The organism is Vibrio sp. OPT20, from assembly GCF_963889365.1.
GTDB classification, from domain to species: domain Bacteria; phylum Pseudomonadota; class Gammaproteobacteria; order Enterobacterales; family Vibrionaceae; genus Vibrio; species Vibrio splendidus.
Map to the genome: position 1 here is coordinate 63,573 of NZ_CAWPOA010000052.1, position 115,343 is coordinate 178,915.

Sequence of the window (115,343 nt, forward strand, 5' to 3'; positions counted from 1 at the left end):
ATTCGCCCTGATTGGGTTCTGATTTCGATGTTAATGGTGATTCAACCAAGCTTCTTGGCGACACGAAGTAAAACGTGGCAACGCTGTTTAGGTACGGCGCTTGGTGTGCTGTTCGCGACCTCTTTAATTCACATTGGCGTACCAACGACCGCGATGTATACGCTTATCGTTATCCTCTTGCCTGTCGCGATGCTTAATATTATGCGCCATTACTCGCTAGCCATTGGTTGTATTACGGCGCTATTGATTTTGGTGTATCAGGCCATGGCGCACCAAGGGCTCGACTTTGCAGCACCACGTTTGATCGACAACATAGTCGGGGGCGCGATTGTCCTGCTCGGATATAGTTTGTTATGGCCGCAATGGCGAGGCAAAGAGATCCACACTCAAGCATTAAAAGCGCTTAATAGTTCAAAAAGCTTATTTGTGTATTGCTACGAACAGCTGCAAATTGGCACCGAACAACATGACCATATTGCGCTAACCAAGCAACGTGCCGCTATGCTAACCGCCGAAAGCGACCTTGAGCTGATTTACAATGAGATGCAGCAAGAGCCAAAACACACTCGTGCCGATCCTCACTATTATGAAGATATGCTGAGTCACTATCGATTATTAAGCCATTATCTCTGCTTGCTGATTCCGCTGGTCAGAAAAGGCACGCAATACCAAGGTTCACAACAAGTCGAACGCTTAATTCATGATGCGATGGATGCATTGATCAATACCATTCGTGATAACCGCGTCCATGAGCTGCCCGCGCTAACCAATCAAACCGATACCGGTCACCCAACTTCCACAACAGGTCAACGTTCGGTAGAAGAAATCATCTGGTTAGCACTGATGACAGTAAAACAAATGCACGATTTAGTTCGGCGTAATCTAGAAGGCTAAATCAGGGCTTAACGATCAAAGGACTTAAATACCAAAGATCTTAAACACCAATGGCCACTCAGATTTTGATCTGTATTTTTAGAGCTAAGCGTTTGGCACACTTTTAGGACAAAGAAGAGTATCTAAAACTTGTTATTTAACTCATTCCAATACTTACGTTCTTTTTCAGTTATTGAATATATATGGTCATAACGGCCACATCGACCTAATTGCCTTAAGTGACCGTGCAAAACCAATTCGTTTAGAGAATTTATAACGTTTACAACATCATTATTTGTAGATGGCATCCATTCCAAATCAGGACCTACTTCGTTTTTGATCTTGGAATCTTAAAAATAAAAAACCCCACCATAAGCAACTGATTTAAAAGCCATTATTAAATTCACCACATACATCGTGATAACTTTCTTTAGTATCGAACATTCTATTCTACTGGTGGTCCATCACTGTCAGAAAACTTGTAGTGACATGGTGAATTTTTCCAATATTTTAAAGGTACTAATACCTTAGAAAAGGCGGAAACAAAATGACCGGAGTACAATATTCATACGAGAAATTCAAACCTTGAGTGTTTAATTTAAATTGCTCTCATCATGAGATTCAAGTCACGTTCATCAGTGTTTTTTCTAGGTATCGTCTACTCCTCTCAACTGTTTAATTAGAAGCTGATATGACAAAGAAAATCATCCTAGATACAGATCCGGGCATCGATGATGCAATGGCAATCCTATTTGCAGAAGCACATCCAGATATTGAGCTGATGGGGATCACGACCGTTTATGGAAATGCGACGATAGACAATGGCACTCAAAATGCTCTCTATCTGAAGCAAAAATTCGGTATGAAGGCACTCGTTGCTAAAGGTTCGGATAAGCCCTTGTTAAGAGATCCTGTTGGAGCAACGGTTGTTGTGCATGGTGAAACGGGGTTGGGTGATGTGACGACACCAAGTTCGCTAGATTATGAAGCGATTAAAAAGCCAGCTTATCAGTTCATTATCGACAGTGTTCGAGCTGAACCTAGAGAGATCACTCTTGTGGCTGTCGGTCCTCTGACTAATCTTGCACTTGCACTGGAAGCTGCTCCTGACATCGTCGACTTGGTAAAAGAAGTGGTCGTTATGGGTGGTGCATTCGGTGAAAACGGCCACAGAGGGAATGTAACACCATTTGCCGAAGCGAATATTCATGATGACCCTCATGCTGCCGATAAGGTGTTTACGGCATCATGGCCAGTAGTCATTATCGGGCTCGATGTTACAGAGGAGAGTTTTTTTACCAGTCAATACCTTGATGAGTTGCGAGATGACGCTGGAGAAGTTGGGCAGTTCATCTGGGACATTAGCCGTTACTACTTAAAGTTTTATTCTGACAAAGTAGGAATGGATGGTTGTCATGTTCATGACCCATCAGCCATTGCTTATGTTATCCAACCGTCTCTTTTTACAAGTCGTAATGGCCCGGTCAGGGTTGTCACAGATGGGCCAGCGGAAGGGATGACCATTCAGAAAGCTGATCAACGTAACTATATGAATGATGAATGGGGTCTATTTCCTGCACAACAAGTCGGCGTTCAAGTAGATAGCGATACTTTACTCTCACTCTACAGAGAGACATTGATAAACTATTCACAGCAATAAAGTGGGCCTGTCGTAAATATTGAGAAATGCGCGACAGGCTAATGCTCTAGATACAATAATCCTACAATTGCGTAGAAACGCTCAAAGGCACTGTCAGTTTCATCTGGTTCAGATGAAGCTGATCTTCAATATCAATACAAGACACGAGCTAAGTGTCTTTCCATATCAAAAAGTAATTTTCATTGACTAAGTTCGATAATTGACTAGCTCACTTATGTCCCTTTCAAAGTTAACTGACTTATCAGATGCTTTTTACGGTCTAGTATTTGACCTATTTTTTCTAATCAGTGTGTCTAGTCGATTGAAGCCATTTAGGTAGGAGCATTATTTTGAATACAGAACCAACGGTAAATACTGATGAACTCCTTAAGCTCCTTTCTTCAGAATTGAAATTGCTGTCCGGTATTTGTTGACCACTACAGGTTAAACAAGCAAAAGAACCAAAAGGACAGCGTCACCCTGTTTACATGTATTGACTGCGTGGCTAGTAGTTACCTCTCGTAAAGCAACCGACCTACAATTATAAGGATACAGTGTAATTCTCATGAATAACTTAATTGTGCGCTTAAGTTGTCACACTAGGGTGGTGAACGTTGAAATACCTACTTTTATATCTTTCTGTATTTACGTCAATGTTCGCTCAGGCAGACGATACGTTTAAAAAGCTGCTTGATCAGAATTTTGCAACGGCTGTGCTACTTAGTGACAGTGATGCGATCTCATTGGGTTTTCATGACTTCAATGCGAGCAGTGTATTTGGGGACAACTTAGGGAGTATGGAAGCGTTGGATAATCGAAAACAGATTAGTGTATACAACGCACCATTTACATGGAAACTGGATGAATTAACGCTCAATAATGGGAAAAAGATCAATCAAAACGTATCTTTGTTTGTTTCCTACATAGAGCAAACAAGAGAGTTTAAGTTTACAGAAAACTCAAACAGCGGCAGTGACAAATCGACTGAGAATGTCATGACGGCCGGAGCAAAATACTGGTCAAGTTATCCTCTCTCAGAAGTATGGAGCATACGTTCTGGGATGAGAGCTAATCTGATGTATTTTGAGAATAAATACGATTACAACGATCCTACAACCACGCTCTTTCGAGAGCAGCTTGATGGCTTTGTAGTTAATACAGACGCTTGGGCTTTTACCATGCAACCAAGCATCGAGTCTCACTATCGAAAGCCTCAGACATGGGGGCTCTGGGAAGCGTACAGTAAAATAAATTACTTCTATGGTCACGGGTGGGGAGAAGCAAACAATGGCGACATAGGTAACCCCGAAGGCTGGTACTGGATAAATGGTTTGAAAGGATTCTATGACATCGCGGACTGGGGAGGGTATGAACAAACCTTGTTTAGTAGCGTCCGAAGAATCGACGTTGGTGCCGACCTACAAGCCCCCTTGGGAGCTGCTCACTTCTATGAATGGGGCTTAGGGTGGTTAGTTTCCGCACCATTCTTGAAGACCTATATCGACAACATAGGAATTGGCGTCAATCTCAATTATGGAAGTAGCTTAAAAGGTGGCACGATTGTATTGCTGATCAACCAAAACTAAGCCACTGAACTTTAAATAAAACTTGTACAAAACAGGCGGTAAGCCGCCATGTAGTGTCTCAGTGAATTTGGCCCAAAGGTTAGAGGTTTTGCAATACCCCAGGTAATCCGTGAAAAGCTAATTTAGTAAAATCACTGACAAGCTTTTGTCCAAGAGTTTGTTATCACTACCCGAAAAACAAAAATCCTCGCAAACGCGAGGTCTTAGTTTTATCCATAAATAGTGAGTACATCTCTAACCTAGGGAAGGGCCCCTAGCCTCCGCATTTTCTGTTATTTTTGCGCGTCTAGATTTGCTTGATACAATAAGTGCTCAATGAACATCGGAACCTTTTTTGCTATGTGCTTTCTCGACGCATAAAAGGCGTACAGCACCAAATCTTCAGGTTTGTATTCAAGTTCTATGACTTCCAAAGAGCCAGTCTCTATTTCATCGCGACAAAGCTCAGCTGGGAGTATCGCAAACCCCAAACCAGCCAATGCGCCAGCTTTAGCAAGTTGCCCACTATTCACTTTAAATGCAGATTTTACTCTTTGAGTAATTACCTCACCTGTTTCGTTCTTAAATACCCATGGCGTACCATTTAACGCGGTAAAGCTGCTAATACAAGGTACATGTTTCAAATCCGTAATCTTAAAAGGCTTAGAAGATGTATGAAGAAGTTTGGGTGAAGCCACAACAACACTAGGCCAACGCTTAATCTCTTTCGCTATCCAATTGTTATCCTCTAGCTTCCCTCGATGAAAACTCAAAATAACGTCAAACCCGTCAAGCGGATCCTCTTTAGGGCTGATACTCGTATCACAACATAATGAAATAGATGGATATTGAGTACAAAACGAAACGACGGCTTGGGCCAAGTCAGGTGAGTCTGGCATTAAAACATTGAGTTGCCCTATGACTTCACGAGAGTGTTGTGTCACCTCCTCCAGGGCATCGTTGAGTTTATCCAACAATGGCTGAGTTCGTAGATAAAGGTGGTCCCCTGCTTCTGTCGAAGAAATTCGGCGAGTCGTTCTATCAAAAAGTCGAGCATCCAGCTGCTCTTCTAGCAACGCGATATGACGACTGACGTTTGATGTCGGTAAACACAGAAACTCTGCCGCTCTCTTAAAGCTATTGTTCTCATAGACACAGTGAAAACTTTTTAGCCATTGTTGATCAATCTTCTCAAGCATTCCCATTAATCCCACCCATTCTCATAATCCCACCTAATTGGATTATAAAGCCAATATTAGCCACTTTATTACCAGAAACAGGCTTATACAATACTCATCATTAAAAGTGAACTGGATAAGGTTTCCAATGAGTTGGATAGAAAAACTATTAGATAAGAAAAATATAATCAGTACGCGTAAAGCGAATATTCCAGAAGGCGTATGGACAAAATGCCCCTCTTGCGACCAGATCCTGTACAGCATAGCCCTTAATGAAAATCTGGAGGTATGTCCAAAATGCGATCACCACATGAGGATGTCGGCACGCTGTCGCTTAGACAGTTTTTTAGATAAAGGTATGAAAACTGAGTTAGGCAAACAACACGAGCCGAAAGATTTGCTCAGTTTCAAAGACAATAAACGCTACACAGAGCGCCTTGCCCTAGCCCAAAAAAGTACAGGTGAGAAAGATGCAATAGTCGCGATGCAGGGAGAGTTGTTAGGGATGCCTGTTGTGGCGTGCGCTTTCGAATTTTCTTTTATGGCTGGCTCAATGGGTGCCGTTGTGGGCGCTCGCTTTGTTGATGCTGTTAATGCAGCCATCGAGGCTAACTGTGGATTGGTATGCTTTTCGGCTTGTGGTGGAGCGCGTATGCAAGAGTCACTGATGGCTTTAATGCAAATGGCAAAAACGAGTGCTGCTTTAAAACGGCTATCAGATGCAAAGCTCCCTTATATCTCCGTATTAACCGACCAAACCTTTGGCGGTGTATCAGCAAGTATAGCAATGCTTGGTGACATCAATATCGGTGAACCTAAAGCGAGAATTGGTTTTGCCGGACGAAGAGTGATTGAACAAACGGTACGAGAAAAATTACCTGAAGATTTTCAGCAGAGTGAGTTCCTATTAGAACATGGCGCATTAGACATGATTGTTGGTAGACGTGACATGCGTAAACGAGTGGCTAAACTGATCGCGATGATGACCAATACACAAATTCAAGTCGAGCATTAGACCACTACACCTCGCCCTATAACTCCTCCCAAAATGAAGTTCAGCGATCTCTTTAGATTAACGACCGAGGGGGAGAACATTCTTTGCCGCTAAACTGAAGGCGCACTTGTCTCGTACTTATCGCGATCGGTATTCAGTTCCTTCTCTTCATACGATCAATAAGAGATTGAGAATACGAACCGCACCCAGCACATTCCATTGGATTACTGTATTTTCACTAGCTTCTTATAGTTAAAATACCGTATGGTACAAACCATAAAATTATTAAGACTCGCGGCCTTTGCCACAGAGACTCTCCATTTAAAACGAAAAGACTTACTATGAATTTTGATATCAATGCACTGAAGCACCACCAGCTGGTCGAAGATGGTCAATTAGAAGGCTGTTACATTCATCAACCTGTGCAAGGCAGTCAACCAGATGACAAAGCGGTTTTAGTAGAGTGCCAAGCGCTAGAAAGCCTGGGATATAAGGTGGTTCAGGTTAAAGCGAAAGGCGGAACAACTACGTTTGCCGAAGCTATGCAAAAGTTTGCGAAGAAGACGGGTCACCAGCCCAAAGAGTAAGCGGATGAGTAGAGGGCGTGACCAAGTTCGCTAACAACAGTCTTTCGACTACCCTGTCGAGCGACCTTAATAAACACCATTTCATGCTGACAGCATGGGCTGTAGCGAAAGCTTTTTTCCTCAGTTAGCGCTTGCTGTCACCGTTGCCCCCAGAGCAATTTATCCAGGATTTGAACGAGTCGCTTCCTTTCCCTTCTTTTGATTCTTCACCCCTCTTTCCATGTTTTTCATTGTTTTCATCATCGATACAAATTTGGGGCTTTATAGATTCTCTAGATTTAGGGCTTTGACATCTCCCATCCAAAACACTCTATCTTTATGATCTAACAAATCATTTCCACTGATGGGGTGAAAAAGTATCGTTAAGCCTTTTCGGTTGAACGTCAACCAAGTGACTACATCACTTAATAAATGTGGCTTAAAGTAAAGCTGACAGCTCCAACAAGGATGAGGGCCAACCAATTTTCGATGCAGTTGGCCTTGTCTTAGATCTGTAATTTCTAATGCTATATCGTTAATTACCCTTTGAGCCGTTTGCTCGGTAAAGTCATTAAAATAAATATGTGCATGCCAACCTTTTAACCTTGGAGAAGATATTGCTTCTTGGTGATTACCATACGCAATTGGTAATTGAGGAGTGAAACTGGGCATAAAATACCTCTATAAACTGGAATTTTTTATTTACGATTAACTCGAAAATATCGTTCATTCCGGTGAGTCAATCTTTGGTTCTGTTTTATCGAGAAAGAGTATGTTACAACCTATATTATTAATACACTGCATAAGTTGAATGTTACCTATGAATACTTTCGATTACTCTACGTTGGATGGACGGCTACTTCGCATGTTTATTAGCGTTTACGAACACCAATCAGTAACAAAGGCAGCGGATAGTATGGGGGTTACTCAATCAACAGTTAGCCATGGGCTTAACCAACTGCGCAAAATAATAAAAGATGAATTGTTTGTCACTTCAGGAAGAGGCATCGCGCCTACGCCAAAGGCGGGAGAACTTATTGAAAAGGCGAGAGAAATCGTAATAGCGATGCAAGCCTTCGCAAGCTCACAACAATACAACCCACTAATAGATGATAAAGTTTTTTCCATCGCGGCTAACGACTATGAAATAGAAACCGTTATAAAACCTATGTTTCATGATTTCCAGAAAGCAGCGCCGATGAGTTCGTTGCACATAGCTCCAGCCAGAACTCAACTTCAGTGGGCTTCATTACTTCGGTCTGGCGATGTAGATTTTGTTTTGTCACCAGAACTAACGAGTAACGAGTCGGATTTAATTCAAACTAAGTTGTTTTCTGACCAAGAGGTCTGTTTTTACAATCCTCAAAAGCAAACACCGCCAACAACGATAGAGCAATATTGCTCCAAACCTCACGCCATCATGTCTTTTGAGCACTCTCACCAAACCGAGATAGACACAATACTTAAAAAACGAGGAGTGAAGAGAAAAATCGTGGCTAGTGCGCCGAGTTTTGGGGCAATAGCGTCTTTAATTAAAGATACAAATATCATAGTGACAATGCCTTCTCGCTTGTCAGAAACGTTATTTAGAGACTTTAAGCAGGTCCCCTTACCTTTTGAGCTTCCTCACTTCAATATTGTTAAAGTCTGGCACAATAGAAATAAGCAGTCAGAGCGTCATTCTTGGCTTAAAAATCGATTACAGTGAGTATTATTTGGGATTGATACTCTTAGTTTTTTGACTGTATGTTAAAAAAGACCGACCATGGTATGAAGTTTCTGTTTTTTGAAACCAAGTAAACGCCTGAGTATTAAACCCACCTATTCATCTATTCATCTATTCATCTATTCATCTATTCATCTATTCATCTATTCATCTATTCATCTATTCATCTATTCAGAGTAATTATATTGCTCTGATTTGCCCTTTAAAATAAGTAGTTATCAGATCCCAGCCAGTATCCCGTGACCATCATTAGATCTAGATTTAAGTAATAGACTTTACCTACCACCTCGCCGCAACCACCATCTCACCACAACAACTACAACCAATCGAATTTATTCATGAGAAGTATGAATAATGCCCTATTTTTTTAATTAATTAGACTGGCTAGCATACAGGTGCTCAAACAAAACAAACCTAAAAAGGAAGAATCATGTCTATTAAATCTGTTGCAATCGGAATGGCTGTTTGTCTATTTACTGCCCCAAGCTTTGCGAACCTAAGCACCATTGACGCTCAAACTAATCAATCCATTAAACTAGCGGAAGGCTTCTATGAAGATGTACTGGTTTATAGGAATTTGAACAACTTTGGAAAGTACGTTGGTGACACTTACATCCAACACGCTACAGCGTATGGCGATGGACCAGCAGAACTGATTAAAGCGGTAGCTGGCGAGTTAACTGCTGATCCTGGCGTGAAAGTAGATATCTACCGTACCATTGCAGAAGGTCCTTATGTCGCAATACACTCTGTTTGGACAACTTCAGACGGTGCGGAATATGTTTATGTTGATATCTGGAGAGAAGAAAATGGCATGCTGGTAGAGCATTGGGATCACTACCAACAAGTTCCGGAAAAATCTGAAAACAAAAACACCATGTACCAAGGGCCAGACGCGAATATCTATGATGCAACTCAAGACATCGAGCGTAATCGAGGCAGAGCCATTGCTGTGTTGAAAAGCTTTGATAACCCAGCGAATACAAGTGCGTTAAAAAAGTATATTTCTAGCGAAACCTACATTCAACACAACCCAGAGGTTCCAAATGGTAGAAAAGCATTGGTTGGTTACCTCGATTACTTAAACAGTAACGGGACCAAGTTAAAAACGGAGATAGCAAAAACAATCGCGATGGGTGACATGGTTCTTGTTCATTCTAAGCAAACTGACCTAGGTAAAAAAGGCGATTTAGGTGTTGGTTACATTGATATCTTCCGCTTTAATAGCGAAGGGGAAATAGTAGAGCATTGGGATATTGCAGAAACTCAAACTGGAGAGTCAGCCAACGAGAACGATGTGTTTGGTTACCCTAGCCAACGTTAATTGCAGCTTCATTGAGTGGAAAAAGTGCTCAACATCAGTGTTGTCCAAAAAACTACTTTTTCCGCTCATATTTGCCTTATGTTATAGGAAATGACCCATTAACATTTGAATAATAGCCACCTCTGTGGCTAATTTCTTTTTCTAGCCGTTGACCACTCATACCACTTGACCTGTCTACAGGTAACGACTTTAGAATGATTAGCCTTATGCTTATCATGACTAAAGAGGCACATTTCGTTGCACCAATTACGAGACTTACAGCAGTCAAAGCTATTTCAGCTCTTCGACCATCTACCATCGACAATGAAAGGGATCACTCTTGCCCTTATATCTACAGCACTGTTTACGATCGTTGGGGTATTTGTTCGACAGCTCAGCACACACTATGACACCTTTCAGATCCTGTTCTTTCGCCAGTTCATTTTTATGTTGTTGCTCATGCCTGCGATCAGCAAAAATATCGATGTGCTACTTAAGCCCAACAAAATATCGCTTCACCTACTAAGAATACTAGGCGCTTTTACCGCTCTATATTTTGGCTTTATTTCAGTAAGCAATATTCCATTTGCTGACGCAACAGCACTCGGTTTCTTGCAGGTGCTTTTTGTAGCTCTAATCTCTCATTTCGTATTGGCAGAGCAGATCACCCGCAGTCGAATTTTCACGATTGTGGTTGGATTTATCGGGGTAATGACGGTTGTTCGACCGACCTTTGCTGCAAGCCATAGCCTTTATGTTTTATCTGGCGTGATTGCCGCGCTGGGCGCGTCGTTAGCGGTAGTGTGTGTTAGGAAAGTGGCACAGAGCGAACCAAAAATAACATTGATGGCATACCAAGCTCTGGCAATTGGTTTGATAACATTAATACCAACCCTTTACTTATGGCGCACACCAACAGTCGAAGACTTTATGTTACTGCTGTTAGTTGGCATCATCTCTTCGTTTGCTCAGTATGTTGGTATCTCTGCATATAAATGGGCGCAAGCCAACATCATTGCCAATGTTGAGTATGTAAAGATTATCTATTCACTTATTATTGGCTTAGTTGTCTTTTCTGAAATTCCTGATTTATGGTCAATGATTGGCGCACTGATTATTCTTATTAGTGCATTGATTCCATTGATTTGGTCTCACTATCAAACAACCAAAGAGGATAGCCCTAAGTGTTGAGCATCAAACAATTTTGTGAACAACTAGAGGTATCTCGAACAACGGTTCTCTACTACGAGCGAAAGGGGCTAATCACTCCCGCAGCTAGAACACCTAACGGTTATCGCCAATATGGCGAACGAGAGCTTGAAAGGTTTAGAGCAATACTTGCCTATCGCTCTTATGGTATTCCCGTCAGTGAGATTGAGAGCCTGCTACAGCAATCTCAGGATGAAGACCGAGATGTGGTACTAAGACAACAGTTTGCTGCCCTCGATCTAGAAATTCAAAAGTTGCGCCAGCAACAACAGTCCATTATGGCGTTACTCAAAGAGCCTGAACTTCTTAATCAAGGCCTACTCACCAAAGAGCGTTGGACAGAAATACTTAAAGAATCAGGGATGGATGAACAGGGTATGATCAATTGGCACAAACGCTTTGAGCAGATGGAGCCACTAGGACATCTCAAATTCCTTCAATCTTTAAATATCGATGAAGATGAAATTGAGCAAATAAGGGCGTGGTCACGAAAGCCGTGAGGTGTTGAAGTGATTTGCCCACATTCCACGAGTTAAAGGCTATTAGGTGATTCATCGACGCATTTTTCTAGGATTTGTTCTCGATTGGTTTATGCTGCTACCTAAAACCCAAAAGGCCTCGCACACGCGAGGCCTTACGTTTTTCATTTAACGTTTACAGCTACCCTACTTCACTGACTTCTCTTGTTAACTTTCCTTACTGACCTAAGTTACTGAGTAAGCTGACTGAACTTCGGCAAGTTCTTCACAAACCTCTGGTGTACATCCATATAGGTTTGCATATAGATTTCATCGATACTGTCACCACTCGGGAAGCTCGATGAGAAGTCTGCGTGTTTGCGGTCAATCGACAATTTAGCGGCCTCGACAATATGAGCAATGAACATTCGAGGATCTTCCAAGCCGATAGAGATACGCATAGTGGTAGGTTTGATACCGGCTTCATTAAGCGCTTCATCACTGAGTTCTGAGTGCGTGGTCAGTGCTGGGCACAAGGCCACGGTGTTGGTTTGCCCAAGGCTCACTTGCATGCCGATTGCTGGCTCAAGCATGTCAAAGAACTGTTTAAACCCATCTCGATTGATTGGTGCACGGTCGCCGTTGCCTTCCATATCGATGGTAAAAAGCGCCGCTGGTAAACCCAAGTACATGTTGTTCTGGCAGTGTTCATAGTTATCGCTGTCTGGCAAAGCTGGACACGACACATTGATGTCTGGGTGAGCATCAAAGATCTTCGCGAGAGTCAGGGTGTTGATGGTCTTTTGCACCACTCGCATCTCATACGTTTTCATACCATTGAGCACTTCAAACGCTTTGTCTGCGTCTAGGAATGCGCCCTTAATGTAGTACACATTCCAAAACAGCGTTTCGTTCCATGGAATGGTGACCTCATCGCCGTTGGACTTGGTGAAAGTGACCTCCTCTCCTTTTGGAATAAACATGGTCTCGTTGCGGCCAATCACAACTCCAGCGGTTGTGGTGCCAGAACCCGCCAGTTCTTTGGTGTAAGAGTGAATGACATAATCGGGTCTTTCAGCCACATCGTCGCGTTTTAGTACTGGATGCAGCAATGGAGTCCCCACTGTTGAGTCAACAATCACATCCCAGCCACGAGAGTGACCAGCTTTACTGATGCTAGCAACATCTAACACGTATCCATGTGGGTTACATGGTGACTCTAGGTAAACGTAGATTTTTTTACCCGCAGCGAGGCGATCTGCGTATTTATGAGCAACCTCATCAAGGCGCTTCGCGAACTCATCACCGGAGTAACCATCCACCCACTCTACCGCGACATTCAGATTCGAAGGCTTGCCAAACCAATCTTCCAACAGCTGGTAAGAACCGCCATAGATATTACGTGAAGCCAAGACAATGTCTTCATGGCCAAGTAAATGGCTCAACAACCCATCAATAGCCGCCATACCCGAGTTAAAGTTCCATGCGAGGTACTCATTGGCTCTAGAGCCTGCCTCAATATCAACCATGTGATTAGCCAGTGAAATCGATGTTGGATTAAGCAGTCGAGAGTAAATATCGTGCAGCGGCTCTTTACCGTTAAACGCATCTTCAATCCATTCTGTACATGCAAACAAATACGTGGCTGTGCGCGTAATAACCGGGCTTGCCGAAAAGATAGCCGCCACATTATCGAAGATAGGATACGCACCTTTAGACGCAAAATTGCCATTATTGGTAGCAATAGATTGGTAAGTAGCACGCATTGGGTTTTGCAGGTTGTCGAGGATCTTAGCTATCTGGAATGACAAGAAACGTTTAGCGTTAAACCAAGCGATTCGGTCACTCTTGTCGAGTTCTGAAAGTCCATCAACCGTCAATGCCCAAAGATCGTGAGTCTTGGTATTGGCTTGGTACAGTGTCGTCGCCAGTTCAATCAGCGTGACGCCGTAATCACTGTTTGGGTCGATACCAAAATGCTTTGCTTGCTCAATGGCAAGGGCTTCTGCTTGTTCATGTTTGGTTGTTTTACGCAGCGGGCTAAGTTGAGTTGATGTATTCATAATTCCTAAGTCATTCCATGCTTATTGTTCCTCCTTTAATTTTAGTTTTGTGCAGATGCTAAAAATTGCTATTTGCGAAGTAAGACATACACTTTGAGCAATAATATTGCCAAATAAGCTTGAATATTGATGGGATATGCCAATGGATGAGATCGACAAGAAAATACTGGCTGAACTGCAAAGCAACGCCCGCCTGACTAATCAAGAGTTAGCCGATCGCGTGGCACTGTCGCCCTCACCTTGCTTACGCCGAGTTCGAGCATTAGAGAAACAAGGGATTATTCGCGGCTATCACGCCAGTGTCGACCAAGAAGCATGCGGCTTGCCTGTGAATGTATTTGTGTTGGTGAAACTTGAAAAGCCAACTGAAGAGAATATGCGAGACTTTGAGCAGCACATTGAAGTGATTGATGAAGTATTAGAGTGCTTTCTGATGACAGGCAATCACGACTACCTGTTGCATGTGGTCAGTGAATCGCTCAAAAGCTACGAGCAGTTCATCCGTAAACAACTAACTCGCCTGCCCAATATTGCTTCTATTGAATCCAGCTTCGCCTTCGGTCAGGTAAAAACTAAGACCAAGCTGCCCGTGAGATAAATGCAGGGCGCAGCTATTTGGGTTTGAGGAGTGCTAGAGACTGACATGAAGCAACGTAGCAAGAGTTACATATTTTCATTGTGACCTATAAACTTACTAAGTAATTGATTTAAATTTAAAATGAAAGGTCTCATAATATCTATATAAAGCCCATTCACCCAATCCTTAGGCGGCGATAGCTAAAAATGAATTTTGTGCATTTAATAGTGATACTGTTTTTCTTGTTTTTTGGCAGTTCAACGATGGCTATAACCAGTAATGACTATATCGTTGTTAGCCAGCCTGATTTAGAAAACAGTCTTGCATGTGAAAGAGTAGAAGAAACGAGGTCTATTTGTTTAGCTTCTATTTTATGGCATCCATCTCCAGAAGCCTATGTTATCAAGTTCAAAGTTAACCGCACCACCGACTCGAAAGATATAGAAATAATAACAACAGAGTCTGCTAGATTAATGTCAGTATATTTAAATCCACTAACAGCAAAATTTTATGAAACAAAGCCGGCTTTAGTAGATATGTTGGATGTAACTGAGCTTCATGCTGAGAATATCATTGTTGAAATTGAGTTTGATAATAACGGAAGTTACTACTCAGCATACTTTTATCCAAAACTGACAAATGGGAATTTGAGTTTAATACATGACTTTTTTGAAGGGAGAGTTGACATCTACAAGCACCTGCTCGATGTATGTACAAAAATGAGCAGAGCTCAAAAGGATCATGTTTTTCAAGAATATTGTGTGTTTACTAATGTTCCATAGAAAGTAACTTCGCTAAACGATTCTGGTGCTCTAGCACTCGGAAAAGCCCTAGATCTCATTGTAGTAAATCTAGAGACCGACATTCCGAAAAACTCCTTTTTTTTCAAGGCTACCTTGTTATATTTATGTGAAACTTAACTAATATAATAAATGGCTTGAATGATGAAACAAAGTTGTACTTTTTTAACGTCACTGTCGTTGCTGTTGTCAGCTAATGCTTTTGCATACGATCTTGAGATTGAAGCTTTTGAGGGCAAAGAGCTCGCATTGTTAAAGGCGGCAGAAAACTCTAGCGATAACGAATTGCTGATGCAGGCTGCTAACCTTCTGATTGAAGATTCAATGTATGAAGAAAACCTAGAACGCGGTTATGAGTACATGAATCAACTCGCGGAGTCTGGTGAGGTGAAAGCAATTATTACCTTGGCAGATAAGTATTACTACGACGAACAGTACGAGAAAGCACTGGCTTGGTACCATAAAGCTGAAACCAGCAAAGACCCTTATGTGCTCTACTCATTAGGCGTAATGTATTTTGATGGTGAAGGTACACCTGTCGACTTAAAGAAAGGCAATGACTATTACCTAGCTTCTGCAAAAGCGGGGTATTCTGACGCTATGTATCAACTCGCATTTTCATACGATGAAGGTCAAGGCGTCACTCAAGACTTCTCCAAATCTGCTTATTGGTTTGAGCAATCGGCAAACTTAGGCGATGCAAGTGCCATGTACAACTTGGGTATTTCTTACCTAAATGGACAAGGCGTTGAAAAGAGTTGCTCTAAAGCGATGCAATTATTTAGCAACGCCATTGAAGAAGATGAACATACACTTTCCTATGTGAAGATGGGTGATATTTACTCTTCTACTCGATACAAAAAATCTTGTGGTTTCAAAACTACAGACGCAAAAAAAGCATTAGAGTATTACACTAGCGCCGCAATGCAGGGCAACGATTATGGTCAGTATTCCGTTGGTTACGCTTACCGTAATGGCCACGGAACATGGAGCGATTTTGTTAAAGCGTTAGCATGGTTTGAAATCGCGCAGGAATACGGAAACTCTGATGCAGAGAAAGAGATAATTGACGTTAAGCAATACATGTCGAAAGAAAACATTGCCGCTGCTGAGCAACTCAAAGACTCTTTAATTGAAGATATCTGGTAAGGATAATAACGACTCTAATTGGTATGGACTCGAACGCTTCGACCCAATTACCTGTTAGAGATCGGTTTATTGTAATAGCCTCAAAACTAAGGCCTCGCACACCCGAGGCCTTAATTCTATCTACAGAGCAATTAACACGCCTGCCCAATATTGCTTCTATTGAATCCAGCTTCGCCTTCGGTCAGGTAAAAACAAAGACCAAGCTTCCCGTGAGATAAATGTGTGACGCTGTTGTTTGGGTTTAAGGGGCGCTAGAGGCTGATCTTCCTCATGCCTTGAATCGGAAGCAATATGTGCTTGCACGGTCTTCAACTAGAAATTAGAACCAAACTGAATTGTGCGCATAATTTTCAGTTGGTTAGGTAAGGGCTGAATCGAGCTTTAGTAGAGGTTACATTTACTATAAGCAGGGCTTGTGAATAAGTGCTTATTTTGGGTTCATCGCAGCTTTCCCCTGAAAGCCAAGATGAACCTTGTTTCAATAATCTAGCTTGTGAAAGCATTTGATAGGTCGATATCACATTGCTTTACATCACATATATTAATAAAAGTAATGTTACTTACATTTATAAATGTGATGTTTATCTCCATTCATCTTTTGATTACTTTCTAAGCTTAGTTGGTTTTTATCCAATTAAACAGAAGGTTATATGATAAATAGAATAATAACACTAAGTGGCGTTGCATTACTTTGTTCAGCGAGTGCGCATGCGCAAATGCAAAATGGAAGTTTCGAAAACTGGGAAGGAAACGTACCATCTGGATGGAGTGTAATTGATTCCGGCATTGCGGTATCACCCTCTACCGACCCTGTAAATAACGGCAGTTTCTCTGCACAAGTCACAGTGAATACAAGTACTCAAAGTAATACCGATTTTCTTCAAACGATAAGTGTTGAACAAGGGAAAACTTATGATTTCTCTGTCGATGTTTATCACACTGAAGGTAACGTGAAAGCTCGCCTTTTTGTTGATGGCTATTTAGGCTACTCGAATAATGGTTTAACGAATCAGTGGCAGGCATTGACTCACTCGTACAGCGCTACGAGCACTAAAGATATCGTTGTGGGCATACGATTTTATGATGATGCTGGTTTTGATGGTTCGGAAGTGGTGTATTTAGATAACTTTCAGCCTACGGAGACTCCACCAACACAAAGCTGCAATGACACAAGTGCCGCACTCACGGTAGTGACGGATAACTATGGCTCTGAAACCAGTTGGTCTCTCAAAAACTCAGTTTCTCAAACTCTTTATTCTGGTTCAGACTATCAAAGTAACACCAACAATGAAGTGGAAATGTGTTTAGCGGATGGTAGCTACACCCTAGAAGTCTCAGACTCTTATGGAGATGGAATGTGCTGCAGTGTGGGGAATGGTTCATACAGTTTGTCGGTAAACGGAACCGTTGTGGCATCTGGTGGTGATTTCCAAGCAAGTCAGAGTACAGAATTTACGATTGGTGGCTCAACTACTACACCACCAACTGAACCACCAGTGTTAGGTGAGTATTACAAAGACGCTGAAGGTAAAGTGGGCTTTGCGTTAAAAACGGCCTTATATCAAATTATTGATAATCATATTAGTCAGGGTTACACCGCTATTTGGACGTTAGTGTCTGAGGCGGACCTAGACGCATACTATGACACCGATGGGTCAATTCTCGATATGTATTCGGAGAAACCTTCAGGCTCAGATTCAATCCAATTTACTAAGGTGGCCGATCAATGTGGTCAATACAGCAAAGAAGGTGATTGCTACAACCGTGAGCACTCATTCCCGAAAAGCTGGTTTGGTGGGAAAGTCGAGCCAATGAACTCTGACGGTCACCATTTATTTGCCACTGATGGCTACGTTAACTCGAAACGTAGTAATTGGCCATTTGGTGAGGTGAGTAGCGCGACATACACATCAAGCAATGGTTCTAAGTTAGGCAGTGCAGCAAATTCTCTTGGTTATGCAGGTACGGTGTTTGAGCCAATTGATGAGTTTAAAGGTGATTTCGCAAGAGCATATTTCTACATGGCAACACGCTATGAAAATGAAATCGCTAATTGGGAAGGAAACTCTACAAGCTCGGATGCCGCTCTGGATGGAACCAATACAACCGTTTTTGAACCTTGGCTACTTACTATGCTAAAGCGTTGGCATTCTGAAGATCCAGTAAGCCAAAAAGAAATCGACCGAAATAAGGCGGTACATGATTTCCAAGGGAATCGTAATCCGTTTATTGACCATCCAGAGTTTGTAAGCCAAATCTGGGGAAATTAATCGGAATATAACCACCATGACAATGGTTTAATGATTATTGAATTGAGCCCAATCCTTTGTTTGGGCTTTTTTATTGATGGGCATTAGAGAGCATGACTTAAAATATGTGAAAAAGCATATTGTCATGAAGGTCCGTATAGTTGTCAGTGGTCTGCACCATCAATACTGGACGCTACGTTAAGCGACTTTCCATACCTTTAGTTATCTATGAATTGCTAATTTAAGGGAAGCTGTAGCTCATTTATACCCAGAACCTTCATAGGCCGAGCTTTGACTCGTGGCACTTTCTAACTCACAGGTGCCCTTTTGTCGGGCTCAAAACGGGCAACACTTGTAACAGAACCGTATTTTTCTTTTGCCGTCCTGCCATTAAAAGGACGCATAGCTGATCTTCATAGCAAGTCGGACGTATAGGCTGTTTAAAAGGAGGGAAAGACTATGGCCACCGTCTATGTCAGCATCGGAAGCAACATTAACCGCGAACATCACGTCACAGAATCTCTCAAAGCATTGCATGACCGCTTTGCGCCCCTACACATTTCTAAATTCTACGATTGCGAGCCTGTCGGTTTTAAAGGGGATAACTTCTTAAACCTAGTCGTTGGGTTCGAATGTACCCTTCCTATCGCAGATCTGGTTAAGGTTCTGCATCAAATCGAATCAGAGAATGATCGCAAGCGTCAGACCAAAGCCTATGCTTCACGGACGATGGATATCGACATCCTTCTTTATGGTAATCAAGTGGGCGTTATCGATGGCGTAGAGCTGCCTAGAGGCGAAATCACCGAGTACGCTTTTGTGCTCAGGCCGTTAGTCGATATTGCTGCGCAAGAACGTCACCCCACTCTAGACATCTCATATCAGCAGCTCTGGGAAAACTTCGACAAGTTAAATCAGAAAACCGAACCCATCCCTTTCGATATCAGTTTCACCTAGCCTTTACATGACTGAAAAAAGAACGGCTACAACAGTAACAATTGCGAAAGGAACAACGGCTAAAAGAACAACTGAACTCTTAATGACCTGAGCTTTACTGATCTTTTCTTAAAACAAGCACGTACCTGACTTCACTCTCTAAGGATTGGACACTGTTATGAATCACAACGCCATTATCACCATTACAAACCTGAGACTAAGAACCTTCATCGGCTTCAACGAAGAAGAAAAGTCTAAGCAGCAAGACATCGTTATCAATGCAGAGATCCACTACCCCGCTAACAACCTTTGCCTCTCAGATGATGTGGAGAACGCACTCAACTACAAAAACATCTGCAAGAAGATCATTCAACATGTCGAATCCGGAAGATTTCTGCTTTTAGAAAAGTTAACCAGCGACGTACTCGGCATTTGTATCGATCATCCATGGGTACGATACGCTCAAGTGAGAATTGATAAGCCTCATGCCCTACGTTTTGCCGACTCCGTTTCACTCACGCTTAGCTATGAAGCAGAGCTCGAAAATTAACTCATAAGGAGAGAGTCATGCTGAATACAGAAGCCGAAAAAGTAAGAGAAGCTTTGCTCGCAAAAGGACTTGAAACCCCAATGACACCGAGCGAAATGAATCCCAACCAGAAGTACAACCGCATCAAAGGACTCTTGACGGAAGTGGTCAGTACGCTTGGACTGGATATAACCGATGACAGCCTTGCTGAAACACCTCATCGCATTGCAAAAATGTACGTTCACGAGATCTTTTCAGGGCTCGATTACGATAACTTCCCAAAAATCAGCGTTATAGAAAACAAAATGTCGGTTGATGAAATGGTCAAGGTGTCGAACATAGACTTAACGTCGACGTGCGAACATCACTTCATTACCATCGATGGTTTAGCAGAAGTGGCCTATATCCCTGAAAACAAGATTCTTGGGCTGTCTAAAATCAACCGTATCGTTCGATTCTTTGCTCAGCGTCCTCAGGTACAAGAGCGCCTTACTCAGCAAATCCTGGTCGCGATACAGACTCTAGTCGAAACAGAAAATGTGGCCGTGACAATTAAAGCCACTCACTATTGCGTTAAATCCAGAGGTGTCATGGATGCAAACTCTGAAACCTCAACGACCGCGCTCGGTGGTATTTTCAAAACTAACCCTCAAACCAGAGCTGAGTTTTTACGATGAGTGAAACGATACTAATAACCGGCGTGGGAAAGCGACTCGGATTCGCACTGGCGCAGCAACTTTTAGCGGATGGATACAAAGTAGTTGGCACTTACCGCAGCGACTATCCTCAACTGCAACTGTTGCGCGACAGTGGAGCCGACTTGCAGCAAGTAGACTTTTATCAACAAAGCAGCCTAGAGGGCTTTCTTGATTATGTAGGTCAAGAATATAAGACACTTCGAGCCGTCATACACAACGCTTCAGACTGGAAGCCTGAGAACAAGACAAACCCCAGTGACAATGCCTCAAAAATCATGCACCAGATGATGACGATTCACGCCACCGTGCCTTATCTGTTCAATTTAACGCTCAAAGACCAACTGATGTCTGGCGATAAAACGTCAGACATCATCCACATCAGTGATTACGTTGCTGAAAAAGGCAGTAAAAAACACATTGCTTACGCGGCCAGTAAAGCTGCACTCAACAACCTTACGCTATCGTTTTCAGCAATGCTGGCTCCCAAGGTAAAAGTAAATACCCTCTCTCCAGCCATGATTAAGTTCAATGAACATGACGATGAGGCATACAAAACCAAAGCGCTGAAGAAAGCTCTGATCCCGACAGAAGCGGGCTTTGAGGAAATAATAGATGGCATCAAGTTTGTGTTGGCCAGTCACTACATGACAGGAAGAACCTTGCACCTTGATGGCGGCAGGCATTTGAAGTGAAGTCCATACCTTGTGGGCTTACGTCAACATAGAAACTCAAAAGACTAGCGACTGCTGTTACCAATAAACCGTTAGAAGCTAGAAGCTAGAAGCTACTATGACCTAGATACTGCTAAAAGAGTGAGGAAGGCATTTTTCTTCGTCCCAGCCGGATAACTCAATATTGGTCAATGACTTGCGCATCTCATTACACAGTGAAGCGAGATTGATGATAGGCAGTTGGCTGCGAAACTGCGCGGTAAGTATTACCTTTTTACTTTCACTCAGGCTGTTTCGACATTGCGCTAAAACCGCTTCGCTATCTAACTCGTGCGCGTTCTCGATAATCTGAATATCAGCGTTCTCTTGATGGCCCTCTATCAGCCAAGATACGGCAGCTTCTTCTGAGCTGGTGAGCACGATGACATCTTTTTTTGCCATAAGCTCGTGGAGTTCAAGCTCTTTTAGTTCAGTTTCCATAAATACCCTCATTCAGCTGAAAATACATTAAAGCCGGTTACCCAGTTTAGCCTGTGCCAAATGGTAGCCTCTGTCTATCATCTCTTGTGAGCGATCGAACTCTAAGGTGCCACAAGCATTACGTGGGATCTCAAGCGTAATATCGGCGGGATAAGCGGCCAGTTTCTGGCGAGCAATGGTCGATTGCATCGCATCAAACGCTTGGTTGGCAATGTCGTAGGCAGCAAAATTGAAGCTCATTTTACTTTTTACACTGCTACCGAGATTATCGATAAAGTGAACAACCTTCTCATGCAGGTTACTCTCTTTTGTTGGTAGGGAAACCGGTATCACTTCCTGTTGAAGCATCTCAGGTTCACCACCTAAGTTCACAGCCAGAGTAAAGTCTGTCTTATCACTAAAGGTAGGCGCAATCGGTACGGGATTGAGCACTCCTCCATCAATCAGCACTTCACCATTAATGACATGTGGAGTGAAGAACAGTGGCAAAGAGATGGAGGCGCGAATGGCATCAAACAGAGAACCGGATTGCAGCCAAACCTCTTTTTCTTCGGCGACGTTGGCAGCAACTGCGGTATAAGGGATAGGCAGATCTTCAATTGAAATCTCGCCGATCAATCCACGCAGTGTGTCGATGATCTTGTCCCCTTTGAAGATACCACTCGATTGCCATGAAAAGTCCAACATCATAGCCATATCCGATTGGTCGATACTGGTGACCCACTTTTCAAATTCATCCAACTTGCCCGCAGCGTAGACACCACCGATAAGTGCGCCAATTGAACAGCCAGAGATGGATTTTATCTGATAGCCATGCTCGATTAACCAACGGATGATTCCAACATGAACCAAGCCTCTTGCGCCACCACTGCCAAGTACCAATGAGACCGTTTTTGCCATCGTATTAATCCTTTAGTTTTTAATTCTAGGGGAGCTAACTCGCCGATTTACCAATTCGCAGATCTCAACTCACTGAGTCACTATCAGTCCATACGGGTAATGAAGGTTTGCTCGTCATCCACAAAAGCCACATAGTCGCCGTGATAGATAAACACCCGACCACGCCCTTCCACTATACACGCTAGCTGTGGGTTCAAATCTTCTTCAAGATTTTCACTTTGATACGTGCCGGTATCGGTGATCACACCGCGGAGTTTAGGCAAAAATCCATAGCTACGCTTGGCTTGATCAATCAGGCTCAATTCACTGGTGGTAGAGAAGTAAGCTGGGATGGGACCAGCATCTTCAATAAACATCGGTTTCAGTTCTTCAAAAGCTGTAATCACCAGCCAGTCGATGCCGTTTACGTGATGGATAAACATTGTTTATAAATACCTAGTTTCTCGATAGTTCTGATGCGGAGATTCTAACACTATCAGGGGCCAAACGTAGGAGAAATTGAGTTACTAGAGACAATCCCTACCCCTGCTTATCACCCAATATATCCAGCATAAAACCGGACCAGATAGTCACGATCAAATCACACCAGAACGCAACCAAGCATGCAGCCAAACGTAAGTCGTTGGACTTTTTTCTGGGCCTTTAGAGTCGAACCATTTGTTGTTGAAAGTGACTTTGTTATTCCTGAAATCAAGAGCCTACCAATAAACAGACACATACTATCTACAGGGTCTAATACTAGTCGTCCGACTCTACGACTAATGTCTAACCGACTGAGTCTATTTGTTTTTTTTGGTTTGGTATAAGGTACTAACAACTGAATGTTAATGAATTTTTAATTATAAGTTGACGCATTGTTTACACTTCATGCCGTGAGTCAACAACGTTTGTTGGAATAACACACCTCAGAGTGTGAACGAAAGGAATCAAAATGAGCACTACTTTAGAGTCCGCACATATACAAACAGAGAAGCCTCAAGCCAATGAGGATGAACTCACCTATGAACAACAACATAAACCAAGATCGGAATTTGATTCCCGAGAACAGTATCTAGAACACGAATTGCAAATTATGTCGCCTAAGCGCTGGCGTCCAAATTTGCCGTTTAAAGATTATCGATTTGAGATAGAAGACACCATCCCAGCGATGGCGGCGACCATTGGTAAAGTGGTTATGGTGGGCGCTATTGCAGCCACCTTTGCTGGGGCTCTCGGATTAAATGAAGACTTCATTCTAGAAAACGTTCGTTATGAACTCCTCATCGCCTCTGTTTTCATTATTATTTTCTCTGGCTTCCTGTTGCCGACCGCGAACCTCGCAGGTACACACGGTCCACTCATCCCGTTAATTCCAATTGTGGTTGCAGCAGGCGGACACCCTATGGCGTTTGGGTTATTGATTGGCGCTTTTGGCCTCATCTTAGCCATCAGTAAAGGTGGCAGCATGTTGGCCAACCTCACCAGTAAAGGCGTATGTGGCGGATTATTGCTCTACCTTGGCTTTGTTGGAACCGCTTCTCAAGTGAAAAAGCTGTTCGCTTGGGCTGAGGGAATCGGCATGAGCCATATCGCTTTTGTCGTGATCTTTTGCACCATTATTTTGTACGCGCTATTGGAACACTTCCGTAAACGTTGGTTAGCCGTCCCTCTTAGCTGCTTGCTAGGCGGTACGATTGCATTTGCCATGGGTGCCCCATTCGCTTTCCACACTGAGCCAGGCTTACCTAACATGAACCCTATGTATTGGTGGGGAGAAGATACAGGTTGGATGTTAGGCCTACCAACGATTGAGCACTTCATGGTGGTATTGCCGTTTGCAATTTTGGCTGTCGCTATGTGGTCTCCAGATTTCTTAGGCCATCAAGTATTCCAAAAGATCAGCTACCCAGAGCGTACCGAAAAAGTACACATGAACATCGACGACACCATGACCACGGCTTCAATTCGTCAAACGTTCGGTTCTCTGCTCGGTGGTACTAACTTTACTTCTTCATGGGGTACTTACATCGTACCGGCGGCGATTGCTAAACGCCCTATTCCTGCTGGCGCGCTACTCACAGCTCTGTTCTGTATCATCGCCGCAGTTTGGGGTTACCCGATGGATTTAGCTATCTGGCAACCTGTACTGTGTGTGGCGCTGATTGTTGGGGTATTTGTTCCATTGCTAGAAGCTGGCATGGAAATGACGCGTGAAGGAAAAACCACACAGTCGGCTGCTATTGTTGTGTTCTCTTCAGCGCTCGTTAACCCTGCATTTGGCTGGGCTCTCACCATGCTGTTGGATAACTTAGGCTTAGTCGGTTGTAAAGAACGCAGTAGTGAACTGAGTAAAATGAGCCGTTGGGTGTTGCCTGGCACTATGTTTATTGTGCTAAGTGGTGTGATGGCGTTGGTTGGCCTTCTACCGGGAATTCCAGCGATTATCCCAAGCTTTCGCTAGGCTCGATTAATATCTAGTTTTAGTCGGAACACAAAAAGGCCTCGCACACGCGAGGCCTTGTTTTATCTATCAAACAGTTACAGCTATTCTATATCAACTACAGCGTCCTACTTCACTGACCTAATCGCTTTCATCAACGTTGCGTGAACGATTCTAGTAAACCAAATCCTCCCCCTCTAGCTCCCCCTCAAATGGAGTTCACCGATCTCTTTAGACATACGATCGAGGGGGAGAATATTCTTTGTCGCTGAACACATGGCAGCACTTGTCACGATCAGTATTCAGTTCCTCCCCTTTTCCCGTTACCAACAAGAAATTAGAGATGTAAAACAAGGGGAGGTTAGGAGGGGATTATCGGTCAAGCCTCATATGCAATTGATTCAAAAGCAATAACGCAATTTGTTACAATGCCCATAATTAAAGGATGGTCTTATTTCGCTATACTCCGCTCCTAATTCCAGAAACAGATCTAACCTCAATGAATATATTTAAAACCTTAGCTCTTTCTATCACACTATTTTTAGTTGGCTGTGCATCTGGTTCAGCAATATTAGTCGGCGAAGCAAGAGACCCAATTACACCTCAAGAGGTTACGCTTTATCTTGAAGCGCCTGAGAACTATGAAAAAATAGCTTTAGTTGATGCATCTAGTGATGCAGGCATGACAAAACAAGGCTCCATCGACTATGCAATCGAAGAGTTAAAAAAGCAGGCAGCTAAACTAGGAGCTAATGGTGTTTTACTTCAAGCGACAGGAAGCAACAACTCTGTAGTCTTGGGAGGCGTCGGCACAGACTACCAATACTTAATCCCTATTTCAGAACAGACGGTTAATGGAATAGCAATCTACACAGAGTAGTTAGTATTGTTCAAGTTAGCTGTCTCGTCAGCACAAACACAAAAGGCCTCGCACACGCGAGGCCTTGTTTTATCAAAGTTCCAACGAACGATCACAGAAATAATTGGCGATGGTAAACCAACTTAACTCGAGAGCCATTCATCCAATACTTTGATGAATTTAGGATTAATGAGATAACCGATAGAAGCATGGGGATTGCTTTTTCCGTTGCGAATATTGAGGTTGTAGACTGGATGGATATCTTTCATTCCACCGGGTATCAGATCCAGTTTGAGCATATCCTTAAAGTCATTTCTAATTTTGCTGTCATGAGAGATAAAGTCATCTTCTGCCGATATGTTTATCCATTGCTGAATGTTTAAAGGGTACTTTTTCTCATCTTTCAAGCGACTCCCTTTTAGCCTATCTTTTACGTTTTCATCTCCCAACGGTGACCCGAGCGTAAGCAATAAGTTGACCTTCTTGTCCGCACCATAGTCGTGTCTATACTCTCCGTAATGAGACAGCTTCCATAACACGTCATAACTGATCATCGACCCGAGACTGTGCGATACAATCATCACATCATCTTGATTATCGAGCGCTTCCTTCAGTTCAACCATTAGCCTATGCCTAACATCGCTGCCAAAATAGGTATCTTCATACCAATAATGCGCCATGTCCGGCGCGACCTTGGTTATGAGTGTCTCAGCCACTCCCAGCTTTCCAAATAGTGACGAAAAAGTATCTGCTAACGCCTCTTTTAGAAAACCAATTTTAGATACCTTGTTATACGTTGTTTTATTGAACTGGCTTGTCTTGTACTTTTTGAGTTCAGACAGCGCTTGTTGTCGACTTGCAGGGTCTTCCGTTGGTTTCTCTAACAATGTGTTCGATAGTTCACCGTAATAGACAAACCGTTTATCGACATCTTTAAAAGCTTGTAATGAACTTGAGTATCCACAATCTCGCTGCAAGCCATGTTCTATAGCCTCGTACCAGAGTGCTTGAAGGGGAGCTTTATCGGGCTTTTGAGCGCGACCATGAATGAATATTATTTTCTTAGCCATAGCAGGACGTCCTAAACACATAGTTAAAGTGATTGTCAGTAGAAAGCACCACTAGATTCGGTCAGCCCTTACCAATAACAGTGGTGCTGATTACATATCTAGGGGTGGTTGATAGAGCATTTATATAACTATGAGGCTGTCGTTTAAGGACCATAAACGAGTGAAAGACGCGGGTATGACTCGCAAATTGAAATGAATGTATCTAGCAAAACCTCCAACTCACAAAAAGGCCCCGCACACGCGAGGCCTTAGTTTTATCTATAGAATGATTACATCCATATTTTAACAACTACAGCGCCTTACTTCACTGACTGCATCCCTTTCATCAACGTTGTGTGAATGGTTCTAGTAGACCAAAGCCTCCCCCTCTAGCTCCCCCCTCAAATGGAGTGCACCGATCTCTTTAGATAGACGGCAGAGGGGGAGAACATTCTTTGTCGCTGAACATATAGCAGCACATGTAGCGATTGGTATTCAGTTCCTCCCCTTTCCCATTACCAACAAGAGATTGGAGATGTAAACCAAGGGGAGGTTAGGAGGGGATTATCAGCCTATTCTCACGTGTAATCACCCGACTTCACTGACTTAATCGCTTTCATCAACCTTGTGTTGAACTGCTCTGGTTGCTCTAGCTTTGGGAAATGGCCTGAGTCTTCAATGTAGTAAATGCTGTAATCCTTGATGTATTTCTTGTTCGCTCCTAAATCCGTCAACCTCAAAATTTCTTGCTAAAAAGGTAGAAAAGTTTATAGTATTTTTTAGATAGAGTTGAGAATCGATATGTCATTACAGAAAAAACAATCCAAAGTATCACTGAACATCAAAATCTCATCAGACTTAGATGTTCGTCTTAAACGAGCGAGAAAAGCAGCGCGTGAACAGGGCTTAATGTTCAACGTATCTCAAGAAGTTGAAAAGTTTCTTGAGAAGGAAATAAAGAAAGTGGAACGCCAGCTATCAATCGATGAAGAGATTAAGAATAACCTCGAGGATCTTGGTGGGCTTAATATAGATAAAATGATGAAATCAATGGATTAATCAAAACACTAACATATTGATTAAGCTGAATTTAAAAAATGACAAAGCGTGGAGATGATTATGGGCACAATAATTGGACTGTTAATTTTGGCTGGTATCAGTGTATTCCTAAAGCGTCAAACGGGGCTTCATTTGCATGAGTGGATTGCAAAGAAATATAAAGACTCTCAAGACAACAAGTAAACGGCTCTCATGAGAATGACAGAAGCCATTATGTTACCGATTTGGCTTCAAGAACACTTGTACCAAACATAGGGGAAATGAGAGTAAGCGCTGCTGTCAGCTCAAGAACACAACAGACCCATTTCTTCTGTTGTGGAATCTTAATTTACCTTGTGCGGATATCTACAAGGTGTTAATAATTACCCCTATGAACAAAATTTACCTAAACGCAAAAACTACCACTACCACCATGAGGTTACTCAGGAGGTAGTTTTTTGCGTCAATAAAAGACCTCTGAGTGATTCATCGCCAGAGGTTTTTTTGTATCTAGGCTTTGTATTTCACTCAGAATTAACTGGAGATAAATATGAAGACACAACGAGAAATCACCCAGCAACTTATTCCGCTTCGTGCCGCTAAAACTAGGGATGATCTGTTGGCCTCAGAACAGACAAGAGATAACAGTGAATAAGGTGTCCTTAGAACATTTGGCAGCATGGCTTTTATCAAACCTAAGATAATAGATGCTCGTTCTAAGCGAATTAAAACTAAACTTTAACTATCAATAGTAGATAAAAATTGACACTCAGTTAGGAGAAGACATGCAAAAGAAAGATGATAATGAACAAGTAAGTCCCGTTTTATCCCAATTTGAAGAAACTGCTGTTATCTCTGACTCGGCACAAGTAACCCCGATTCTTGTTTACGGTAAGCGTCATATAAAAAAAGAGAAACTTGCTGAATTTAAGTATGCGTACCAAGCGCATTCAAAGTCAGCTTACGAAGAAAACCCAGACATTAAAGCAATCTTTGCCTTTCCTGATACAGAAGATCCTTTGGCATACTGGCATATTTTATGGGTCCGAAGCGCCAGTACGTTTAACGATTACTTGTCTCGCTCTACTCAGGCAGAATCGGTGTGGGATACGTATGATTACTCGCCTGAAAACCTAGACACATTAACCGTGTTTGGTGGGTGGAACGAAGAAACAAAAACCCGAGCGAAAGCAGATTCGGGCGTAAAGTACGACTTTAAGAGCAGCCTTGCCGGTTTCATGAAACCTGATGGCGGTAGGGAAGAAGGTCCTCCGCTGTTTGGATTTACGACGCGTTATGTGAAGCTAGGACAAATACAGAATTTAGGTACGTCATTCGAGAGCGTATGTGACATGTGGCACCAGAAGATTCCTGGTATTTTGATGGCAGCGGTCTTTCCGGACGACGACACGCCCAACTTGGTTCATGACTTGAGAATATTTGCCAACCACAAGTCTTACTTAGCGCATGTCGACAAGTCTGACAATTTGCTAACGGAAGCAATGGCAGTATGGTTTGAAAATTACGACACCAGCATTCCGTTCTCTGGGCAACTTTACGCCGCTAGCACAAAGGATGAGGCGCTCCATACCAGCTCGATAAAGTCGAGTACCACACCCAGAGCCCAACTTGAAACATTCCATTTCGGCGAAGATGGTATGTTAGGACAAATGCCGAATATGACCCGGAACGACTAGCCACCCACTCAGTATCCATCTGTCTGCTCTATAGGATGAAGACCATGAGATCAGTATTGTGAAAGACAGTTCTGGGATTCGACCAAAACCTCCGACCAACAAAAAGGCCCCGCACACGCGAGGCCTTAGTTTTTCTATCGACAATTACATCCATCATTTAACAACTACAGCGCCCTACTTCACTGACTGCACCCCTTTCATCAACGTTGTGTGAATAGTTCTAGTCGACCAAAGCCTCCCCCTCTAGCTCCCCCTCGAATGGAGTGACCCGATCTCTTGAGATTTAAGAATGAGGGGGAGAACATTCTTTGTCGCTGAACATATAGCAGCACTTGTCACGATCGGTATTCAGTTCCTCCCCTTTATCGTTGCCAACAAGAGATTGGAGATGTAAACCAAGGGGAGGTTAGGAGGGGATTATCAGCCTATTCTCACGTGCAACCGCCCTACTTCACTGATTTCACCGCTTTCATCAACGTTGTGTTGAACTGCTGTGGTTGCTCTAGCATTGGGAAGTGGCCTGAATCTTCAATGTAGTAAATACTGTAATCCTTGATGTGTTTCTTGTTCGCTTCTGAATCCGTTGGCCATAGTCGAGCGTTAACCAATATTACTGGCACGTTCACGTTCTCATACACTCGGTGTGCTTCGCCTGTCACGTATTGACCTAGATAATGGCGGAACTGGTTTATCGCGATAGCTGGCGGTGCTGAGGCCATGTCTTGCGTTACCCAGTAAAGTAAATCTGCATCTACGTCTTTTGGTAGCGAGTCTTTCACGAACATAGTAATGCCCGCTTGGAAGTCTGCTTCAAACGGTTTGGTCATTACATCTAGGTCACTTTGTGAAACGGCTAGTGCGACGTTTTGCGATGTATCGACACCAATAATGCCCTTCACTCTTTTCGGCATCAGTTTAGCGGCTTCTGCAATCACACCACCCGCCATGGAATGGCCGACTAAGATGACGGATTCGAGTTGTTCTTTCTCGATTACGGCTTTGATGTCTTCAGCGAACGCTACCATGGTGTACTCTTCGCGGTTGAACGACGAGTTACCGTGCCCGGCTAAGTCCATGGTGATCACTTGGTACTGCTTTGCAAACTCACCCACTTGGTGTTGCCACAGCCTGCTGTCTAAGCTCCAACCGTGAATGAAGATCAGCGCCGTTTCCCCGCTGCCACTTTTGCCATACGCAATTTGCTCACCATCGTGAGATATCGCAATACCATACTTAACCGTTGAGTCATGAGCCATGGCATTAAAGCTACTAAGCGTCATGAATACCAAGAGTGTGATGTTTAGAATTAAACGTTTCATAGTGTCTCTCTACTTACTTTGGAGGGAACACAGAAAGCATCCCTCTCAATCAATATAGCCACTATAAAGTGTGAAGTTGTAGACGGGTCAATGATAGCTTGAAGAAAAGTATAAATAAGCTTGGATCTAAAATGATTCACCAGCTTTGGTTACACTGCTAGCTGTTTCGCTTAAAAGATTCGATAACATCAATCAATTATCGAGAATATTCCTAACTAACTCCCTGTGTATGAGCTAAAAAATCGATTGAGTTATCATAACAATAGAATCTTTTAATGGTTGATTTATATGTTACTAATTACAATGCTACTAGTTTATTAATTAGGACTCATACAAATGCAATCAAGCTTGTATCGCTTTAAAGAATTCATCCACAACTCTTATGAAGAGTTAAGTGAAGGTGAATTGAAATTTGCAAATCTTATTCTGAATAACTTTGAAGAAGTGGAAAAAATCGGCACAGCAGCAGGAAAAAGAGCAAAATATATATCTTCAATTTACGATAAAATAGCATGGCCTCCTGCGACCAAAGAAACAGCTTTTGAAGACAATCAAAACAACAATATCCAGAGACTCTCCTCTATAGATATCCAAGGATTTCGTGGTTTTGTGAACAATGAAACCTTCGACTTATCGAAAAAGTACAACTTCCTTTACGGACCTAACGGTACTGGCAAATCAAGTTTTTGCGAAGCTTTAGAGTTCTCTCTGACAGGGAAGATTAACGAAGCAGAGAGTAAAGGGTTTAAGATCAAACCGTATATCAAAAACATGTACTGTAAATCCTCAGCAGTCACACTTAAAGTCATCAATCCTCAAGGGGACGTCGTAGATTTGGCTGAACCAAAGAGTGGACACGAGTTTATGTTTATAGAACGAAACCGTATTGAGGGTTTTGCTCGTGTTTCCTCTTATACTGCATCAGCACAACAACAAAGATTGTCTCTATTGTTTGGCCTTGAAACGTTCAACAATTTCTGTAATGGCTTTAGCGATTCGATAATCAATTATATCGACCTCAAAACTCCTGTCTTAGACAAGTATAAAGAAACAGTCCTCAAAATAGCACAAGCTCAACAAGCTATCAGCAGAAAAGAGCAAGAACAACAAGAGCTTAATAACAAAAAAATTGGTCTGTTATCCGGTTACCCTATGTGTGAACTAGCATCAGACCTTATTGCGTACTTAAGCCCCGATAATGGCTTAATAAAAGAAAAACAGGACTCAATTTATAAATATAACAACATTAAGCTTCATAACGTTAAGCCTCTTGAGAGCCTACTTACTGAACTAACAAATATTGATAATGACTTGTTAAACTACGAACGAACAAGAAACGACATTGAAAATAGTTCATCTAAAGTCGAATTCCTAAATTTGTACACCGCTATAAAAACCATCGCTTCATCCAAGGATACTGAGCACGATTGTTGCCCAGCTTGTGATACTCCTTTGCACCAAGTTAAAAACGACCCTTTCCTTAAATCCATAAAACAACTTGTTTTACTTAAAGAACTTTCTGAAAAACAATCACTAATGTTGTCTTTGCGAAAAAGAATAGAGTCAGCTTGCAATGTATCTAACCAGAAACTTTTAAATCACAATATACAATCAACCATCGATTACGACCTTACAGATACTGAGCAAGGGATTGTTTTTCAAAACACCCAAACCTCATTGAAAAATACAAAATTATTGGTCCAAAAGAAAATAGAAGAGTTAGAAAATCAGAACCTTATAAATAAACCTTTGGTTGATAGTGTTTCAGCAATGACATTGGAGTTAAAAAAACTCAACCATGACTTAGGTGTTGCAAATCAATTATCAGCGTTATTTAAGCTTCACATAAAAGATATCAAAGATATTCGCGAGCAAATAGTTGTTATCGAAAAAGAAAAATCTATGTTAGAGAACAAACTACAACTCGAAGAAAAGCGTCTAGCAAAAAATAGTACCTTTATTGCAGATTACTGCACCTTTATTGGTAAGCTTAAAAAGTACAACTTAGAACTCCCGTCTGTTCTTTCGGAATCTTTAAGTGAACGTGTACTGAAAATTTATAACTTAATTAATAACCACCCTTACGACCATGAAATACTTAAAAGTTTGTCTCTACCTAGAAACTCTAGTGAGAAGATAAATATAGAATTTTATGATGGGAATAAAGATGACGCCCTTCGAATTCTAAGCGAAGGGCATTTACGTTGCTTAGGGTTATCGATCTTATTGGCAAAAAACATACATGATGGGCACAACCTAATAGTTTTCGATGACGTGGTAAATGCCATTGACGATGAACACCGCTCAGGTGTTTTAGAAGCAATATTTTCCGATCCTGACTTAAGCCAAAAACAATTAGTAATCACTACACATGGTGAAGATTTCCTCAAACGATTAGAGAATCGAATCCCATCGAAGGATGTAAAGGTTAAGTTGAATCGCTATGACTTCAAACGCAACTTGGATCAGAGAACAATCTTAATAAGTTCTAATGATTTTCGACAATACATAGTTAAAGCTCAGTTAGCACTAATGGAAGGTAAAACCAAAGATGCACTGATGGAAAGTAGAAGAAGTTTAGAAGGTTTAACTAACGAACTATGGAAACACATTGGAAAACAAAGGCTAGACTCGAGTGTTTCAGTTCAGCTTCGCCAGCCCGGAGGCTCCCCTGATCTTTATGGAATTGTTTCTGGGTTGATAAAGTCACTAAAAGAATTTGAGAAAAAACCTGGATTCTTTGGATATGTTCCTATCAAACAAATCTTGATGGATATTCAGGGAATCAGCCAAAAGCACAATGTAACTTGGCAATTGTTAAATAAAGGTACGCACGAAGAAGATAGAAATGAAGAGTTTGATGAGCATCAAGCCGCTGCTCTACTGAAACAACTCGAAGCATTAGAGTCTGAGATTTTGGATTACAAAAAGCCGACACCGGTAGTTTCTTAGCCAACAAGTATATTTATTGTAAATACAAATCGACTACAGAAGTCGAACTATTCTAGTTCGACTTTTTCTCACTAATCTCAGCCAAATAGACAAATTGCTCAGTAAAAAGGGACCTCTTATATAAATTCCTGAAAGTCTAATAGATAATAAAAATACACTTTATGGTTATTAACAAATTATTTCTCATTAACGAAGCATATAATATCTAAAGAGCTTCTATGTTGTTGCTATCCCAATACTTTGTGAATCCTTTGGCTGTAAACTTAATTTTCTTAAACTCCCCTCCCAAGCTAGTCTCAATGCTCACAGAATTTCTATCTTTAAATTGCTGAACTATAAACTCCAGACCTTCATCGGTTTGAGGTCTGAAGTAAACTAAAGGAGGAGTTTGTTCCGTTTCACCAACACAAAAACCCGTCATTTTCACAGGTTGATTATTAAACTTATGAACTGAAGTCCCTTCAATCACATGCTGTCCTTCATTATTAAAATCTTTTGTTTTGTTATAATTACAAACCGGTCTCATTCCATCATTAATAATAAAGTAATTAAAGAACATTGTCAGATTTCCGCTACTATCTCGACTTATTTCGGCAACACTAACCTTACCAGATTCACTTTTCTCGTCAAAAGTAAACATTGTTACTCCCCCCTTTGACCAATAACTATCAGGTGCTTCAGTCCATGATAATGAGGCAAAAACATTGAAACTAATGAACGAACAAAATATAAAAATTATTTTTATCATAAATAAACAGCTCTACTCTTGTACTTAAATTCGGAGTTATGGCTATTTTAACTAATAATAAAAACCATTTCAGATAGACGCATCTTAAAAGATAGATTTTTTGTTTCAAAGTGTTTAATAACACAAAAATCAAGCCTTTATATTTGTTATAGGTGCAGTGATCTGTTGAAATGCAGTGTAAAGATATGCAACATGACAATTTTCAATTTATACCCAAGCAGAAACTTATCATAATATCTAAGTGATTCTTATTTCTTCAATTTTCAAAACAATGCAGTTGTAGCAATCATGAAGCAAATAAGGGGGAATTTAATACTTAGCTTCGTTGCACAAATAGAACACTATAACTACTTCTTAATGTAGAAATATTGAAGACGCGACAGGAAAAAGGCATGATTTCATTCACAATATGTTGGCCAATACAGTCGATACACATACAAAAAAGGCCTCGCAATGCGAGGCCTTTGGTTTTTCTATCTATCAGAAGAGATTAGTCGCGAAGTGCTGCGCCGAATTTCTCTGAGATTGAAGCTACGATAGCATCTACTGAACCAGCGATGTCTGCATCTTCAAGTGTGCGCTCTACAGACTGTAGGCTAAGTGCGATTGCTAGGCTCTTCTTACCTTCTTCAACGCCTTGACCAACGTAAACGTCAAACAGTTTAGCGCCTGTTAGGAATTCGCCACCAGCAGCGATACACGCTTCTACGATGTCGCCAGAAGCGACTGCTTCGTCAACAACAACCGCGATATCACGACGGTTTGCAGGGAACTTAGATACGGCTACTGCTTCTGGAAGCACGCGAGTGTTGATAGCTGCCCATTCGATTTCGAATACGATAGTACGGCCGTTAAGACCAAACTTGCGCTCTAGCTCTGGGTGAACAGTACCAATGATACCCACTTCTTTGCCGTCTACTACGATAGCCGCAGTTTGACCTGGGTGAAGTGCTGGGTGCTTCGCAGATTTGAAGCTGTATGCGATTTCGTTTGCAGAAAGCTCAAGAACGGCTTCTAGGTCACCTTTAAGATCGAAGAAATCTACAGTGTTAGTTGCAATGTCCCAGTGCTCTTCGCCACGAGTACCAGAGATAACGCCCGCAAGCATCATTTCTTGGCGCATGCCGTTTTCAGCTGTTGCTTCAGGGATGAAACGTAGGCCTGATTCGAATAGACGAACGCGAGACTGTTGACGCTTCTGGTTGTGAACAACTGTGTTTAGAAGACCTTGGATTAGGCCAAGACGCATTGCTGACATGTCCGCAGAGATTGGGAATGGCAGGATTAGCGGCTCAACACCAGGTACAACAAGTTTCTGCTGTTCTGGTTCTACGAAGCTGTATGTGATTGCTTCGTGGTAGCCACGGTCTACAAGAAGGTCACGAACGCGCTTAAGCGGTTGGTTAGCTTCTTTGTGGTCATTCATTTTAAGTGCCGCTTTAGGCGCTTGGTTTGGAATATTATCGTAACCGTAGATACGACCTACTTCTTCAATTAGGTCTTGCTCGATTGCGATATCAAAACGCCAAGATGGAGACGTTGCCGTCCAGCCAGCATCTGTGCTTTCAACTTCACAACCTAGGCGAGTAAGAATTTCCACTACGTCTGTAGATGGGATTTCGTGACCTAGTAGGCTGTCTAGCTTAGCGCGACGTAGAGCAACTACGTTTGCTTTAGGAAGATCAGCTTCAGATTCGCTGCCGTTTACTGGTGCAACTTCACCACCACAGATTTCAACTAGAAGCTGTGTTGCACGCTCCATAGCTGCTGCTTGTAGCGTTGAATCAACACCACGTTCGAAACGTAGAGAAGAATCTGTGTGAAGGCCGTAAGCACGTGCGCGACCACGGATGTGATCCGGTGCGAAGAATGCAGCTTCAAGAAGTACGTCTGTTGTTTCAGTAGTAACACCTGAATCTTGACCGCCAAAGATACCAGCGATTGCTAGTGCTTTGTTTTGGTCTGCGATAACAAGTGTGTTGCTGTTTAGTTCAGCTTCGTTGCCATCTAGAAGTGTTAGCTTTTCGCCCTGCTCTGCTAGACGAACCACGATACCGCCTTCGATCTTAGCTAGATCAAATGCGTGCATTGGTTGGCCTTGCTCTAGCATCACGTAGTTTGTGATGTCTACAACTGGGTCGATTGAACGGATACCACAACGGCGCAGTTTTTCTTGCATCCAGATTGGAGATTCCGCTTTTACGTTTACGTTCTTAACCACACGGCCAAGGTAACGTGGACAAGCATCAGTTGCTTTGATTTCAACAGATACTGTGTCTTCAATGCTTGTTGCAACAGCTTCAACTGTTGGCTCTGTAACGTCTGCGCGGTTTAGTACGCCAACTTCACGAGCAAGGCCACGGATGCTGAAGCAGTCTGCGCGGTTTGCTGTTAGGTCTACGTCGATAGTTACGTCGTTAAGCTCAAGAAGCTCACGTACGTCCATACCTAGCGTTGTGCCTTCTGGTAGCTCAAGGATGCCGTCAGACTCTACGTCGATACCTAGCTCAGAGAAAGAACAAAGCATGCCGTGCGATGGAACGCCACGTAGTTTTGCTTTCTTGATTTTGAAGTCACCAGGAAGTACTGCGCCAACTGTTGCTACTGCTACAGTTAGGCCAAGACGACAGTTAGATGCACCACATACGATGTCTAAAAGCTGTTTATTTCCATCAAGATCGGCTTCACCAATATCGATTTTTGTAACTTGTAGTTTGTCTGCGTCTGGGTGCTGACCGCACTCAACCACTTTACCTACTTTAACGCCGGTGAATTCACCAGCAACAGGTTCTACATCGTCAACTTCCAAACCAGCCATAGTGATTTGGTGAGCTAGCTCTTCGCTGTTAATTGCAGGTTTAACCCACTCGCGTAGCCAAGATTCACTGAATTTCATAGTTTTGACTGCCCCGGATTACTTGAATTGTTTAAGGAAACGAAGGTCGTTCTCGAAGAACGCACGAAGGTCATTTACGCCGTAACGAAGCATCGTTAGACGCTCTACACCCATACCGAATGCAAAACCAGAGTATTTCTCAGGGTCGATGCCAACAGAGCGAAGTACGTTAGGGTGAACCATGCCACAGCCTAGAACTTCTAGCCATTTGCCATCTTTACGTTTCACGTCAACTTCAGCTGAAGGCTCTGTGAACGGGAAGAATGAAGGACGGAAACGCACTTCAACTTCTTCTTCAAAGAAGTTACAAAGGAAATCGTTAAGAATGCCTTTAAGTTGTGCGAAGTTTACGTTCTCATCAACTAACATACCTTCCACTTGGTGGAACATTGGCGTGTGAGTTTGATCGTAGTCGTTACGGTAAACACGACCCGGAGCAATGAAGCGGAATGGCGGTTTGCCGTTTTCCATCGTACGGATTTGAACACCAGAAGTGTGCGTACGTAGCATTAGATCAGGGTTGAAGAAGAAAGTATCGTGATCAGTACGAGCTGGGTGATCGTCTGCGATGTTTAGTGCATCAAAGTTGTGGAATGCATCTTCGATCTCAGGGCCAGACTCAGTGCTAAAGCCAAGCTCACCAAAGAACTGTTCGATACGCTCAACTGTGCGAGTAACTGGGTGAAGACCACCGTTCTCAATGCGACGACCTGGTAGGCTCACATCGATAGTTTCTTCAGCTAGTTTCGCTTCAAGCTCTGCACGTTGTAGCGCGTCTTTGCGAGCTGCGATCGCTTGTTGAACAGCACCTTTCGCTTTGTTGATCTCTTGACCAGCAGTGCGACGCTCTTCAGGTGGAAGTTTACCTAGGCTTTGTAGTTGAAGAGTTAATTCACCCTTCTTACCTAAATACTGAACTCGCACTTCATCAAGTGCGACTAACGAATCTGCTGTATCAATAGCAGTCGTTGCATTAGCAATGATCTCTTCTAGATGTTGCATCATTTCCTCATCTACCAGTTGGTAGTGTCCGTATCGGATGATTAGTTTTTTTAGATAGCTACACATAGTAATCAAACACGCTACCAATGCCAAATTGAATCGCTAAAAGAGCAAGTTATTGACTAAAAACACGGCAAATTTAACAGGATATTAATGAGGAATAGGAAGAAGTGGAACAAATACCGGTTCCACTTGTTTATTTTAAAGTGAGTAGCGATCAAAGACTAAAGCGAGCGGTGTTCTAGATCTGAAGTGAACGGTACTCTCGAACTCGAGTGAACCGAGCTCTAAATCTGAATCGAACAAACGCTGTTTTTGCCTGCGTTTTTCGCTAAATAAACGGACTCATCAGCGGCTTTAACCAACTCATTCATGGACTCGAATTCTTGGGTTATTTCAGCCACACCGACACTAATACTGCCAATCCAAACTTGATGACTGGTTTCAACCTCTAATTCAGACACTTTCTGTCGAGTCGTTTCCGCGATGTGCATGCCACCTTTGAGGTCGGTGTCAGGGCAAATAACCAAGAACTCATCGCCCCCTAACCGACACACAATATCATCATTACGGAACGTGTTTTTCAGTTCACGCGAGAGGGTTTGTAGCACCAAGTCGCCTGCATCATGGCCACTGGTGTCATTAATGCGCTTGAAGTTGTCGGCATCAATCATAATGCACACTAAAGGCATACCAAGTTCTTTGGAGTCTTGCCAATGTAGCGCTAACTGTTTAAAGGCACTACGGCGGTTAGGCAAATGAGTGAGTGAGTCTGTTAACGACAGTTCTTCAAGTTTCTTACTCGCTCGTTTCAATTCTGCAGTCCGTTCCTCAACTTTGTCTTCGAGTAACTGGTTGAAGCGTAACAACTGTTTGTTTCGTTCAGAGACTTGTTCAAATAGGCCATTAAGCGCCGCCAACAGCGGGACAGTCGAAGAGTCTTGCTGCTTTTCTTCTGCTTCAAAGGCTTGTAGAGGTGTTGCACCCTCTTCTATGGCGACCATTTGTCGCACCATGTTTTGGTCGATGCCGAGAATGTGGTAAGTAAGCCAATGGATGAGGAAGTCCAATAACTGCCGTGCTGACACCTGATCTTCTTCTAAGATGAACGCTTGCATACTGTAGATATCTTGCATAAATACACGATGCACTTTGATGTGTTCTTCAATGTGTAACTCATAGACACCACAATCTCTCATCAAAGATTCTTCTTCTTTAAAGTGAAATTCTGCATAGCGCGCGAGTTCGAGTAAAGCGATGTTAATGTCGTCTATAGAGATAGTATTCTCTGACAAAAGATTTCCGTAGTGGTTGATAAAACCAACAAGGTATTGATGTTGTTCATCTACAACACCAATGCCTGTTTCAAAGTTTTTATCCCAATTAAATAAACTCATAGATCCCTTAGGGCCGATACCACCAGCACAATTTACATGCATATTCGGAGGTTATAGATACTCGAAAAATATAACCATCTTACCTTTGGGACTATTCGATTATTTGCTCTATTTTATAAAAAGATGACATTGAACATTCTAAATATAGCGCGTCTTAAATCTGAGACGCCCCCTTTAACAAGAGCGCCCCACCAAACTAACACTAGAAATAATATTCCAACGCTACCTCAACAAAATCATCCTTTCGAGCAAAGAACAACAAGTCTTCTGGGGTTTCGTTCTCAAACAACCAAGCGTTTAATCGCCACTTGAGATTGTTGTTGATGCGGCTTGATGCTTCCAACTTAGCACTGTAGACATCGCTGTTGTCCAAGTCTTGAGTGATGCCCGTGAGCACCTCGGTGCCGTCTTCATCGTTCAAGGCGAAACGTGCACCAAGAAACACATCGTTTTGGCCGATGGTTTGGGCGTTGTTGCCTCGGCTGTCATACAGGTATTCAGCAATGAAGCCGATGTCCCAATAGGATTCAAGCGCCCCAACCCATGTGTATTCAAAGCCTGTTACCACGCCGGTGTGGTTGTCGTAGCTGTCGCGATAAATGCTTTCCAGCTTCCATAACCAGTCACCGATAATACCTTGAACATCGAGTCCGAAGTGCTGCATTTGCGCGTAATACGGTTTGAGCTGATTGCCTTCCACACGGTAATAAGGGTCGCGATTTGTGCCGCCTAAGTAGCTTAATCCCACATCCCAATCGCCGTACATTTGGCTATAACGCAATGCCACATCAACATGCTTTTCTTCTCTTGAAGATTCGTAAAGCGCATCGTCCGATACAGGCACGGTTGGCCTTAACCGACCGTCTTCCCCAGCGAAGGTACGCTCACGAAAATACGGCAGTAACATGGCATCGATGGTTCCCCAGTCTTTGGTTGAGGTGAAGTGCACCATAGGCTGACCTAACTTCGATTCGCCATCGACCGATTCAATGGCATCGGTTTGATTGACCACATCCACCAAATGCGCCGATTCGGTCACACCCCAGAACACCTTGCCGACACCGGCTCGCAGTTCGTAGTCATCCCAATACGTTAGGTATAGAGCTTCGCGAACGTCACCATGGGTTCGTTCATCGTCTTCGCTATCTAGGCGGTAAAACGGCGTGAAGGTAAAGCTGCCATTGCCCTCTTGTTGTTCCCAATAAAACTCTGGTTGTAACACCAGCGAGCTTTGCCCTTTATCTTGCCCTTGCAAGCCGTAGCTAAAGAACTGCCTGTGTTCAAGGTTAACCTGCCCTGCTAGCTCCGGGGTGACCTGTTCTACGAACTCAGAGCTAAAGCCTGCCGCAACACATGGCAACGACACTTGCATGAGCCCGACTGTCGCTGCCAAGGTTAAAGATAACTGCGTTCCTGTTAACACAATCCTTTTCATATTCTTGCCTTACTTTGCACGTTTGAGTGTATTTTTCTGGAAATCTTTGTCCTTAAGACCAGTTTGGAACGCTAAATCTGTCGTGGTTAGTACCGTGCTCTTGCCTGTTTGGTGGTTTTGCATCGACATAGTGTGCGCGCGCCAGTATTGGTTTAGGTATTGTTTGTAATCTTGGAACGAGAGGGTTTTCAGCAATGCGCCTTTACGGTCGTAAAACTCAACCTGAACGGGGCGGTAATATTGTTGGTCTAGCCATACCTTCTGCATGGTGTAGCCTGAGTTTTTGTCGGTCGGAACTTGCTCCAAGACAAAGGTATCGACGCCTTCAATTTTGGCATCTTCAATGTAGTTAAAGGTGTACTTTCCTAACTCGAACGAGCTCAAGTCTTCGTAAGCAAATTCACTGCCCATAAACGGGCCCGATTTGTTGCGTGAAGAGATGCGTTTTACACGTTTCAATGCAGGCAAGTACAGCCATTGGTCATCCGATTTAGAGATGTGTGAATGGTTCAAGAAAGCCGTGCCTTTTACGTCACGCGGCTCATCAAAAATGGTCAGTCCTTTGTCGCCATCATCATCCACTTCTAATGACTTCAATCGCATTAGGCGCGAGCTACTTTCGCCTTGTTTGTTGCGAAGTAGCATTTCCATGGTCGCAACTGAATCGCCCCACCCCATATCGACGGCTTTTCGTTGCTCGGCAATTTCTAAGCCTTTCGCAAGGTCGGCTAACGCAGGGAAAGCCGTGAACGTGCCGACGGTTAATGAGCTGACGGTAAATAATGTGGTAACGAGAGTTTGTTTAACGCTTTTCATAAATTTCTCCTTGAGTCAGCCCACCGCAGCAGGCTGACGATTCCTTATTTGGTCGATGTAGTAAGTTCGCCAGTCGAGCTAGGCTGCGATTTGGTATTAGGCGTGTTTGAATAGTGAGTCTGTTTGTCGAAGATCATCAGCAAGCTAGGCAGCAAAATGAAGTCGACCACCAGCGCTATGAAAATCACAATCGCGCTGAGTAAGCCCATGTCGGAATTGAGTCTGAAGCTCGACATCGCCAGCACAGAGAAACCCGCCACAAGTACGACAGTGGTGATCCACAGTGCTCGGCCAACGGTGTGGAAAGCGTAACGCACCGCTTCTTCTGCTGATTTTCCTTCCATTCTGGCGCGTTGGTATTTACTTAAGAAGTGCACTGCATCATCGACAACGATACCCAGTGTGAGCGTGACCACGACTGACAAACCTAGGTTGATTTCACCAGAGATAAGCGCCCACAAACCAAAGCCAATAATCGCAGGCGCAATGTTGGGCACTAGGCTGATGATGCCTAAGCGAACCGAGCGCAATGCAAATATCATCAAGCCAGAGATAAGCACTAAGGTGATTGGCAGAGTCGATAGCATGCTCGCCATGTTGGTTTCGCCGATATGGGCAAACATCAGTGACGGACTCGATGCCACCACTTCATACTGAGGCGCATTGGCTGCAAACCATGAGTAAATACGCTCTTCGAGTTCTACCAATTCCACACTGCCTAGGTTGTCGACTGTGAGTACCATTTTGATCGATGACTTATCGACGTTGATCTGGTTGTTCAAGTCCAAACCATAAGGCAGAGACATCTCGTAAAGCAGTAGATATTGCGCAGCAAGTTCACGGTTAAGCGGCAGTTGATAATAGCTATCGTCATCGCCATGCATGTTCTTATTCAAACGCATGTAAACATCGGAAAGCGTAGCGACATGGTCGGTTTCTGGTTGAACACGTAGCCAATCGGTAAAGTCACCAATCGCTTGCAAGAACACAGGATCGGCAATTGCTTGAGACTCGTTAGTTTTGACCGCGATGCTGATGGTCGTCATGCCGCTTACGGTCTCTTCCATGAAATCGGCGGCTTGTCTGAATTCGCTTGAGGTATCGAAATACTTCACCGATTCATCATTCACTTTGTTGAGTGGAATTAACGCGGCAGCGCCAACAATCACTAAGGTAGAAATAGGCAATAACGCTTTGCGATTAGCCACCACAAAATCGCCCAGTTTATCCATAAAGGTTACTTTGCTTTCCGCGGCTTCATTTGTTGGCAGAGTTTTCACTGGCAAGAGTTTTAATAGCGCAGGAAGCATAGTCACAGATAGGAAACACGCGATGATCACACCCAATGCCGACAAGTTGCCGAAGTCGCGCAATACGGGAGAATCCGACATGTTCATCATCAAGAAACCAATCGCGGTGGTCACCGAAGTAATCAAAATCGGCATCGCATTGAGCTTGATGCTGTACTGAATGGCTTGTGCTTTCTCCATCCCGCGCTGCATGGCTTGTCTCATGGTCACAATCACGTGAACACAATCGGCAACGGCAAGGGTTAATACCAAGGTTGGAACGTTAACCGTCGCAGTGCTGAGGAACATCCCTGCCCAGCCAGACAAACCCATGGTCGCGACAATCGAAGAGATAATCACAACTAAGGTAGCCACCACACTAAAGAACGAGCGCAACATAAAGGTAAGGAACACCAACACCACCAACAGCATTAATGGCACCAGCGTTGAGCTGTCTTCTTGAGCCGAAGTCATAAAGGCGTTGTTCATGGCAATGATGCCCGCTTTATGGAATTCAACATTGGGATATTGTGCTTCATAGCGGTCAATCATGGCGTTGATAGCCGCAATGACTTCTTGTACTTCCGCCGTTTTGTCCACTTCGGGCAATTGCACCGTCACGTTAACAATGGTCACGTCGCCAGAGGCCGATACTAAAGCATTCTTAAGCAGTGGTTCGTTGAGCGCGATCTGTTTTACTTTGGCGATCCGCTCTGGCGTGTGCTCGTATTCTTCGTACAGCAAGTCTTCCACTAAGAGGTCATCTTCAACCGCTTCGGTATGCTGATAATTGGCAAGCGAATCGACACGGCTTGAGTACGGGATCTGCCACGCATCGACCGTGAGGTTTTGAATTAAGGTGAGGGTTTCTGGAGTGAAGACATTGCCGCCTTCTGGTGCGACGACAATCGCGAGGTTGTCGGTTTTCGCAAAGGTGGTTTGGATTTCATCGAACGCCATCAACTGTTTGTTGGTGCCTTCGAAGAAGATATTGTAGTCCCCTCTAAAGTAGAGGTTCTTCGCCCCTAATGCAGAGAGCATGATGATCGAAAAAACCACCAGCAGAACGATAAACGAACGCTTGGTCGGTATTGAGTGCCAACTATTATTTAGATCCCCGTTTACGCTATCGACATTACGGTTATCTCGATTTTGGTGATCGAAAGCGGGCTTCTGGCTGTCATGTTCCATCACAGTCTCCATTTGTGACGATTCGTCATAGTTGTGTCTTAAAAAGCCAGCCGAAGCTGACAAAAACACAATTCTTAGTCATATACTCAAGAAAACCAAAACCACACTAGGCTAAACTTAAGTTTATGACGAATCGTCACTAATGGTTATTAATAAACCCACATAGGTGGGCTTAGTTGAAGCTTATCGACCTACTGACTCTAAGTAAGCGACTTCTTCACTGAACAGTTCTTGTTCTACACGGCGCCAGGTTTTGCGGTAGTCCCAATCAGTAGAAAGAGGCTGCCAGTTGAGGCCGTCTAAAATCATGTTCGCGTTATGTAAAACTGAATACGGGTCTTGTAACCGCTTGATACAATGACTGTTTGAAGCATTCTGAGACAAGGCATTTGAACCAAATGCGATTGACCAGTTGGCGAATACGATGGCATCTGAACCCACGCCAGAAGAGAACTTTAGGTCACCGGCTTCTACTGCTTGATTGACGAGCAGATCCGCTTGTTCGATAACGATCTCTTCTAATTGATTCATCTCGGCCACGCGTGCACTGGAGGCTTTCTCTAGTACCCATGGGCTTTTCGCCATAATCGCGCAAGTTGATAATACCGGTTCCATACGAGCATAAACTCGGTACGCAACGTGCAATGCGACAATCTTTTCGCGAGAGTTGCCTTCAAACTCTCCAGAACGAGCAAACAACAGTGCCTCAGACTTTAGAGAATGAATACATAACGCTAAAACCACGTCTTCTTTACTGCAAAAGTGATTGTATATCGTACCTTTAGAATAAGAGCTTGCCGCCGTTAGCCTATCCATCGTCAGATTTCCGAACCCTTGTTCTCGAACCAGATCTTTTGCTAACAACATCAATTCTACTTCTCGGTCGGCTATGGATTGCTGCTTCTTAGACAGCACCGCCTTGCAACCAAAGATACTTTGTTTATCGCCTTTACAACCAAAGCCAAACATAATTTTTCAGTCCGTATTTGAGCTTAGCTATTACCTAAGCTTAATCAGCATTTAAAACGCTCCTGTCCAATATATTAACACGAATAGTAAATTCATGTGGTCAACCATTTTGTGACGCTTCGTCATTTCTGACTTATCGTCATAATAGCGCAAATATTGATCATATCAAGGTGTTTTATAAATTAAATACAAGTTATGAATGTATGGATAAATAGGTCAATAAGTAGATAGAGAAATCATCAACAGTCACTAGAGAGAGAAGATAGGTGCTTTCATGGAGACAACACGAAAGATTAGAAGCTCATGCTTAACGTTAATAGACCACGTTATTTTAAGCCTTGGTGCAGAATCGGCCCCGAAAAAGACGCCCGTAAACCCCATCTTTAGCCACCTTCTGACCTAGAATGAATGAGTGTAGGCTTACTTTTTGGGGCAGACCTCTCCTTATGGTCAATATTTGGCTTACTAATGTCGTTTTCTGTTAAGTTGCTATAAATTCGGTAAGGGGTGACTTACAATAGTGACAACGACTTACCTTTTTTGAGAACACGATATTGAGCGCCAAATATTCTTATTTAGCTTGGCAAGTGAATACTTCTAGCCCAGCAGAAAAGCTGGTTTTATTGATGCTTGCAGATGGTGCTGATGAATTCGGTTACACCAATGTGTGCCTACAAACGGCAGGTCAGCTTTGTGCTCTCTCTACGTTTGGTTTAGCCGACTGCCTTAAGTGTTTAGTCGACCAAGGTTTCCTCGATAAGGTGAAAGTAGACTATCGAGATAAGAAAGAGATTCACGTTTTCAAAATGCTCATTGAGCAAGAGCAAGCTACGGTGCACGTTGAGGTTCAACCGACCAATAGTATTCCGGTCTACTCTACTGCACCTGCACCTGCACCTGCACCTGCACCTGCACCTGCACCCAAGTTTCAGCCTGCTCCGGCACCAATGCAACACATGCAGCAGGCCCCTCGCCCACAAGGTCGAGGCTCAATGAACAGCAACACCGTCTCTACTCATGATCTCAACGAAGAAGAGATACCATCATGGGCAGAACGTGCGTTTAAATTCTCCGGTTTGACCGGTGACCATAGTTTAGTATGGAAGAAATTTGTCCTCTGGTATAAAGCCAAAGCCAATGAATTAATGCCATTATCTCGGATTGAATCCAAGCTGCAGTACTGGCTAGTTAACGAGAAGCAAAATGAAAGACAACAACAGCAGAAGACCTCTCAATATTCAGGAAATGCAGGACAAGCTCAAGGAAATGGGTATAGACAAAAGCTTAGCCCATCTGAACGCTTCAGGCAGCAGCTCATTCAAAAAGGCAAAAAGCCAACCTTCTGAGCCAGCCCAACCTGTTGTACCTGACGCTACCGTGCAGCCTAACGCACCTGAAGTGATTGAAGCACAAAGTACAGAAGTAAAAGTAGCGACACCAAACGCTGCGGGCTCTGGTGCGTCTCAGCAAGTGCCTGTTGTTGATCAAGATCCAGCAGAGCTTGAGCTAACCGATTGGTGTATCCATGTGTTCGGTTCTTTCTTGAGCGTGTACGAAACTCAGTGGGAATACCAATACGGTAGTGAACCGAGCGGTAAGTTTCTTGAGTTTGCCCACTCTGTTGACTCAGACGGCCTTAACCGCGTGCTAATGCACTGCCATGAGCGTATTCAACTTGGCAACAGTTGGCCACCGCAAATGGGTGAGCTTTGGATCCTTAAAGATTCTTTGACCGAAGAAGAGCTGCTTGATAGCCGTATTCGTGTGTTGTCGCGCGCAGCTGTTAACAACATTGAAAAATGGCTTATCCAGAACAAACTGTACGACTTGAAGCGCACGGCTGAAAACAAGCTCGATGGCCTGTTTAAGAAATACTATTTGGAAGCAAAGCGTTTAGATGAGAAAGGCATGCTGGAAACAGAATTGCCGCAGTTCCTTCTTGCCGCTAACTCAGTGAAGAACTTGAACGACTTGAAACGCGAAGAGTATGAAAGCCAACACGGTAAAGCGATTAACCCAAGAATTCAGAAGATTCTAAACAGTAAGAAATAGCACTGCTCGCTTAACTTATACCGCTTAAGTCAGCGACATTACTATTCTACAGATACAAAAATGCCAGCTATCAAGCTGGCATTTTTTATGAATTCTTACGAACTCTTCAACGAACATCCATCATTAACTGTAAGTAAGTGACTCACTATCAGCTCGCCACTCACTATAAACAATTACAGTAGGTGGATAGTTGCGTTTAGCGTAAATACGCCAGAGTCGTCATCTTTCATTTTGAAGTTTTGGTAGCTAGCGCCTACAGATAGTGGGCCAAAGATGAAGTATTCAGCGCCTACACCGTACATGATATCCTCACCTGATTGCTTGAAGCCGTCAGATTTAAGATCGTAAGAGTGAACACCAGCCTTCGCGTATACGTGAAGAGGACCGAAATCGATACTTGGCTTGATCGCTAGGTAAGCAGTGCTTGCATCTAGGTTTGTAAGGTCACGGTTGCCGTACTTAACGCTGTCGAAAGAACCAAGATCCCAGTAACCCGCTTCAATACCGATTAGTGGCAGGATGCCTGTACCCACGTGGATACCCATCGCTGTTTCTTCTTCATTACCTAATGAGTTTTGACCACCCATTACGCCGCCGTACAACCAAGAATCAGCCATTGCTGTTGAAGATGCACCTAGCAGTGCTAGTGCCAATAACGTTTTTTTCATATTCGACCTTTTTCGTCCTAGTGGCAGGCCTTGAGTGGTAATAAATTGCCACCAAGTCGCCCTGTATGTAATAACTATTCAATTAGTAATGCAATAAGCAAGATTTATACCTAAACCTTGCTATTGCGTCTAGCTTTATTCCTTAGCAAGCATCAATCGCGTTTTTAACACGCTTATCTGATACTGGGTAAGGCGTTCCGAGCTGCTGTGCGAAGAAGCTTACACGAAGCTCTTCTACCATCCAACGCACCTCTTTTACATTTTCTGGAACCGCGATCCCTTTTGGGATTTTATTCAGCAGCTCTTTGTAATCATTCATTACTGACTCAACTTTGATCATATGCAAGCGATCTTTGTTCGGGTCAATCGGCAGTTTTTCCATGCGGCGTTCAATCGCTCTCATATAGCGTAGAATATCCGGCAGGCGTTTCCACCCACATTCTGTGGCAAACCCCTTAAAAATCAAACCTTCTACCTGAGCTTTTATGTCAGAAAGTGCGAATGCCATTGAAAGATCGACACGTCCTTTGAGCTTCTTACTGATGCTGAATGCGGTCGTTAGGATGGTTTCAACCTGTTGAGCAATCTCAACAACGCTGTCGCCCAGCTCTGCACGTACGTGTTCTTTCAGTGCTTCAAACTGCTCTGGTTCCCAAACCAAACCGCCCTTCTCTTCAATCAGCTTATCAATGCCACAAGCGATACAGTCATCGATAAGATCGAGTACCTGTCCGTATGGGTTGAAATACAAGCCAAGTTTCGATTTGTTCGGCAAGTTAGAGTGCAAGTATTTGATCGGCGATGGCACGTTCAACAGGATTAAACGACGCTGACCCGATTTCATTGCCGAGATCTGCTCTTGCTCGGTTTCGAACAGTTTGATCTCTACGCTGTCTTTAGAATCCACCAGCGCTGGGAAGGCTTTAACATCGTAGCCGCCGCGTTTCTGCTGGTAGACTTTTGGTAACTCACCAAAGCTCCACGTATGCAGGTTTTGCTGTTCGATGTCATCGTCTGCCACTTTAGAAAGCGTTTCTTGAACCTTGTCTTTCAGGCTCTCTTTCAATTCATGCAAGTCTTTCTGTTCTTTAAGCTTACGCTTGCGATGATCTACAGCGCGGAATGTTACCTTTAAGTGCTCTGGGATCTGGTCTAACTTCCAGTCATCACGTACCACTTCCACACCTGTCATGCGGCGCAGCTCTTTCTCAAGAGAATCCAACAACGGTGCTTCAAGTGGTGTCACACGAGCCAAGAAGGCATCGGCGTAGTTGGGCGCAGGCACAAAGTTACGGCGTAGCGTTTTAGGTAGCGACTTAATTAGGCTAATCACCAGTTCCTGACGTAGGCCTGGGATCTGCCAATCAAAACCGTTTTGGTCAATCTGGTTCAAGATAGGCAGCGGAATGTGTACCGTTACACCATCGTTGTCGTCGCCCGGCTCAAATTGGTAGCTCAGCTTCAGCTTGATACCATTTTGGTGCCAGAAGTTCGGATAATCCAAGTCAGTAACGTGGCTTGCATCACCGCGAAACAGCATCGACTTTTCGAAGTTAAGCAGCTCTGGTGTTTTCTGGCTGGTTTGCTTCCACCATGTATCGAAGTGACGGCCTGAAACAGCCTCTTCACCAACACGTTGGTCATAAAAGTCGAACAGTTCATCATCGTCGATCAAGATGTCACGACGACGCGATTTATGTTCTAGCTCTTCCACTTCTTGCAGTAGCTTACGGTTCTGCTTGAAGAAGGCGTGTTTGGTTTCCCACTCACCTTCAACCAAAGCGCTGCGCACGAACAATTCACGGCTGACAGTGGCATCAATCGCACCGTAATTAACCAAACGTTTCGGGATGATTGGGATTCCGTAAAGCATCACTTTTTCGTGTGCCATTACTGCCGCTTGCTTCTTCGACCAATGTGGTTCGCTGTAGCTGCGCTTAATCAGGTGTTTTGCTAGTGGTTCAATCCATTCAGGCTGAATCTTCGCGATAACACGACCCCAAAGTTTTGAGGTTTCCACCAGCTCAGCAGACATAATCCACTTAGGCTGTTTCTTAAATAAGCCAGACGCAGGGAAGATATGGAAGCGCGCATTACGTGCACCTTGATACTCATTCTTCTCTTGGTCTTTCATGCCGATGTGCGAAAGCAAGCCTGATAGCAGTGACATGTGAATGCCGTCGTAGCTGCCCGGTTCTGTATTCAGCTTAGTATCCAATTCACGCATCGCTTGGTGAATTTGGAAGTACACATCTTGCCATTCACGGATACGTAAATAGTTCAGGTAATCTTGCTTACACTGTTTGCGGAACTGGTTACTCGACAGCTCTTTTTGTTGCTGCTTAACGTAATCCCAAAGGTTCACAAACGTGATGAAATCTGACTCTTTATCAAAGAAGCGTTTGTGCTTATCGTCAGACGATTGTTGCTTGTCTGATGGACGCTCACGCGGATCCTGAATCGACAACGCAGACGCAATCACCATCACTTCGTGCAGACAGCGGTTGCTTGGCGCTTCAATCACCATACGCGCCAAACGTGGATCAATCGGCAGCTTAGCGAGCTTGCGACCAATCGCGGTTAGCTTCTTCTTGTCGTCGCCATGATTCTTGTTTTTGTTCGCAGACGGTTCGACTGTCGCGATCGCACCCAACTCTTCAAGCAGCCTTACACCATCTTGAATGTTACGTTTATCTGGCGCTTCAACAAATGGGAATGCTTGAATGTCGCCTAAGCCTAGCGCTGTCATCTGAAGGATAACCGATGCTAGGTTAGTACGAAGGATCTCAGGGTCAGTAAACTCTGGGCGTGATTCGAAATCTTCCTCAGAATACAGACGAATACAGATACCTTCAGCAACACGACCACAACGACCTTTACGCTGGTTCGCACTCGCTTGAGACACCGGCTCGATCGGTAGGCGTTGTACCTTGGTACGATAGCTGTATCGGCTGATACGCGCCGTACCCGGGTCGATGACATACTTGATGCCCGGAACGGTTAACGAGGTTTCTGCCACGTTGGTCGCCAGAACGATGCGTCGACCAGTATGAGACTGGAAGATACGGTTCTGTTCGCCAGCAGAAAGACGCGCGTACAGCGGAACAATCTCAGTATCACGCAGGTTACGTTTACTTAAAGAATCGGCAGTGTCACGAATTTCACGTTCACCGTTCATGAAGATCAAGATATCGCCTTGGCCTTCGTCACACAGCTCATCTACCGCTTCAAAGATACCTTCGATTTGGTCACGATCTGAATCACTTTCATCACCACCTAGTGGGCGGTAACGCGTATCTACAGGGTACGTTCGACCTGATACTTCAATGATCGGTGCATTGTTAAAGTGCTTCGAGAAACGCTCAGGATCGATGGTCGCTGATGTAATGATAACTTTAAGATCAGGACGCTTCGGCAGAAGCTCTCTTAGGTAACCCATGATGAAGTCAATGTTCAGGCTACGTTCGTGGGCTTCATCGATAATGATGGTGTCGTATTGACTTAAGAAACGATCGTGCTGAATTTCCGCCAGTAGAATACCGTCGGTCATCAATTTGATTTGTGTTTTATCAGAAATTTGGTCGTTAAAACGAACCTTATAACCGACAAAATCACCCAGCTGTGTTTCCATCTCTTCCGCAATGCGGTTGGCAACTGAACGTGCCGCAAGACGACGAGGCTGAGTGTGACCAATTAAGCCCATGCGGCCACGGCCAAGCTCAGAACAAATCTTTGGTAACTGAGTGGTTTTACCCGAGCCCGTTTCGCCGGCCACGATAACCACTTGGTTTTCAGCAATGGCTTTCGCAATGTCATCGCGCTTTTGGCTAACTGGGAGAATCTCTGGGTATTCGATGGTTGGTTTGTGCGAGGCACGCTGATTTGCCGTCATCATAGACTTGGCAATGTCTAACGCAATCTCATCGAAGACAACGTTCTTGGATTGTTCGTTTTTAATTCTACTCGCACCAGCAATTCGCTTACTCAAACGGAAGCGATCGCGCATCATACATTCGTTGAGCGCTTTACGAAGAGAAGCTGGGCTATTTTGAGATGCTTTTGTGTTGGCTGCTGCTGAATGATCGGCAGGTTTAGCTTTTGGTTGATTAGTTTTTGGTTGTTTAGCTTTTAAATGCTTAGCAGGTCGGTTCGATGCAGGCTTATTCGATTTCGCTTCGTTCTGTGAAGAACTTGGCTGTGCTGCATTCTTGTTGTTGTCTGCTTTTTCCGGAGACGAAGTCAAAGCGTGTCCTATTCTTGTACTTATTAAACTCGCGCGATTATATCACAAGTCTCAAACAAAAAAGCCTGACAGCAAAGGGAAAACCTTTTGCTATCAGGCTGATTAATCTCGCTAACACTAGCGAAGGCTATGAAAGCAAGGTCAAATGCAAGTCGTCTGTATAAAAACGGTGATTAGAAATCGTACCTAAAAAAGCCGCTTCTAGAACTCGTACTGGAAGTAAACCGTGTTGTAGTTACTGCCGCCTTTGATACGCCCGAACTGGGATGCGTTTTCAAAGATCGCAGAACGGTGATGCAATGAGTAGCCGAACCACAAGTTGTTCAAGTCATTCTTACCAATCAAGTCGCCGACGTTCACATCGAATGAGAAGTCTAAGTAGTTCAACAGATGGCTTGCTGTGTAACCTTTGCGCTCCATCTCAGAGCCTTCGATATAGGTAATCGAATCGATGTAAGACATACCCTCGGCCACACCAACACGCCACTGGGTTGGCCAATCAAAGGTGTAATACGCTTTGATCGCGATGATGTATTCAGTGCTGCTTGACTGAACCTCTGAACTCCAGTGATGCGCGATACCTGGCGTTAGGTAGATGTCCAATGGGAAGCCGAATACTTCATCCGTTAACGGGTGGCCATAGAAGAATGAGGTCAACTGGTTGTTGTATTCGTCTTTCTCTGTGTTGAACTTCATGATATCGCCAATATTGGATGGCGTTGCCCAGCCGTGGGCGACACGTAAATACGGCGCATTGCTCAACTTAGGCTTCGGTGCTTTCTCTTTGTCGTTAAAGAAACCAAAGCCAAGGTACAATTCACCTTGATAACGGTCTTCGACTATCGACGAATCGTAGGCATTATCGTCTAATCGAGTCACACTGGTTGAACCCAATAAGTACAAGTTTGAAACCACATGGTAACGCGCTTCAACGCCGACATTCAGATCTACACCTGCACCAATGGTTTCATTAGACGCTGAGTAATACTCGCTATTGAAGTCAGCACTTTTGTAACGAAGTGTCGCACTTGGGTAAAACTCCCAATCTCCGGTTTCATACTTGGCTTTCGCACGTAAGTTACCGTGGAGGTTGAATTCACTGTCGCTCATTAATTCCGTCTCGACAGACCAAGGACCATCAAGTTGGTAGGTCAGTTGAGCACCGAAGTCCGCCGTATCGCCTTCAATTGCGTTCTGTTCAGAAGCTGGGATATCAATAAAACGCATGCGAGAGATAGCATTAAAAGACCATTTCTCGTCATCTGTTTGATAGAGGTAAGCCCCCATCTCGGTACCATCAATGAACACATAGTCGTTCTTGAAAAACAGCATCGGCACGAATGAGTTAACCGATTGGTCACCACCAGACGTGTCATAAGGGATGCTCGCAGTACGGAACATTGCAGCGATGCCCCACTCTTGCTCTTCAGCAGCCCACGCATTAGCACTTACGAAAATGCCACTTAGGAAAGCGCTACTTAGTAAAACCACTCCAGTTGAAGTGAGAGTCGGTAAATATTTGAGCTTCATTCTTATGTAATTACTCTTTGTAATAAATAATGTGTTACTGAATAGACATTTATTAACCATGACGGCTAACTATTTTTAGGTTTGATCGGCATTGACCGTTACAATGTAGAATATTCTCGGTTAAATGAAAGTATTGTGAAAGTCTCCGAATTACAAAACATTATAGATCAGTTACCCAAAGATTCCGATCCAGATATTGTTATGGGTGATGCGTGGCTGCCCGAGCGTTTGGTGGATACCAACCTAGACGGCGACATGCTATTTCTTGAATTCGATAATGCCCCTGAAGACAATCAAGGGGATGAAGAAGGCCGTGGCTTTGTTGAGCACGAGATTGCTATGATTCGAGAAAAGCTCGAACTGTTGTTAGACGAGCCTTCCGATACCAAGACAAAAGCCGATGCTCTATTGGCAATATTTCTAATGGGTCATGAACTTTCTAGCTCGGAAGTTATCGAAATACTTGAATCAACAGAGCTTGAATCAACAGAATCTGACTCAGTAGAACTTGAAGCATCAAAGCTTGAAACCACAAAGCCAGACACGAGCAAGCTCGAAACAAAAGAACTCCACGACGACTAACCACCAATGATTTTAGGTACCGTATTGAAACCCTCTACGACATCATCTCTTCCCCTGTTACTCGCCGGACCCATATTAAGAAAAACCACCGCGACTGAAGTGGTACTTTGGTTAGCCACCAGCTCGCCCCTTGTTGGCCGGGCTGATCTTTATATTCGTGAAACTGAGCACATTCGTGAAACTGAACATAGTCTAGAAACAGACTTTTCTAACGAAAAAGAGCATCCTGAAGCAGAACAAGACCAACCGTTTTACACTTCATCGCTTGAAGAACATGATTCGATTCAAATCGGTACACATGCGTGGGTAACGCTAATTCGCTTGCAAGGTGAGTTTCCGACTAATACGCTTCTTGAATATGACATTCACACAGAGTCAGGTTCACTAAAAGAGCTCGCCCCTCACCTTGTTTACAACGGTAAATCTCGCGTTGAGTTTAAGGTATCGACCTCGGCTGATTATATTCTGCATGGCTCTTGCCGTAATCCGCATCATCCAAGCAAAGACAGCCTAGTCGCAGCCGATAACAAGGTAGCCGAGCAAACCGTCGCTGAAAGACCTGACATGCTGATGATGAGCGGCGACCAGATTTACGCCGACCATGTGGCAGGCCCAACACTTGATGCTATTCAGCAAGTGATTCAACTGCTTGGCCTTGTAGGTGAGAGCTTACCTACTGACTCACAAATTAAGCAAATCAACAGTAGTGACGCACTGTATAACAGTGAATACCACTTATATCAGCGTCATCACTATTTACCGCACCACACCGCTTCAGGATCCATGATCGATAAGTTCTTCCCGAATCGTGGCGTGCCGATTTTTAGCTCTACCGACTGCGAAAACCACTTGGTCACGCTGTCTGAGTTTATCGCGATGTACTTGTTGGTTTGGTCTCCAACACTGTGGCAATGTGTAAACCGAGAGCGTTTAATCGAGAATAACTTCACGCAAGGTGGACGCCAATTAACACCGACTGAGCAGCAACAGTGGCGTGATGAAAACGTCATCATGGATGATTTCATTGCAGGCTTACCGCAAGTACAACGTCTGTTCGCGCATATTCCAACGTACATGATCTTCGACGATCACGATGTGACTGATGATTGGAACCTTACCGTAGGCTGGGAACATGCCGTCGACCAAAACCAGTTCGCAACTCAAGTTATTGGTAACGGCCTCGCGGCCTACTGGATGTGTCAGGGTTGGGGTAACAAACCGGAGAGTTTCGACGAAGCGTTTATCGAGCAAGCAAAACAGCTTTTTGTCGATCAACCGCTCATGACTAAACAACCGCGCATTACTAAACAAACGTATAGCGAAGCCGGCAATGCAGTGACTACTGACTCTATTAGCAATATCGAGCCAGACAAGCATCAAGCCTTTATTGAGATGCTGAGTCGCTTTGAAGAGTGGCATTACACAATAGATACCTCACCCAAAGTCATTGTGTTGGATACTCGTACGCGTCGTTGGCGTTCAGAGTCTCGCATGAATAAGCCTTCAGGTTTAATGGACTGGGAAGCCTTGATTGAGTTTCAACATCAGTTAATGAATCAAGATAAAGTGGTGATCGTTTCTGCTGCACCGATGTTTGGCGTGAAGTTTATTGAAACACTGCAAAAGATGGCGACCACAATCGGCAAGCCATTAGTGATTGACGCTGAAAACTGGATGGCGCATCCGGGCAGTGCCAATACGCTGATCAGTATCTTTACCCATACCAAAACACCGACCAATTTCGTGGTGCTTTCTGGTGATGTTCACTACTCCTTTGCTTACGATATCAAGCTTAGGTATCGTCGCAACAGTCCGAACATCTATCAAATTACCTGCAGTGGCATTAAAAATCAGTTCCCTGCTTCGCTGCTTAAATTCTGCGATGTGTGGGACCGCCTGTTATACAGCCCTCGCTCAGTTTTGAACTATTTCACGAAGCGTAAGCGCTTAAAAATCGAGAAGCGAAGCCCTGATAATCAGACCTTCTATCGCCTTTCAAACCGCAGTGCGATTGGAGAATTGAGGCTAGACACTAATGGGAAACCGCAATCGATCACCACCCTGAGCGGCGATGGTAAGGTTACGCGTTTTCCGGAACCGGACTAGGAAGTGCTCCTTATCGCTTGCGTATCCGTAATGTCAGTTTTTAGTAAAGACGCTTGCGATCACACTCTGTAGACCCAATAGTTATAGTTGATAGCTATCAGGGTTACGGAACCCGATACAAATTTAAACTGGAGCTCGTTATGTTCAATTCTCTCACATCAATGTTTAAACAATTGATTGAAGGCCAGGACCTAAGCAAAAACCAAGGCACATCACCTAATGTCGCCATTGCGAGTTTATTGTGTGAAGTCGCGGGAGCCGACCATCAGATCAATGAATCAGAAAGAATCGCTAAGCTACAGCTTCTGCAACGTTTGCTGGATTTAGATGAAGAACAAGCAAAGGTGCTGCTAGAGCAAGCAGAACCGAAAGTAGAGCAATCAGTCTCACTGTATGACTTTACATCGCAACTCAGAGACCTGTCTCAGCCAGTGCGAATCGACTTAATCAAAGCGATGTGGGAAGTGGCGCACGCAGACGGTGAAATTGACCCTATCGAAGATTCTGTGATCCGTAAAACAGCGGAGCTGCTCTACGTTGACCACAGTGACTTTATCAAGACTAAGCTGAACGTACTCGGTAAAAGCTAACCAAAGGCTCTCTACTAGCATTAAGCCTCTGTATTAGCGTAAGCGGTCACCATGCATGATGCCTTTGAGCTCTAACGGCGTGCCCTTCTTAGTGACATAAAGGCCGCGCTGATTCGATACCAACACACTGCGCTTGCCTTGTGTTTGTTGAATGTATAAGTGCTTGATATTGAATGTCTGCTTATCTTGGGCCTGATCTTGATCCAATTGATAAAGGTAGTAGTGATTCCCCCAGCGCAAGAATACACCAAACATTTGCTTGGTTTGAGCGACATTCCCATCCATGTCATAACCAATGTACTGCATTTTGACTCGACCATTTTCCAATCGGAGCGAGATTCTCTCCCACCCGACCATTGGGTATTCCGCAGAAAATCGATAGGTACTTTTGGTTGCGAGCCCAGAAATTAAGCCTACATTTAGAATCACAAACAGCGTCAATAAGATAGGCATCCAAAACTTACGATTCATACTTATTGCCCTCGCTCATTGTCATTGTCGCCTTCGCAAGAGACAGTTTTAAACTGATGGCTTATCTCTTTCCAATGTCCATTTATCAAGGCGACGGCTTGGATATTCTGACACCCAACGCCAATGCGATGCAGATAGAGCGAATCAACACCGAGCTCTGACACGGCATCCAGCTCTTTTATAACGGCTTCATCAAAATTCAAACTGTCGTGATAAACATCCATACCTCGGTAGGCACTCTTATCTATAAAAAAAGCAAACTGATAAAACAGCATGAGAAGAAGCGCGCTGACTACAATTCCGGCAATACGAGATTGGTGACGAACGATAAAGTGCTTCGCCTTGAACTGACGTGATTGTGGATCCTGTTGCTTTGATTGCCCAGCTTGTTGGCTCATGCCTGAAGGCTTAAACGGTGGCGGTGATGTTAACTCATCAACGATGGTGGTTTTCTCTGAAACGATGCCTGCTTTCTCTGAAACGATGGCGGCTTTATCTGAAAACGCAGCTTCAACATGCGCTTCAGCGGTAGGTGTTGGCATCGATAAATAACTACCGACCTGTTTCAAACCATTGAAGCTGTACCCTTCCTTTTGAACCGTTAAGATTTTGCAATCACACTCAAATGAATTTAATGCCGTGCGAATGTTCTTAACCGCGACATTAAGTGAACTGCCCGTCACAACCCTGCCCGGCCAGCAATGCTCAAGTAAAAAGTCTCGACCAACGGCTTTTGGGCTGTTCTTAACTAGATGCTCAAGAATCAGGCCTTCTGAGGGGGATAAGGTGACCCGCTTACCAGATTCCGAATCAATGAGTGTGTTATTAATCAACTCAATGCCCGAAGCGTCTAAGGTGATTTTTTCATGGCTATTGGCGTTCATTTCGGCGAGGTGTTCATAAATAAAAAGGTCATCAAAAAAGTGTTTGTTTGGTCGAACTAATAGCAAACCATACATAGAAAAGAGTAGTGATAAGTTTAGCCAATAATTAAGCTAAATATAAGCTCAGCGAGTAACAATATAAGCTCAGCAGGTAACAAGATAAAATAACAACAAGGTGAGTCAGTCACGTAAACTCACTCACCTTTGAACATAGCCAAGGTTTAACTCTAAACTGGTCATGCCCTATATTAAAACCTCGTCGTTACGCAATCTGAAAACGAGGTCACAATTCTGTTCTAGCGAAATTAGAGTTCCAGTTTGAATCCAAGTTCACTGACCATAACTTCAGCGAAGCCAAGCTTTACTGCATTCAACTGATTGGCAACCTCGCGCGCTTGCTCTTCGTTTTTAGCCAATATTGCCATTGAATAGACTGGCCTGATCATCGCTTTTTGGTTTGGTTTCTCTTCTGCTATTTCTTGATGTTTTAAGTAAGCAGACGTAATCACACCTTGAGCACTCCAATCGACAACCATTTGCAAATCTTCGCTAATAACCTCATCGACAATGAATTGATTCTCAGGCTCTTTCCAAGCGAGTTCTACTGCGTAGTTTGTGAAAGCGACATCCGTGTTTAACCACTTATTACCGATGTCTCGGATTTCAGTCACCTCTACAAGCTCTTTAAATTGGAATGGTAAGTTACCAATCAAGTCTCTAACGTGCTGCTCACTGTCCGCTTCAATCACAAACTTAATCATCGGAAACTTTTTATCCCCAATAAAGCTTTGTGATACGAACATATCGTGTACCAAGCCCGCATCAATCAGGTTGGCAAATGCTTTTTTCTGATGAGGCATTGCCTCAAATACGGCTTGGGCGTCATCGGTTTTCCAAGCCACTGACACGCCGTATGCCGCTGCGTGGGCATGGGTTGAAAAAAGAATGGCTGAAAATAGAAAGCTAAAAATAGCTAAAAAGGTTCCTAGAGTTGTTTTCATTGTGGTGGCTTCCTAATTAGTCGCGAATAATTTCATACAAGTTAGGGTCAGCAGAAACCCCTTCAATTTTTAAAGGTGGTAATTCTTTTCTCATCGCCTGTATCGCATCATGGAAATGCTTTTTGCTTTCCCACTCTGCAACATTAATAAAACGGTATGTCGCATCCGAGCTTAAAGAGCGGTGCAATTTGGTAGAAATATATCCAGGTTGCTTCACCAATACGTCTCGCGCATCTTCCCAATACGTTAACGTAGCGGCTTCATGGGCTGGCTCGACTGAAAAAGTGTTTATCAATACAACGGGTTGTGCCGAAACCAACGCACTTACGCTTAGCGCCCCCAGTGCCAATCCATACTTAATAATGTTCTTCATCCTATTCTCCTTGTTTTGGGTGAGCTAACGCTACCACCTAGCCCTACCCAATCAAGGTCGAGACCTGAGATTTAATATTAATTAAAAAGCTAAATTTCAAACGAATATTATTCACTCGTAAAATAAGCGATGTAGCCATTCACTATTGATAAACCACTTGTTGAAATTAGGTTTCTTTGGAAGGAAATTTTCCTTGAATTACAGGCACAAAAAAACCACCTAATAAGTAGGTGGCTCTTCATTTTAATAACTCACAAAATTCAGGCTAACTTTAAGTGTTTAACCTTTCAGTATTTAACCAAGCGCCTCTCTGAAATACAAACGATTACAACATCGTCAGCGCAAGCTTTGCCAAGTTATAAGCGTCAACATAACCAGAGTGCTGACGACCTTCCCACTCAATGTTTTTCGCTTCTTGAGCAGCACGGTGACCAATACGTTTCTCTTTCAATCGATTCTGAACTCGATAAAGCGTGGCGATATTCAAGAACTCGCTGAACGGAGGTTCGATACCTTTCTCAATACACTCTTTGTGTAAGATAAGATCGTCGCGTCCCCACGCTGCATAGATTTTCTTTGGGCCACCGAAGTTCTTAATCATCGACTTGATAACAGACTCTAATGGGCGACCCTGTTTTTCGATTTTACGAGGGGTAATGCCCGTTAACTCGGCGCAAAATAGAGAGACTTCGTCTTTTTCGGGCTTAACGTAATATTGCGCGCGCTTCACGATGGTTCCAGATACAAGATCGATCTCAGCAAGACCAATTTCAATGATCTCCCCTGTTGTTCCTACACCGTCTTCGCTCCAACAGCACATTTCCAAATCGAAACACACCACTCGATTGTGATTCATACGTCGCCTAATTCTCTCGTCAAAAATTTCGTGAAATTGTACATGAGCCTAATAAAGAACTCGACCCCAGTTGCATCAAGTGCTCATTTAGCCTGCAATTGTGACTCGATTTCGGCCATTTGACTTACTTAGGTACAACATGCTGTCAGTTTTTTGAAGGAGCGCTTCAATGTCTTCATTAGTGCGGATGGTAGCCCCGATGCTTAGAGTGCAACTCAATAGCTGGCCAGAATGCTCGCAATGAGACTCACTCACCGTATCTAAAATACATTCTAAATAGCGAGACAATGAGTCATGTTCAGTGATGCTCGAAATGATACCGAACTCATCCCCTCCCATCCGGAATAGGTTATCTCCAGACTTCAAGCTCACTGAGATAACCTTAATCACATGGATAAGTAACGCATCACCGGCTGGGTGCCCAAACTTATCATTGATCTCTTTAAACTTATCAACATCAAACACTATTAAGCTAAACGGCTTATCGCTTTGTATCGATTGACCAAGCATCTTATTAAAAGCTCGGCGATTATAAATTTCCGTTAAACTGTCATGATTGGCAAGAAAACGAAGTTCTTCTGTTCTTTCATCAATCATTCGATATAAGCGCTCTTTCTCTCTAATTTGCAGGTTCACAATATAAGCAAGCAGCAATGAGATAGTGGTACCAACTATGCCGATTCCCGCCAACACTAAGTAACCATTAAATGAAATACATGCATCTATCTTGAAGTCGATAATCCATTCACGGTTAGTTAATGTAATCGTCTTTGTAATGTGCTGCCCAGTTACCGCTTCATAACCATTGGTTTCGAACATTATCGGGGCATCTTCAGCTTCAAAACCGCTATCGGTAACACGCACATAAACGTCCATATCGCCGACAGTAGATGCCAGAAGTTTCTCAAAATAGTATGTGGTACGAACAACACCAATCACAACCCCTAACAAATTGTCCGTTTGACCATCAAAGACAGGGTGATACACCAACATTCCGCTCTTAGGTGTGTTGCTGTCTAAACCGTCTTGCAACAGACGAACTTTGTCTGAAATATTCGCTTCACGTGTTTTTTTAATGTTATCAATGACCAGATTAAACCGCTCACGAGAAGAGTAAAAACCCAAAACACCGTTGTTCACTGGATCATTCGGATAAATATCTGTCGCGATAAATACGGGCTCGCCATCCAAGACATAACCATAAGTTTTTGGCCCATGTTTAGGGATAGTAAACATTCTATAGGATGGGTATTGAGCTTTCATTTTGGCGGTGTGCGCGGCGATATCTTCTACCGCTACTTTTTGCATCCACTGCAATCCGATCAGGCTTTTCGAACCGTTAATCGTTTGCTGAGCAAAACGATTAAATCGATCCCGACTATCGACATCATTAGAATAGAAAAAATTTGCACCGGAACCGATATAAGCGACATCGTTATCAATAAACGCTTTTAAACTGAGCGTTTGATGCTGAGCAAAGCTATCCAGATTCTCATTCAAAGACCTATTTTGATTCGCCGCAACCAAAACAAAACACAACACCGTCATCAAAAATGTGGCAAAAAAGACAACTAACGGCAAAGTTCGTTTCTTCAACCCTGTTATGGGGTCGGTAGTGTGGGGCATACAGCTTCCCATATGATGTTATTTTGAGTCGAAAGTATACACTGCCGGAATGCTAGGCTCTATTTATCTTTGACTCTCACAATGGGATAAAACTAACACTATTTACAACCCATGGACATTTGCGGCTAATAAACCAACAAATCTCGATTAACTTTCAAGCTAACTCACCAAAAAGCCAGTTTATTGAAAACATTAAATAAAGCCCTTAAGCCTTGAATATGCTAGTATCCACCCATATTTATAGCTTGAAAGTGACCATTTCGGCCTTATGCCACTGAGTTTCTTTCCAACCTGTATATTCCTTTAAACCGACGAATATACCGTTAAATCAATTTTAAAGAGAAATCACTATGATCGTTGATTTGAACCTAATCCCACAAACGTTTGATATGCTTCACGCAGGCCTAACTGCATCAAGCGTTTTACTACTGCTAATTGCCGTTTCTCGTAAAACCAAAGTGGTTGAGAAAGTCGTAGAAAAACCAGTAGAAAAGATCGTTGAAGTTGAAAAGCCAGTTGAGAAAATTGTCGAAGTAGAGAAAGTTGTTGAAGTTGAACGTGTGATTGAAAAAGTAGTAGAAGTTGAATCTAAGCTGGCAACAGCACCAACAGATTCTGCAATGCAGCTACTGTCTATCATGCAGCAAGAAGCTCGTTTAATTGACTTCCTAAAAGAAGACCTAACATCATTCTCTGATGAAGAAGTTGGCGCGGCAGCACGTGTAATCCACACTGGCGGTCAAAAAGTACTTGCTGATTACGTAACCCTCTCTCACATCCGTACGGAAGATGAAGAAACGCGTATCACGGTTGTTGAAGGCTTCAACCCACAAGAAATTCGTCTAACAGGCAATGTAACGGGTAACGCACCATTCAACGGCACATTGGTTCACAAAGGTTGGAAAGCAACTGACATGAACCTGCCTAAGCTTGCTGAAAACTACGATGCATCTGTAATTGCACCGGCAGAGGTAGAGCTATAATGGAACACCAAACTCAGCCATCATCGCACGAGTCTTCTTCTCAAGAACATACGCCGCAGATGCATTCACAAGAGCTATCTTCTCAAGAGCAACATCAGGCGCCTAAGTTCAGTGTTGGTATCGATTTGGGTACCACACACTGCGTTTTGTCTTTCATCGACACAACAAATGAAGACGCTCGCGTTGAGGTGATGCCAATCCCTCAATTGACGGCTCCAGGTACAGTAGAAACTCGCAGCCAACTTGGCTCGTTCCTATACCAGCCGCACGAACATGAAATGAATGCGGGCTCTCGCGTTCTTCCTTGGTCTTCTGAACCTAAAGCACTGGTTGGTGCTATTGCACGTAACCTTGGTTCTAAAACCCCAATCCGTTTGGTAGCAAGTGCAAAATCTTGGTTATGCCACGGTGGTGTGAACCGTCGTGATGCGTTCCTTCCAGCTGGTAGCCCTGAAGAAGTTGAAAAGGTATCTCCGCTTAAGACCACTGAGTTGTACCTTGAGCACCTTAAAGATGCTTGGAACCACGCTAACCCAGAACACAAACTGGCAGACCAAGATGTAACGATCACGGTTCCTGCTTCGTTTGATCCTGCGGCTCGTGACCTAACAGCAGAAGCTGCGCGTAATGTTGGCTTCACTCACCTGACACTTCTTGAAGAACCTCAAGCAGCACTGTATAGCTGGATTGATAACAGCAACGACACATGGCGTGATGAAGTGAACGTTGGTGACATCGTTCTTGTTGTCGATATCGGTGGTGGTACAACCGACCTTTCGTTGGTTGAAGTCACACAAGATGAAGGCAACCTAAGCCTGAACCGTATCGCTGTAGGTGAACATATCCTACTGGGCGGCGACAACATGGACTTAGCTCTGGCTTACCGTCTGAAGATGAAACTGGCTCAAGAAGGCAAAGAACTGGCTCCTTGGCAGGTTCAAGCAATGACTCATGCGTGTCGTGATGCGAAAGAAGCACTGCTTAACGATGCTGAGCTTCAATCTGTGCCAATCGTTGTTCCAAGCCGTGGTTCTAAACTACTGGGCGCAACACTGAAAACAGATCTGACTCAGCAAGAAGTACAACAAACATTGGTTGATGGCTTTTTCCCGAAAGTAGCCGTGACTGAGCACCCAGTACAAAAGACGCGTGGCGCATTGACTCAAATGGGTCTGCCTTATGCTCAAGACGCAGGTATTACTCGTCACATTGCTGCATTCCTTTCTAAGCAAGCGAACGCGCTTTCTGGAAATAGTGAAACCGCTCAGCAAGATTTCAACCCGTTTGCAAACATGCCCGGTATGCCCGGTACAGAATCGCCAGCGGCAGACTTCATCAAACCAACAGCGGTACTGTTCAATGGTGGTGTTCTAAAATCTAACCTACTTGCAGATCGTCTTTCAGACACGATCAATGAATGGCTAATTAATGCCGACGCTGAATTTGCTAAACAACTTTCAGGTTTAGACTTAGACCTAGCGGTTGCAAGCGGTGCTTCTTACTACGGCGCAGTTCGTCGTGGCCAAGGCGTTCGTATCCGTGGTGGTATCGCATCTTCTTACTACGTTGGAATTGAAAGCGCGATGCCAGCTATCCCAGGTATGGCTCCTCCAATGGAAGCACTGTGTGTTGCACCATTTGGTATGGAAGAAGGCTCAAGCGTACAAGTGCCTAGCCAAGAGTTCGGTCTAGTGATTGGTCAGCCAGTTCACTTCCAATTCTTCGGTTCAACTACTCGTCGTGAAGACCAAGCGGGTACGCACCTTGATCACTGGGCTCCAGAAGATCTGGATGAGCTTCCTGAAATCCAAGTGACACTGCCTGTTTCTGAAGGTCGTCGCGAAGGTGAAGTGGTTCCGGTGACTTTGGCGTCTCGTGTTACTGAATTAGGCACGTTATACCTAGAAGCGATTGCCACTGACAATGGTCAGAAATGGCATGTTGAGTTCGACGTTCGTGAAGACTCGAATAACGACTCAAACGTAGAAGCATAATGAATCAACGGCACCTTAACGGGTGCCGTTACTTTATCAATGCGATTCCCTAGCCCTGTATTAAAAGCATTCCAAAAGACCAAGATTATCCATTAACTGGTCATCACTTTGGCAGAATAAGGTTTTGTATGGCATCTCCTCGTTTTTTAGTAGGCATTGACTTAGGCACAACCAATACTGTTGTCGCTTACTGTGAAATCAACGACGACCTACAACATGCTCCCGTTTCTCTTTTCGATATTGACCAACTCATCGGCCCCGGTGAAGTGGTTCGCAAGCCCCTACTTCCATCATTTCGTTATCATCCCGCACAAGGTCAGATCTCCCCTTCCGATCTCACCATGCCTTGGGAACCGAGCTTAGTTGAAGGCGATATTCAAAATGTCATCGTAGGCGAATGGGCACGAGAATTAGGTGCTAAGGTTGAAGGTCGCCAAGTATCGAGTGCTAAAAGTTGGTTATCTCACCAAGCGGTTGATCGTAACTCCGACATTCTGCCGTGGGCAGGCGCAACTGACGTCGATAAGGTGTCTCCTGTTGTCGCAAGCGCAAGCTACCTCAACCACATCCGTCAAGCATGGAACTACCGCAACCCAAGCAATAAGCTGGAAGACCAAGACGTTGTAGTCACCGTTCCCGCTTCATTCGATGAGACAGCACGTAAGCTGACACTCGAAGCGGCAGCACTTGCTGGCTTAGGTAAGATTCTATTACTCGAAGAGCCGCAAGCCGTTTGTTATGACTGGTATGCCCGTCATCAACAAACCGCAGCCGATGAACTTCAACAGATCCCGCTGATTCTAGTGTGTGATGTCGGCGGTGGTACCACCGATTTAAGTTTGATCGAAGCAAGCTTCAACTCAAACAATGGCGATGACCAAGAACTCGCACTCGACCGTATTGGCGTTGGCGAACACTTGATGCTGGGTGGTGATAACCTCGATTTAGCCCTTGCTCACCTTGCTGAGCAACGCTTCAATCAAAACAAAAAGCTGAATGCCGCTAGCCTAACCAAACTGATTCAACAAACTCGCGCCGCAAAAGAGAGCCTGCTTTCTGCCAATGCACCCGATGATGTGAAAATCACTATGCTGGGCAGCGGTTCAAAGCTACTTGGCGGTACCAAGAGTATTGGTTTAACCAAACAAGAAGTTCATCAAATCGCATTGGAAGGTTTCTTCCCGCTTTCTGAGTTTACTGAAACACCAGACAAACGCCGCAGTGCCGTGGTTGAATTCGGCCTGCCTTACGTTGCCGATCCTGCGGTCAGCAAACATGTTGCAGAGTTCCTAACGACACATCAACAAGTGTCAAAAGCTGCGCTGGAAAACTCAGACTCGATTGAGTTCGATGACACTAAGCCTGCTATCCCTGTTGGTGTGCTGCTTAACGGCGGTGTGTTCAACAGTGAACTTGTCACAGAGCGTATTACTCAGCTACTAGGTAACTGGAACGGCGCTCCAATCACCGTCTTAGATAACCCTCACCCTGACTGGTCTGTAGCCCTTGGTGCAGTAGCTTTTGGTAAAGCACGCCGCGGTGCACAACTGAAAATCGGTGGCGGTGCTGCCCGTTCTTACTTCCTGCATCTGCAAGAGAAGAACAAGATGGGTAAAGCGCTTTGTCTGCTTGCCAAAGGAACCGAAGAAGGCCAAGAGATACGCTTGAACAGCCGTCGTTTCTCGCTGACTTTAGGCGAACCGGTACGATTTAATCTTCTGACTTCAACACACGATCAAATTGCTCATGACACCGCTATTCAAAATGGTGTGATGGTCAATGTCGACGCTGACTTGTTCTCCCCTCTTCCCCCGTATATTTCTACACTGGAAGGTTCAGGTACTGCAGAGCTCCAAGCCAACCAAAAAGAACGCGTCGAAGTATTGCTCGCGTGTCAATTAACGGAAGTCGGCACACTGAAAATGGAGTGTGTGAGTACAGAAGATGACACTAAGCGTTGGTTGCTTGAGTTCGAAGTCAGAAACAAGCAAGGTGATGAGTCTGATACCGCTAAACTTCACCCAAGACTGGATGAATGTAAGGAATTGATTTCTCGTCTGTACAGCGGCAACAAGAAGAGTGCTGAATCAAAAGAGATCAAAACACTATCGAAAGATCTTGAGAAGCGACTTGGTAAGCGTGATGAATGGGACTTCACGACCCTTCGCCATCTGTTTGATACCTTTTCATTAGGTCGTAAACGCCGTCGTCGTTCAGAAGCACACGAGAAGAACTGGCTGCGTTTGGCGGGTTACTCGCTGCGTCCAGGCTTTGGCGATCCGACTGACTCATGGCGTATCGAACAAATTTGGGGCCTTTACCAACAAAACATTCAATTCCAGAACCACCAAGGTTGGACGGACTGGTGGGTATTCTGGCGTCGTGTTGCCGGTGGATTAAACCAAGAGCAGCAAGAGAGTATCTTGGCTGACATCGCTAAATACCTTCACCCGGGGGCAATGAAAAACCCTAAGACAGCCAAAGATGCACAAGACAATGGCTATGAAGCCATGGTTCGTTTAGCGGCATCACTTGAGCAACTAGAAGTGGAAGACAAAGTGCTGCTGGCAAGCTGGTTCTTGAGCAAAGCGATTAACCATAACCAATTTGAACAGGCTCACTGGTGGGCGCTAGGTCGATTAGCATCAAGAACACCTTTGTATGGCAGCCAACACAGCGTAATTCCTAGAGAGCAAGCTGAACAGTGGTTACCAAAACTGCTTGAACAGAACTGGCAGAAAGAGCAGATGATCGCCTTCGCTGCTGTGATGATTTGCCGTAAAACCGGTGACCGTCAATTTGATATCTCTGACGACTATCGTAATCAAGTGGTTGAGAAGCTTAAGCAAAGCAAGGTGCCTGATTCATGGCTAACGCTAGTGAGTGAAGTGACTGAACTTTCTGAGAGTGAGTCTAAGCGCGTATTTGGTGATGCATTACCAAGCGGGTTAAGCCTGATTAATAACTAGTTTTAGGGCTCATTAGATTGGAGCGCTAACTAGTAAAGAAAAAGCCACTTTCGATTCGTTGAAAGTGGCTTTTTTATTGGTGGCTTAAGGCTGGTATGTTTAGTCGACTTATCGCTTCTTGGTTAAGAGCCTTAGCCGTATTGCAGTTCATCATTGTTAATGTTTCGTTCCTGTTGGGTTGATAGGAAAATCCGTATTTTCATAAATATCAGATAACTTTTTCGGTTTCTTCTCTTTAGCTCCTTTGTTCGATTGATTATGAGTTTCGCTTAAAAGCCATTCCTCATGCATTTTTGCTGAATCCAAAAACTCTGGATCTTCCATTGCTTCCTTGCGAAGTTTATTTACACGTTCGAGAGTATCCCAAATCATAATACTTCACCTCCACTAAGGCAGTAATATAAAGATAGCTCAACCCCATAAAACTTCAACTAGTCCAATGAGATAGCGATCTCAATTTCGAAATTTAACTGCTCTATGTCAGTGAAAATAGTCATCCTCAACTGAGGTAAAATAATCGTTTCTTTCCGATGATCTTCGAAGATCACTAGGCATAAAAAAAGCGAGCTCAATGCTCGCTTTTTGTCTGTCTATCTGTTGATCGGATCGTCAACACTCGCTCGATTAAATCACACCAAATTTAAGCACGATTACCAATTTTAACGGTACCATTTGTAGCAAACCAAAGTGCTTCTGAACGGCGGCGACCTAGTAGAATCGGGCCATCATCGTAGAACAAAAAGTTCTTCCAGTGTTTCTTGAAAACTGACCATTTGGTTTCTAAAACATTGTATTTTTCGTAACAAAAATAAACAGTTACGTCATCTTGCCAATCAATGAAGTTTAGAATTTCTTCTGGCATTTCAGGCTCATCCGCTTCCCAATTTGCCATCCAGCTGATCTCTTCATTCCAGTTCGATGCTTTGCTTGGCCAGTCTTGCGAACTTAGTCTTTCCGCATCAGGGCTTTGAGGGCTAACGTTCTCTTTCCAGAACTGAGATGCTCTCGCCTGTGTCATTGGTTTAATCTTTTCCAAATCCTCTGCCGGCAGCGGCATTGACTGGTGAGTGAAAATCCATTTTCTTTGGTATTCGTCCAAAGTTGTGTATGACATCAAAATTCCTCAAATATCTTCTCAGGCTGATGGATCTACCATGCCTATATGTTCTTTTTGATACAGCGGCGATTAGAGATCGCTTGATATTCGCTGCCTTTAAATTCGTTACTTGCTCTTATCGCCTAGATACTATTTAGTCTAGACATTGCGTTTGTCTTCCCAGTTAGGGTTAACTAGCGCGGTCAGTATATGGTCTTCCCATTTACCGTTAATCTGTAAGTAATCTTTGGCGAAGCCTTCTCGAACAAAGCCAAGATGTTCCAATACACTCGCACTGCGTTCATTGTGAGGCATGTAGCCCGCCATTAAGCGGTGCATGTTCTGCACATCAAACATGTAGTCTTTTGCCATGCTCAAGCCTCTGCGCATGTAACCGTGGCCCTGTGCACTTTGCGCCAATGAGTAACCGACATTACAGGCGTAGAACGGGAAACGAGACAAATTACTGAACGATATGGTGCCTAACATTTCATTAGAGTCAGCATTAATCAGTAAACAGTAATAGCCTAGTCCCATTTTATGAAGCTCGTTTAACTTGATCAGTCGCTGCGCCCAACTCGCTCTATCAAAGAACGCGTCTTCGCGAATCGGTTCCCAAGGTTTCAGGTACTCTCTGTTAGCCTGAAAGTACTCACTGATCATCGCTGCGTCGTCGATTTCAGCCGTTCTCAGAATCAGGTTACCGTCACGCTTATAAATGCGCTCCGGTGTACTCAAATCTTCCATAATCTTGTTCTTATTCGATCAGTTCTTTCTAATACCGTAATCACGAAGCTTATTCGCAATTGAGGTGTGAGATACATTCAAACGTTTTGCAAGCTTACGGCTTGATGGGAAAGACTGGTAGAGCTTCTCTAGAATCTGAGATTCATAGTCTTTCATGATCTCATCCAGCGAGCCGTCTAAGCTCAAGTTCGCCATTCCAGCAGTCATGGTTTCAAGCTGTGGCAGGTGGAATTGCTCAACCGTTAACGTATCTGAATCCAACTCTGTTAGAGCACGTAGAACCATGTTGTCTAACTGACGAATGTTGCCTGGCCATTGGTAGTTACCTAATTGGTCGATTAGTTCTTGAGTCAGCTTTGGTTTCAACATGCCTAATTGCTGTGCGTACTTTGCAACGAATAGCTCCAGTAATGGGGCAACATCGTTTGAACGTTCACGCAAAGCAGGAATCGATAAAGTCAGCACGTTCAAGCGGTAGAACAGATCTTCACGGAACGAGCCCGAGTCGGCTAATTCAGAAAGACGATGGCGCGTTGATGCGATAATACGAACATCCGCGTGCATCTCTTCTTCTTCACCAACACGACGGAATGAACCATCTTGTAGGAAACGCAGCAGTTTGATTTGTAGATGCGGGCTCATCTCGCCAATTTCATCTAAAAATACGGTACCGCCATTCGCTTGTTCGAAAATGCCTTTATGACCTTGTTCATGGTTAAATGAACCCGGTGCATGACCAAACAATTCCGTCTCCGCTACGTCATCAGGCATCGATGCACAGCTTAGAATCAAGAATGGGAATGACGCTCGGTTCGAACGGTTATGACACGCTTTAGCCAGCATCTCTTTACCCGTGCCTGTATCCCCTTCAATAAGGAGAGGTTGATCCAGCATAGCCAGTTTCTTAGCTTGGCTGATCAAGGCTTTATGGCGATTAGAGACACCAACAAAGTGTTCAAAACCTAGGTTATTCTGTTCAGGGATTGCGTCTGGCGTGTTCATCTCTTGGTTGCAAGAACGAATTGTCATTACCGCGCTAGCCAGTACCGCTTCGTTCACATCACCACCAAGGTAAATCGGCAGGATCTCAATAGAGAAATCTAAACCATCTAACACCACAACTTCACGATGGCGCGTTACATCGCCTTCTATCCAACGAGCGAAGTTAAAGCTAGGAACGAACGTCGCTAGCGGCTCACCGATCACTTCGTCTTCTTGCTTGTTAAAGAGGTTCAATGCAGCGTGGTTTGCCATATCGATTGAGCCTTTAAGGTCAATCGCTATCACAGGGTCAGGTAGGTTTGCCAGCAGAGCAATCAACTCTGTGTTGTGCCTTTCGCTTGGCATAAATTGGATTTTACGTACATCCTTCACACCTGAAATTCGGCGAATTTCAGCCATAAGTTCACTAAAAGCATCAAAATTAATATCAGGGCAGTTTAAGTAAATAATGCCTTTAACATCAATTTCGATTCCTCTTAAATCAATGCTTTTTGAGGCCAAGATATCGAGCAACTCACGCGTTAAGCCGAGTCTGTCTTCACACAATACTTCAAGACGCACAAATAGTCCTATTATAGGTGTCAGGATAAGTTGACAGTAGTGTGGATTAAGCTCTGAGTTCAGTCAAGAAGAAGAGTAAACATATGTTTACTCTTCACTCGCAAACGACTCAATGTCATACACTTTATTTCTAAGTAACTCGCTTTATTGGTTAGTAGCTCGCTTTGTTGCTAAGTAGATCGCTTTGTTTAAGCGTGATGCGCTTTATTGATAAGCAACTCACTCTATTTAAGCGTAATGCGCTTTATTTCAGAAAGGACGGCTTTGCGAAGATCTGATATTTTTACTTTTCGCTCATTATGCCAAGGCATAGGACGCAGCAATGTCATGGCTTTTAAACCCAGTCTCGCAGTGAGAATACCGACACCGAGCCCCTGTCCTGCTCGAGCTGAAACCTTGCCTGCAAGATCCATCGAGACGAGGTCCATACTCGCGTCTATCGCGAGCTCACTGGCACCTGCCGCTGCCATGTTGATCAACACCAACTTGAACAACTTAATACGCGACCAGTAACCAAGCTCAATGCCATACACATCAGCAAGCTTGTCTATCATGGTGAAATTGCGCCACGCCACCAGCAACATATCGGCAGCCGCCAATGGGCTCACAGCAACCAAAGCGGCCGATTCGGTCGAGAACTTAGTGACAATTTGAGTCGCCACTTTATCTTGTTGGGCAACAACGAGTGCATCATACATATCCAAGACTTCAGCATCGCTGTGTGCAGGGTTAATGCTGTTTCGCCATTTATCATAAGCGGGTGATTCAGCGACAATACCGCCCTGCTTCGCAATGTGTTCACAGAACGATTTGCCTTTACCGACACTTTGGCTCTGAAGTAGCTCTTCACTCTGCTCTTGAACGCTGAAATGATCTTTCAATGAGCGTAGCTTCCACAGCTCTTTGCCTATTGCGCCCAAGCCTAATGAACCGATTGCAGCAATAAAGCCAGCCCAACCTAACGCAAGCCAGTCTGCTGTTTGAATCGCGGTAATGACAGAGTCAATCGCCTGCCAGCCCACCAGACCGGAGAAAGCGACAAGTAAGCCCGTTCCAAACCACTTCTTCTTTTTACTCGGTCGAATCACTTGTTCCAGTTGCTGCTCAGCATCACCATCAAGATCTGTATCTACTTGTGGTGCAACGGGTACAAACTTTTCTTGTTCCGTGAATAGCTTTTGAGCCCCCAAATCTGGGGTAACTTCATTCTTATCAGGCTCATCGAACGAGGTCTTCAACGGTTCATCAAAGACCTGTTTCGTTTTTAATTCACTCATTTTGATTGCCTCAATTACTTCAACTTGTCGCCAATGAGATATTCTAAAACCTTGTCGATTCTCAGATGCTGACAAGGCTCGTCAGAGTGCTGCTCCATCGGCCTAAAGCTTGTGAAATCAAACTGGTTGGTTTCCCAATACTGTTTATTGGGCAACTTACGCGGCACCTCTCCCGGATACATGGTTTGAGGCTCGTTGTTTAAAGTGACACCTTGCAGTGCTGGAACATTATCTGAACCCGACGAGATATAACCCGCACTGGTCGCTTGAATAGACGCGATACTCATGCAACTCATGTCGATGTGTTCAAACGCCGCCTGTTGCCAAGCCGGATGCACCATCTGTTGTAACAGAGATACCAAGTTCGGGTGTTGATCCGGTGTCACGTGGTCAGCCTTGGTGGCTGCAAACAAGATCTTGTCGATCTTCGGCGCGAATAAGCGTCTTAGCATATTGCTTCGCCCATACTTAAAGCTTTTTAGTAGCTGCTCTAATGCGCCACGCATATCCATGAAAGAGTCATAGCCCGCATTGAGCGGCTGTAAGCAATCCACCAGCACGATTTGTCTGTCGAACGTCGCGAAGTGATTCTTATAAAACGCTTTTACGACCTTTTGTTGATACTCTTCATAACGCGCTTTTAAAACCGCATAGTTACTTGTTTTTGAGAACTTGCCCTCAGGTGCGATGCACGGGAAAAATTGCAGCACAGGCGCACCTTCAAGCTCACCCGGCAATACGAATCGACCCGGTTGTACCCAGTGCAACCCGTTACCCTTACAAGTGTGAAGGTACTGAGTATAACTATCGGCAATGGCGACCAGTTTCTTTTCGTCTGCTTCGGCTAACAAGTCAACGTCACCACGCATGGCGTTCCACTGTTGCGAGTAAGTTTCTCTATCGCCTTTTAGTGCTGCAAATTGAGACTGACTCCAAGTATCAAAATCCATATCCAGCAAAGGTAAATCTAGTAGCCACTCTCCCGGATAATCAACAATATCGAGATAAAGGGTGCTGTTTTTGCTCAGCAGCTTCTTTGCGCCTTTGGCTGGCTTATATTTGATAGCTAGACGAATCTCACTGACATCGCGCGTCGGCACTGGCCATTCTGGTGGCTGTGCATTCAAAGATTCCATCGCTTCATCATAAGAGAAGCGTGGAATCATCATGTTTTGTTGCGGGATGCGCTTTGCGCCAATAATTCTGCCATCTCTCGCTGATGCAAGCAGTGGTAGATTTTTGTGGGTAGACGTATGAAGAAGCTGATTTACCAGCGAAGTAATGAATGCTGTCTTACCCGCACGAGAAAGCCCCGTAACCGCTACTCGAATGTGAGAATCCGTTCCTCTGCTTATAAAGTCACTCATTTCTTGAGTTAGGTGTTTCATTTGAACGACTCCGTGATAGTTAGGCTAGCTGATTATGATAATAGAGAGGCAAGCCTATGTTCTTTCCCTGTTGGGATAGTATGTATGCTTTTGCTTGTTCTTTTACTAATAGTGATAAGTATGCAATACACTTTCTTAATGCTAGATGAATAAAAGCCCCTGACTACATTCATAATCAGGGGCTTTAGAATTTTTCTGCGATATCCGACGTTTAATCGTCTTCAATCAACTTGTAGATAACAAACAGTGCAATCTCTGCAATTAGCCAAAGCGCACAAGTAATCGTCACGTATTTATTATCAAAGATACTGATCCCTTTCAAGATCAGGTCGTAACCAACAAAAGCACCAATCACCACTGCCAAGATAATCTGTAGGATCTGAATAAAACGAGGCATTCCTCTCTCCTATATTCTTATATCAAACTATGTGTTTATCACTATATCATTGATAATAAGACAAAAGTGCAAATAATGCTGCACTTTTGTCTTCAACTTTCTGTCAAGAATTGCAATTCAAACGCTGAAGCTAGCGCCTGTTACGACTTTTGACTTCAGTAAATTATGCTTTTTCAGCTTCAGCAATTTTCACTTTCCACGTATCAGGGCCGATCTGGTGCGCGTTCACGCCGTTAGAGTCAACCGCGACCGTTACCGGCATGTCTTCAACTTCAAACTCGTAAATCGCTTCCATACCGAGATCTTCAAACGCAACCACGCGTGCTTTTTTAATTGCTTTCGCGACTAAATAAGCTGCACCGCCAACGGCCATTAGGTAAACCGATTTATGTTGTTTGATTGACTCAACGGTTGCAGGGCCACGCTCTGCTTTACCAATCATGCCCATAATGCCGGTTTCTTCTAGCATCATGTCGGTGAACTTATCCATACGAGTAGACGTTGTCGGGCCAGCAGGACCAACCGCTTCATCGCGTACCGCATCAACAGGGCCAACGTAGTAAATGAACTTACCTTTCAGGTCGACGCCTTCAGGTAAACCTTCACCACTTTCAAGCATGCCTTGAATACGCTTATGCGCTGCATCACGACCGGTTAAGATCTTGCCTGATAGAAGAACCGTTTCGCCAGTCTTCCACTCTTGAACGTCTTCTTTAGTAATTTCATCTAGGTTAACACGGCGTGTATTCGCGCCTGCTTCCCAAGTAATATCTGGCCACTCTTCTAACTTAGGTGGTGTTAGCTCTGCAGGGCCGCTGCCGTCTAATGTGAAATGTACGTGACGTGTTGCTGCACAGTTCGGGATCAAGCAAACAGGCTTTGAAGCTGCATGCGTTGGCGCTGTTTTGATTTTAACGTCAACCACAGTCGTTAGACCGCCAAGACCTTGTGCACCAATACCAAGCTTGTTTACACGGTTGAAGATGTCTAAACGAAGCTCTTCTTCTGCGTTCTCTGGACCTTTGTCGATAAGGTCTTGAATATCGATGTGTTCCATCAGAGATTCTTTCGCTAGTACTGCTGCTTTCTCAGCCGTACCGCCGATGCCTATACCAAGCATGCCCGGTGGACACCAGCCCGCACCCATAGTTGGTAGCGTCTTCTCTACCCACTCTGCAATATCATCAGAAGGGTTAAGCATTACCATCTTGGTTTTGTTCTCAGAACCGCCGCCTTTTGCCGCGATTTGAATTTCAACTTTGTTGCCTGGAACCATATTAATGTGAACAACCGCTGGTGTGTTGTCTTTGGTATTAATACGCTTACCTGCAGGGTCCATTAGGACTGATGCACGCAATGGGTTATCTGGATTGTTGTAAGCTTGACGAACGCCTTCATCAACCATCTGTTGTACTGTTTGATCCGTTTCCCACCTAACATCCATACCGATGTTCACGAAACAAGTAACAATACCCGTATCCTGACAAATTGGACGATGGCCTTCCGCAGACATGCGCGAGTTAATCAGAATCTGAGCGATAGCATCTTTTGCTGCTTGGCTCTCTTCTTTCTCATACGCTTTTTCTAGGGCTTGGACAAAGTCTAAAGGGTGATAATAAGAAATGTACTGAAGTGCGTCAGCGACACTGCTGATCACATCTTGCTTACGAATAACCGTCATTGCATGCCTCTTTATTGTTCTGGTTCCATGTGGGTTCATGGTTTGACTATTCAGGCCTAATTGGCTTAGCTTTTTATTGTGTTGAGCTGTATTTAGTTGCTTTAGCAATCGCTTGCATAGCTGTAAACTAAACCACTTGTATTACACCGTTCTAATCAAGAACCCATTTTATTTTCAATTTATGATACTCTTGCTTCCTCTCACACGCCATGCAGTGATCGAACTCTTTGTCACAAAAAAAACAAATGAATAACAACGAATTTCGCTCTATCCAAATCAAGCCGCTTGAATATCAATCAACTTTAGCTAAACAGCTGTTTTCTCATATTGAAAGCGTGCCGTGGGCAATGCTATTACGCTCTGCCTCAGAAAGCCACGTCGATAGTCGATACGACATTTTAGTTGCTCAACCCATCGCCACCTTCGAGACAATCGGTGCAAAAACGACCGTCAATGTTAATGAGACGTGCGAGGTTTCAGAGTCAGACCCTTTCGAACTACTCGACCAATATCAGCAGCAATTACTACCCGCAATCAGTGAGCACCCTGAACTGCCTTTCGTTGGTGGTGCTTTAGGGTATTTTAGTTACGATTTAGGGCGACGAGTAGAAGCTCTTCCCTCTCTTGCTAAGCGTGATATTTCTGCACCAGACATGGCGGTTGGATTATATGAATGGGCTGTGATTGTTGATCATAAGCTTAAAGCTGCGTTCCTTGTTGGGCAAAACATTGATACCCATTGGGGTTGGTTAACTCAACAACAATCGCCAAGCCAACAAGCAGAACAAGCAGAACGAACTCATCAGAAATTTGGATTAACCACCCCATGGCAATCCAATATGACTGAACAAAGTTATGCCAATAAATTCGATAGCGTTCAAGAGTACTTGTTGTCGGGTGACTGTTATCAGATAAACCTTGCTCAGCGCTTCAATGCCCAATACCAAGGCAGTGAATGGCTCGCTTATGAAAAGTTAGAGAAGTACAACTCAGCTCCATTCTCTGGTTTTATCCGTTTAGCAGGCTGCACCATTCTCAGTGTCTCACCTGAGCGTTTTTTAGAGCTCAATAGTGGCACCATTGAAACCAAGCCAATCAAAGGGACACGTCCTCGTTCTGAAAATTCCATGATTGATGACGCTAATGCTCAAGACCTGTTGAATGCTGAGAAAGATCAGGCAGAAAACCTGATGATCGTCGACCTGCTTCGTAATGATATTGGCCGAGTCGCAAAGCCGGGATCTGTTCATGTACCAAAGCTATTCGATATAGAGAGTTTCCCTGCTGTGCACCACTTAGTGAGCACGATAAGGGCAGAGCTTGATGTCCATCATTCAGCACATGACCTATTAAGGGCTTGCTTTCCCGGGGGGTCGATTACCGGCGCTCCAAAAGTTCGCGCGATGCAGATCATTGAGGAGCTAGAGCCTCATCGTCGCTCGGCGTATTGCGGTAGCATTGGTTATATCAGCCGTAATGGCAGAATGGACACCAGCATTACGATTCGTACGTTAGTGGCAGAGAACAATACGCTTTATGCATGGGCTGGCGGTGGTGTGGTATTCGATAGTGATTGTGCTTCTGAGTACCAAGAGACGTTGGATAAACTAAGTCGTATTCTACCTGTACTTGAGGAATGTTAAGCATAACGTCATTAACTGACAGTTTCGCGGCTTAACGGCCAGCGAAAGATCTATATAAGAAGAAGCCGAAATAAAAAAACCGAAGGATCGTAAGATCACTTCGGTTTTTTAGTCTTTGAGCTAGAACACATGACTCACAACGCTTTATTAATCTGTTTGAACGACCTTCACTGCAGAGACACCCCACTTCTTGAGCATTTCTTTAAGATCGTTGGCTGTGTAAGGCTTACTAAGAATGTCATCCATTCCACACTGAATACAACGTTCCCGCTCTTCCAGCGTCGTTCCGGCGGTGAGTGCCACAATAGGTTTAACGTAACCCTTAGCTCTAAGTTTCTCTGTCGCTTCAAATCCGTCCATGACGGGCATTCTGCAATCCATGAAAACAATGTCGTATTCATTATCTGAAGCAAGCTCAAAAGCTTCTACACCATTGCTCGCGGTAGCAGGTTCAATCTCATATTTACGTAACATTTGTTGGATGATGATCTGGTTCATCTTAATATCATCAACCACCAGCACTTTAAGCAGTGACAATTCGACTTCAGATTCAAAGCCTCTAGCGACACTATCACTCTCTGCTGGTACATCGACAACCTGAAGAGGAATCGAGATAGTAAACGTAGTGCCTGAGCCAACAACACTGGTCACCCCAATCACGCCATTCATCAGAGCCACCAGCTTGCGACAAATCGCTAAACCAAGCCCAGTGCCCTCATAATTTCGGCTACTTGAGTTGTCAGCTTGTGTGAAAGGTTCAAACAGCGTCTTATGTGAAGATTCGGCAATGCCTACCCCAGTATCTTCCACTGAGAAGACAAACTGGTTTTTGTCCCACTCAATATCGACATTGACGTGCCCCTCTTCTGTAAATTTGATCGCATTACCGATTAAGTTTACAAACAGTTGCGTGATACGTTCTAAATCGCCTTGGAAATGAGAAGGTACGTTAGATGCGACACTGATATTAAATTCGATCTGCTTCTCAATCGCCCGATTGACGAAGATACTTTCAATCGTATTTCTCAAATCATGCAACGCAAATTTCTTAGGAATAAGATCCAACATCCCTGCATTGATTTTGCTGAAATCAAGCAAGTCATTAATGATGGTTCTGAGAAACTCTCCAGATTGACTCAGGTTATTCACTATTTCACGCTGAGAATTGCTGAGTTCGGTATCGCTGATCAATTCGGCACTACCTAGCAAACCATTGAGCGGAGTTCTTAGCTCATGGTTAATCATGGCCACAAAGTCGCGTGTTGCCCTCTCGGACTCTTCCGCTCGTTTACGTGACTCAACATTTCGATTGATAGCAAGCTGATGAGTTAATGCACTGCAGATAAGATCGGTCACTAACAACAGTTGGCTTTGAATGAATTCGTAGTCCTGGTCTAACAATCTGACCTTCACGATTAACGCGCCGACTATGACCTTTTCGACCTCTAATGGCACCGTTAGCAGGTTGCCTTGCCAATGAGGTTCTTGAATGTATTGCTCTATCACCTCGACGGCTTCGTCACCATAGTCGTAGGTGTGTAACTGAGGGATCAGCTTGGGAGGCAAAATCAAACGACTGGCTTCGATCAAGTAACTGTTGGTCACATTCATCGTCAATTGTGACAACATGACGTCATCGAGATCATTTCTAAGGAACGCGCGCCCGAAATCAATCAACAGGTTGTCGATTTGTTCTTGGAATTCAATACGGCGTATATTCGCGTTTGAGCGCTTTTCTAACTGACGCAGAGCAAGCTCAAGCTGTTGGTTAGCCTCAAACAGTTCGAGGCTCTTTTGTTCCAACAACGCTTCAGCCGCTTTCCTTGCCGCGATTTGACGCTTAAGTTTCTTCTCTATGGCAGATGCCGGATCCATATCACTTTTCTACTTTGAGATTAAACCTAACCACGCTTTGGTCATCATTTTGCGGCGTCATTTCAACCGCGATAGATTCACCGTGGTATTCAGCACACCCTTCAATAAGCCCTAAGCAAACGTGAGACATGCACCTTGCGCTTTTATAGTCAAAAACAAGCTGTGCTTCAGTCGTGGTAATAAAGCTGAATTCAGGCGGCTCCGCATCCGGATAGAGCTTCTTCACTTCAACGTGAATATAGCGCTCTACGTGTTGGATAAATTGAAAGGTGGTCGTGCTATGAGCAAGGCTCGCTTTATTAGGCAATGAGGCCAATAAGTTCTTAAAGACCGACTGCCCAAAAACACGCTGTAAACTGGCGGCATCAATATCGGTTTTCTTACTCAAGTTGATAATCAACCTGACAAGGTCTTTGTGGTCATAGCTTCCGACCGACGTGTAGATCCCTTCGTCTTCTGACATCTCTAAAACTTCTTCCAAAAGCTCTAGCCCAAACTTGTCTTCAACAAGCTCTAAAAATTCGGTGAATATGATTCCTTTCATCTCATACCTTTTCTTCTATTTCTTTTTAGAATGGTCTACTAAGTTATTGTTATCAAATTCTTAAACAAAAAAACTACGTTTCATCACCTAATTTTATGACATGGGTAACGCTTACTCGGAAATGTACAAATATTGAATATAGCAAAACCCCTCATTTTGAGGAGATGGGTGACTGCCCCTCCCCTTTATTGTGCTTAGTTAAAGACTGAACTAAGGGTAAGTAAATGAAGACACACTCAAAATTGGTAATCAGCCCACGGTTATGTCTATACTTAAAATCATAATAATCAATATATTGGCTTGATATGAATAAAGAAAACTTCCTTCAACAATTTCAGCTTAACCCTACGGTTGGCTATCATCCCGAATCTGTAGAGCGTGTTTCGCATATCAGTGGCGATCAATTGCGCAAAGCGGCAGTGGTGGTCGGTTTAGTGGAACGAGAAGATGGTTTACATGTCATTTTTACTAAAAGAGCCGCTCATTTAAAGCATCATCCAGGCCAAGTCAGCTTTCCTGGAGGAAAACACGAACGTTCCGACCCTTCTATGCAATTTACTGCACTTAGAGAACTCCACGAAGAGGTGGGAATTCGATCGGATCAAGTTAAAATTGTTGGCCAATTACCTGCATTGAGTACTATTAGTAAATTTTCTGTGACACCGATTGTTGCAATGGTCGATCCTGACTATGAAGCCATCATCGATGAGAACGAAGTGGCCTCGATTTTTGAGGTGCCTGCCACCTATGTTTTAGACCAAGCCAAGTTACACAGCCACACAGTTAACGTTAAACAAATCAAGCATCGTGTTTTTGCGATGCCCTTCGAAGAGCACCTAATTTGGGGCGTTACAGCACAAATCATCCAATCTCTGCAGCGACATGTAGTGCAACAAATTACATAGAAACTACGTTTTGTTTAATCTCTGTTAACAAAATCCAGCCTTTCTATAGAACAGATTTATTAATGCAATTTTACGCAAACGTTTTCCTGGTATAAATCTGACCACTCCCGCCATTCGCATAATAAAAACTAATGTCTAGCATGAGCATAAATCACCTGTAGCACGCCAATTTCGTGATCAAAAATCCGTTTTTCGCATATCATGTGACACGCCGTTTCATTACATGATTTAGATCTATTTTTTACAGAAGAAAATTCTGCAGAATTAGCCCCAACTTATTTCCTGTTCCCAAAAAATGAGTAATTTAACATGAACACAACAACTTCTTCGGCAAATGCCGTTAAAGATTCAAGCAAGTTTAACTATAAAGATTTTACCTGGTGTTTATCACTATTCGGTACAGCAGTTGGTGCTGGCGTACTATTCCTTCCAATCAAAGCTGGTGCGGGTGGTTTTTGGCCATTAGTTATCCTAGCTCTAATCGCGGCACCAATGACTTGGTTCGCACACAAATCTCTAGCTCGTTTCGTACTGTCTGCTAAAAACCCTGAAGCTGATATTACAGACACAGTTGAAGAGCACTTCGGTAAGACTGGCGCAAACATTATTACTTTTGCTTACTTCTTCGCTATCTACCCAATCGTTCTTATCTACGGTGTTGGTATCACAAACACGGTTGATTCTTTCCTAGTAAACCAAATGGGTATGGAATCTATTCCACGTCCTCTTCTTTCTGGTGCACTGATCCTTGCTATGACAGCAGGTGTTGTATTCGGTAAAGAACTGATGCTTAAAGCAACGTCAGCAATGGTTTACCCACTAGTATTCGTCCTACTAGCGCTGTCTTTCTACCTAGTTCCTGAATGGAACACTTCAATGATGGAAACAAGCCCAGAATGGTCTTCAATGCCTTCTATTATCTGGCTTGCGATTCCAATCATCGTGTTCTCTTTCAACCACAGCCCAATCATTTCACAGTTCTCTAAAGAGCAACGTCGTGTATACGGTGAAGACGCAGTTAAGAAAACTGACGCGATCACTGGCGGCGCAGCAATGATGCTGATGGGTTTTGTAATGTTCTTCGTATTCTCTGTAGTGCTTTCTCTATCTCCAGAGCAACTAGCTACAGCGCAAGCGCAAAACATCTCGGTACTTTCTTACCTAGCTAACGTTCACGAGTCTCCACTTATCTCTTACATGGGTCCTCTAGTAGCGTTCGCAGCGATTACTTCTAGCTACTTCGGTCACTTCCTAGGTGCTCATGAAGGTCTTGTTGGTCTAATCAAGTCTCGCTCTGGTTCTTCAATCAGCACGATTGAGAAAGCATCTCTAGCGTTCATCGTTGTTACAACTTGGATTGTTGCGGTAGTTAACCCAAGCATCCTAGGTATGATTGAAACAATGGGTGCTCCAATGATTGCAGCTATCCTGTTCCTAATGCCTGTATTCGCGATGCAGAAAGTACCAGCAATGGCTAAGTACAAAACATCAGCACCTGTGCAAATCTTTACAGCTTTATGTGGTCTAGCGGCTATTAGTTCTGTAATCTACGGCGCTCTTTAATCTCAAGTCCTTTTTATAAGATGACATCCATCTTATATCGCGAGATTAGACAAAAAATATAATGATAATAAATGAGCCTCCCAACTCCCCTTGGGAGGCTCTCTTTTTGAGGTAATCGCTATGATTAGTGTATTTGATATCTATAAAATCGGTGTTGGTCCATCGAGCTCACACACAGTTGGACCAATGAAAGCGGGTAAAGAATTTATTGATGACCTACGTTCAATGGGAAAATTGCGCGACATCACTAAAATCACCGTGGACGTATATGGATCACTATCACTGACAGGGAAAGGTCACCACACAGATATCGCAATCATCATGGGTCTTGCTGGCAATACTCCTGAGAAAGTAGATATCGACTCTATCGCAGGCTTCATTGCTCGCGTAGAAGAAACTGAACGTCTACCTGTTGGTATGCACTGTCATACTGTTTCGTTCCCGAAAGATGGCGGAATGAATTTCCATACTTCGAACCTTTCTCTACACGAGAATGGCATGAGCATTCATGCTTGGGTTGATGACGAAGTAGCATACTCAAAAACATACTACTCAATTGGTGGCGGTTTCATCGTTGACGAAGAGAGCTTCGGCAAAGAAGAAGAAAACCCAATTAAAGCACCATACGAATTCACAACAGCTGAAGAGCTGGTTAATCAGTGTAAAGAAAGTGGTCTTTCTATCAGTACACTGGTTATGAAAAACCAAGCAGCTTTCCACTCAGACGAAGAGTCTCGTACTTACTTCGCTAACATCTGGAGAACGATGCGTGAGTGTATGGATCGCGGTATGAATACTGAAGGTATCCTGCCTGGTCCACTGCGTGTACCTCGTCGTGCAGCAGCACTTCGCCAACAACTGATCACTTCAGAAAAAACAACTAATGACCCAATGACGGTTGTTGACTGGGTGAATATGTTTGCTTTCGCAGTAAATGAAGAAAACGCAGCTGGCGGTCGTGTAGTAACGGCACCAACAAACGGCGCATGTGGCATCATCCCTGCGGTACTGGCTTACTACGATAAGTTCATCCAAACAGTGACAGAGAAAGACTACATTCGTTACTTCGCAGCTTCTGGCGCGATCGGTGGTCTTTACAAGCGTAACGCTTCTATCTCTGGCGCTGAAGTTGGCTGTCAGGGTGAAGTTGGTGTTGCATGTTCTATGGCTGCTGCTGGTCTTGCTGAGCTTATGGGTGGTAGCCCTGAGCAAGTATGTATGGCTGCAGAAATCGGCATGGAGCACAACCTAGGTCTTACATGTGACCCTGTTGCTGGCCAAGTACAAGTACCATGTATCGAGCGTAACGGTATTGCTGCAGTTAAAGCAATCAACTCAACTCGTATGGCACTTCGTCGCTCTTCTGCTCCTACTGTTTCTCTCGATAAAGTTATCGAAACAATGCTAGAAACCGGTAAAGACATGAACGCTAAATACCGTGAGACGTCTCAAGGTGGTTTGGCAGTTAAGGTGGTTTGTTAATTAGCATTAGTTTGTTAATAGCTTTCGAATCAATCTGCTTTTAATGAGCAGATAATAAAAAGGAACGCCGATGCGTTCCTTTTTTAGTATCTGAAACTTGGTAACTGATTCATTCAAGCGACCAAATTTTTTGCTAAATCACTTGCGAGATAAGTAAGAAGCAACCAAACAACAATGAGAACAACATCATTGGTCGGCCACCTTCAGCACTGTATCTGTCTTCCGCTACTTTCATGAAGCGTTGCTTATGAACCATCACCAGAGGAACAAACACAGCTAGGAATACTAAGATGATGCCAGCGTAGTTCAGCACTTGTAGGAACTTGTCAGCTGCAAGCAATGAACCCGCCAGCGGCAAGATGAAACTAATGCAGTAAGTGACCGCTGTGTTTTGGTTGAACATATCTCTGTTCTGGTTGAACAAAGACATCGCTACACCAAAGAAAGAAGTCAACAACGCCAAGCCAGTGAAGGTAGACAGTACGTTACCCACCCAAGGAGATTGAGCCTCAAACGCCGCCATCAAATCTGATACGTTCTTGAAGCTTCTAAATTGCTCTTCACTCAAGTTACCAACCACAGCAAACAACCAGCACAGGTAGCACACTAATGGAATCAGAGAACCGACGATCACCATGTTACGCAGCTGTTTGTCTGTCGCTTCGTGGTTGTAAGAAACCAAGGTTGGAATCACAACCATAAAGCCAAAGCTTGTGAACAGGATTGCACTGGTTTTGATTAGATCAACGTGGTCATGACTGGTTACCTGCATCAAGTTTTCTTGCGTCATGCTTGGTGCTAAAAACACCATAGTTGCAAACAAGCTTGCTAGCATCACAAAGAACAATGCGCGGTTGAGCTTATCAATCACTCCTGTGCCACTTGCGACGACTGCACCAGCAAGTAACGTAAACACGACTTGGCTCGTGCTCGCGGTGAGTTCAACGCCAAAGTTAGACAGTAACTTACTCAGCAAATCACCTGCGCCTAAAATGTAAGCCATCAATAGGCAAATCAATAACGCGTATAGCAAGCCGTTAGTCAGTAACTGGCCTTGTTTACCCAAGGTTTTTCGGGCAATTGAGTTTAGTCCTAGACCGCCACCCGCTTTGATGGTCGCTTCTAGAAGTAATAATGCTGCGTAAGTGGTACCGAAACAGATCAATACCATCAGCAGCGTGCCGTAAAGCAATCCGAATTGAGCTAATACCATTGGGATCGCAAGCATACCAGCACCGAGAGCGGTACCAGCGATAATTAGGGAGCTACCCATCATTTTAATATTCATTGTTTTTAACTTATTTGTTTATTTTTTATAGATATGAGTCTTCGTACATCGAGCGGATGACAAAGGGGTTCAGATAGAAATAGAGTTATAAAACGAATAACAATAGGAGCGATAAACGGTAAAGAAGCGTGCAGAGACGTGGTCGAACAAGGTGTTCAAAGGGGAGCTTGTCTTAAAAGAGGTAAAACGAGAAGCGTGAGTTTGCGTTAACTGATGTGGTGAACCTTCCGTAGGTTCAATAATCGGTGATGTAATCTTGAATTTCATGCATGTGTCCAATAATTAAGTCACATTCCATAGTAATTGAAGCAGCGTATCCATTGCTGCCCTACCTCTGTCATTAGAGGTGTTTTCATCTTATCGAATGAGCTTTGAAACACAACGCTATAACCACATTTTTTGCTATTAAACTGAACAAAACAGTCATTTGGATATAAATTAACCACCAAACCGCGTAAAACAATAATCATTTATAATAAAAACCAAAGAGAGACACAATGGTCTCTCTTTTTATCCAAACGAAAACATGACATTAAGGCGCAGGGCTATATAAACGAGGTGGACTGCTGTTGGGTAAGTGAATCAGATTTAAGCGATTACGTCTCGCCCATTCGACCGTCAGTGAGGTCGGAGCCGACAAACAAACCAAGGTTGCGATTTCGGCACGCACGGCTTTATGGATAAGCTCTAAACTGCAACGGCTCGTCATAATCACGAACCCTGACTTAGGGTTGATCTCGTTCACAGCCATCGCCCCTATTAGTTTATCCAGTGCGTTATGGCGGCCGATGTCTTCACGACAAAGTGAAATTTCACCTTTCGAATTCGCAAACAAAGCGGCATGTAAAGCACCGGATATTTTGGCTGCTTTTTGATGTTCGGCAATTCGCCCTCTCAACCCCTGAAAAACCAGTGGACTGGGTGGTAATGACGATGGCAATGGAACCAAATCCGGAAGTGCTTGTTCAAGCGCCTCAACACCGCACAAACCACAACCTGTGGTTCCAGCCAAGTTACGCCGCTGAGTTTTCATGTCCCAAAAAGCGCGATTGCTGATTTCTACTTGTGCGAAATGAGATTCACCATTGCCACCAATCTCAATATCACGAATTTCACTGAATCTTTTTATGATGCCGGTGCTTAAACTAAAACCGCGCACAAAGTCTTCCATGTGGCCAGGCGTCACCATCATAACCGCCTGACTGATCCCGTTATAACTGATCGCCAATGCAGATTCGTTTGCCAGAGGTGCATCCACCACCATGCTATAGCCCGTAAGCTCTCGATAGCTCATGGCATTGGGCTGTGGAGGCGCTTGATTAAAATCAGGCAGTTCAATATAGGATTGAGTTATACATCTCATAAAATCACCCGGAAAGACGGTCAGCTTGACGATATCGACTCAGACTGAAAACGTTACTGATTAAATAAATATCACTGGTTAAACAAACATCACTGATTAAACAAGTGTTTTGCTTCAGCAAAGCACTGATCAGTGAGTGCCGAATAAGGTTCTTGTTTACGCTTAAGTAGACCTAGAGGCGAATGCACCACGGCTTTTTCTATCGGTACGATACGCAGTTGTTCATTGAGCTCTTCCAATCCAGAGTTAAGCGGCATAACAGCACAGCATAGGCCACTAGTGACGGCTTGGATCAGGTGAAACGTAGAGTTACTTTCAATCAAAGTCTGCGGAACTAGGCCTTTACTACCGAAACTCAAATCAATCGAATGACGATAATGCATGCCTTTAGACAAAAGCCCCAAAGGAATGCTATTGAGTGATTCCCATAAGACTTCCGACTCAGCAAAATCAAAGAATCGGCTGTCATACAGAATGCCTAAATCCGTCGAGTTCATTTCTATAACGTCAAAATAAGCCGTATTGATCTGGTCGGTGTAACACATACCTAAATCAAGTTGGTTACGATTGAGCTGGTCTATGATCTGCTCAGATGTCATCGACAAAATTTGAAAACGAAGTTCAGGGAATTTTTCTGCTAAAGGCTTAATCAACTGCATTGGGTTTTGGCTAGCTAAAGGCACCATGCCAACTCTTAGCGAGCCGACCAGTTGACCACGGCAGTTAGCCGCTTCAGCTTGTAAACCGTCATGAGCCGCTAAGACCGTCTTTGCCCAAGCTAATATACGTTCGCCCGCTTCGGTAAACCCTTCAAAACGTTGACTTCTTGAAATCAACTCGAGGTCTAACTCTTCTTCTAAACGCCTTATCCTCATCGACAACGTAGGCTGAGTAATATGGCAAAGTGTCGCAGCCTGACCAAAGTGTTTCGTTTGATCTAAAGCGATTAAATACTTAAGTTGTTTTATATCCATGAATGATTAGTAAAACCTTGAAATGAAGCGTCGTCTTCGCGTTCGTCGTACATTCGCTGTTCTCTGTGATTGAAAAGAGCTATCACTGGAAATGACTCAACCTGTAAAACAACAGCTAAAATAAAACGGTATTTTTTGATTTAAATCAAAGTATGCCTAATTTAAATACAGGTCAAATCTAAATTATCTATAGCGTGATAGACAGCAACTATCACGGAAGACTCAGCTATACCAAGGCTGTTCGGCGAATCTCTCATAAAATAGAACTCACATCGCACTGGCTAATAAATTCTATTTATCACTGTAACAAGTCTATTTATCACTGTGACAAAAGCGATACTTTCCATATTTACTCGCCATGATAGATTCTATTTATCACTTAGTCGGCAATATCAATTGGACGCACCGCCCCTTAACGACATAACCTTTGATTTAGATCATGGCAAAAAAAACAGCCAGTCTATTTCTGAATTTTCAAAGCAGTAAACAGGTATCGACACAAAATAATCAAAACCGTTTTACTCCCGCCTTATTTTTATAACGCGCCTGTTTTTACCGGTTCCCTTGTTTACTGCCGTTCCCACGTGTGAGGAGTGCAGTTGTGAGCCAAAAAGAACAGATAAAAAAATATAAAGGTCCTGCTGGTGGTTGGGGGGCGTTAAAAGCCGTCACTAAGAGTTGGTGGGGCAGCGAAAACGCCATCAAAAACATTCGAACAATGCTTAAAACGAATCAAAACGGTGGTTTTGATTGCCCGGGATGCGCATGGGGTGAATCCCCACACGGCAGTAAAGTGAACTTCTGTGAGAACGGTGCAAAAGCCGTGAACTGGGAAGCCACAAATCGATTTGTGGATCCTGATTTTTTCGCTGAACACAGCGTAACATCCTTGTCATCACAAACAGATTACTGGCTGGAATATCAAGGCCGAATAACCCATCCGATGAAGTACGACGCTGCATCCGACCACTATATTCCTATCGAGTGGGACGAAGCATTCTCGCTCGTAGCCAAGCATTTGAAGCAACTCGACTCACCACATCAAGCTGAATTTTACACCTCGGGTCGAGCCAGTAATGAAGCGGCGTTCTTATACCAACTCTTCGTCCGTGCGTTTGGAACAAATAACTTCCCAGACTGTTCAAACATGTGCCACGAAGCCAGTGCAATTGGCATGAAAGATACGGTCGGTGTGGGCAAAGGAACCGTGATTTTTGACGACTTTGAAAAAGCAGACGCGATCTTTGTGCTCGGGCAAAACCCAGGCACTAACCACCCCCGCATGCTTGAACCATTGCGTGAAGCGGTAAAACGCGGTGCGCAGGTGATCTGTTTCAACCCATTGAAAGAACGTGGACTTGAACGTTTCCAAAACCCTCAAGTTCCGGTTGAAATGTTAAGCAATGGTTCAAAACCAACCAATACCGCTTATTTAAGACCAGCATTAGGTGGCGATATGGCGGTATTTCGTGGGATGGCTAAATATTTGCTGCAATGGGAGCGTGATGCGCTCGCAACCGAAGGAAAAGCCATATTTGATCGTAAATTCATCAGCGAACACACCACAGGTATTGATGAATACTTAGCAGAAGTTGATGCGACGACATGGGAACATATCGCTGAACAATCGGGGTTAGCTTTAAGCGAAATAGAAATGGTCGCTGACATGTACCGCCGTTCAGAAAAAGTGATCATGTGTTGGGCTATGGGGCTAACACAACATCGTCATTCAGTACAAACCATCAAAGAAGTAGCCAATGTGCAATTGTTGCGCGGCAACGTCGGTAAGCCAGGTGCTGGGCTATCACCTGTTCGGGGACATAGTAATGTCCAAGGCGATCGTACGATGGGTATCGATGAAAAACCGTCAAACCAATTGCTTGATAGCATAGAACGCCGCTTTAATTTCAATGTCCCACGTGATGTAGGCCACAACACCATACAAGCCATTAAAGCTATGGAGGAAAAACGCTCGAAAGTCTTTATTGGTTTAGGTGGTAATTTTGCGCAAGCCACACCCGATACTCCTCGCACGCATCTGGCGATGAAAAATTGTGACCTAACCGTTCATATCTCAACCAAACTCAACCGCTCTCACCTTGTTACCGGTCAAGATGCCTTGATTCTGCCATGTTTGGGACGTACGGAAATCGATACACAAGCTAATGGGCCGCAAGGCATCACTGTCGAAGATACCTTCAGCATGGTTCACATCTCTTACGGACAGCTCGAACCTCGATCAGAGCATTTACGTTCTGAACCAGCCATTGTCGCGGGTATAGCCAATGCCACACTGGGCAGCCATCCAATCGATTGGAATTGGGTCATTCAAGATTATGGGCATATTCGAGATCTCATTGCAGATACGATTCCGGGCTTTACTGACTTCAATCAGAAACTGGAAAATCCGGGTGGATTTCATTTAGTCAATCCTGCCGCAAATCGTCAATGGAACACCCTCAGTGGCAAAGCGCAATTTGGTTCCAACGAACTGCCAAAACAACTGATTAATGAAGCGGTGTTGCAGGGCGATAATAAACCCGACCTGATCTTGCAAACCATGCGTTCCCATGACCAATACAACACCACGCTATATGGCTTGAATGATCGTTACCGCGGTGTCTTTGGTATGCGCGAAGTTTTGTTTATCAATGAAGCGGATATATTGAAGCTCGGTTTTAAACCGGGTGACAAGGTCGATATGGTGTCGCTTTGGGAAGATGGTGTAACGAGAAAAGTGAAAGGCTTTACCTTAGTGGCTTATGACGTTCCACAGGGTCAGGCGGCGGCTTACTATCCTGAAACCAACCCTTTGGTTCCTCTAGACAGCTATGGTGAACGAACCTTTACCCCTACCTCGAAATTTATCGCCATCAGATTAGAAAAATCGATCTCTGACGCCATTCCCCTTTCAACCGTCAGCTAACTGGCAATCGGCAATCGGCAATTGAAAGTAAAAGTAAAAGTAAAAATCCACCTGTTTTGGCAGGTGGATTTTAATAATGACGCTTGGCCAGTATAAATACAGCCCGCTGAACATGTTTATTTAAGTCATGTACGTTTATTAGGCTTTCATGCTCTTCAAATTTAACGATAAACTCCCTTTCATTCGCCCAAAGAACATCATCACAAACTCGCTACATCACAGAAACATAACCACAACCGGAGTGTGGTCACACAATCGGTTATACCTCATAGGTGGTAGGGTCTCTTACACGTAAAGTATGCGCGTCATTATAATTAATAAAAACAAACACCTTATGCGCTCAACAATCACCTTTAAAATCCTAGTGGCCCTCGCCATTGTTTTCACTTTTCTATTAGCAATATCGACCTACTTTCAATATTCGCAGCAAAAGCAGCTTGTAAACTCAGTGTTAAGTGAGCAGCTTCACGATAAAGCGAGCAACTATTTCGATAGCCTCAATATGATGATGCTCACTGGCACCATGGCACAAAAAGAGACCCTTCGTCAGAAAGCGTTAGCTCAAGAAGGCATTGAAAATGTTCGCGTATTGCGTGCTGATGCGGTGAGTAAGTTATACGGGCCTGGCAATGACAACCAAACACCTGTGGATGATATTGATAAACGAGCGCTAGCGGGTGAAACCGTTATCGAACCCTTTTCTGCCGATTGGGGAAAAGGCTTGGTTATTGCTCTGCCAATGAAGTCGAGCGAGAACTATCGCGGCACCAATTGTGTGGCATGTCATATGGCGCCAGAAGGGGAAGTATTAGGTGCAATTCGACTTGAATATAACCTTAGCCATGTCAACTCGCTGATCAATACTCAAACGATGACAGCGATCGGTATCATGGCGGTGATCTCCTTTGCCGGATTCGTTCTTACTATGGGATTGATTCGTAAGATAATCGTTCGCCCGCTTCAACAAACCTCTCGCTTTATGACTCAAGTCAGCAGTGATAAAAACCTATCCACTCGGCTGCCAGAGCAAAGCAAGGATGAAATTGGCACGCTTGCTAACTCCATCAACTCGTTCATGGGCACCGTTTCCGACAGCTTAGAGAGGGTACAAGACACCTCGCACAAACTGAATGCGTCTGCCAACCAACTGACCAGTGTTGCACAAATTACCGAGCAAGCCGCCAGCGATCAACAAAACGAAACCGCTGAAGTACAAAACAATATCGAAGGGATACAGGCGCAGCAAGTTAATGTAGAACAAGCCACTTTAACCGCGTCAGAACTCATCAATCATACCGCTGATGTGGCCTGTAAAAGTGCGAACCAAGCACATGATGCAAGTAGTGAGATAAAGAACCTAGTCAGCAGCATAGAAGAAGTGAAACACAAGATACTGACACTCAATGAGCAAACCGGAGAGGTCTCTTCAATATTGAGTGTGATTCGTGGCATTGCCGACCAAACCAACCTTCTAGCCTTAAATGCGGCGATTGAAGCGGCTCGTGCGGGAGAGCAAGGTCGGGGCTTTGCGGTAGTGGCAGATGAAGTTCGAAATCTTGCATCACGAACGGCAGAGGCAACTGGCAGTATTGAGTCTATCATTCATCAGTTCCAGCAAGGCAGTGAAGAGTCGCTGACTTCTGCCGATCGCGTTTGCGAACAAGCACATCAAAGCTCAACAGATATCGACGCACTGTCCGTTGAAATGAACGGTGTCGTTGAAGAAATGAAACAAGTGCTGGCTCATGCGAAAAATATTCAACAACAGACGCAATCCACTACACACGCGACCGAAGATGTTCAACAAAAGGTTGAAACCATCACTTCTCACGCCGACAACACATCGCAGTCTGCGGCTGAGACTCGTGGAATCAGTAATGATTTAGAAGAGCTGTCTGATCACCTTGAATCTCTTATCAACCAATTCACCTTATCGAACTCAAAGACCAACGACAAAGGTCAGTCATAGGTCGTTAGAATTCCCCTACCGACATCAACAAAAAAGCGCTCAATGATGAGCGCTTTACCTTCATAACAATGTCTAGTTCAGGCTTTCAAGCTTAAAAGCTTTTAAAGTACCTTAAACCATGATTAGTGCGTAATGGAAACCGCGGTTAAGTCTTTATGCTTGTGGTACATCGCGTGTTTGAATATCAGATTCGCACTCACGGTATCCATTCCTGCGACTTCTACATAAGCGCCCTTTTTACGGAACTTAAATACGACCTTATCAAGCGCTTCAACTGAAGTGTTATCTAGGAAAGACGCATCCGAAATATCGATGGTCACTAAAGAGGTCGCATTGTCATAATCAAATAGATCGACAAACGCATCTGAAGAAGCAAAGAAGACATGGCCTTTTACTCGGTGGGTAGTGTGCATTTCGTTAGTCACGACTTCATCGGATATAAAGACCATGGATTTGCTAGCATGCGCATAAAACAGAGCCGATAGCACCACGCCAACCGCAACACCTATTGCGAGATTGTGAGTAAACACCACCACCGCCACGGTTGCTAACATGGTTACATTGGTTGGGAGTGTGTGGTCTTTAAGCTCAACAACAGAGCGCCATGAAAACGTGCCGATTGAAACCATGATCATCACAGACACTAAAGCGGCCATCGGTATCAGCTTCAACCAATCAGAAACAAACACCACCATTAGCAGTAAAACAACCCCGGCGATCAGGCTGGATAATCGGGTTAAGCCGCCAGATTTGATGTTAATGATCGACTGGCCAATCATCGCACACCCCGCCATACCACCAAATAGTGAAGCCACGATGTTCGCTACGCCCTGCCCTTTGCATTCATTGTTCTTATTACTTTCAGTATCGGTCAGGTCATCCACGATCGTCGCCGTCATCAATGATTCCAATAAACCTACAAGAGATAGAGCAATAGAATATGGAAGGATGGTTGTGAGCGTATCAAACGTGAATGGAATATTAGGGATCAAGAACACAGGCAGTGAGTCCGGAAGCTTACCCATATCTCCAATCGTTCTGACATCTAAACCAAATAACAAACTGATAATAGTCAGGGCAACAATCGCGACTAATGGAGAAGGTATTGCACGACCAAACTTGGGAAAATAAGGAAGCAGATAAATGATCGCCAAACCCAAAGCGACTAACACGTAAACGCTCGAAGGGACGTTGATCAACTCAGGGAGCTGAGCCATAAAGATAAGAATAGCGAGCGCGTTAACAAACCCAGTAATCACCGATTTGGAAACGAAATTCATCAGATTACCAAGCTTGAGGTATCCAGCCGCGATTTGAATGACGCCAGCAAGAAATGAAGCTGCGAGTAGATACTCTAGCCCGTGTTCTCTCACTAAGGTGACCATCAACAGCGCCATTGCACCCGTTGCCCCAGAGATCATCCCCGGACGACTGCCAACCAAAGCGGTTACAACACAGATACAGAAAGAAGCATAAAGCCCTACTTTAGGGTCGACGCCTGCGATAATTGAAAATGCGATGGCTTCAGGGATTAATGCGAGTGCAACCACAATCCCAGATAATGAATCTCCTTTAACGTTTGATAACCAGTGTTCTTTTAAATAATTAAGCATGTAATTCTCTTTTACTTGTACAGCCAGTCCTGCCTTGTTCAGACATAATTTGATCGACTGTTTTTCTTGAATGAGCGAGCGCTCGAAAAGTGCGGGTGTAGAGAGAATGCAGGGGTTAAGGCGGCGTAATTAACACGTGAATATTAAACTCCTCTAGTGGGTGATTGTTTATTAGATGGACTCGCACTTGTGCTTTGTGTTTGTCACTTAAGTTTCGGACAAGGTAGTGTAAGTATTGCACTAGGTAACCTAGGTATTACACAAGACAACTAAGCTATTACACGAGGTAATATAGATATTACAAAAGGAAACCGAGCTATTACACAGATAGCTCGGGTAACGCACAAGCTTGAATGGCTGCCAATATAAAGTGAGCGCTACATTAATCACACGTCCAATCTTGCAAACAAAGGTTTCGAATATTAACGCTTCTTAATCCGGCCAAAAACCGCTAGCGGTCTCGATTTCAGCCAGCTCTATGTTGTAACCAACGTCAGTTCACGTCGTTTCAATCACTCTGCTCACATCGATTTACAAGGTATTGAAGAATACTTAACCATTAGCGCTAGCGCACCTCTCTAGCACTCAAACAAATACCAAACAGAAAGCCAAATCGAACAAAAAACACACCCTAAAAGGTATTTCTGGTCAGTAGACACAATATTTTTTTCACCAAGTAAGAATAAAGGTTGAAGCTGTCGGTATGACAGGTAATATGTTCAATCGATTTAAAAAGTTTATACAACTCAATGTTTCGGCTAATTATTGTGCATATATATGTTCATTTGCCTCAATGCTAGAGACTTTGAGTTGAATTTGTCCCTCAATGGAGAATGAAATCAACATGACTTACGCGCCTGTAACAGACGTACTTGGCGGCAAGCTAGCGGTAGACAGTGAAGTAACTGTTCGCGGCTGGATCCGTTCACGTCGTGATTCCAAAGCTGGAATCTCTTTCCTTGCCATTTATGACGGCTCTTGTTTCGACCCGATTCAGGCCGTGGTTCCTAATAATCTTAATAATTACGAAGACGAAGTATTAAAGCTAACAACTGGCTGCTCTGTTGAAGTAACAGGTAAGATTGTTGAGTCTCCTGCGAAAGGTCAAGACTTCGAACTAGCAGCAACTGACGTTAAAGTTGTAGGCTGGGTTGAAGACGCTGACACTTACCCAATGGCTAAGACACGTCACTCTATTGAATACCTTCGTGAAGTTGCTCACCTACGCCCACGTACAAACGTGATCGGCGCAGTAGCACGTGTACGTAACTGTCTATCTCAAGCGATTCACCGTTTCTACCACGAGCAAGGTTTCTTCTGGACTTCAGCTCCGCTTATCACTGCATCTGATGCAGAAGGCGCTGGTGAAATGTTCCGCGTATCGACGCTAGACATGGAAAACCTGCCTCGCACTGACGAAGGCAAAGTTGACTTCAACGAAGATTTCTTCGGTAAAGAAACTTTCCTAACAGTATCTGGCCAACTTAATGCTGAAGCTTACGCTTGTGCACTAAGCAAGGTTTACACGTTCGGTCCTACGTTCCGTGCTGAAAACTCAAACACAAGCCGCCACCTAGCTGAATTCTGGATGGTTGAGCCTGAAGTTGCGTTTGCAGACCTTGACGATGTAGCGAAACTGGCTGAAGACATGCTTAAGTACGTTTTCGCTGCTGTTCTTGAAGAACGCCGCGACGACCTTGAGTTCTTCGCTTCTCGCATCGACAAAGAAGCAATCACTCGTCTAGAGCAATTCGTAGACGCTGATTTCGCACAAGTTGACTACACTGACGCAATTCAAATCCTACTAGATTCTGGTAAGAAATTTGAATTCGACGTTGAGTGGGGCATCGACATGTCTTCTGAGCATGAGCGTTACCTAGCTGAAGAGCACTTCAAAGCACCTGTTATCGTTAAGAACTACCCGAAAGACATCAAAGCTTTCTACATGCGCTTAAACGACGACGGCAAGACAGTTGCAGCAATGGACGTACTTGCACCAGGCATCGGTGAAATCATCGGTGGTGCACAACGTGAAGAGCGTCTAGACATTCTAGACGAGCGCATGATTGGTATGGGTATCGACCCTGAGCACATGAGCTGGTACCGCGACCTACGTAAATACGGCACAGTGCCTCACGCTGGCTTCGGTCTTGGCTTTGAGCGTCTAGTGTCTTACGTAACAGGTATGGGCAACGTTCGTGACGTTATCCCGTTCCCACGTACACCACGCTCTGCAAACTTCTAATTCGAAACCTATTCGATATTAAAAGTTAAGAACAAATAAAAACCTCCGCACTTGCGGAGGTTTTTTTATGTTCGGAATAAACGAGACGACGGCTGTTTCTGCGTACTACCATCTGGACTCCTTATTCAAAAGCTAATCCACGTCTTGGTCGATAGCGTATTTTATCGCGAGACCGCAGATTGCCATCATAACGAACGGGATAGCCGCTGTTGTATATTCAGCCCAAGCCATATCAGCGAAGGCTTTTGCCAGCAATACGTGGCCGAGAATAAGCAGAAGTGCACACACAATCGCGACAATAATCAGCTTAACTTCATTTCCCATAGTCATTTTCAACATAACGGTATCTCCAATATTTGGTCTAACTGTATTGAATCACAACTCTTTGTTGTACAAGGCGTACAGTTGCACCAGAAACAATCCGTACAGTTGAAATCATGGTCTGTTTTATGAGTGACTTAAGATTTACGAATGCGTAAGTTGATGTGCCAGTTTGCCAAGCAAGATTAGTGCTTGTTCTTTCTCTTCTGTAAGTTCATAAGAGAAGTTCAATCTGATCGCGTTATCTACTCTGCCCTTCTCACTAAACAGATCGCCTGAAGCGACGCTGATCCCCTGAGCAATCGCTAGCTGGTAAAATTGTTGACTGTCGAATTTGGCGGAAAGACGAATCCATATGAAGTAGCCACCAGCCGGTTCTTCAATCTCGACGGAATGCGGGAAGTACTGCTTGATGACCTCAATGAATCGTTCTTTTCTCACTAGAAGATTTTTACGTAATTTACGAAGGTGATTGTCGTAGCTTTCATGTGTTAAAAAGTGTGCGACGCCAAGTTGCACAGGCGCACTACTCGACAGTGTAGAAAGAAGCTGCAGCTTTTGAATGGCATCATTGAAACGCGTGTTCACAACCCAGCCGACCCGATAACCCGGACACAGACTTTTTGAGTACGAACCACAAAGCAGAACAGAATCGGTCTTATCGAAGGCTTTTAGTGGCTTGGGTTTATGCCCTTCGAAGTAGAGGTCACCATATACGTCATCTTCAATAATGTAGGTTTCGTGTTGTTCTGCAATCTGAACTACACGGCGCTTCGCTTCTTCAGACAAACTTGTCCCTGTCGGGTTTTGAAACGTCGTCATCAGCCAACACGCTTTTACATCTTGGTTTTGTAGTACGCTTTCAAACTGCTCAATGTTCAATCCATTGATTGGACAAACATCCACTTCGATAGGATTGAGTCCTAATCTTTCTACGGCCTGTAAAGCACCATAGAAAGCGGGAGATTCAATCACAACATTATCACCCGACTTAGTAACCGTTTGCAGGCTTAAGTTAAGCGCTTCCATTGCGCCAGAGGTAATCACGATATCTTGATGGTTAACCGTAATGCCTTGTTGCAGGTAACGCTGCGCGATTTGTCTTCTTAAGGACTCACTGCCCGGTGGCAGATTATTGATCACACTAGCACCTGTCATCTTTCTACCAGCACTGGCAAGGTTTCGAGTCAAGGTAGGTAATGGGAAAAGGTCAGGATCGGGGAATGCTGAGCCAAAAGGAATCACTCCCTCTGCTGAACTCGATTTCAAAAAGTCGAATAAGCGATCATTAATGGCTTTCTTTTTGTGCACTAACGGCAGTTCATAATCAACGCCGTCCACACGCGGTGCAACAAAATAGCCCGACTGAGGCTTAGCGATGATCCACCCTTCGCTTTCTAACAATTGGTAGGCTTGTAAGACAGTACTATTGCTGACGTTGTAATTTCGACAACTCATGCGTACCGAAGGGATCTTCTCTCCGGATCGCCAAGTGTTATTAGCGATCTGAGTTCGAATATCCTTTGCAAGCTCTTCATAACGCGCCATCTAATTGTACTACCTAGATAAATTCTAATAAGCCGGGGATTTTATCACTAACGTTAACAACTATTGCTGCTATCCATATGATTGGACCTAATTTCTATAATAGTGTGAATTGGTTCACAGATAACTTTGTATGCTTTGCTAAGTTTGTAACCAAGGCGGGAGCCAAGTTCGTTCTACGCCTCTATAATTTGATGTAACCCAAAAAACATGCGAGATAACAATGAAAAAAATAGAAGCAGACCAATTAAGTTATAAAGGAGAGTCAAACGGTGTTCATAGTTGGACAACACCGAGTGGCCAGCCATATTACTGGCACCCAGATTGGCTACATATCGCTGAAGATGCAACAGGCTCACATCCAAAGCAGAAGATCGACGTCGATCAAGACCAAGCACCAACAGAGAAACACGCGGTGTCTGCTATTCTGAAACACCTTAACCAATGGGCATCAGACAAACTAGCGTCTCACCCTGAGATTGAAACAGGTTCTATCGAAGCTGAAATCAACCTGAAAAAGTAATTGTTTTAAAGTAGATAGCGAACTCAATCACTCGCGATTCCACTAAAGTATAACGACTGAATAGCCTCTAATCTCAACGAGGCTATTCAAGTATCTTCATAGTAATGCTGCAATAACCCCCACCTAGCTAACAAATCACTAACACAAACCAGTTTCTTGTATCATTCCACGAAAGCTATCGATAGAATTTCCGGTCTTATTCACGTCAGTTATGCTAATCACTCGTAATTCTAAAGTCGTGAATCAATGAATGCATAAATCTAATAAGAATGAGAACAAAGGCTTATCGATGGATACTTCAAATTACAATCAATCGCTAACGACTAAATTATACGTCATCGCTGGCGTGCTGTTTGGCACCTACGGCAGTCGGGTGTGCCCAATGCTCGAAAGCTTAACGACGTTAGAGATTTTCACACAAGTCAGTATTGTGTTTGTCTTATTATGGCTCGCGCGTCGTTACTTATTAGCGCAACACACCTTAGTCAAACAAGGTCGCTTCGCGCAGCTCGATACCCTGCTATTTTTTGCTGCAAGTGTGCCTTTCGCGCTCTACTACAACTTAAGCTATGAATTCACCATAGACAGTAATTTGAAGGTGCTGTTTGGAATGAGTCTATTCGGCTTCTTTACTGGAACCATCCTTCAACTGAGTGCCAAGCTTAGTCAAATGGACAAAATGGAAGAGTCTGGACAATTTGATTTCCGATTAATTGGTGAAAGGAGTTCACTGGTTAAGCAAATGATTGGTTTGGTTATCGTGCTTCTGGTAACACTAACCACCATGCTGACGATGATTGCGGTTAAAGATATCTTCTGGTTAGAGCACAACCCTGAACGCTTGTTGGATGGCACAGGCAAGATCAGCGTGATTAAAGAGTTCATTTATTTGGCAGTGGTGCTGGGTGGCTACGCAATCATCATCATGACACTTTGGAGTAAACTGATTAAACGCATTTTGCTTAGCCAAGAGTGTGCATTGAGCAAGGTCACCAATGGCGAACAAGGTGTTCGTTTACCTATTTTCGGTTACAACGAGCTAGGCTCAATGGCATCAATGACCAACACCATGCTTGATAGCCTCGAAACGGCACAAAACGAAGTCAAAACGACCCGTGACGTTGCGATCGTAAGTTTGTCTGCGTTGGCAGAATCTCGAGACAATGAAACCGGTGCTCACATTCTGAGAACCCAAGAATACGTAAAGGTACTCGCACAAGAGCTCAGTAAGTCGGAAATCCACGCAAACTTGTTAACACCAAACTACATAGAGCTGCTTTACAAATCTGCTCCACTTCATGACGTAGGCAAAGTAGGCGTTCCTGATAACGTGTTATTAAAGCCGGGCAAATTAACTGACGAAGAGTTTGAGATAATGAAAGGTCACCCCGCAATTGGTGCTGAAGCGTTATCTATTGCAGAAAAGCAGTTAGGAAGCAGCTCTTTCCTGAGAGTCGCGAAAGAGATATCTCTGACCCACCACGAAAAATGGAACGGCAGCGGTTATCCAAATCAGCTGTCTGGTGAGGACATTCCATTATCCGGTCGCTTGATGGCATTAGCCGATGTTTATGACGCGTTAATATCAAAACGAGTCTACAAGCCAGCCTTTACTCATGAACAAGCTAAGCAGATCATCTTAGAGGGCAATGGGACGCATTTTGATCCGCAAGTTGTCCAAGCTTTTCTGGCTGTCGAACAAGAGTTTGTTTCGATTGCCGCAACCTACAAAGATGGCAAAAATGTACCAAGTGAACTCGAGCGTGAAAGCTTTATTGCTCAACCAGCCTAATCTATATAAAAACCACTAACTTCTTGCACCCTATAGGTTAATCCGTAGGGTGTTTTGTTATCAAATACCCTCTTTAGTCAATAAATCTGATTGAAATGGATTTTTTTTGGCCTTTCTGTTCACTTCGTATTGTCTTAAAAATTCCATACAGGTATAACTACCCATAGATACTATCCCCTCTCAATTGACATGGATGAAGATTATGTTTGAAAAAGTGTTAGCTGCTCCCGCCGATCCTATCCTCGGCCTTACTGAAGAGTTTAAAAAAGACTCTCGTGCAGAGAAAATCAACCTTGGTGTTGGCATCTACAAAAATGAAGCTGGCCAAACGCCTGTACTTAAAACAGTAAAGAAAGCAGAAGCTGCACTTCTTGAAAGCGAAAAAACCAAATCTTACCTGACAATTGAAGGTACAGCTGAGTACGGCCTAGCGGTTCAGAAGCTTCTTTTCGGTTCAGACGCAGAGATCGTAACGTCTCAACGCGCGAAAACTGCACAAGCTCCTGGTGGTACAGGTGCACTTCGCGTTGCTGGCGAATTCATCAAGCGCCAACTAGGCGACGCTAAAATCTGGATCAGTAACCCAACTTGGGCAAACCACAACGGCGTTTTCGCTGCTGCGGGTATCGAGACGGCTCAATACAGCTACTACAACGCTGAAACAAAAGACAAAGACTTCGCAGGCATGGTTGCTGACCTAGAGAAAGCTTCTGAAGGCGATATCGTTCTTCTTCACGGCTGCTGTCACAACCCAACAGGTATCGACCCAACAACTGACGAGTGGGAAGTGCTGGCTAAACTGGTTGCTGAGAAGAAACTGCTTCCTTTATTCGATTTTGCTTACCAAGGTTTTGCAAAAGGCGTTGAAGAAGATGCAGCTGGTCTACGTATTTTTGCTCAATACAACAAAGAGATCCTTGTTGCTAGCTCATTCTCTAAGAACTTCGGCTTGTACAACGAGCGTGTGGGCGCATTCACTCTAGTTGCAGAATCTGCAGACGTAGCAACGACAGCGTTCTCTCAAGTTAAGAGCATCATCCGCTCTATCTACTCTAACCCACCAGCGCACGGTAGTGCTGTAGTAACTCACATCCTTGGTGATGCTGATCTACGTGCTGAATGGGAAGCGGAAGTGGCAGAAATGCGTGACCGTATCCAAGAGATGCGTGAGCTATTCGTAACAACACTGAAATCTGAAGGTGTTGATGCAGACTTCACATTCATCGAGCGCCAAAACGGCATGTTCTCGTTCTCTGGCCTAAGCAAAGAGCAAGTAACTCGCCTGAAAGACGAATTCGCTATCTACATTGTTGGCTCTGGCCGTATCAGTGTTGCTGGCATGACTAAGTCAAACATGGGGCCTCTATGTAAAGGTCTTGCTGCGGTTCTTTAATCGAAAAGCGAAACCTGTATCTGTCGACCTATAGATATGCAAAAGCCAGCGATTAAGCTGGCTTTTTTGTGTCTGTCTCTTTGTATATAAGAGCTATTAAGGCACTTAGCCTTTTACTAACACTTAATCTCTGCGAACTAACGCTTAGCCTCTGCGTTACTGGTTAGTACTCTAAGAAGAACTCTACACCTAGCTCGTTAGTGCGCTCACTGCGAATCTTACCTTCACCATCCCGATGTTGGTATGACCCACCAATCGCAAACTTGTTGGTCACTAGATAGCGTAAACCTAAGTGATAGATCTCTTCATCAAACAGGTCACTTCGGTTCACTTGCACACTGCCGTTGGCAATCCAACGTTTCGCAAAGCCATAGTTAAGCTCAGCTTTTAACCCTTGGATGAACTCAGTGTCTGAAGATTCAGTTCGGTTGGTGTCATTATCTTCAACCTTACCTTTAGTGATACCAAGCAGGTAGTAAGCCACTATATCTAAATCTTTCTTAATGCTGTAACGGTAACCAACACCTGGCATCAGCGTATCAATTCGAGTTGTGGTGTCATCAGGGTGAATAAAGCGTGCGCTGTAGTCTCCCAACAACAACCAATCATCCGTCATCGCGTAACTGACGCCTAATCCATACGACGAGGCATTGTTATTACTGCCTGCATCTTCATTTAAACTGCCCGAATGCGCGGTGGCATAAACATGGTCATAATCAAGAATATCCACCGCGTTAGTGTCCGCCCACAAACTTGGAGAAAACATAAAAACCGCAGGTACCAAACTAAGCTTCCACTTCGACATTCCTATCATCCTTCAACTGTCACTCCATTAACTGAAAGATTAGTCTATCCATAAGACTTTAAAAAGGTTTTAGCTCACAGATTGATTTGTGCCGGAAAATTATTATCAAATGTTGTACCATGAAATCATACAAACCAATGGATGATCATTATGGATGCTGAGTTATTAGAGATTCAAAACTTTCTGGCACAATACCCCCCTTTCTCTGAACTTCCTGAAGAGATATTGGTGAAAGTGACCAGTAGTGTGGAAATTTCTTATTACCGCCAAGATACCCCTATCATTCACTTTGGTGATCAAATTCATGACCTCTATATCGTTCGAAGTGGCGAAGTTGAAGTCTATCGTCGTAAGGGCGAACTCTATAATCGCCTTGATGAAGGGCATGTGTTTGGACAAATGGGGTTGCTGACCAACAACAAAGTTCGCTTCCCAGTTAAAGCGACCGAAGATACCCTTCTCTATTGCATCCCTGAGCCGATTTTCCAAGAGCTCTACGACAACTATGATTCATTCGCCGACTTTGTCGAGGTTGAAGATAACGCGCGACTTCGCCAAGCAAACTCAGACAGCAACGACGCCAACGATTTATCGACATCTAAGGTCAAAACGCTCTTGACCAGCGAAGCGCCGATGATCGAGAAAACGCGCACCATCCAACAAGCCGCAACCATGATGGCAGAAGACAATGTCTCTTCTCTACTGATCATCGACCCTGATATTGTTGAAGATGATGAAGACGATTCAACACCTGTTATCGGCATCATTACCGACCGAGACTTATGTACTCGCGTTCTAGCCGAAGGTCTTGACCCGTCGGATGAAGTATCCAGTGTGATGACACCAGAGGTTATCTCACTCGACCACAATGCCTATGTATATGAAGCAATGATGACCATGCTTCGCTACAACGTACACCACTTGCCAGTGCTTAAAGATAAGAAACCTATCGGTATTATCGAAGCGACCGATATTGTTCGCTACGAGTCTCAAAACTCGCTGTTATTGGTAAGCAGCATCTTCCAGCAACAAAGCATTGAAGATCTTAAAGTACTTTCTGAACAAGTAAAAGACAGCTTTGTCCGCTTGGTTAACGAAGATGCCAACGCACACATGGTGGGTACCGCAATGTCGGTAATCGGCCGTAGCTTTAAGCAACGTATTATTGAGCTAGGCGAAGAGAAATTAGGTAAAGCGCCCATTCCTTATTGTTTCCTTGCACTCGGCTCGATGGGACGTGATGAGCAGTTGCTCGTTACTGACCAAGATAACGCCATTATTCTTGATGACACCTACGACGAGAAAAAACACGGTAAATACTTTGAAGAGCTATCAACCTTCATTTGTGATGGCTTAGATCAGTGTGGCTATGTGTACTGTACCGGTGACATAATGGCCACTAATCCAACGTGGCGTATGACTCGTCGCCAATGGGAAGAGTGCTTTGCCGATTGGATTGATGACCCAAACCCGAAAGCGCTATTGAACGCTTCTATCTTCTTTGATTTAGACGGTGTCTACGGCCGCTTAAAATGGGCGGAACAACTGAACAGCTTTATTGTTCGCCGTGCACGTAAGAACAACCGTTTCTTAGCATGTCTTGCTCGTAATGCGCTTAACCGCACACCGCCACTCGGGTTCTTCAAAGATTTCGTTATGGAGAAAGATGGTCGTCACAACAACTCGATCAACCTTAAACGTCGTGGCACCGCGCCACTTGCCGATCTAATTCGTGTTCACTCGTTGGCGGTAGCCTCTCGCTCTAAGAACTCATTCGAACGTTTAGATGACATTATCGACGCAGGTATTCTTCCAAAAGGCCGAGCTCAAGACTTGAAAGATGCGATGGAGTTTATATCTCTGGTTCGTATTCGCCACCAAGCACACGATGTCGACAACAACATAGAACCGGATAACAACATTGAGCCAGAGAACCTATCTGACTTCGAGCGACGTAACCTAAAGGACGCATTCCAAATATTAAGTAATGCGCAGAACTTCCTTAAGTTCCGTTATCAAGCCAGCAATAAGTTTAAGTAGGGCCTATGAACAAACTATTCAAATCACCTGCGGTCGATTGGCCATTTAAGTTTGCTCAAAAGCTGGAACGAGCGAGAGACGAACGCTTAAAGCAATTTTATAGCCAACCTCTTCCTGCGCCTGATACGCCATTATCAGAAGTGACCTTCTTAGCTGTCGACTTTGAGACTACGGGTTTAAACCCAAACAAAGATGGCATCATTACCATTGGCCTTGTCCCGTTTACGCTAAATCGTATTTACTTACGACAAGCCAAACACTGGACACTGAGACCAAAGCAGAAATTAGAAGAAGACTCTGTGGTTATTCATGGCATCACTCACAACGACATCATTGACGCGCCAGACCTTAGCGAGGTGTTAGATGAGATATTAGAATCACTGGCGGGTCACATCCCAGTGGTTCATTACCGTCGTATAGAGCGTGATTTCTTGGATAACGCACTGAAAGTCAGATTAGGTGAAGGGATTGAGTTTCCGGTCCTCGACACGCTCGAGATTGAATCTCAAATCCAGAATAAACTGGCGGGCGGCTTATGGAATAAGCTCAAAGGCAAGAAGCCAGCATCAGTAAGGCTTGGTCAAAGTCGCCGCCGATACCACTTGCCAGATTACACGCCGCATCATGCATTAACGGATGCAATTGCAACCGCAGAGTTACTACAAGCGCAGATTGCGCATCATTTTAGCCCTGACATGCCGGTTAAAGATTTCTGGTTATAGCTAGATTTAAATACTGTTTAAATCGTACGTGAAGCGATTAGCCGTTTTACACCTTAATACTCATAACGCTCACATTATCGAAATAGTGAGCGTTTTTTGCGTATTAGGAAAAGCTTACTCCGCTGTCGGACCAACTAATCGCATTTCCCAATCTTCGACTTTGCCAGTTTCAAGGCGACGATCTATAAGTACTCCCCAAGATTCGACTAAAGGTAGCTCCGCCAATTCTTTGAGCTCTTGTTTATCCAAACAACCTGTGAACACCGCTCCCATGATGCGCGTTAACGGCCATTCTGGATAAGGTCTTTCACATAGAATGATCTCATCTCCAGCACCGATATCACCCTCTTCCAATACACGGAAATACCAGCCAGTTCTTAGCGTATCTTGCAGCCTTCTTGCCATATCATTTTGATCGAATCTCACGTTCAGCTTCCAGCACGGCATACGCCCTTGCGAGACTTCCAACAACGTTGAACCAATACGAATCTTATCTTTCAAGCAAATGGAGTGTTCCGTGATACCGCTTGAGCTTAGGTTCTCGCCAAATGCGCCTGCAGATTGAAAGATGAATTTGTCACCTAACTCTTCCTGCCAAACTGGGTAGTGCTCGCTTGGGTAGATATGAAGGGCTTTTTGAATACCACCGTGAAAGCGAGGGTCGCCTTGTTCGTCATTGGTAAAACCAAGTTCTGTGGCATGCTGACGCTCAGGTAAAACCTGCTTGTTGATGGCACTGTTTGCACCGTGTGCAAAGGCAACAGTTTTGCCTACCAATACGCTATTTACTAAGCCTAACTTCTTCATATCTTTCCCTTTTACCTAAACTTATTTGCTGTTTTATACGAGCTAAAGCCAACTTATTGCTCGCCCAGTGATTTAAATACCGGAACCGCTGCTAATACTTCAATGTGGTTTTCTGTGCTCTTTAGGTAACGCGTTTCGCTGTTCGAAAGCAATAGATGGCGCTGATAACCTTCTGTTTTCGGAAACTTAGCCAAGACCGTTTCGAGCGATGTTTCACACTTACTTTGGTTAATACCTTCAATATCGACTTTGAATAGTAGTTGGTTTTCTTTCGATATTTCAACTTGATATCGCATACGCGTGCCCTCTCTACTTCATTCACTCTGCCGGGCATGATAGCCTAGTCTCGCCACGTCAGAATAGGGGCATAAAGCCAGTTAACCATGCCAACCCGCCAAATAGATTCACACTCCGGAATCATCACCTCAAATGAGATGATGGTCGCCAATCCTAATTCACCAGCGTTAGTGAAGACCATCGATATGCCCAAGGGCTACGTCGATGCAATGCACCAACATACGTGGCATCAAGTGATCTTCCCACTCAAAGGCCTATTGCAAACGAAAACCGAGCACTACCAGCATCTTGTGCCCCATACTTCTGCTTTGTTTGTGCCTGCAGGTATTCAACACGAATCTATCGCATTGAGCCATACAACATTTGTCGGCATCTACCTTAATCCTACATTTGGAAATGAATATAAGCCTCAAGTACGAACCATTACCCTCACGCCGTTTTTAAATGAGCTCTTGCAGGAAATTCGCAGACAGTGCGAAGGATTTGCGGGTGATGAAGAGGTATCGCGATTGCTTTCGGTATTGCACGATCAGATCATGAAAGACAACGTTCAGACCTATCAATTGTTGCTACCCGAAGACAGGCGTTTGAAGCTTATATTTGAAGTGCTGACAGAGACGCCAACGTTAGATTTGTCGCTAAAGAGATGGGGAGAGAAAGTCGGTGCATCAGAGCGAACCTTATCGCGCTTATTCTCAAAAGAATTCAATACGTCATTTCAGTTATGGCGACAACAAATCCGCCTGATTTACTCGTTGTCTTTGCTCGATGAAGAGTTCTCAATCCAAAGCATTGCCGACCAAATCGGTTATCAAAACGACTCGTCCTACATCAAAGCATTCAAGGCTTCCTTCAATATCACCCCGCAGCAGTTTCGCTTAAATGGTCGACGAAGATAATTTCAGCCTCTATGTTTTTAGCATCTGTAGAGATAAAAAAAGAGGAGCCCCAGGCTCCTCTCTTTATTGGCTAATATCGAAGTTCGCCTATTGAATTAAGCGTATTTCTCTTCGAAGTTTTTCATGAAGCTGACTAATACTTGCACGCCTTCCAAAGACATCGCGTTGTAAAGTGAAGCTCTCATTCCACCTACCGCTCTGTGACCTTTTAGCGATTTCAGACCCGCAGCATCAGCTAACTCTAAAAACTTTGCGTCTAGTTCTGGTTTCGCCAATTGGAAAGGTACGTTCATTCTTGAACGGTTTGCGGTGTGAACATCGTTTTTGTAGAAAGCAGAGCTATCAATCGCATTATAAAGCAACGCCGCTTTTTCTTTGTTCACCAACTCCATCGCTTCAACGCCACCTTGAGCTTTCAGCCACTTGAATACAAGGCCTGATAGGTACCAAGCGTAGGTTGGTGGTGTGTTGAACATTGAGTCTTTTTCAGCAAGTACTTTGTAGTTCAGAATACTCGGCAATACTTCGTTTGCTAGTTCTAGTAGATCATCACGTACGATAGCAATGCAGATACCAGCTGGGCCGATATTCTTTTGAGCACCCGCGTAGATAACACCATACTGAGAAACATCGATCTTACGAGACAGAATGTTAGATGACATATCCGCGACGATTGGCTTATCCGTTTGAGGAAGCTCACTGATTTCAATGCCATCGATGGTTTCGTTTGGACAGAAATGTACGTACGCCGCTTCTGGGTCGATTTTCCAATCTTTAGCCGGAACAACCGCCGCTTTGCCATCAATAGATGTCTTCGCGTTGAATACATCGATTTCGCAATATTTGCTCGCTTCAGTCACTGCGCTTTCTGCCCAGTAACCCGCATCAATGTAAGTTGCTTTCGTCGCGTCACCTAGAAGGTTTAGAGGAACAGCAGCGAATTGAGCACGAGCGCCCCCCTGACAGAAAAGAACTTTATAGTTGTCTGGGATGTTCAGAAGATCACGTAGGTCTTGCTCAGACTCATCGGCAACTTGAATAAATTCTTTGCTGCGATGGCTGATTTCCATAACGGAAGTGCCTAAACCATTCCAATCAATGAAGTCTGCTTGCGCTTGTTTCATTACCGGTTTAGGCAGTGCCGCTGGGCCAGCACTAAAGTTGAATACGTTATCTAATGTAAGTTCCATGGGGATAATTGCTCCTGCTAAATAATAACTATGCAAGTAATACCATGTTTTACTCAACATAAAAACAACAAAAGAGGTCTTAAGACCTCTTTTGTTTCGTACCGTACAAAATGTTTAACTTAACCCGTTAGATCGCCCTATCAGTATTAAGCCCGACTCTTTTTATTGAACAAAAGCCGGCATAAGCAGTGCAATTAATGGAATTTCTTGTCCATTTTCAAACACTAGATTTCCATTCTCTAGGTCAGCCGTGATTTCATAACCACTTTCTGTTTGCTTGATCATTTCCATAACGATCAATTCGTCGATACCTTCACGGATAAAAGGGTATTCTTCAACAAGCTCATTTGAGAAGCTAGATTGAACATTGCCTGTTAATGCAGGAACAATCATTGAAGGGTTACTGCTGATGTTTTCTGTGCCTTCCGGTACGCTCACCAACCATTTAGATTCAAACTGACCTTTGCCTAATTCTAACGACATATTGTTCATTGAAAGGTCGAAGCCTTTAGCAAACAGTACGTCGATGAACGGAATAATCTCAGCCACATCTTCTTGTGTCAGAACAGGATTCGCCTGGTAAATTTCAAAGATTTTCTCAAACGACTGGCTGTCCAGTTTCGACATTTCAAAATCGACGTTTAGATTGTTCAACTGGCCTTCGTTGGTCTCAATGTTGGCGATATCCAACTTAAGACTGCTGCTCAAGCGCTTAGTCGCTTCATCTAGATGCGATTCAAAATCGTACTTAGAGTTTTCGATGGTCATGAATGGCTGCATTGCAGAATCTGAAATCAAGAAGCTATCAATAGTAAAATTCTGCGTGCCTAACCAGTAACCTTTCGCTTGCTGGCCTGAACCAATGCCTTTTAGGTTAGAGAGTGTGACCTCTTCACCCGTTTCAAAATCAATTTGAACCGATGGGATAGAAAGCTGGTAATCAACCTGCCCTAATACAGTGGCATGGCCAGACAGATTCGACTTCGTGATAGATACCGAGGTACCATTTTCTTCTGAGCCTTGGTGATTGAACTGGCTTAACTCGAAGTTGAAATCCGTGTTGCCGTTTAGCTCAGTGCTGGTAGTCAGAGTAAGAGGCAGGATGTCAGTATTCTCAAACGTCGACAGCGCGTTTAGGCTCACTAAGCCATGGCTAACCGCACTATTAATGACAAACTCACTCGGTAAGCCATCGAGCGCAAGCTGCTCTTTCAAGCTCTCATCCGTCACAGTTACGCGAGTGGTTACAGTAGAAGAAAGGTAACCTCTATCGTATTCCACGATCTCAGCTTGAATGCTTGAATTGTTAAGCTTTGCAACGCCATCAGTAATCGCATTTTGTCCAATTTGCCCAACCGCTAATGGCCAACAAAGTGCCAATGAGATAGCTCCGCCAATTGCACCAATTTTTCTTAACTGTTCCATGAGTTCTCTTTCTACACTAGTCTGTTTTTTTTAGTCTAACCCATCAGTAGCAAACAAGAAACATTGAGTTAAATCAGTCTATTGCTCGATACTTCGATTGCCTCAATAAATTAACGGCTAGCTCTCATCCTTATTGAGCGGTTCTTGCTAGGCTAGAGACGTCGCTACTATTAAGGTTGAGCTGTGAATCAATACGCTGTTATCTGTTTGGACAATAATCCGGTTAGCATTGAAAGAATACGTTCGGAGCTGGCTCCGTTAGCTTCTGTATTCGATATTTATACTGCCGAGAACATAGAAGACGCGCATCACGCATTAGAAGATATCCATGATCACCACCAAACCGTTGCTTTAGTGATCACTCATCATCATTCTGGATTTAATGGTGTGCAATTTCTTATTGAACTGGAACAGCTGCCCCATAGTAATACCGCAAGAACGATATTAGTCAGCGCTTCGTCAGACATTCAATCCATTCTGACCGCGGTGAATGAAGGCCGGCTCAATCACTGCCTAACCAAACCCGTTCAAGATCAAGTTCTATTCAAATCGGCGCAAAAAGAGCTGACCTCTTTTGTTATCCAATACGACTCAGAAAACCTGTTATCTTACAGTGATGCGTTGGATCAACAGCGCTTATTCAGAGCACACATCGAGCAAAAGATTCATTCTTTTCAATCGGGTTTCATTCACGACTACCACCAGCTTTCTGACAATGCCCTTGCAGAGCGTGTCGTCAGTGCATTACAAGATGTGTTTTCAAAAGATGACAAAACCAAGGCCATTCGAGACTACTCACCCGAACATCTCCTCACTGTAGAAGGTGAAGACAATCGCTTTTTATGGCTGATCATTGAGGGTGAAGCCGCGCTCTATAAAAAAGATGAGTTGGGGCAACAGCGGGAAGTGGTACGACACTCTAAGGGCAATATTGTCGGCGGGATGTCGTTTGTGACGGGTGAACCTTCATTCTCAACCGCGATAACCCTAACGCAAACACGAGTCATCAAGCTGGATAAAGATAGCTTTGCTCAAGTGATGCACTCAAACAATACCCTGCTGCCGTTATTCACCAATCTATTGCTCCGTCACTTTAACCGCCGCTTGCAAAGAAGTATCACGAATAAAATCAAGCTGCAACAAACGTTGGAGTCACTAGAGTCTGCACATCAACAATTGATCGAGAAAGAGAAGATGGCGATGCTTGGGCAACTTGTCGCGGGCGTTGCTCATGAGTTGAACAACCCTATTGCCGCGATCTTACGAAGTATTGAAACCTTGTCTGGACATCTCGACCAGATACTCGAAAACTCGTCACTCCCAGAATCGAATAAAGGGACTGACGTGCTGGCGCATTCAAAGTTAGCCAAGCCACTATCAACGGCTCAAGAAAGACAACTCGTAAAGCACCTCACCTCTACTATCGATGATCGTGCGCTAGCCAAAAAAGCCGTGAGACTAAACCTAAGCCAAGACTCGGCGGTTCTAGACACCTTGAAAGACTCACCTGTCGCAGGCAAAGAGCTGCTCAATGACTTAGAGCATTACCACTATGTTGGAAACTCTATCCGCTCAATTCAAGTATGCAGCAAGCGTATTGCCGATATGGTTAAAAGCCTAAAAAGCTATGCCCGAGAAGATGAAGAGGTTCGCCACTACGCAGACATTCACGAAGGGCTTGAAGATACCTTAGTGATCTTTGAAAACAGACTCAAACATCACCAACTCGAAAAACATTACGACACCGAATTACCGCCCTTATTGTGCCAGTCGCTCTCGCTACAACAAGTATGGACAAACCTGATCTCTAACGCACTCGATGCCCTTTCTGAACGAGGAAAAGTGTCAATCACTACCTCTCAACAGACGCAAGGTGACGACACGTTTCTTGTAGTGGAAATCTCCGACACCGGCCATGGCATTGCGAAAGAAGACATCAGCACCATTTTCAACCCAAATTTCACGACCAAAAAAGAAGGCAACTTTGGTTTAGGAATTGGTTTATCTATTTCTCAACAAATCGTTTCGGCTCATCAAGGGTTTATTTTGGTGGAGTCTGAGGTAGGCAGCCATACACACATGCAAGTGTGGCTTCCATTCAAACAAGAAGGAGCACCTCATGAATAAGTACCTAATTTTATGTGTCGATGATGAGCCTGAAGTCCTCAACAGTGTCCTTCAAGACTTGGCGATATTTGAAGAAAACTTTATTGTTGAAGGCGCCGAATCGGTCGATGAAGCCAAGCAGGTAATCAAAGAAATGGGACAAGATGGCATTAAACTCGCCTTAATCTTGTGCGACCACATCATGCCTGACAAAACCGGTATCGACTTTCTCATAGAACTCAATCAGAACGATTACACTAAGCCGACACGCAAACTACTGCTCACAGGGCAAGCAGGCCTGGAAGATACGGTTACGGCCATTAACAACGCTGCGCTTGATTTCTATATTTCTAAGCCTTGGCAAGGTGATCAGCTCAGAGACACGATTACTCAACAACTGACCGACTATGTCATTGCAAACGACAAGCAATTGCTAAACTGGACTTCCATTTTAGATACCGAGCGCATCCTCACGTCAATGGCAAACAAGCGAACAAGCTTTGGCGAATAACCTAATGCATTGTGAATCGACCTTAAGTTTTGGTGAATCGACCTTAAATTTTGGTGAGTAGTCCCATAAACATGAGATCTCAGTTGCACAGCAGCGCCTAAATTGTATATTTTTTAGCTAAATGGCAAAGGATTGGCATTTTTATGGATTACTTTTCCACGAGTTAGATTAAACTGTCTCAATGTTTATGGTTTGCCTGATTTTTCTCAAGCCAAAGGAATTAACACTAAATAAAGGTTTACGGTCGTTATGCGCAAAATTCTACTTACTACCGCTATGCTATTGGCTTCTAGCCAAGCACTAGCTGTTGATGAACAACCACAAGTAATGAGCAACTTTAACTACGATTACTTTGAAGCACGTATCGGTGCTAGCCCAGTAACATTTGGTGGCGCGTTCAGTAAGTCAATTCACCCGAATGCTCACGCTATAGCACGTATCGATTCAGAATTTGAAGGCGATTACGACTCAGCTGTAGGTCTTGGTTTCCACGCTCCATTAAACAACTGGGCAGACCTAACAGGTGAAATGCTAGCTCGTATCGTTCAGCCTGAAAACTCAAGCTCTACTGATATCGGTATGGAAATCAACGTTGGTGTTCGCCAATGGCTTGGTCCACAACTAGAAGTTGGTGGTAAAGGTGGTTACGTTTCTATCGATGATAACGATGATTGGACGGGTTCTGTTTACGCGCGTTTCCATTCTACAGAGCTTTTCTCTTTAGGTGCTGAAGCTCGTATTAACGACTTCTACGGTGACCAGCTAATGTTCACGGCTCGTTTCAAGTACTAATACTTAACGCTCAAGCCCTAACAAATAAGCTCTCCATGAGCACTTAGCCTTTTGATACTTAGTCTTTTAAGAAATCCGGCTAAGACAGAAACAAAAAAACCGAGGACATTCCTCGGTTTTTATTTATTAGTAATAATCTTAAGCATATAAGGCAAACTTCTTTAGTGGCAGCCCTTTAATAATTGCTGCTTGCGTGGCTCTTGTAATAGTTTCCAGTGAATACCATCAATTGCACCCGCAAATTTCCAAAGTAGTTTTAGGTCAACATCGTTTCCGTACGCTTTGCGAACCTTATTAAACACTTCAGGCGCGCCCAACTGCATAAACATTGAAACATCGTCCACACCCGCCTTTTTAACCATGCGCTCTAACGTAAGTTGCATGTTTGGTAGATCTCTCAATCTACGGCTAGCGGATGATTTCTTAAAGCTACGTTGCTGAATTGAATTATCGATTGAAGTACGAATAATACTATCCAATTCAGGATGTTCGCATGTAAACAGGTCAGTAATATCGTAATAATTTACGGTAGCTGTTGTCTGTTTTTTTACATGACGATACTTTTCACAGTCAAGATCCGTCAGTTTTTTATCTAATGACTTTCCACCTCTGATGAATAAACAACCTTCACTCAATAAAGCGAACATAGCGTCATTTTGAAAGAGGCCAATACCTCCAAACATAGAACGTTTTTGATGCTCACCAAATTGATTCACGTAATTAATAAATGCTGTCTCGGTCATATCCGTTGATCCTTAATCAAATTACCCCGATTAGGTTCATTACCAGACAAGCAGCTTTTTATGCGAAAAATTTTTAATCTATTTTTTATTCTTTAGGTGAATATTATGATTTCGTTTTTCACCTTTAAATAAATGATACTTCGAAAAGAAAAATAAGTCTGGGCTTAGTTCACATCAATCAATTGAGTATTATGATTTTTCATGATTGATATCACAGTAAACTATCAAACCATGCTTAAATTTCGACACCCAGTGATACACCCGTTCAAATTATTCAAGGTTATGTCGTCGGATGAGTATTGCTTCACAGCATCGCGGCTTGTAAA

At 43.9% G+C, this 115,343-nt stretch carries 95 protein-coding genes and 2 pseudogenes; 48 read left to right on the top strand and 49 right to left on the bottom strand.

Annotated features, from left to right (window positions below):
- The 3 genes from AACR09_RS10360 to AACR09_RS10370 all read left to right on the top strand — a co-directional run.
- Window positions 1-894, top strand: an 894-nt coding sequence (locus AACR09_RS10360) for an FUSC family protein (RefSeq protein WP_228010495.1), incomplete at its 5' end; no start/stop codon positions are given.
- Window positions 895-1,564: 670 nt separating this feature from the next.
- The gene (locus tag AACR09_RS10365; protein ID WP_193834911.1) at window positions 1,565-2,533 is read left to right on the top strand and encodes a nucleoside hydrolase; all 969 of its coding nucleotides are present in this window, start codon (window positions 1,565-1,567) and stop codon (window positions 2,531-2,533) included.
- A 593-nt stretch (window positions 2,534-3,126) separates the two neighbouring features.
- On the top strand, window positions 3,127-4,098 hold the full coding sequence (locus AACR09_RS10370; protein ID WP_228010497.1) for a Solitary outer membrane autotransporter beta-barrel domain: 972 nt from the start codon (window positions 3,127-3,129) through the stop codon (window positions 4,096-4,098).
- A gap of 272 nt (window positions 4,099-4,370) precedes the next feature.
- Here the strand turns inward: AACR09_RS10370 and AACR09_RS10375 are convergent, their stop codons facing one another.
- Complete coding sequence (locus tag AACR09_RS10375) at window positions 4,371-5,282, bottom strand: LysR family transcriptional regulator (protein ID WP_193834912.1); 912 nt, start codon at window positions 5,280-5,282, stop codon at window positions 4,371-4,373.
- Between the two features lie 121 nt (window positions 5,283-5,403).
- Between AACR09_RS10375 and accD the strand changes: the two genes are divergently transcribed.
- Together accD and AACR09_RS10385 are read left to right on the top strand one after the other, a co-directional pair.
- Window positions 5,404-6,270, top strand: a complete 867-nt coding sequence (accD, locus tag AACR09_RS10380) for an acetyl-CoA carboxylase, carboxyltransferase subunit beta (protein ID WP_102502920.1) — start codon at window positions 5,404-5,406, stop codon at window positions 6,268-6,270.
- Window positions 6,271-6,590: 320 nt separating this feature from the next.
- A complete protein-coding gene (locus tag AACR09_RS10385; protein WP_061025344.1) occupies window positions 6,591-6,836 on the top strand; it encodes a hypothetical protein in 246 nt (81 codons plus the stop codon).
- 261 nt (window positions 6,837-7,097) lie between these two features.
- Here the strand turns inward: AACR09_RS10385 and AACR09_RS10390 are convergent, their stop codons facing one another.
- Window positions 7,098-7,487, bottom strand: a complete 390-nt coding sequence (locus tag AACR09_RS10390; RefSeq protein ID WP_193834913.1) for a DOPA 4,5-dioxygenase family protein — start codon at window positions 7,485-7,487, stop codon at window positions 7,098-7,100.
- 193 nt (window positions 7,488-7,680) lie between these two features.
- Between AACR09_RS10390 and AACR09_RS10395 the strand changes: the two genes are divergently transcribed.
- From AACR09_RS10395 to AACR09_RS10410, 4 genes are all read left to right on the top strand, one after another.
- Window positions 7,681-8,523 (top strand): LysR family transcriptional regulator, encoded by an 843-nt coding sequence (locus tag AACR09_RS10395; protein WP_193834914.1) that lies wholly within the window; start codon window positions 7,681-7,683, stop codon window positions 8,521-8,523.
- 448 nt (window positions 8,524-8,971) lie between these two features.
- Complete coding sequence (locus tag AACR09_RS10400) at window positions 8,972-9,865, top strand: nuclear transport factor 2 family protein (protein ID WP_193834915.1); 894 nt, start codon at window positions 8,972-8,974, stop codon at window positions 9,863-9,865.
- A gap of 303 nt (window positions 9,866-10,168) precedes the next feature.
- Window positions 10,169-11,035 (top strand): DMT family transporter, encoded by an 867-nt coding sequence (locus tag AACR09_RS10405; protein ID WP_193835045.1) that lies wholly within the window; start codon window positions 10,169-10,171, stop codon window positions 11,033-11,035.
- The gene (locus AACR09_RS10410) at window positions 11,029-11,553 is read left to right on the top strand and encodes a MerR family transcriptional regulator (protein WP_108122689.1); all 525 of its coding nucleotides are present in this window, start codon (window positions 11,029-11,031) and stop codon (window positions 11,551-11,553) included. The genes AACR09_RS10405 and AACR09_RS10410 overlap by 7 nt, the downstream gene beginning before the upstream one ends.
- Before the next feature lie 209 nt (window positions 11,554-11,762).
- Here AACR09_RS10410 and AACR09_RS10415 read toward each other — a convergent pair whose 3' ends face one another.
- The gene (locus AACR09_RS10415; protein ID WP_193834916.1) at window positions 11,763-13,574 is read right to left on the bottom strand and encodes a PLP-dependent transferase; all 1,812 of its coding nucleotides are present in this window, start codon (window positions 13,572-13,574) and stop codon (window positions 11,763-11,765) included.
- Between the two features lie 142 nt (window positions 13,575-13,716).
- On the opposite strand from AACR09_RS10415, the gene AACR09_RS10420 reads away from it, so the two are divergent.
- The 9 genes and pseudogenes from AACR09_RS10420 (at window position 13,717) to folM (ending at window position 21,204) form a co-directional block, all read left to right on the top strand.
- Window positions 13,717-14,172 (top strand): Lrp/AsnC family transcriptional regulator, encoded by a 456-nt coding sequence (locus AACR09_RS10420; protein ID WP_012604166.1) that lies wholly within the window; start codon window positions 13,717-13,719, stop codon window positions 14,170-14,172.
- A gap of 242 nt (window positions 14,173-14,414) precedes the next feature.
- Complete coding sequence (locus AACR09_RS10425) at window positions 14,415-14,933, top strand: hypothetical protein (RefSeq protein WP_054543121.1); 519 nt, start codon at window positions 14,415-14,417, stop codon at window positions 14,931-14,933.
- Between the two features lie 159 nt (window positions 14,934-15,092).
- A complete protein-coding gene (locus AACR09_RS10430) occupies window positions 15,093-16,100 on the top strand; it encodes a tetratricopeptide repeat protein (RefSeq protein ID WP_193834917.1) in 1,008 nt (335 codons plus the stop codon).
- Between the two features lie 125 nt (window positions 16,101-16,225).
- Window positions 16,226-16,318: pseudogene (locus AACR09_RS10435) on the top strand (Lrp/AsnC family transcriptional regulator); the annotation flags it as partial.
- A 432-nt stretch (window positions 16,319-16,750) separates the two neighbouring features.
- On the top strand, window positions 16,751-18,370 hold the full coding sequence (locus tag AACR09_RS10440; protein ID WP_193834918.1) for an endonuclease: 1,620 nt from the start codon (window positions 16,751-16,753) through the stop codon (window positions 18,368-18,370).
- A 438-nt stretch (window positions 18,371-18,808) separates the two neighbouring features.
- A complete protein-coding gene (gene folK / locus AACR09_RS10445; RefSeq protein ID WP_193834919.1) occupies window positions 18,809-19,306 on the top strand; it encodes a 2-amino-4-hydroxy-6-hydroxymethyldihydropteridine diphosphokinase in 498 nt (165 codons plus the stop codon).
- Between the two features lie 157 nt (window positions 19,307-19,463).
- Window positions 19,464-19,835 (top strand): dihydroneopterin triphosphate 2'-epimerase, encoded by a 372-nt coding sequence (folX, locus tag AACR09_RS10450; RefSeq protein ID WP_004734786.1) that lies wholly within the window; start codon window positions 19,464-19,466, stop codon window positions 19,833-19,835.
- Window positions 19,836-19,852: 17 nt separating this feature from the next.
- The gene (folE, locus tag AACR09_RS10455; RefSeq protein WP_193834920.1) at window positions 19,853-20,491 is read left to right on the top strand and encodes a GTP cyclohydrolase I FolE; all 639 of its coding nucleotides are present in this window, start codon (window positions 19,853-19,855) and stop codon (window positions 20,489-20,491) included.
- The gene (gene folM, locus AACR09_RS10460) at window positions 20,488-21,204 is read left to right on the top strand and encodes a dihydromonapterin reductase (RefSeq protein WP_193834921.1); all 717 of its coding nucleotides are present in this window, start codon (window positions 20,488-20,490) and stop codon (window positions 21,202-21,204) included. Before folE ends, folM begins: the two co-directional genes overlap by 4 nt.
- Window positions 21,205-21,306: 102 nt before the next feature.
- Here folM and AACR09_RS10465 read toward each other — a convergent pair whose 3' ends face one another.
- From AACR09_RS10465 to AACR09_RS10475, 3 genes are all read right to left on the bottom strand, one after another.
- On the bottom strand, window positions 21,307-21,675 hold the full coding sequence (locus tag AACR09_RS10465) for a hypothetical protein (RefSeq protein ID WP_193834922.1): 369 nt from the start codon (window positions 21,673-21,675) through the stop codon (window positions 21,307-21,309).
- A gap of 15 nt (window positions 21,676-21,690) precedes the next feature.
- Window positions 21,691-22,563 carry a patatin-like phospholipase family protein gene (locus AACR09_RS10470; protein ID WP_017083392.1) on the bottom strand — a complete coding sequence of 291 codons (873 nt, stop codon included), beginning with the start codon at window positions 22,561-22,563 and terminating at the stop codon, window positions 21,691-21,693.
- 83 nt (window positions 22,564-22,646) lie between these two features.
- On the bottom strand, window positions 22,647-22,985 hold the full coding sequence (locus AACR09_RS10475) for a hypothetical protein (protein WP_004734781.1): 339 nt from the start codon (window positions 22,983-22,985) through the stop codon (window positions 22,647-22,649).
- Between the two features lie 509 nt (window positions 22,986-23,494).
- Between AACR09_RS10475 and AACR09_RS10480 the strand changes: the two genes are divergently transcribed.
- Window positions 23,495-25,003 (top strand): DUF3360 domain-containing protein, encoded by a 1,509-nt coding sequence (locus AACR09_RS10480; RefSeq protein ID WP_004734780.1) that lies wholly within the window; start codon window positions 23,495-23,497, stop codon window positions 25,001-25,003.
- Between the two features lie 478 nt (window positions 25,004-25,481).
- On the top strand, window positions 25,482-25,862 hold the full coding sequence (locus AACR09_RS10485) for a hypothetical protein (RefSeq protein WP_048664828.1): 381 nt from the start codon (window positions 25,482-25,484) through the stop codon (window positions 25,860-25,862).
- 122 nt (window positions 25,863-25,984) lie between these two features.
- Here AACR09_RS10485 and AACR09_RS10490 read toward each other — a convergent pair whose 3' ends face one another.
- Both AACR09_RS10490 and AACR09_RS10495 read right to left on the bottom strand, forming a co-directional pair.
- Complete coding sequence (locus tag AACR09_RS10490; RefSeq protein ID WP_193834923.1) at window positions 25,985-26,911, bottom strand: hypothetical protein; 927 nt, start codon at window positions 26,909-26,911, stop codon at window positions 25,985-25,987.
- Window positions 26,912-27,468: 557 nt separating this feature from the next.
- Window positions 27,469-27,621, bottom strand: a pseudogene (locus tag AACR09_RS10495) (alpha/beta fold hydrolase); the annotation flags it as partial.
- 70 nt (window positions 27,622-27,691) lie between these two features.
- On the opposite strand from AACR09_RS10495, the gene AACR09_RS10500 reads away from it, so the two are divergent.
- The 3 genes from AACR09_RS10500 to AACR09_RS10510 all read left to right on the top strand — a co-directional run bounded on the left by AACR09_RS10500 (window position 27,692) and on the right by AACR09_RS10510 (window position 29,625).
- Window positions 27,692-27,949 carry a hypothetical protein gene (locus tag AACR09_RS10500; protein WP_017085640.1) on the top strand — a complete coding sequence of 86 codons (258 nt, stop codon included), beginning with the start codon at window positions 27,692-27,694 and terminating at the stop codon, window positions 27,947-27,949.
- 60 nt (window positions 27,950-28,009) lie between these two features.
- Window positions 28,010-28,132, top strand: a complete 123-nt coding sequence (locus AACR09_RS10505; RefSeq protein WP_265575697.1) for a hypothetical protein — start codon at window positions 28,010-28,012, stop codon at window positions 28,130-28,132.
- A gap of 581 nt (window positions 28,133-28,713) precedes the next feature.
- Window positions 28,714-29,625, top strand: a complete 912-nt coding sequence (locus AACR09_RS10510; RefSeq protein ID WP_193834924.1) for a hypothetical protein — start codon at window positions 28,714-28,716, stop codon at window positions 29,623-29,625.
- Between the two features lie 446 nt (window positions 29,626-30,071).
- On the opposite strand, the gene AACR09_RS10515 is transcribed toward AACR09_RS10510, so the two are convergent.
- Window positions 30,072-30,944 (bottom strand): alpha/beta fold hydrolase, encoded by an 873-nt coding sequence (locus tag AACR09_RS10515; protein ID WP_193834925.1) that lies wholly within the window; start codon window positions 30,942-30,944, stop codon window positions 30,072-30,074.
- 336 nt (window positions 30,945-31,280) lie between these two features.
- Between AACR09_RS10515 and AACR09_RS10520 the strand changes: the two genes are divergently transcribed.
- Window positions 31,281-33,896 (top strand): hypothetical protein, encoded by a 2,616-nt coding sequence (locus AACR09_RS10520; protein WP_193834926.1) that lies wholly within the window; start codon window positions 31,281-31,283, stop codon window positions 33,894-33,896.
- Between the two features lie 205 nt (window positions 33,897-34,101).
- Here the strand turns inward: AACR09_RS10520 and AACR09_RS10525 are convergent, their stop codons facing one another.
- The 8 genes from AACR09_RS10525 to AACR09_RS10560 form a co-directional block, all read right to left on the bottom strand.
- Window positions 34,102-34,536: a hypothetical protein gene (locus AACR09_RS10525; RefSeq protein WP_017092597.1), complete on the bottom strand. Its 435-nt coding sequence runs from the start codon at window positions 34,534-34,536 to the stop codon at window positions 34,102-34,104.
- Window positions 34,537-35,134: 598 nt separating this feature from the next.
- Window positions 35,135-37,540: a phenylalanine--tRNA ligase subunit beta gene (gene pheT, locus AACR09_RS10530; protein ID WP_193834927.1), complete on the bottom strand. Its 2,406-nt coding sequence runs from the start codon at window positions 37,538-37,540 to the stop codon at window positions 35,135-35,137.
- An 18-nt stretch (window positions 37,541-37,558) separates the two neighbouring features.
- The gene (gene pheS, locus AACR09_RS10535) at window positions 37,559-38,542 is read right to left on the bottom strand and encodes a phenylalanine--tRNA ligase subunit alpha (protein ID WP_004734764.1); all 984 of its coding nucleotides are present in this window, start codon (window positions 38,540-38,542) and stop codon (window positions 37,559-37,561) included.
- A gap of 287 nt (window positions 38,543-38,829) precedes the next feature.
- Window positions 38,830-39,981: a GGDEF domain-containing protein gene (locus AACR09_RS10540; protein ID WP_416222633.1), complete on the bottom strand. Its 1,152-nt coding sequence runs from the start codon at window positions 39,979-39,981 to the stop codon at window positions 38,830-38,832.
- A 160-nt stretch (window positions 39,982-40,141) separates the two neighbouring features.
- On the bottom strand, window positions 40,142-41,374 hold the full coding sequence (locus AACR09_RS10545; protein WP_193834929.1) for a hypothetical protein: 1,233 nt from the start codon (window positions 41,372-41,374) through the stop codon (window positions 40,142-40,144).
- Window positions 41,375-41,383: 9 nt separating this feature from the next.
- A complete protein-coding gene (locus tag AACR09_RS10550) occupies window positions 41,384-42,190 on the bottom strand; it encodes an outer membrane lipoprotein-sorting protein (RefSeq protein WP_102568871.1) in 807 nt (268 codons plus the stop codon).
- Between the two features lie 44 nt (window positions 42,191-42,234).
- Window positions 42,235-44,733, bottom strand: coding sequence for an efflux RND transporter permease subunit (locus AACR09_RS10555; protein ID WP_193834930.1), 2,499 nt, complete (start codon window positions 44,731-44,733; stop codon window positions 42,235-42,237).
- 120 nt (window positions 44,734-44,853) lie between these two features.
- Window positions 44,854-45,639: a TetR/AcrR family transcriptional regulator gene (locus AACR09_RS10560; RefSeq protein ID WP_017083379.1), complete on the bottom strand. Its 786-nt coding sequence runs from the start codon at window positions 45,637-45,639 to the stop codon at window positions 44,854-44,856.
- A 554-nt stretch (window positions 45,640-46,193) separates the two neighbouring features.
- Here AACR09_RS10560 and AACR09_RS10565 point away from each other — a divergent pair.
- The gene (locus AACR09_RS10565; RefSeq protein WP_102567093.1) at window positions 46,194-46,985 is read left to right on the top strand and encodes a hypothetical protein; all 792 of its coding nucleotides are present in this window, start codon (window positions 46,194-46,196) and stop codon (window positions 46,983-46,985) included.
- Window positions 46,906-47,691, top strand: coding sequence for a hypothetical protein (locus tag AACR09_RS10570; protein ID WP_017077898.1), 786 nt, complete (start codon window positions 46,906-46,908; stop codon window positions 47,689-47,691). Before AACR09_RS10565 ends, AACR09_RS10570 begins: the two co-directional genes overlap by 80 nt.
- Before the next feature lie 173 nt (window positions 47,692-47,864).
- On the opposite strand, the gene AACR09_RS10575 is transcribed toward AACR09_RS10570, so the two are convergent.
- The 3 genes from AACR09_RS10575 to AACR09_RS10585 all read right to left on the bottom strand — a co-directional run bounded on the left by AACR09_RS10575 (window position 47,865) and on the right by AACR09_RS10585 (window position 54,132).
- A complete protein-coding gene (locus tag AACR09_RS10575) occupies window positions 47,865-48,359 on the bottom strand; it encodes an outer membrane beta-barrel protein (RefSeq protein WP_017077897.1) in 495 nt (164 codons plus the stop codon).
- A gap of 142 nt (window positions 48,360-48,501) precedes the next feature.
- Window positions 48,502-52,602, bottom strand: a complete 4,101-nt coding sequence (gene hrpA / locus AACR09_RS10580) for an ATP-dependent RNA helicase HrpA (RefSeq protein WP_193834931.1) — start codon at window positions 52,600-52,602, stop codon at window positions 48,502-48,504.
- Between the two features lie 201 nt (window positions 52,603-52,803).
- The gene (locus tag AACR09_RS10585) at window positions 52,804-54,132 is read right to left on the bottom strand and encodes a MipA/OmpV family protein (protein WP_193834932.1); all 1,329 of its coding nucleotides are present in this window, start codon (window positions 54,130-54,132) and stop codon (window positions 52,804-52,806) included.
- An 81-nt stretch (window positions 54,133-54,213) separates the two neighbouring features.
- On the opposite strand from AACR09_RS10585, the gene AACR09_RS10590 reads away from it, so the two are divergent.
- The 3 genes from AACR09_RS10590 (at window position 54,214) to AACR09_RS10600 (ending at window position 57,410) form a co-directional block, all read left to right on the top strand.
- Window positions 54,214-54,714 (top strand): hypothetical protein, encoded by a 501-nt coding sequence (locus AACR09_RS10590; RefSeq protein ID WP_193834933.1) that lies wholly within the window; start codon window positions 54,214-54,216, stop codon window positions 54,712-54,714.
- 6 nt (window positions 54,715-54,720) lie between these two features.
- A complete protein-coding gene (locus AACR09_RS10595; protein WP_193834934.1) occupies window positions 54,721-56,820 on the top strand; it encodes an alkaline phosphatase family protein in 2,100 nt (699 codons plus the stop codon).
- A gap of 140 nt (window positions 56,821-56,960) precedes the next feature.
- Window positions 56,961-57,410 carry a tellurite resistance TerB family protein gene (locus AACR09_RS10600; protein ID WP_017083371.1) on the top strand — a complete coding sequence of 150 codons (450 nt, stop codon included), beginning with the start codon at window positions 56,961-56,963 and terminating at the stop codon, window positions 57,408-57,410.
- A gap of 33 nt (window positions 57,411-57,443) precedes the next feature.
- Here AACR09_RS10600 and AACR09_RS10605 read toward each other — a convergent pair whose 3' ends face one another.
- The 6 genes from AACR09_RS10605 to AACR09_RS10630 all read right to left on the bottom strand — a co-directional run bounded on the left by AACR09_RS10605 (window position 57,444) and on the right by AACR09_RS10630 (window position 62,621).
- Window positions 57,444-57,881 (bottom strand): hypothetical protein, encoded by a 438-nt coding sequence (locus AACR09_RS10605; RefSeq protein WP_017077881.1) that lies wholly within the window; start codon window positions 57,879-57,881, stop codon window positions 57,444-57,446.
- Between the two features lie 2 nt (window positions 57,882-57,883).
- On the bottom strand, window positions 57,884-58,840 hold the full coding sequence (locus AACR09_RS10610) for a winged helix-turn-helix domain-containing protein (protein ID WP_193834935.1): 957 nt from the start codon (window positions 58,838-58,840) through the stop codon (window positions 57,884-57,886).
- 230 nt (window positions 58,841-59,070) lie between these two features.
- A complete protein-coding gene (locus AACR09_RS10615) occupies window positions 59,071-59,766 on the bottom strand; it encodes a hypothetical protein (protein ID WP_193834936.1) in 696 nt (231 codons plus the stop codon).
- Between the two features lie 16 nt (window positions 59,767-59,782).
- Window positions 59,783-60,139: an antibiotic biosynthesis monooxygenase family protein gene (locus tag AACR09_RS10620; RefSeq protein WP_004734744.1), complete on the bottom strand. Its 357-nt coding sequence runs from the start codon at window positions 60,137-60,139 to the stop codon at window positions 59,783-59,785.
- Window positions 60,140-60,464: 325 nt separating this feature from the next.
- Window positions 60,465-60,995 (bottom strand): 3'-5' exonuclease, encoded by a 531-nt coding sequence (locus AACR09_RS10625; protein ID WP_004734743.1) that lies wholly within the window; start codon window positions 60,993-60,995, stop codon window positions 60,465-60,467.
- A gap of 87 nt (window positions 60,996-61,082) precedes the next feature.
- Entirely contained in the window at window positions 61,083-62,621 is a 1,539-nt protein-coding gene (locus AACR09_RS10630) for a sensor domain-containing diguanylate cyclase (RefSeq protein WP_193834937.1), read from the bottom strand.
- A gap of 350 nt (window positions 62,622-62,971) precedes the next feature.
- Between AACR09_RS10630 and AACR09_RS10635 the strand changes: the two genes are divergently transcribed.
- From AACR09_RS10635 to AACR09_RS10645, 3 genes are all read left to right on the top strand, one after another.
- Window positions 62,972-63,604, top strand: a complete 633-nt coding sequence (locus tag AACR09_RS10635) for a DUF2760 domain-containing protein (RefSeq protein WP_017083365.1) — start codon at window positions 62,972-62,974, stop codon at window positions 63,602-63,604.
- Window positions 63,604-65,598: an Hsp70 family protein gene (locus tag AACR09_RS10640; protein ID WP_193834938.1), complete on the top strand. Its 1,995-nt coding sequence runs from the start codon at window positions 63,604-63,606 to the stop codon at window positions 65,596-65,598. Before AACR09_RS10635 ends, AACR09_RS10640 begins: the two co-directional genes overlap by 1 nt.
- A gap of 128 nt (window positions 65,599-65,726) precedes the next feature.
- Complete coding sequence (locus AACR09_RS10645) at window positions 65,727-68,567, top strand: Hsp70 family protein (RefSeq protein ID WP_193834939.1); 2,841 nt, start codon at window positions 65,727-65,729, stop codon at window positions 68,565-68,567.
- Window positions 68,568-68,723: 156 nt separating this feature from the next.
- On the opposite strand, the gene AACR09_RS10650 is transcribed toward AACR09_RS10645, so the two are convergent.
- The 8 genes from AACR09_RS10650 to AACR09_RS10685 form a co-directional block, all read right to left on the bottom strand.
- Window positions 68,724-68,939, bottom strand: a complete 216-nt coding sequence (locus AACR09_RS10650) for a hypothetical protein (protein ID WP_012604204.1) — start codon at window positions 68,937-68,939, stop codon at window positions 68,724-68,726.
- A gap of 268 nt (window positions 68,940-69,207) precedes the next feature.
- Entirely contained in the window at window positions 69,208-69,681 is a 474-nt protein-coding gene (locus AACR09_RS10655) for a DUF2947 domain-containing protein (protein ID WP_004734736.1), read from the bottom strand.
- A gap of 141 nt (window positions 69,682-69,822) precedes the next feature.
- Complete coding sequence (gene rimJ / locus AACR09_RS10660; RefSeq protein ID WP_004734735.1) at window positions 69,823-70,410, bottom strand: ribosomal protein S5-alanine N-acetyltransferase; 588 nt, start codon at window positions 70,408-70,410, stop codon at window positions 69,823-69,825.
- An 18-nt stretch (window positions 70,411-70,428) separates the two neighbouring features.
- Window positions 70,429-71,973, bottom strand: coding sequence for a transcriptional regulator TyrR (gene tyrR / locus AACR09_RS10665; RefSeq protein WP_017077872.1), 1,545 nt, complete (start codon window positions 71,971-71,973; stop codon window positions 70,429-70,431).
- A gap of 224 nt (window positions 71,974-72,197) precedes the next feature.
- Entirely contained in the window at window positions 72,198-73,250 is a 1,053-nt protein-coding gene (locus AACR09_RS10670; protein WP_193834940.1) for a YcjF family protein, read from the bottom strand.
- A gap of 14 nt (window positions 73,251-73,264) precedes the next feature.
- Window positions 73,265-74,638, bottom strand: a complete 1,374-nt coding sequence (locus AACR09_RS10675) for a YcjX family GTP-binding protein (RefSeq protein WP_193834941.1) — start codon at window positions 74,636-74,638, stop codon at window positions 73,265-73,267.
- 211 nt (window positions 74,639-74,849) lie between these two features.
- Entirely contained in the window at window positions 74,850-75,035 is a 186-nt protein-coding gene (locus AACR09_RS10680; protein WP_004734731.1) for a hypothetical protein, read from the bottom strand.
- A 163-nt stretch (window positions 75,036-75,198) separates the two neighbouring features.
- Complete coding sequence (locus AACR09_RS10685; protein WP_004734730.1) at window positions 75,199-76,716, bottom strand: fumarate hydratase; 1,518 nt, start codon at window positions 76,714-76,716, stop codon at window positions 75,199-75,201.
- Window positions 76,717-76,961: 245 nt separating this feature from the next.
- Here AACR09_RS10685 and pabB point away from each other — a divergent pair, with 245 nt between their 5' ends.
- A complete protein-coding gene (gene pabB / locus AACR09_RS10690) occupies window positions 76,962-78,359 on the top strand; it encodes an aminodeoxychorismate synthase component I (protein ID WP_193834942.1) in 1,398 nt (465 codons plus the stop codon).
- 147 nt (window positions 78,360-78,506) lie between these two features.
- Here the strand turns inward: pabB and AACR09_RS10695 are convergent, their stop codons facing one another.
- Together AACR09_RS10695 and AACR09_RS10700 are read right to left on the bottom strand one after the other, a co-directional pair.
- The gene (locus AACR09_RS10695) at window positions 78,507-80,234 is read right to left on the bottom strand and encodes an ATP-binding protein (RefSeq protein WP_193834943.1); all 1,728 of its coding nucleotides are present in this window, start codon (window positions 80,232-80,234) and stop codon (window positions 78,507-78,509) included.
- Window position 80,235: 1 nt separating this feature from the next.
- Entirely contained in the window at window positions 80,236-80,778 is a 543-nt protein-coding gene (locus tag AACR09_RS10700; RefSeq protein ID WP_017080579.1) for a heme NO-binding domain-containing protein, read from the bottom strand.
- A gap of 305 nt (window positions 80,779-81,083) precedes the next feature.
- On the opposite strand from AACR09_RS10700, the gene AACR09_RS10705 reads away from it, so the two are divergent.
- From AACR09_RS10705 to AACR09_RS10715, 3 genes are all read left to right on the top strand, one after another.
- Window positions 81,084-81,683: a CoA pyrophosphatase gene (locus AACR09_RS10705; protein ID WP_004734720.1), complete on the top strand. Its 600-nt coding sequence runs from the start codon at window positions 81,084-81,086 to the stop codon at window positions 81,681-81,683.
- Window positions 81,684-81,992: 309 nt separating this feature from the next.
- Complete coding sequence (locus AACR09_RS10710; protein ID WP_004734718.1) at window positions 81,993-83,246, top strand: aromatic amino acid transport family protein; 1,254 nt, start codon at window positions 81,993-81,995, stop codon at window positions 83,244-83,246.
- Window positions 83,247-83,366: 120 nt separating this feature from the next.
- A complete protein-coding gene (locus AACR09_RS10715; RefSeq protein ID WP_102307422.1) occupies window positions 83,367-84,728 on the top strand; it encodes an L-serine ammonia-lyase in 1,362 nt (453 codons plus the stop codon).
- Window positions 84,729-84,861: 133 nt separating this feature from the next.
- Here AACR09_RS10715 and AACR09_RS10720 read toward each other — a convergent pair whose 3' ends face one another.
- The 4 genes from AACR09_RS10720 to AACR09_RS10735 all read right to left on the bottom strand — a co-directional run bounded on the left by AACR09_RS10720 (window position 84,862) and on the right by AACR09_RS10735 (window position 88,353).
- Window positions 84,862-86,004 carry an amino acid permease gene (locus AACR09_RS10720; RefSeq protein ID WP_193835046.1) on the bottom strand — a complete coding sequence of 381 codons (1,143 nt, stop codon included), beginning with the start codon at window positions 86,002-86,004 and terminating at the stop codon, window positions 84,862-84,864.
- Between the two features lie 81 nt (window positions 86,005-86,085).
- The gene (locus tag AACR09_RS10725; protein WP_125458453.1) at window positions 86,086-86,283 is read right to left on the bottom strand and encodes a hypothetical protein; all 198 of its coding nucleotides are present in this window, start codon (window positions 86,281-86,283) and stop codon (window positions 86,086-86,088) included.
- Between the two features lie 265 nt (window positions 86,284-86,548).
- Window positions 86,549-87,379 (bottom strand): formate dehydrogenase accessory sulfurtransferase FdhD, encoded by an 831-nt coding sequence (gene fdhD, locus AACR09_RS10730; RefSeq protein ID WP_017083353.1) that lies wholly within the window; start codon window positions 87,377-87,379, stop codon window positions 86,549-86,551.
- A gap of 89 nt (window positions 87,380-87,468) precedes the next feature.
- Window positions 87,469-88,353: a LysR family transcriptional regulator gene (locus tag AACR09_RS10735; protein WP_004734714.1), complete on the bottom strand. Its 885-nt coding sequence runs from the start codon at window positions 88,351-88,353 to the stop codon at window positions 87,469-87,471.
- 601 nt (window positions 88,354-88,954) lie between these two features.
- Here AACR09_RS10735 and AACR09_RS10740 point away from each other — a divergent pair.
- Both AACR09_RS10740 and AACR09_RS10745 read left to right on the top strand, forming a co-directional pair.
- Window positions 88,955-91,279: an FdhF/YdeP family oxidoreductase gene (locus AACR09_RS10740; protein WP_193834944.1), complete on the top strand. Its 2,325-nt coding sequence runs from the start codon at window positions 88,955-88,957 to the stop codon at window positions 91,277-91,279.
- A 334-nt stretch (window positions 91,280-91,613) separates the two neighbouring features.
- Window positions 91,614-93,248, top strand: coding sequence for a methyl-accepting chemotaxis protein (locus AACR09_RS10745; RefSeq protein WP_029222142.1), 1,635 nt, complete (start codon window positions 91,614-91,616; stop codon window positions 93,246-93,248).
- A 122-nt stretch (window positions 93,249-93,370) separates the two neighbouring features.
- On the opposite strand, the gene AACR09_RS10750 is transcribed toward AACR09_RS10745, so the two are convergent.
- On the bottom strand, window positions 93,371-94,861 hold the full coding sequence (locus tag AACR09_RS10750; RefSeq protein WP_108092918.1) for a SulP family inorganic anion transporter: 1,491 nt from the start codon (window positions 94,859-94,861) through the stop codon (window positions 93,371-93,373).
- Window positions 94,862-95,705: 844 nt separating this feature from the next.
- Between AACR09_RS10750 and asnS the strand changes: the two genes are divergently transcribed.
- Window positions 95,706-97,106, top strand: coding sequence for an asparagine--tRNA ligase (gene asnS / locus AACR09_RS10755; protein ID WP_004734710.1), 1,401 nt, complete (start codon window positions 95,706-95,708; stop codon window positions 97,104-97,106).
- Window positions 97,107-97,238: 132 nt separating this feature from the next.
- Here the strand turns inward: asnS and AACR09_RS10760 are convergent, their stop codons facing one another.
- A complete protein-coding gene (locus AACR09_RS10760; protein WP_004734707.1) occupies window positions 97,239-97,445 on the bottom strand; it encodes a hypothetical protein in 207 nt (68 codons plus the stop codon).
- Window positions 97,446-97,571: 126 nt separating this feature from the next.
- Complete coding sequence (locus AACR09_RS10765) at window positions 97,572-98,975, bottom strand: aminotransferase-like domain-containing protein (RefSeq protein WP_193834945.1); 1,404 nt, start codon at window positions 98,973-98,975, stop codon at window positions 97,572-97,574.
- A gap of 220 nt (window positions 98,976-99,195) precedes the next feature.
- Between AACR09_RS10765 and AACR09_RS10770 the strand changes: the two genes are divergently transcribed.
- The 3 genes from AACR09_RS10770 (at window position 99,196) to AACR09_RS10780 (ending at window position 102,680) form a co-directional block, all read left to right on the top strand.
- Window positions 99,196-99,495 carry a hypothetical protein gene (locus tag AACR09_RS10770; RefSeq protein WP_004734705.1) on the top strand — a complete coding sequence of 100 codons (300 nt, stop codon included), beginning with the start codon at window positions 99,196-99,198 and terminating at the stop codon, window positions 99,493-99,495.
- Window positions 99,496-99,745: 250 nt separating this feature from the next.
- A complete protein-coding gene (locus AACR09_RS10775; protein ID WP_193834946.1) occupies window positions 99,746-101,287 on the top strand; it encodes an HD-GYP domain-containing protein in 1,542 nt (513 codons plus the stop codon).
- Window positions 101,288-101,489: 202 nt separating this feature from the next.
- Complete coding sequence (locus AACR09_RS10780; protein WP_017086475.1) at window positions 101,490-102,680, top strand: amino acid aminotransferase; 1,191 nt, start codon at window positions 101,490-101,492, stop codon at window positions 102,678-102,680.
- Window positions 102,681-102,843: 163 nt separating this feature from the next.
- Here AACR09_RS10780 and AACR09_RS10785 read toward each other — a convergent pair whose 3' ends face one another.
- Complete coding sequence (locus tag AACR09_RS10785) at window positions 102,844-103,485, bottom strand: outer membrane beta-barrel protein (protein ID WP_004734702.1); 642 nt, start codon at window positions 103,483-103,485, stop codon at window positions 102,844-102,846.
- 150 nt (window positions 103,486-103,635) lie between these two features.
- On the opposite strand from AACR09_RS10785, the gene AACR09_RS10790 reads away from it, so the two are divergent.
- Complete coding sequence (locus AACR09_RS10790) at window positions 103,636-105,525, top strand: DUF294 nucleotidyltransferase-like domain-containing protein (RefSeq protein WP_004734701.1); 1,890 nt, start codon at window positions 103,636-103,638, stop codon at window positions 105,523-105,525.
- Between the two features lie 5 nt (window positions 105,526-105,530).
- Entirely contained in the window at window positions 105,531-106,247 is a 717-nt protein-coding gene (locus tag AACR09_RS10795; RefSeq protein ID WP_193834947.1) for a 3'-5' exonuclease, read from the top strand.
- 114 nt (window positions 106,248-106,361) lie between these two features.
- Here the strand turns inward: AACR09_RS10795 and AACR09_RS10800 are convergent, their stop codons facing one another.
- Together AACR09_RS10800 and AACR09_RS10805 are read right to left on the bottom strand one after the other, a co-directional pair.
- On the bottom strand, window positions 106,362-107,054 hold the full coding sequence (locus tag AACR09_RS10800; protein WP_193834948.1) for an MOSC domain-containing protein: 693 nt from the start codon (window positions 107,052-107,054) through the stop codon (window positions 106,362-106,364).
- Between the two features lie 53 nt (window positions 107,055-107,107).
- Entirely contained in the window at window positions 107,108-107,350 is a 243-nt protein-coding gene (locus AACR09_RS10805) for a hypothetical protein (protein ID WP_102560023.1), read from the bottom strand.
- 87 nt (window positions 107,351-107,437) lie between these two features.
- Here AACR09_RS10805 and AACR09_RS10810 point away from each other — a divergent pair, with 87 nt between their 5' ends.
- Window positions 107,438-108,250 carry an AraC family transcriptional regulator gene (locus tag AACR09_RS10810; RefSeq protein ID WP_193834949.1) on the top strand — a complete coding sequence of 271 codons (813 nt, stop codon included), beginning with the start codon at window positions 107,438-107,440 and terminating at the stop codon, window positions 108,248-108,250.
- A 95-nt stretch (window positions 108,251-108,345) separates the two neighbouring features.
- On the opposite strand, the gene serC is transcribed toward AACR09_RS10810, so the two are convergent.
- Both serC and AACR09_RS10820 read right to left on the bottom strand, forming a co-directional pair.
- Window positions 108,346-109,440 (bottom strand): 3-phosphoserine/phosphohydroxythreonine transaminase, encoded by a 1,095-nt coding sequence (gene serC, locus AACR09_RS10815; RefSeq protein WP_102498227.1) that lies wholly within the window; start codon window positions 109,438-109,440, stop codon window positions 108,346-108,348.
- 162 nt (window positions 109,441-109,602) lie between these two features.
- Window positions 109,603-110,865, bottom strand: coding sequence for a DUF945 family protein (locus tag AACR09_RS10820; protein WP_017091692.1), 1,263 nt, complete (start codon window positions 110,863-110,865; stop codon window positions 109,603-109,605).
- Between the two features lie 183 nt (window positions 110,866-111,048).
- Here AACR09_RS10820 and AACR09_RS10825 point away from each other — a divergent pair, with 183 nt between their 5' ends.
- The 3 genes from AACR09_RS10825 to AACR09_RS10835 all read left to right on the top strand — a co-directional run bounded on the left by AACR09_RS10825 (window position 111,049) and on the right by AACR09_RS10835 (window position 114,274).
- Window positions 111,049-112,992: an ATP-binding protein gene (locus AACR09_RS10825; RefSeq protein ID WP_193834950.1), complete on the top strand. Its 1,944-nt coding sequence runs from the start codon at window positions 111,049-111,051 to the stop codon at window positions 112,990-112,992.
- Window positions 112,985-113,482: a response regulator gene (locus tag AACR09_RS10830; protein ID WP_017077846.1), complete on the top strand. Its 498-nt coding sequence runs from the start codon at window positions 112,985-112,987 to the stop codon at window positions 113,480-113,482. The genes AACR09_RS10825 and AACR09_RS10830 overlap by 8 nt, the downstream gene beginning before the upstream one ends.
- 249 nt (window positions 113,483-113,731) lie before the next feature.
- Complete coding sequence (locus AACR09_RS10835; protein WP_004734692.1) at window positions 113,732-114,274, top strand: hypothetical protein; 543 nt, start codon at window positions 113,732-113,734, stop codon at window positions 114,272-114,274.
- A gap of 161 nt (window positions 114,275-114,435) precedes the next feature.
- On the opposite strand, the gene AACR09_RS10840 is transcribed toward AACR09_RS10835, so the two are convergent.
- Window positions 114,436-115,017, bottom strand: a complete 582-nt coding sequence (locus AACR09_RS10840; protein WP_004734691.1) for a TfoX/Sxy family DNA transformation protein — start codon at window positions 115,015-115,017, stop codon at window positions 114,436-114,438.
- Window positions 115,018-115,343 lie beyond the last annotated feature (326 nt).

Excerpts from the sequence above, each read along its gene's own strand:
- AACR09_RS10365 (WP_193834911.1), top strand. The coding sequence starts at position 1,565 with ATGACAAAGAAAATCATCCTAGATACAGATCCGGGCATCGATGATGCA.
- AACR09_RS10375 (WP_193834912.1), bottom strand. The coding sequence starts at position 5,282 with ATGGGAATGCTTGAGAAGATTGATCAACAATGGCTAAAAAGTTTTCAC.
- accD (WP_102502920.1), top strand. The coding sequence starts at position 5,404 with ATGAGTTGGATAGAAAAACTATTAGATAAGAAAAATATAATCAGTACG.
- AACR09_RS10385 (WP_061025344.1), top strand. The coding sequence starts at position 6,591 with ATGAATTTTGATATCAATGCACTGAAGCACCACCAGCTGGTCGAAGAT.
- AACR09_RS10390 (WP_193834913.1), bottom strand. The coding sequence starts at position 7,487 with ATGCCCAGTTTCACTCCTCAATTACCAATTGCGTATGGTAATCACCAA.
- AACR09_RS10395 (WP_193834914.1), top strand. The coding sequence starts at position 7,681 with ATGTTTATTAGCGTTTACGAACACCAATCAGTAACAAAGGCAGCGGAT.
- AACR09_RS10400 (WP_193834915.1), top strand. The coding sequence starts at position 8,972 with ATGTCTATTAAATCTGTTGCAATCGGAATGGCTGTTTGTCTATTTACT.
- AACR09_RS10405 (WP_193835045.1), top strand. The coding sequence starts at position 10,169 with ATGAAAGGGATCACTCTTGCCCTTATATCTACAGCACTGTTTACGATC.
- AACR09_RS10415 (WP_193834916.1), bottom strand. The coding sequence starts at position 13,574 with ATGAATACATCAACTCAACTTAGCCCGCTGCGTAAAACAACCAAACAT.
- AACR09_RS10420 (WP_012604166.1), top strand. The coding sequence starts at position 13,717 with ATGGATGAGATCGACAAGAAAATACTGGCTGAACTGCAAAGCAACGCC.
- AACR09_RS10425 (WP_054543121.1), top strand. The coding sequence starts at position 14,415 with ATGGCTATAACCAGTAATGACTATATCGTTGTTAGCCAGCCTGATTTA.
- AACR09_RS10430 (WP_193834917.1), top strand. The coding sequence starts at position 15,093 with ATGATGAAACAAAGTTGTACTTTTTTAACGTCACTGTCGTTGCTGTTG.
- AACR09_RS10440 (WP_193834918.1), top strand. The coding sequence starts at position 16,751 with ATGATAAATAGAATAATAACACTAAGTGGCGTTGCATTACTTTGTTCA.
- folK (WP_193834919.1), top strand. The coding sequence starts at position 18,809 with ATGGCCACCGTCTATGTCAGCATCGGAAGCAACATTAACCGCGAACAT.
- folX (WP_004734786.1), top strand. The coding sequence starts at position 19,464 with ATGAATCACAACGCCATTATCACCATTACAAACCTGAGACTAAGAACC.
- folE (WP_193834920.1), top strand. The coding sequence starts at position 19,853 with ATGCTGAATACAGAAGCCGAAAAAGTAAGAGAAGCTTTGCTCGCAAAA.
- folM (WP_193834921.1), top strand. The coding sequence starts at position 20,488 with ATGAGTGAAACGATACTAATAACCGGCGTGGGAAAGCGACTCGGATTC.
- AACR09_RS10465 (WP_193834922.1), bottom strand. The coding sequence starts at position 21,675 with ATGAGGGTATTTATGGAAACTGAACTAAAAGAGCTTGAACTCCACGAG.
- AACR09_RS10470 (WP_017083392.1), bottom strand. The coding sequence starts at position 22,563 with ATGGCAAAAACGGTCTCATTGGTACTTGGCAGTGGTGGCGCAAGAGGC.
- AACR09_RS10475 (WP_004734781.1), bottom strand. The coding sequence starts at position 22,985 with ATGTTTATCCATCACGTAAACGGCATCGACTGGCTGGTGATTACAGCT.
- AACR09_RS10480 (WP_004734780.1), top strand. The coding sequence starts at position 23,495 with ATGAGCACTACTTTAGAGTCCGCACATATACAAACAGAGAAGCCTCAA.
- AACR09_RS10485 (WP_048664828.1), top strand. The coding sequence starts at position 25,482 with ATGAATATATTTAAAACCTTAGCTCTTTCTATCACACTATTTTTAGTT.
- AACR09_RS10490 (WP_193834923.1), bottom strand. The coding sequence starts at position 26,911 with ATGGCTAAGAAAATAATATTCATTCATGGTCGCGCTCAAAAGCCCGAT.
- AACR09_RS10500 (WP_017085640.1), top strand. The coding sequence starts at position 27,692 with ATGTCATTACAGAAAAAACAATCCAAAGTATCACTGAACATCAAAATC.
- AACR09_RS10505 (WP_265575697.1), top strand. The coding sequence starts at position 28,010 with ATGGGCACAATAATTGGACTGTTAATTTTGGCTGGTATCAGTGTATTC.
- AACR09_RS10510 (WP_193834924.1), top strand. The coding sequence starts at position 28,714 with ATGCAAAAGAAAGATGATAATGAACAAGTAAGTCCCGTTTTATCCCAA.
- AACR09_RS10515 (WP_193834925.1), bottom strand. The coding sequence starts at position 30,944 with ATGAAACGTTTAATTCTAAACATCACACTCTTGGTATTCATGACGCTT.
- AACR09_RS10520 (WP_193834926.1), top strand. The coding sequence starts at position 31,281 with ATGCAATCAAGCTTGTATCGCTTTAAAGAATTCATCCACAACTCTTAT.
- AACR09_RS10525 (WP_017092597.1), bottom strand. The coding sequence starts at position 34,536 with ATGTTTACTTTTGACGAGAAAAGTGAATCTGGTAAGGTTAGTGTTGCC.
- pheT (WP_193834927.1), bottom strand. The coding sequence starts at position 37,540 with ATGAAATTCAGTGAATCTTGGCTACGCGAGTGGGTTAAACCTGCAATT.
- pheS (WP_004734764.1), bottom strand. The coding sequence starts at position 38,542 with ATGCAACATCTAGAAGAGATCATTGCTAATGCAACGACTGCTATTGAT.
- AACR09_RS10540 (WP_416222633.1), bottom strand. The coding sequence starts at position 39,981 with ATGCATGTAAATTGTGCTGGTGGTATCGGCCCTAAGGGATCTATGAGT.
- AACR09_RS10545 (WP_193834929.1), bottom strand. The coding sequence starts at position 41,374 with ATGAAAAGGATTGTGTTAACAGGAACGCAGTTATCTTTAACCTTGGCA.
- AACR09_RS10550 (WP_102568871.1), bottom strand. The coding sequence starts at position 42,190 with ATGAAAAGCGTTAAACAAACTCTCGTTACCACATTATTTACCGTCAGC.
- AACR09_RS10560 (WP_017083379.1), bottom strand. The coding sequence starts at position 45,639 with ATGTTTGGCTTTGGTTGTAAAGGCGATAAACAAAGTATCTTTGGTTGC.
- AACR09_RS10570 (WP_017077898.1), top strand. The coding sequence starts at position 46,906 with ATGGGTATAGACAAAAGCTTAGCCCATCTGAACGCTTCAGGCAGCAGC.
- AACR09_RS10575 (WP_017077897.1), bottom strand. The coding sequence starts at position 48,359 with ATGAAAAAAACGTTATTGGCACTAGCACTGCTAGGTGCATCTTCAACA.
- AACR09_RS10585 (WP_193834932.1), bottom strand. The coding sequence starts at position 54,132 with ATGAAGCTCAAATATTTACCGACTCTCACTTCAACTGGAGTGGTTTTA.
- AACR09_RS10595 (WP_193834934.1), top strand. The coding sequence starts at position 54,721 with ATGATTTTAGGTACCGTATTGAAACCCTCTACGACATCATCTCTTCCC.
- AACR09_RS10600 (WP_017083371.1), top strand. The coding sequence starts at position 56,961 with ATGTTCAATTCTCTCACATCAATGTTTAAACAATTGATTGAAGGCCAG.
- AACR09_RS10605 (WP_017077881.1), bottom strand. The coding sequence starts at position 57,881 with ATGAATCGTAAGTTTTGGATGCCTATCTTATTGACGCTGTTTGTGATT.
- AACR09_RS10610 (WP_193834935.1), bottom strand. The coding sequence starts at position 58,840 with ATGTATGGTTTGCTATTAGTTCGACCAAACAAACACTTTTTTGATGAC.
- AACR09_RS10615 (WP_193834936.1), bottom strand. The coding sequence starts at position 59,766 with ATGAAAACAACTCTAGGAACCTTTTTAGCTATTTTTAGCTTTCTATTT.
- AACR09_RS10620 (WP_004734744.1), bottom strand. The coding sequence starts at position 60,139 with ATGAAGAACATTATTAAGTATGGATTGGCACTGGGGGCGCTAAGCGTA.
- AACR09_RS10625 (WP_004734743.1), bottom strand. The coding sequence starts at position 60,995 with ATGAATCACAATCGAGTGGTGTGTTTCGATTTGGAAATGTGCTGTTGG.
- AACR09_RS10630 (WP_193834937.1), bottom strand. The coding sequence starts at position 62,621 with ATGCCCCACACTACCGACCCCATAACAGGGTTGAAGAAACGAACTTTG.
- AACR09_RS10635 (WP_017083365.1), top strand. The coding sequence starts at position 62,972 with ATGATCGTTGATTTGAACCTAATCCCACAAACGTTTGATATGCTTCAC.
- AACR09_RS10640 (WP_193834938.1), top strand. The coding sequence starts at position 63,604 with ATGGAACACCAAACTCAGCCATCATCGCACGAGTCTTCTTCTCAAGAA.
- AACR09_RS10645 (WP_193834939.1), top strand. The coding sequence starts at position 65,727 with ATGGCATCTCCTCGTTTTTTAGTAGGCATTGACTTAGGCACAACCAAT.
- AACR09_RS10650 (WP_012604204.1), bottom strand. The coding sequence starts at position 68,939 with ATGATTTGGGATACTCTCGAACGTGTAAATAAACTTCGCAAGGAAGCA.
- AACR09_RS10655 (WP_004734736.1), bottom strand. The coding sequence starts at position 69,681 with ATGTCATACACAACTTTGGACGAATACCAAAGAAAATGGATTTTCACT.
- rimJ (WP_004734735.1), bottom strand. The coding sequence starts at position 70,410 with ATGGAAGATTTGAGTACACCGGAGCGCATTTATAAGCGTGACGGTAAC.
- AACR09_RS10670 (WP_193834940.1), bottom strand. The coding sequence starts at position 73,250 with ATGAGTGAATTAAAAACGAAACAGGTCTTTGATGAACCGTTGAAGACC.
- AACR09_RS10675 (WP_193834941.1), bottom strand. The coding sequence starts at position 74,638 with ATGAAACACCTAACTCAAGAAATGAGTGACTTTATAAGCAGAGGAACG.
- AACR09_RS10680 (WP_004734731.1), bottom strand. The coding sequence starts at position 75,035 with ATGCCTCGTTTTATTCAGATCCTACAGATTATCTTGGCAGTGGTGATT.
- AACR09_RS10685 (WP_004734730.1), bottom strand. The coding sequence starts at position 76,716 with ATGACGGTTATTCGTAAGCAAGATGTGATCAGCAGTGTCGCTGACGCA.
- pabB (WP_193834942.1), top strand. The coding sequence starts at position 76,962 with ATGAATAACAACGAATTTCGCTCTATCCAAATCAAGCCGCTTGAATAT.
- AACR09_RS10695 (WP_193834943.1), bottom strand. The coding sequence starts at position 80,234 with ATGGATCCGGCATCTGCCATAGAGAAGAAACTTAAGCGTCAAATCGCG.
- AACR09_RS10700 (WP_017080579.1), bottom strand. The coding sequence starts at position 80,778 with ATGAAAGGAATCATATTCACCGAATTTTTAGAGCTTGTTGAAGACAAG.
- AACR09_RS10705 (WP_004734720.1), top strand. The coding sequence starts at position 81,084 with ATGAATAAAGAAAACTTCCTTCAACAATTTCAGCTTAACCCTACGGTT.
- AACR09_RS10710 (WP_004734718.1), top strand. The coding sequence starts at position 81,993 with ATGAACACAACAACTTCTTCGGCAAATGCCGTTAAAGATTCAAGCAAG.
- AACR09_RS10715 (WP_102307422.1), top strand. The coding sequence starts at position 83,367 with ATGATTAGTGTATTTGATATCTATAAAATCGGTGTTGGTCCATCGAGC.
- AACR09_RS10720 (WP_193835046.1), bottom strand. The coding sequence starts at position 86,004 with ATGATGGGTAGCTCCCTAATTATCGCTGGTACCGCTCTCGGTGCTGGT.
- AACR09_RS10725 (WP_125458453.1), bottom strand. The coding sequence starts at position 86,283 with ATGAAATTCAAGATTACATCACCGATTATTGAACCTACGGAAGGTTCA.
- fdhD (WP_017083353.1), bottom strand. The coding sequence starts at position 87,379 with ATGAGATGTATAACTCAATCCTATATTGAACTGCCTGATTTTAATCAA.
- AACR09_RS10735 (WP_004734714.1), bottom strand. The coding sequence starts at position 88,353 with ATGGATATAAAACAACTTAAGTATTTAATCGCTTTAGATCAAACGAAA.
- AACR09_RS10745 (WP_029222142.1), top strand. The coding sequence starts at position 91,614 with ATGCGCTCAACAATCACCTTTAAAATCCTAGTGGCCCTCGCCATTGTT.
- AACR09_RS10750 (WP_108092918.1), bottom strand. The coding sequence starts at position 94,861 with ATGCTTAATTATTTAAAAGAACACTGGTTATCAAACGTTAAAGGAGAT.
- asnS (WP_004734710.1), top strand. The coding sequence starts at position 95,706 with ATGACTTACGCGCCTGTAACAGACGTACTTGGCGGCAAGCTAGCGGTA.
- AACR09_RS10760 (WP_004734707.1), bottom strand. The coding sequence starts at position 97,445 with ATGTTGAAAATGACTATGGGAAATGAAGTTAAGCTGATTATTGTCGCG.
- AACR09_RS10765 (WP_193834945.1), bottom strand. The coding sequence starts at position 98,975 with ATGGCGCGTTATGAAGAGCTTGCAAAGGATATTCGAACTCAGATCGCT.
- AACR09_RS10770 (WP_004734705.1), top strand. The coding sequence starts at position 99,196 with ATGAAAAAAATAGAAGCAGACCAATTAAGTTATAAAGGAGAGTCAAAC.
- AACR09_RS10775 (WP_193834946.1), top strand. The coding sequence starts at position 99,746 with ATGCATAAATCTAATAAGAATGAGAACAAAGGCTTATCGATGGATACT.
- AACR09_RS10780 (WP_017086475.1), top strand. The coding sequence starts at position 101,490 with ATGTTTGAAAAAGTGTTAGCTGCTCCCGCCGATCCTATCCTCGGCCTT.
- AACR09_RS10785 (WP_004734702.1), bottom strand. The coding sequence starts at position 103,485 with ATGTCGAAGTGGAAGCTTAGTTTGGTACCTGCGGTTTTTATGTTTTCT.
- AACR09_RS10790 (WP_004734701.1), top strand. The coding sequence starts at position 103,636 with ATGGATGCTGAGTTATTAGAGATTCAAAACTTTCTGGCACAATACCCC.
- AACR09_RS10795 (WP_193834947.1), top strand. The coding sequence starts at position 105,531 with ATGAACAAACTATTCAAATCACCTGCGGTCGATTGGCCATTTAAGTTT.
- AACR09_RS10800 (WP_193834948.1), bottom strand. The coding sequence starts at position 107,054 with ATGAAGAAGTTAGGCTTAGTAAATAGCGTATTGGTAGGCAAAACTGTT.
- AACR09_RS10805 (WP_102560023.1), bottom strand. The coding sequence starts at position 107,350 with ATGCGATATCAAGTTGAAATATCGAAAGAAAACCAACTACTATTCAAA.
- AACR09_RS10810 (WP_193834949.1), top strand. The coding sequence starts at position 107,438 with ATGCCAACCCGCCAAATAGATTCACACTCCGGAATCATCACCTCAAAT.
- serC (WP_102498227.1), bottom strand. The coding sequence starts at position 109,440 with ATGGAACTTACATTAGATAACGTATTCAACTTTAGTGCTGGCCCAGCG.
- AACR09_RS10820 (WP_017091692.1), bottom strand. The coding sequence starts at position 110,865 with ATGGAACAGTTAAGAAAAATTGGTGCAATTGGCGGAGCTATCTCATTG.
- AACR09_RS10830 (WP_017077846.1), top strand. The coding sequence starts at position 112,985 with ATGAATAAGTACCTAATTTTATGTGTCGATGATGAGCCTGAAGTCCTC.
- AACR09_RS10835 (WP_004734692.1), top strand. The coding sequence starts at position 113,732 with ATGCGCAAAATTCTACTTACTACCGCTATGCTATTGGCTTCTAGCCAA.
- AACR09_RS10840 (WP_004734691.1), bottom strand. The coding sequence starts at position 115,017 with ATGACCGAGACAGCATTTATTAATTACGTGAATCAATTTGGTGAGCAT.